The organism is Streptomyces sp. NPDC058371 (genome assembly GCF_042723265.1).
GTDB lineage: Bacteria > Actinomycetota > Actinomycetes > Streptomycetales > Streptomycetaceae > Streptomyces.
The window spans coordinates 1-115,343 of sequence record NZ_JBHXJC010000019.1 but is presented as its reverse complement, the minus strand read 5'-3'; the positions used below and the strand labels follow the sequence as shown (position 1 = coordinate 115,343).

At 71.5% G+C, this 115,343-nt stretch carries 92 protein-coding genes, 1 pseudogene and 1 riboswitch (1 of these 94 running past the window's edge); of the genes and pseudogenes, 53 read left to right on the top strand and 40 right to left on the bottom strand.

What is annotated here, in order from left to right; genetic code table 11:
- From ACFWM2_RS36585 to ACFWM2_RS36570, 4 genes are all read left to right on the top strand, one after another.
- Positions 1 to 344: the end of an ABC transporter permease gene (locus ACFWM2_RS36585; RefSeq protein ID WP_383289349.1), read on the top strand. The gene continues 583 nt to the left of window position 1, outside the view; the window shows 344 of its 927 coding nt (coding positions 584-927); its start codon lies off the left edge, out of view; it ends in the stop codon at positions 342 to 344.
- Positions 332 to 1,162 (top strand): ABC transporter permease, encoded by an 831-nt coding sequence (locus ACFWM2_RS36580; protein ID WP_383289346.1) that lies wholly within the window; start codon positions 332 to 334, stop codon positions 1,160 to 1,162. Before ACFWM2_RS36585 ends, ACFWM2_RS36580 begins: the two co-directional genes overlap by 13 nt.
- 3 nt (positions 1,163 to 1,165) lie before the next feature.
- Complete coding sequence (locus ACFWM2_RS36575) at positions 1,166 to 2,236, top strand: ABC transporter ATP-binding protein (protein ID WP_383289343.1); 1,071 nt, start codon at positions 1,166 to 1,168, stop codon at positions 2,234 to 2,236.
- 120 nt (positions 2,237 to 2,356) lie between these two features.
- On the top strand, positions 2,357 to 3,916 hold the full coding sequence (locus ACFWM2_RS36570; RefSeq protein ID WP_383289340.1) for an HAD-IA family hydrolase: 1,560 nt from the start codon (positions 2,357 to 2,359) through the stop codon (positions 3,914 to 3,916).
- A 148-nt stretch (positions 3,917 to 4,064) separates the two neighbouring features.
- Here ACFWM2_RS36570 and ACFWM2_RS36565 read toward each other — a convergent pair whose 3' ends face one another.
- A complete protein-coding gene (locus ACFWM2_RS36565; RefSeq protein WP_383289337.1) occupies positions 4,065 to 4,214 on the bottom strand; it encodes a hypothetical protein in 150 nt (49 codons plus the stop codon).
- Positions 4,215 to 4,509: 295 nt separating this feature from the next.
- On the opposite strand from ACFWM2_RS36565, the gene ACFWM2_RS36560 reads away from it, so the two are divergent.
- Together ACFWM2_RS36560 and ACFWM2_RS36555 are read left to right on the top strand one after the other, a co-directional pair.
- Complete coding sequence (locus ACFWM2_RS36560) at positions 4,510 to 5,322, top strand: carbon-nitrogen hydrolase family protein (RefSeq protein WP_383289333.1); 813 nt, start codon at positions 4,510 to 4,512, stop codon at positions 5,320 to 5,322.
- Between the two features lie 52 nt (positions 5,323 to 5,374).
- A complete protein-coding gene (locus ACFWM2_RS36555; protein ID WP_383289330.1) occupies positions 5,375 to 7,069 on the top strand; it encodes a flavin monoamine oxidase family protein in 1,695 nt (564 codons plus the stop codon).
- Between the two features lie 85 nt (positions 7,070 to 7,154).
- On the opposite strand, the gene ACFWM2_RS36550 is transcribed toward ACFWM2_RS36555, so the two are convergent.
- A complete protein-coding gene (locus tag ACFWM2_RS36550) occupies positions 7,155 to 8,084 on the bottom strand; it encodes an LLM class F420-dependent oxidoreductase (protein WP_383289327.1) in 930 nt (309 codons plus the stop codon).
- 89 nt (positions 8,085 to 8,173) lie between these two features.
- Positions 8,174 to 8,848 carry a DUF5995 family protein gene (locus ACFWM2_RS36545; RefSeq protein WP_383289324.1) on the bottom strand — a complete coding sequence of 225 codons (675 nt, stop codon included), beginning with the start codon at positions 8,846 to 8,848 and terminating at the stop codon, positions 8,174 to 8,176.
- A gap of 172 nt (positions 8,849 to 9,020) precedes the next feature.
- Between ACFWM2_RS36545 and ACFWM2_RS36540 the strand changes: the two genes are divergently transcribed.
- A complete protein-coding gene (locus ACFWM2_RS36540) occupies positions 9,021 to 10,124 on the top strand; it encodes a glycoside hydrolase family 6 protein (protein ID WP_383289432.1) in 1,104 nt (367 codons plus the stop codon).
- Here the strand turns inward: ACFWM2_RS36540 and ACFWM2_RS36535 are convergent.
- Entirely contained in the window at positions 10,106 to 11,515 is a 1,410-nt protein-coding gene (locus tag ACFWM2_RS36535; protein WP_383289429.1) for a uracil-xanthine permease family protein, read from the bottom strand. The genes ACFWM2_RS36540 and ACFWM2_RS36535 overlap by 19 nt on opposite strands.
- A gap of 182 nt (positions 11,516 to 11,697) precedes the next feature.
- Here ACFWM2_RS36535 and ACFWM2_RS36530 point away from each other — a divergent pair, with 182 nt between their 5' ends.
- Both ACFWM2_RS36530 and ACFWM2_RS36525 read left to right on the top strand, forming a co-directional pair.
- Positions 11,698 to 12,963, top strand: a complete 1,266-nt coding sequence (locus tag ACFWM2_RS36530) for an alginate lyase family protein (RefSeq protein WP_383289321.1) — start codon at positions 11,698 to 11,700, stop codon at positions 12,961 to 12,963.
- Between the two features lie 89 nt (positions 12,964 to 13,052).
- A complete protein-coding gene (locus ACFWM2_RS36525; RefSeq protein WP_383289318.1) occupies positions 13,053 to 13,514 on the top strand; it encodes an acyl-CoA thioesterase in 462 nt (153 codons plus the stop codon).
- Here ACFWM2_RS36525 and ACFWM2_RS36520 read toward each other — a convergent pair.
- On the bottom strand, positions 13,474 to 14,694 hold the full coding sequence (locus ACFWM2_RS36520) for an MFS transporter (RefSeq protein ID WP_383289426.1): 1,221 nt from the start codon (positions 14,692 to 14,694) through the stop codon (positions 13,474 to 13,476). The two genes, ACFWM2_RS36525 and ACFWM2_RS36520, sit on opposite strands and share 41 nt — an antisense overlap.
- Positions 14,695 to 14,827: 133 nt before the next feature.
- Between ACFWM2_RS36520 and ACFWM2_RS36515 the strand changes: the two genes are divergently transcribed.
- From ACFWM2_RS36515 to ACFWM2_RS36470, 10 genes are all read left to right on the top strand, one after another.
- Positions 14,828 to 16,015: an ROK family transcriptional regulator gene (locus ACFWM2_RS36515; RefSeq protein ID WP_383289315.1), complete on the top strand. Its 1,188-nt coding sequence runs from the start codon at positions 14,828 to 14,830 to the stop codon at positions 16,013 to 16,015.
- A 312-nt stretch (positions 16,016 to 16,327) separates the two neighbouring features.
- Positions 16,328 to 16,458, top strand: a riboswitch (FMN riboswitch).
- 150 nt (positions 16,459 to 16,608) lie between these two features.
- Positions 16,609 to 17,244 (top strand): riboflavin synthase, encoded by a 636-nt coding sequence (locus tag ACFWM2_RS36510; RefSeq protein ID WP_383289312.1) that lies wholly within the window; start codon positions 16,609 to 16,611, stop codon positions 17,242 to 17,244.
- Complete coding sequence (locus ACFWM2_RS36505) at positions 17,241 to 17,885, top strand: nicotinamide riboside transporter PnuC (protein WP_383289309.1); 645 nt, start codon at positions 17,241 to 17,243, stop codon at positions 17,883 to 17,885. Before ACFWM2_RS36510 ends, ACFWM2_RS36505 begins: the two co-directional genes overlap by 4 nt.
- Positions 17,882 to 19,180, top strand: a complete 1,299-nt coding sequence (locus tag ACFWM2_RS36500; RefSeq protein WP_383289306.1) for a bifunctional 3,4-dihydroxy-2-butanone-4-phosphate synthase/GTP cyclohydrolase II — start codon at positions 17,882 to 17,884, stop codon at positions 19,178 to 19,180. The genes ACFWM2_RS36505 and ACFWM2_RS36500 overlap by 4 nt, the downstream gene beginning before the upstream one ends.
- 28 nt (positions 19,181 to 19,208) lie before the next feature.
- Complete coding sequence (ribH, locus tag ACFWM2_RS36495) at positions 19,209 to 19,694, top strand: 6,7-dimethyl-8-ribityllumazine synthase (RefSeq protein WP_266697647.1); 486 nt, start codon at positions 19,209 to 19,211, stop codon at positions 19,692 to 19,694.
- Positions 19,695 to 19,728: 34 nt separating this feature from the next.
- Complete coding sequence (locus ACFWM2_RS36490; protein WP_119106228.1) at positions 19,729 to 20,001, top strand: phosphoribosyl-ATP diphosphatase; 273 nt, start codon at positions 19,729 to 19,731, stop codon at positions 19,999 to 20,001.
- Positions 20,002 to 20,052: 51 nt separating this feature from the next.
- The gene (gene hisG, locus ACFWM2_RS36485; protein ID WP_383289303.1) at positions 20,053 to 20,910 is read left to right on the top strand and encodes an ATP phosphoribosyltransferase; all 858 of its coding nucleotides are present in this window, start codon (positions 20,053 to 20,055) and stop codon (positions 20,908 to 20,910) included.
- A 20-nt stretch (positions 20,911 to 20,930) separates the two neighbouring features.
- On the top strand, positions 20,931 to 21,386 hold the full coding sequence (locus ACFWM2_RS36480) for a PH domain-containing protein (RefSeq protein ID WP_383289300.1): 456 nt from the start codon (positions 20,931 to 20,933) through the stop codon (positions 21,384 to 21,386).
- 235 nt (positions 21,387 to 21,621) lie between these two features.
- Positions 21,622 to 22,962 carry a hemolysin family protein gene (locus tag ACFWM2_RS36475; RefSeq protein ID WP_383289297.1) on the top strand — a complete coding sequence of 447 codons (1,341 nt, stop codon included), beginning with the start codon at positions 21,622 to 21,624 and terminating at the stop codon, positions 22,960 to 22,962.
- Positions 22,959 to 24,053, top strand: coding sequence for a hemolysin family protein (locus tag ACFWM2_RS36470; protein WP_383289294.1), 1,095 nt, complete (start codon positions 22,959 to 22,961; stop codon positions 24,051 to 24,053). The genes ACFWM2_RS36475 and ACFWM2_RS36470 overlap by 4 nt, the downstream gene beginning before the upstream one ends.
- A gap of 234 nt (positions 24,054 to 24,287) precedes the next feature.
- Here the strand turns inward: ACFWM2_RS36470 and ACFWM2_RS36465 are convergent, their stop codons facing one another.
- Together ACFWM2_RS36465 and ACFWM2_RS36460 are read right to left on the bottom strand one after the other, a co-directional pair.
- Positions 24,288 to 26,150, bottom strand: coding sequence for an AAA family ATPase (locus tag ACFWM2_RS36465; RefSeq protein WP_383289291.1), 1,863 nt, complete (start codon positions 26,148 to 26,150; stop codon positions 24,288 to 24,290).
- Between the two features lie 435 nt (positions 26,151 to 26,585).
- A complete protein-coding gene (locus tag ACFWM2_RS36460; protein WP_383289288.1) occupies positions 26,586 to 27,239 on the bottom strand; it encodes a uridine kinase in 654 nt (217 codons plus the stop codon).
- Positions 27,240 to 27,512: 273 nt separating this feature from the next.
- Between ACFWM2_RS36460 and ACFWM2_RS36455 the strand changes: the two genes are divergently transcribed.
- From ACFWM2_RS36455 to ACFWM2_RS36445, 3 genes are all read left to right on the top strand, one after another.
- Positions 27,513 to 28,469: a hypothetical protein gene (locus ACFWM2_RS36455; RefSeq protein ID WP_383289285.1), complete on the top strand. Its 957-nt coding sequence runs from the start codon at positions 27,513 to 27,515 to the stop codon at positions 28,467 to 28,469.
- Positions 28,470 to 28,523: 54 nt separating this feature from the next.
- Entirely contained in the window at positions 28,524 to 30,065 is a 1,542-nt protein-coding gene (locus ACFWM2_RS36450; RefSeq protein ID WP_383289282.1) for an amino acid permease, read from the top strand.
- Positions 30,066 to 30,327: 262 nt separating this feature from the next.
- Positions 30,328 to 31,677 carry a peptidase C39 family protein gene (locus ACFWM2_RS36445; protein ID WP_383289279.1) on the top strand — a complete coding sequence of 450 codons (1,350 nt, stop codon included), beginning with the start codon at positions 30,328 to 30,330 and terminating at the stop codon, positions 31,675 to 31,677.
- Between the two features lie 44 nt (positions 31,678 to 31,721).
- Here ACFWM2_RS36445 and ACFWM2_RS36440 read toward each other — a convergent pair whose 3' ends face one another.
- Positions 31,722 to 33,203 carry a M1 family metallopeptidase gene (locus ACFWM2_RS36440; RefSeq protein WP_383289277.1) on the bottom strand — a complete coding sequence of 494 codons (1,482 nt, stop codon included), beginning with the start codon at positions 33,201 to 33,203 and terminating at the stop codon, positions 31,722 to 31,724.
- 248 nt (positions 33,204 to 33,451) lie between these two features.
- Here ACFWM2_RS36440 and ACFWM2_RS36435 point away from each other — a divergent pair, with 248 nt between their 5' ends.
- Entirely contained in the window at positions 33,452 to 33,598 is a 147-nt protein-coding gene (locus ACFWM2_RS36435; RefSeq protein ID WP_383289274.1) for an SCO1431 family membrane protein, read from the top strand.
- A gap of 229 nt (positions 33,599 to 33,827) precedes the next feature.
- Positions 33,828 to 34,487 (top strand): TetR/AcrR family transcriptional regulator, encoded by a 660-nt coding sequence (locus ACFWM2_RS36430; RefSeq protein ID WP_383289271.1) that lies wholly within the window; start codon positions 33,828 to 33,830, stop codon positions 34,485 to 34,487.
- Positions 34,488 to 34,579: 92 nt separating this feature from the next.
- On the opposite strand, the gene ACFWM2_RS36425 is transcribed toward ACFWM2_RS36430, so the two are convergent.
- Entirely contained in the window at positions 34,580 to 35,845 is a 1,266-nt protein-coding gene (locus ACFWM2_RS36425; protein WP_383289269.1) for a glycoside hydrolase family 18 protein, read from the bottom strand.
- A gap of 380 nt (positions 35,846 to 36,225) precedes the next feature.
- On the opposite strand from ACFWM2_RS36425, the gene ACFWM2_RS36420 reads away from it, so the two are divergent.
- The 3 genes from ACFWM2_RS36420 to ACFWM2_RS36410 all read left to right on the top strand — a co-directional run bounded on the left by ACFWM2_RS36420 (position 36,226) and on the right by ACFWM2_RS36410 (position 40,203).
- Positions 36,226 to 37,422 carry an acyl-CoA dehydrogenase family protein gene (locus ACFWM2_RS36420; RefSeq protein ID WP_383289266.1) on the top strand — a complete coding sequence of 399 codons (1,197 nt, stop codon included), beginning with the start codon at positions 36,226 to 36,228 and terminating at the stop codon, positions 37,420 to 37,422.
- 528 nt (positions 37,423 to 37,950) lie between these two features.
- Entirely contained in the window at positions 37,951 to 39,081 is a 1,131-nt protein-coding gene (locus ACFWM2_RS36415) for a hypothetical protein (RefSeq protein WP_383289263.1), read from the top strand.
- A gap of 30 nt (positions 39,082 to 39,111) precedes the next feature.
- Positions 39,112 to 40,203: a phosphotransferase family protein gene (locus ACFWM2_RS36410; RefSeq protein ID WP_383289261.1), complete on the top strand. Its 1,092-nt coding sequence runs from the start codon at positions 39,112 to 39,114 to the stop codon at positions 40,201 to 40,203.
- A gap of 1 nt (position 40,204) precedes the next feature.
- Here the strand turns inward: ACFWM2_RS36410 and ACFWM2_RS36405 are convergent, their stop codons facing one another.
- Positions 40,205 to 40,642, bottom strand: coding sequence for a hypothetical protein (locus tag ACFWM2_RS36405; protein ID WP_383289258.1), 438 nt, complete (start codon positions 40,640 to 40,642; stop codon positions 40,205 to 40,207).
- Between the two features lie 266 nt (positions 40,643 to 40,908).
- Between ACFWM2_RS36405 and ACFWM2_RS36400 the strand changes: the two genes are divergently transcribed.
- The 4 genes from ACFWM2_RS36400 (at position 40,909) to fxsA (ending at position 45,074) form a co-directional block, all read left to right on the top strand.
- Positions 40,909 to 41,349, top strand: coding sequence for an Lrp/AsnC family transcriptional regulator (locus ACFWM2_RS36400; protein ID WP_383289255.1), 441 nt, complete (start codon positions 40,909 to 40,911; stop codon positions 41,347 to 41,349).
- Between the two features lie 102 nt (positions 41,350 to 41,451).
- Positions 41,452 to 43,065, top strand: coding sequence for an amidohydrolase (locus tag ACFWM2_RS36395; RefSeq protein ID WP_383289253.1), 1,614 nt, complete (start codon positions 41,452 to 41,454; stop codon positions 43,063 to 43,065).
- A 578-nt stretch (positions 43,066 to 43,643) separates the two neighbouring features.
- Positions 43,644 to 44,435 carry a polyprenol monophosphomannose synthase gene (locus tag ACFWM2_RS36390; RefSeq protein ID WP_383289250.1) on the top strand — a complete coding sequence of 264 codons (792 nt, stop codon included), beginning with the start codon at positions 43,644 to 43,646 and terminating at the stop codon, positions 44,433 to 44,435.
- Between the two features lie 72 nt (positions 44,436 to 44,507).
- Positions 44,508 to 45,074, top strand: a complete 567-nt coding sequence (gene fxsA, locus ACFWM2_RS36385; RefSeq protein WP_383289247.1) for an FxsA family membrane protein — start codon at positions 44,508 to 44,510, stop codon at positions 45,072 to 45,074.
- Between the two features lie 171 nt (positions 45,075 to 45,245).
- On the opposite strand, the gene ACFWM2_RS36380 is transcribed toward fxsA, so the two are convergent.
- The 4 genes from ACFWM2_RS36380 to ACFWM2_RS36365 form a co-directional block, all read right to left on the bottom strand.
- The gene (locus ACFWM2_RS36380; RefSeq protein ID WP_164314920.1) at positions 45,246 to 45,620 is read right to left on the bottom strand and encodes an RNA polymerase-binding protein RbpA; all 375 of its coding nucleotides are present in this window, start codon (positions 45,618 to 45,620) and stop codon (positions 45,246 to 45,248) included.
- A gap of 255 nt (positions 45,621 to 45,875) precedes the next feature.
- Complete coding sequence (locus ACFWM2_RS36375) at positions 45,876 to 47,231, bottom strand: MFS transporter (RefSeq protein WP_383289243.1); 1,356 nt, start codon at positions 47,229 to 47,231, stop codon at positions 45,876 to 45,878.
- A 42-nt stretch (positions 47,232 to 47,273) separates the two neighbouring features.
- Positions 47,274 to 48,041: a glycerophosphodiester phosphodiesterase gene (locus tag ACFWM2_RS36370; protein ID WP_383289240.1), complete on the bottom strand. Its 768-nt coding sequence runs from the start codon at positions 48,039 to 48,041 to the stop codon at positions 47,274 to 47,276.
- Positions 48,038 to 48,700, bottom strand: a complete 663-nt coding sequence (locus tag ACFWM2_RS36365; RefSeq protein WP_383289237.1) for a YitT family protein — start codon at positions 48,698 to 48,700, stop codon at positions 48,038 to 48,040. The genes ACFWM2_RS36370 and ACFWM2_RS36365 overlap by 4 nt, the downstream gene beginning before the upstream one ends.
- A gap of 98 nt (positions 48,701 to 48,798) precedes the next feature.
- On the opposite strand from ACFWM2_RS36365, the gene ACFWM2_RS36360 reads away from it, so the two are divergent.
- Positions 48,799 to 50,298: a PLP-dependent aminotransferase family protein gene (locus ACFWM2_RS36360; protein WP_383289234.1), complete on the top strand. Its 1,500-nt coding sequence runs from the start codon at positions 48,799 to 48,801 to the stop codon at positions 50,296 to 50,298.
- A gap of 167 nt (positions 50,299 to 50,465) precedes the next feature.
- On the opposite strand, the gene ACFWM2_RS36355 is transcribed toward ACFWM2_RS36360, so the two are convergent.
- On the bottom strand, positions 50,466 to 52,046 hold the full coding sequence (locus tag ACFWM2_RS36355) for a hypothetical protein (protein WP_383289231.1): 1,581 nt from the start codon (positions 52,044 to 52,046) through the stop codon (positions 50,466 to 50,468).
- A 38-nt stretch (positions 52,047 to 52,084) separates the two neighbouring features.
- On the bottom strand, positions 52,085 to 52,279 hold the full coding sequence (locus ACFWM2_RS36350; protein WP_383289229.1) for a hypothetical protein: 195 nt from the start codon (positions 52,277 to 52,279) through the stop codon (positions 52,085 to 52,087).
- 258 nt (positions 52,280 to 52,537) lie between these two features.
- On the opposite strand from ACFWM2_RS36350, the gene ACFWM2_RS36345 reads away from it, so the two are divergent.
- The 5 genes from ACFWM2_RS36345 (at position 52,538) to ACFWM2_RS36325 (ending at position 58,044) form a co-directional block, all read left to right on the top strand.
- Positions 52,538 to 52,930, top strand: coding sequence for an ankyrin repeat domain-containing protein (locus ACFWM2_RS36345; RefSeq protein WP_383289226.1), 393 nt, complete (start codon positions 52,538 to 52,540; stop codon positions 52,928 to 52,930).
- 300 nt (positions 52,931 to 53,230) lie between these two features.
- Positions 53,231 to 54,649, top strand: a complete 1,419-nt coding sequence (locus ACFWM2_RS36340; RefSeq protein ID WP_383289223.1) for a HEAT repeat domain-containing protein — start codon at positions 53,231 to 53,233, stop codon at positions 54,647 to 54,649.
- A gap of 139 nt (positions 54,650 to 54,788) precedes the next feature.
- Positions 54,789 to 55,913: a glycosyltransferase family 4 protein gene (locus ACFWM2_RS36335; protein WP_383289220.1), complete on the top strand. Its 1,125-nt coding sequence runs from the start codon at positions 54,789 to 54,791 to the stop codon at positions 55,911 to 55,913.
- The gene (locus ACFWM2_RS36330; protein WP_383289217.1) at positions 55,910 to 57,169 is read left to right on the top strand and encodes a glycosyltransferase; all 1,260 of its coding nucleotides are present in this window, start codon (positions 55,910 to 55,912) and stop codon (positions 57,167 to 57,169) included. The genes ACFWM2_RS36335 and ACFWM2_RS36330 overlap by 4 nt, the downstream gene beginning before the upstream one ends.
- On the top strand, positions 57,166 to 58,044 hold the full coding sequence (locus ACFWM2_RS36325) for an SGNH/GDSL hydrolase family protein (RefSeq protein WP_383289214.1): 879 nt from the start codon (positions 57,166 to 57,168) through the stop codon (positions 58,042 to 58,044). Before ACFWM2_RS36330 ends, ACFWM2_RS36325 begins: the two co-directional genes overlap by 4 nt.
- Before the next feature lie 117 nt (positions 58,045 to 58,161).
- Here the strand turns inward: ACFWM2_RS36325 and ACFWM2_RS36320 are convergent, their stop codons facing one another.
- Genes ACFWM2_RS36320 through ACFWM2_RS36300 form a run of 5 tightly spaced genes read right to left on the bottom strand, consistent with a single transcriptional unit; the run spans position 58,162 to position 62,562 of the window.
- Positions 58,162 to 59,034, bottom strand: coding sequence for a biotin-dependent carboxyltransferase family protein (locus tag ACFWM2_RS36320; protein WP_383289211.1), 873 nt, complete (start codon positions 59,032 to 59,034; stop codon positions 58,162 to 58,164).
- Entirely contained in the window at positions 59,031 to 59,648 is a 618-nt protein-coding gene (gene pxpB, locus ACFWM2_RS36315; protein ID WP_383289208.1) for a 5-oxoprolinase subunit PxpB, read from the bottom strand. Before pxpB ends, ACFWM2_RS36320 begins: the two co-directional genes overlap by 4 nt.
- Positions 59,645 to 60,403, bottom strand: a complete 759-nt coding sequence (locus tag ACFWM2_RS36310; RefSeq protein WP_383289205.1) for a LamB/YcsF family protein — start codon at positions 60,401 to 60,403, stop codon at positions 59,645 to 59,647. Before ACFWM2_RS36310 ends, pxpB begins: the two co-directional genes overlap by 4 nt.
- 18 nt (positions 60,404 to 60,421) lie before the next feature.
- Positions 60,422 to 61,246 carry a putative hydro-lyase gene (locus tag ACFWM2_RS36305; protein WP_383289202.1) on the bottom strand — a complete coding sequence of 275 codons (825 nt, stop codon included), beginning with the start codon at positions 61,244 to 61,246 and terminating at the stop codon, positions 60,422 to 60,424.
- Positions 61,243 to 62,562, bottom strand: a complete 1,320-nt coding sequence (locus tag ACFWM2_RS36300) for an MFS transporter (RefSeq protein WP_383289199.1) — start codon at positions 62,560 to 62,562, stop codon at positions 61,243 to 61,245. Before ACFWM2_RS36300 ends, ACFWM2_RS36305 begins: the two co-directional genes overlap by 4 nt.
- A 172-nt stretch (positions 62,563 to 62,734) precedes the next feature.
- Here ACFWM2_RS36300 and ACFWM2_RS36295 point away from each other — a divergent pair, with 172 nt between their 5' ends.
- From ACFWM2_RS36295 to ACFWM2_RS36280, 4 genes are all read left to right on the top strand, one after another.
- On the top strand, positions 62,735 to 63,439 hold the full coding sequence (locus tag ACFWM2_RS36295) for a GntR family transcriptional regulator (protein WP_383289196.1): 705 nt from the start codon (positions 62,735 to 62,737) through the stop codon (positions 63,437 to 63,439).
- Between the two features lie 211 nt (positions 63,440 to 63,650).
- Positions 63,651 to 65,177, top strand: coding sequence for a hypothetical protein (locus ACFWM2_RS36290; protein ID WP_383289193.1), 1,527 nt, complete (start codon positions 63,651 to 63,653; stop codon positions 65,175 to 65,177).
- 235 nt (positions 65,178 to 65,412) lie between these two features.
- A complete protein-coding gene (locus tag ACFWM2_RS36285; protein ID WP_383289191.1) occupies positions 65,413 to 66,291 on the top strand; it encodes a hypothetical protein in 879 nt (292 codons plus the stop codon).
- 162 nt (positions 66,292 to 66,453) lie between these two features.
- A complete protein-coding gene (locus tag ACFWM2_RS36280; protein WP_383289188.1) occupies positions 66,454 to 71,184 on the top strand; it encodes a hypothetical protein in 4,731 nt (1,576 codons plus the stop codon).
- A gap of 59 nt (positions 71,185 to 71,243) precedes the next feature.
- Here the strand turns inward: ACFWM2_RS36280 and ACFWM2_RS36275 are convergent, their stop codons facing one another.
- The 9 genes from ACFWM2_RS36275 to ACFWM2_RS36235 form a co-directional block, all read right to left on the bottom strand.
- Entirely contained in the window at positions 71,244 to 72,794 is a 1,551-nt protein-coding gene (locus ACFWM2_RS36275) for a GMC family oxidoreductase (protein ID WP_383289185.1), read from the bottom strand.
- A gap of 16 nt (positions 72,795 to 72,810) precedes the next feature.
- Positions 72,811 to 74,370: an APC family permease gene (locus ACFWM2_RS36270; RefSeq protein WP_383289182.1), complete on the bottom strand. Its 1,560-nt coding sequence runs from the start codon at positions 74,368 to 74,370 to the stop codon at positions 72,811 to 72,813.
- A 70-nt stretch (positions 74,371 to 74,440) separates the two neighbouring features.
- A complete protein-coding gene (locus ACFWM2_RS36265) occupies positions 74,441 to 75,925 on the bottom strand; it encodes an aldehyde dehydrogenase family protein (protein ID WP_383289179.1) in 1,485 nt (494 codons plus the stop codon).
- Complete coding sequence (locus ACFWM2_RS36260) at positions 75,918 to 77,063, bottom strand: aromatic ring-hydroxylating dioxygenase subunit alpha (RefSeq protein ID WP_383289176.1); 1,146 nt, start codon at positions 77,061 to 77,063, stop codon at positions 75,918 to 75,920. Before ACFWM2_RS36260 ends, ACFWM2_RS36265 begins: the two co-directional genes overlap by 8 nt.
- A gap of 11 nt (positions 77,064 to 77,074) precedes the next feature.
- Complete coding sequence (gene solA / locus ACFWM2_RS36255; protein WP_383289173.1) at positions 77,075 to 78,229, bottom strand: N-methyl-L-tryptophan oxidase; 1,155 nt, start codon at positions 78,227 to 78,229, stop codon at positions 77,075 to 77,077.
- Positions 78,230 to 78,366: 137 nt separating this feature from the next.
- Entirely contained in the window at positions 78,367 to 80,838 is a 2,472-nt protein-coding gene (locus ACFWM2_RS36250; RefSeq protein WP_383289170.1) for an FAD-dependent oxidoreductase, read from the bottom strand.
- 124 nt (positions 80,839 to 80,962) lie between these two features.
- Complete coding sequence (locus ACFWM2_RS36245; RefSeq protein WP_383289167.1) at positions 80,963 to 81,619, bottom strand: MBL fold metallo-hydrolase; 657 nt, start codon at positions 81,617 to 81,619, stop codon at positions 80,963 to 80,965.
- On the bottom strand, positions 81,616 to 82,701 hold the full coding sequence (locus ACFWM2_RS36240) for an S-(hydroxymethyl)mycothiol dehydrogenase (RefSeq protein WP_383289164.1): 1,086 nt from the start codon (positions 82,699 to 82,701) through the stop codon (positions 81,616 to 81,618). The genes ACFWM2_RS36245 and ACFWM2_RS36240 overlap by 4 nt, the downstream gene beginning before the upstream one ends.
- Positions 82,702 to 83,059: 358 nt before the next feature.
- Positions 83,060 to 83,878 carry an IclR family transcriptional regulator gene (locus tag ACFWM2_RS36235; RefSeq protein ID WP_383289161.1) on the bottom strand — a complete coding sequence of 273 codons (819 nt, stop codon included), beginning with the start codon at positions 83,876 to 83,878 and terminating at the stop codon, positions 83,060 to 83,062.
- Between the two features lie 213 nt (positions 83,879 to 84,091).
- On the opposite strand from ACFWM2_RS36235, the gene ACFWM2_RS36230 reads away from it, so the two are divergent.
- Positions 84,092 to 84,412: a bifunctional 3-phenylpropionate/cinnamic acid dioxygenase ferredoxin subunit gene (locus ACFWM2_RS36230; RefSeq protein ID WP_383289158.1), complete on the top strand. Its 321-nt coding sequence runs from the start codon at positions 84,092 to 84,094 to the stop codon at positions 84,410 to 84,412.
- 310 nt (positions 84,413 to 84,722) lie between these two features.
- On the top strand, positions 84,723 to 85,991 hold the full coding sequence (locus tag ACFWM2_RS36225) for an NAD(P)/FAD-dependent oxidoreductase (protein ID WP_383289155.1): 1,269 nt from the start codon (positions 84,723 to 84,725) through the stop codon (positions 85,989 to 85,991).
- 454 nt (positions 85,992 to 86,445) lie between these two features.
- Here ACFWM2_RS36225 and ACFWM2_RS36220 read toward each other — a convergent pair whose 3' ends face one another.
- A complete protein-coding gene (locus tag ACFWM2_RS36220) occupies positions 86,446 to 86,922 on the bottom strand; it encodes a hypothetical protein (RefSeq protein ID WP_383289423.1) in 477 nt (158 codons plus the stop codon).
- Between the two features lie 853 nt (positions 86,923 to 87,775).
- Here ACFWM2_RS36220 and ACFWM2_RS36215 point away from each other — a divergent pair.
- The 5 genes from ACFWM2_RS36215 to ACFWM2_RS36195 are packed head-to-tail and all read left to right on the top strand — an operon-like array spanning position 87,776 to position 95,911.
- Positions 87,776 to 90,799, top strand: coding sequence for a nitrate- and nitrite sensing domain-containing protein (locus ACFWM2_RS36215; protein ID WP_383289152.1), 3,024 nt, complete (start codon positions 87,776 to 87,778; stop codon positions 90,797 to 90,799).
- Positions 90,796 to 91,236, top strand: a complete 441-nt coding sequence (locus ACFWM2_RS36210) for a roadblock/LC7 domain-containing protein (protein ID WP_383289149.1) — start codon at positions 90,796 to 90,798, stop codon at positions 91,234 to 91,236. The genes ACFWM2_RS36215 and ACFWM2_RS36210 overlap by 4 nt, the downstream gene beginning before the upstream one ends.
- Positions 91,237 to 91,245: 9 nt before the next feature.
- A complete protein-coding gene (locus ACFWM2_RS36205) occupies positions 91,246 to 91,641 on the top strand; it encodes a DUF742 domain-containing protein (RefSeq protein WP_383289146.1) in 396 nt (131 codons plus the stop codon).
- A 24-nt stretch (positions 91,642 to 91,665) separates the two neighbouring features.
- Positions 91,666 to 95,325, top strand: a complete 3,660-nt coding sequence (locus ACFWM2_RS36200) for a hydantoinase B/oxoprolinase family protein (protein ID WP_383289143.1) — start codon at positions 91,666 to 91,668, stop codon at positions 95,323 to 95,325.
- On the top strand, positions 95,306 to 95,911 hold the full coding sequence (locus ACFWM2_RS36195) for an ATP/GTP-binding protein (protein ID WP_383289140.1): 606 nt from the start codon (positions 95,306 to 95,308) through the stop codon (positions 95,909 to 95,911). The genes ACFWM2_RS36200 and ACFWM2_RS36195 overlap by 20 nt, the downstream gene beginning before the upstream one ends.
- 344 nt (positions 95,912 to 96,255) lie before the next feature.
- On the opposite strand, the gene glpK is transcribed toward ACFWM2_RS36195, so the two are convergent.
- The 5 genes and pseudogenes from glpK to ACFWM2_RS36170 all read right to left on the bottom strand — a co-directional run bounded on the left by glpK (position 96,256) and on the right by ACFWM2_RS36170 (position 102,654).
- Positions 96,256 to 97,776 (bottom strand): glycerol kinase GlpK, encoded by a 1,521-nt coding sequence (gene glpK / locus ACFWM2_RS36190; protein WP_383289137.1) that lies wholly within the window; start codon positions 97,774 to 97,776, stop codon positions 96,256 to 96,258.
- A 21-nt stretch (positions 97,777 to 97,797) separates the two neighbouring features.
- On the bottom strand, positions 97,798 to 98,583 hold the full coding sequence (locus ACFWM2_RS36185) for an MIP/aquaporin family protein (RefSeq protein WP_383289135.1): 786 nt from the start codon (positions 98,581 to 98,583) through the stop codon (positions 97,798 to 97,800).
- A 390-nt stretch (positions 98,584 to 98,973) separates the two neighbouring features.
- Positions 98,974 to 100,627, bottom strand: a pseudogene (locus tag ACFWM2_RS36180) (EAL domain-containing protein).
- Positions 100,628 to 101,009: 382 nt separating this feature from the next.
- Complete coding sequence (locus ACFWM2_RS36175; protein WP_383289132.1) at positions 101,010 to 102,200, bottom strand: lipid-transfer protein; 1,191 nt, start codon at positions 102,198 to 102,200, stop codon at positions 101,010 to 101,012.
- A gap of 28 nt (positions 102,201 to 102,228) precedes the next feature.
- Entirely contained in the window at positions 102,229 to 102,654 is a 426-nt protein-coding gene (locus ACFWM2_RS36170) for a Zn-ribbon domain-containing OB-fold protein (RefSeq protein ID WP_383289129.1), read from the bottom strand.
- A gap of 362 nt (positions 102,655 to 103,016) precedes the next feature.
- On the opposite strand from ACFWM2_RS36170, the gene ACFWM2_RS36165 reads away from it, so the two are divergent.
- Together ACFWM2_RS36165 and ACFWM2_RS36160 are read left to right on the top strand one after the other, a co-directional pair.
- The gene (locus ACFWM2_RS36165; RefSeq protein WP_383289126.1) at positions 103,017 to 103,826 is read left to right on the top strand and encodes a M15 family metallopeptidase; all 810 of its coding nucleotides are present in this window, start codon (positions 103,017 to 103,019) and stop codon (positions 103,824 to 103,826) included.
- Between the two features lie 95 nt (positions 103,827 to 103,921).
- Positions 103,922 to 104,458, top strand: a complete 537-nt coding sequence (locus ACFWM2_RS36160) for an NUDIX domain-containing protein (protein ID WP_383289123.1) — start codon at positions 103,922 to 103,924, stop codon at positions 104,456 to 104,458.
- A 55-nt stretch (positions 104,459 to 104,513) separates the two neighbouring features.
- On the opposite strand, the gene ACFWM2_RS36155 is transcribed toward ACFWM2_RS36160, so the two are convergent.
- Positions 104,514 to 106,880 (bottom strand): TIM-barrel domain-containing protein, encoded by a 2,367-nt coding sequence (locus ACFWM2_RS36155; RefSeq protein WP_383289120.1) that lies wholly within the window; start codon positions 106,878 to 106,880, stop codon positions 104,514 to 104,516.
- Positions 106,881 to 107,093: 213 nt separating this feature from the next.
- Here ACFWM2_RS36155 and ACFWM2_RS36150 point away from each other — a divergent pair, with 213 nt between their 5' ends.
- The gene (locus ACFWM2_RS36150) at positions 107,094 to 109,061 is read left to right on the top strand and encodes an acetoacetate--CoA ligase (protein ID WP_383289117.1); all 1,968 of its coding nucleotides are present in this window, start codon (positions 107,094 to 107,096) and stop codon (positions 109,059 to 109,061) included.
- On the opposite strand, the gene ACFWM2_RS36145 is transcribed toward ACFWM2_RS36150, so the two are convergent.
- Positions 109,062 to 110,381, bottom strand: coding sequence for an aminotransferase class I/II-fold pyridoxal phosphate-dependent enzyme (locus ACFWM2_RS36145; RefSeq protein ID WP_383289114.1), 1,320 nt, complete (start codon positions 110,379 to 110,381; stop codon positions 109,062 to 109,064).
- A 123-nt stretch (positions 110,382 to 110,504) separates the two neighbouring features.
- Between ACFWM2_RS36145 and ACFWM2_RS36140 the strand changes: the two genes are divergently transcribed.
- Positions 110,505 to 111,713, top strand: coding sequence for an MFS transporter (locus ACFWM2_RS36140; RefSeq protein WP_383289111.1), 1,209 nt, complete (start codon positions 110,505 to 110,507; stop codon positions 111,711 to 111,713).
- Between the two features lie 23 nt (positions 111,714 to 111,736).
- Positions 111,737 to 112,630, top strand: a complete 894-nt coding sequence (locus ACFWM2_RS36135; RefSeq protein ID WP_383289109.1) for a hypothetical protein — start codon at positions 111,737 to 111,739, stop codon at positions 112,628 to 112,630.
- A 70-nt stretch (positions 112,631 to 112,700) separates the two neighbouring features.
- Here ACFWM2_RS36135 and ptsP read toward each other — a convergent pair whose 3' ends face one another.
- Both ptsP and ACFWM2_RS36125 read right to left on the bottom strand, forming a co-directional pair.
- Positions 112,701 to 114,371 (bottom strand): phosphoenolpyruvate--protein phosphotransferase, encoded by a 1,671-nt coding sequence (ptsP, locus tag ACFWM2_RS36130; protein WP_383289106.1) that lies wholly within the window; start codon positions 114,369 to 114,371, stop codon positions 112,701 to 112,703.
- Between the two features lie 90 nt (positions 114,372 to 114,461).
- Complete coding sequence (locus tag ACFWM2_RS36125; protein ID WP_383289103.1) at positions 114,462 to 114,911, bottom strand: PTS glucose transporter subunit IIA; 450 nt, start codon at positions 114,909 to 114,911, stop codon at positions 114,462 to 114,464.
- Positions 114,912 to 115,343: the final 432 nt, after the last annotated feature.

Below are 115,343 nucleotides of genomic sequence, written 5' to 3'. Positions count from 1 at the left end.
TCGACGGACTGCGCACCCAGTGGCGCGAGGCCGCGCAGAACAACGGCGCCACCGGGGTCCAGTACTGGCGGCACGTCGCCCTGCCCGTCCTCGCGCCCTCGCTGCTCGGCGGCGTCGTGCTCCTCTTCGGCAGCGCCTTCGCCGCGTACGCCACCGCCGCCGCGATGGTGGGCAGCTCGGTGCCGCTGGTCACCCTGCAGATCGCCGACGCGCTCTCCGGCAACGTCCTGGTCGGCCAGGAGAACGTGGCGCTCGCCCTCAGCCTCGACATGGTCCTGATCGCGGGCCTGGTGATGGCCGTGTACCTGCCCCTGCAACGACGGAGCGCGCGATGGCTCGCCTGAACACGTCCGTACGGCCCTGGCGCGGGATCACCCTCGCCGCGGCCGGTCTGTACTTCCTGGTTCCGCTCGCCGCCTCCGTCGTCTTCACGGTCGATGTGCCGGGACAGGGCGTCACCTTCGACGCCTACACCCGGATCGTCGGCACCGAGGGCTTCGTCTCCAGCCTGGTCCTGTCGCTGGAACTGGCCGCCGCCACCATCGTCGTGGTCCTGCTGCTGATGGTGCCCGCCATGGTCGCGCTGCGGCTCGGCGCGCCGAAGCTGCGGCCCGTCGTCGAGGTGGTCTGCTCGCTGCCGCTGGTCGTGCCGCCGATCGCGTTCGTCGCCGGGATGAGCACCGTCCTGAAGTGGGGACCCGAGCACCTCTCCCACACCCCGCTGTTCCAGACGTTCGTGGCGATCCAGAACCCCGACTTCCCGTTCGTCCTCGTCCTGTCCTACGTCGTGATGGCGCTGCCCTTCGTGTACCGGGCCCTGGACGCCGGACTGCGCGCCATGGACGTACGCACCCTCGTCGAGGCCGCCCGCAGCTGCGGGGCCGGGTGGCCGCAGGCGCTGGTGCGGGCCGTGCTGCCGAATCTGCGCGGCGCGCTGCTCAACGCGGCCTTCCTCACGCTGGCGCTGGTGCTCGGCGAGTACACCGTCGCCCAGCTGCTCGGCTTCCAGCCGTTCGCCGTGTGGATCGTCAACATCAGCGGATCGCAGGCCCAGTTGTCCGTCGCCGTCTCCGTGCTCAGCCTGCTGGTCACCTGGGCACTGCTCCTCGCGCTCGCCGGATTCGGCGGACGCTCCCGTACCGCTTCCGCCTCCCGGGGATGAACCATGACCGTCACCACGCTTGAGAAGGCCGCCCCCACCACGGCCGCCACCGTCGAATTCCGTGGCCTGCGCCGCGAGTTCGGCACCACTGTCGCCCTCGACGGGCTCGATCTGACCGTGCGGCCCGGTGAACTCCTCGCGCTGCTCGGCCCGTCCGGCTGCGGCAAGACCACCGCCCTGCGGATGCTCGCCGGGTTCGAACACCCGGACGCCGGTGAGGTGCTGGTCGACGGCGAGGACGTCACACGCGTGCCGGCCCATCGGCGCGACGCCGGGATGGTCTTCCAGTCGTACAGCCTCTTCCCGCATCTCAGTACCCTCGACAACGTGGCGTTCGGACTGCGGATGCGCAAGGTGCGTACGGCCGAACGGCGGGCCCGTGCCGCCGAGTTGCTCGACCTCGTCGGTCTCGCGGACAAGGGCGAGAGCTTCCCGCACCAGCTCTCCGGTGGCCAGCAGCAGCGCGTCGCGCTGGCCCGCGCGCTCGCCCTGCGCCCGCGCGTGCTGCTGCTCGACGAACCGCTCTCCGCCCTGGACGCCAAGGTGCGGCTCAGTCTCCGCGAGGAGATCCGCCGACTCCAGCAGGAACTGGGCATCACCACGCTGTTCGTGACACATGATCAGGAGGAGGCGCTGTCCATGGCGGACCGGGTCGCCGTCATGCGCGGCGGCCGGCTCGAACAGTGCGCGGCACCCGCCGAGTTGTACGGCCGGCCCGCCACCGCCTTCGTCGCCGAGTTCGTGGGCACGATGAGCCGGATTCCGGGACGGCTGGACGCGGACGTCGTCGACGTGCTCGGTCAGCGGCTGCCGTTCGAGGGGGACGCGCCCACGGCGGAGGTGGACGTCCTCGTACGGCCCGAGGCGGTGCGGGTGCGGGCGGACGCCGCGGGCGACGCGCGCGTCGTCGCCACCGCGTTCCTGGGCGCGGCCACCAGGGTGACGGTCCGGCTCGCCGACGCCACCGAGGTGAAGGCCGACCTGCCCACCCACGAGGCCGCGGCGCTCGGTTCCGGAGCCGCCGTGACCGTGAGCCTGCCGGAGCGGCCGGTGCTGATCGCCGAGCGCACCTGAGCCGCGGGCTCCGCCGCGGCCCCCTGAGCGCCGGGCTACGCAATGCCCCCTGAACGCCGGGCGCCGCAGCGCGCCCTGAGCGCCGGGCTCCACCGCACCCCCACGACGAAAGAGAGCACCGTGACCGACCGCACCACCCCCCGACTCCCGCTCCAGGCCGTGCTGTTCGACATGGACGGCACGCTCGTGGACACCGAGCGGCTGTGGTGGCAGGCGGTGGAGCAGGTGGCGGCCGGGCTGGGGCGCCGACTGACGGAGGCGGACCAGCCGGACGTGCTGGGGCGCCCCGTCGAGTACACCGCCGGGTGGCTCGCCGACGGCACGGGAGCCGCGGCGGACGAGGTCGGCGCCGAACTGCACCGTCAGTTCGCGGACCGGGTGCGCGCCGGCATCGTGCCCCGCCCGGGTGCGCTGCGGCTCCTCGAGGACCTGGCGCGCGAGGGCGTCCCCACCGCGCTGGTGACCGCGTCGCCGCGCGCCGTGGCGGACACCGTGCTGGCCGCCCTCGGCGCCGGGCACTTCGCCGTCTCCGTCACCGCCGACGACACCGGGCGCACCAAGCCGGCCCCGGACCCGTATCTCGCCGCCTGCCGTGCTCTCGGCGTCGACCCCGGGGCCTGCGTGGCCGTCGAGGACACCGAGACGGGCGTGGCCTCCGCCGAGGCCGCGGGCTGCGCCGTCCTCGCGGTGCCCTCGCTCGCGCCGATCAGCTCCGCGCCCGGGCGCACCGTCCTCACCAGCCTGGAGGAGGTCACCCCGGACCGGCTGCGGGCCATGGTCGCGCCCCGCGAGCTGAAGGTGATGAGCTGGAACCTCTGGTACGGCGGCACGAAGGTCGACGACCACCGCGAGAAGCAGCTCAAGGTCATCGCGGAGACCGGCGCGGACGTGGTCGGGTTGCAGGAGACGTACGGCACCGCCGCCCGTGAACTCGCCGACGCCCTCGGCTGGCACCACCACCAGGCCGGCGAGAACCTCGGCGTCATCAGCCGGTACCCGATCACCGCCCGTCTCGGCGACCCCGACGTCGGCTTCTACGGAGGCACCGGAGTACGGATCCGGCTGGACGGCGGCCCGGAGGTGGCCGTCTGGAGCGTCCACCTCGACTACACCCCGTACGGGCCCTACGAAGCCCGCTTCGACGGGCTTCCCGAGGCGGAGCTGATCGCCCACGAGGACGTGCGGCTCGCCCAGATCCGGGACATCCTGCGGCGGATCGCCGACTCGGCCGACGAGGCCACGCCCGTACTGCTGACCGGCGACTTCAACACGCCCTCGCACCTGGACTGGCCGGACGTCGAGTGGCCCGTGACGAAGGCCGCCCAGGAGGCGGGGCTGCGCGACTCCTACCGCGAGGCCCGGCCCGACCCCGTGCGGGATCCCGGGCACACCTGGTCGCCCGTGCACGCCGAGCACGAGGACGGCAGCGGGCGTCCCGAGCCGCAGGACCGGATCGACTTCGTGCTGCACAACGGCAGCGGGCTGCGGGTGCTCGACTCCCGGACCTTCGTCAGCGGCTCACCGCGCGCGTGGCCCGAGGTGGCGGCCAACGACTGGCCCTCGGACCACGCGGCGGTGATCACGACGTTCGCGCTGGGCCAGCGGGGCCCGGTGCTCGGTGCAGGCCGCGCGGATGCGCCGGCCGCGACTGCGGAACCCGCGGACGCATCGGCGAGGTGAGCCGGTCGGCGCCCCGCCCGTCGTACCGGCGAGGCGCGCCGCGACGAAGCCGTCGCCGTCGCGTCGCACGAGCCGTGCCGCCCGGCTGGAGCTTCGGCTGCCAGGGCACGACCGTGAAGTCGCTTGGCCTTCTCGAAGGGTGCGGAACTCACGCACTTCGGCTCGGTGCGGCGGCCTCCCGGCGCTCGGACGCACCGGATCCGCCGCCCGAGGCGGCGGCGGATCCGGTCGCCCCCGCGCTGGGCCGCAGCGCGGTGCCGAGCACGGCAAGTCGGGTACGCCGGGTGGGACGGCTCATGGCGGGCCTTTCTGCAGGTGAAGCGGACAACCACCACTGTTCCGCCGGCCCGCCCCGGGCACCTCGCGGCGAGGGTGGCACCGGCCCTCCGCGGTCCGGCGGGGCACGGTTGTGACCTGCGCCTCAAGGAGGACGGGAGCCGAGCCTCGGGCAGCGCAACGAATCGCCGCGTGGCGCGGGACGCACGCAACGATTCGTTCACCGGCACGCAACGGCTCCTCCTTGTCCCGCCGAGCCCGGCGACCGTACCGTCTATCTGGCCCCCCAAATCCCTCCGTACCGGCGAGGAACACGCATGCGCACAGCCCTGCTCCAGAGCTCCGGCAGCCCCGGCTCCGTCGCCGAGAACCTCAAGGTTCTCGACGAGGCCGCCGGCCGTGCCGCCGCCGCGGGGGCGGGACTGGTCGTGGCGCCGGAGATGTTCCTCACCGGATACGCGATCGGCGACGACATCGCCCGCCTCGCCGAGCCCGCGGACGGCGAGTCCGCGGACGCGGTCGCCGAGATCGCCGCCCGGCACGGCGTGGCGATCGCCTACGGCTACCCCGAAAGCGGGGCGGAGGCGCCTGCGGCCGACGGCGCGGGGAGCGTCTTCAACTCCGCGCAGCTGATCTCCGCCGACGGCACCCGTCTCGCGAACTACCGCAAGACCCACCTCTTCGGCTGCTTCGAGCGGGACCAGTTCGCCCCGGGCGACCAGCCGGTCGTCCAGGCCGAGCTCGGCGGACTGCGCGTCGGCCTCATGATCTGCTACGACGTCGAGTTCCCGGAGAACGTCCGGGCGCACGCGCTGGCCGGCACCGACCTCCTCCTGGTGCCCACCGCGCAGATGCACCCCTTCCAGTTCGTCGCCGAGTCCGTCGTCCCGGTGCGGGCCTTCGAGAACCAGATGTACGTCGCCTACGTCAACCGCACCGGACCGGAGGGCGAGTTCGAGTTCGTCGGCCTCTCCACCCTGGCCGGGCCCGACGGAGTCGCCCGCGCCCGGGCCGGCCGCGGCGAGGAGCTGGTCTTCGCCGACGCCGACCCCGCCTTCCTCGCGGCCTCGCGCGAGGCGAACCCGTATCTGCAGGACCGCCGTCCCGGTCTCTACGGGTCGCTGGTCTGAGCAGCCCGCCGCCCTCCCCCCGAACAGCTTTCCCGCAAGGAGTCCGTACCCCATGACGTCCACGGTGCCCAACGCCGTCCAGCACGCCGATGTGCAGCAGCCGCCGATCACCATGTTCGGCCCGGACTTCCCGTACGCGTACGACGACTTCCTCGCGCATCCCGCGGGGCTCGGCCAGATACCGGCCACCGAGCACGGCACGGAGGTCGCGGTCATCGGCGGCGGGCTGTCCGGCATCGTGGCGGCCTACGAGCTGATGAAGATGGGCCTCAAGCCCGTCGTCTACGAGGCCGACCAGATCGGCGGCCGGCTGCGCACCGTCGGCTTCGACGGCTGCGACCCGTCCCTCACCGCCGAGATGGGCGCGATGCGCTTCCCGCCCTCCTCGACGGCCCTGCAGCACTACATCGACCTGGTGGGCCTGAAGACGCAGGCGTTCCCCAACCCCCTGTCCGAGGCGACCCCGTCGACCGTCGTCGACCTCAAGGGCGAGTCGCACTACGCCGAGACCATCGACGATCTGCCCGAGGTCTACCGCCAGGTCGCGGCGGCCTGGAGCGCCTGTCTGGAAGAGGGCGCCGACTTCAGCGACATGAACCAGGCCATGCGCGAGCGCGACGTCCCGCGCATCCGCGAGATCTGGTCCCAGCTCGTCGAGAAGTTCGACAACCAGACCTTCTACGGTTTCCTCTGCGACTCCGACGCCTTCAAGTCCTTCCGGCACCGCGAGATCTTCGGCCAGGTCGGCTTCGGCACCGGCGGCTGGGACACCGACTTCCCGAACTCGATCCTGGAGATCCTGCGGGTCGTCTACACCGAGGCCGACGACCACCACCGCGGCATCGTCGGCGGCTCCCAGCAGCTGCCGCTGCGCCTGTGGGAGCGCGAGCCGGAGAAGATCGTGCACTGGGCGTACGGCACGTCGCTCTCGACGCTGCACGACGGGACTCCGCGCCCGGCCGTGACCCGGCTGAACCGCACGTCCGGCAACCGGATCACCGTGACGGACGCGAACGGCGACATCCGCACCTTCAAGGCGGCGATCTTCACCGCGCAGTCCTGGCTGCTGCTCTCGAAGATCGCCTGTGACGACGCGCTCTTCCCGATCGACCACTGGACGGCGATGGAGCGGACTCACTACATGGAGTCGAGCAAGCTCTTCGTGCCCGTGGACCGGCCGTTCTGGCTGGACAAGGACGAGCAGACCGGCCGGGACGTCATGTCGATGACTCTCACCGACCGTATGACGCGCGGGACCTACCTCCTGGACGACGGCCCGGACAAGCCCGCCGTCATCTGCCTCTCCTACACCTGGTGCGACGACAGCCTGAAGTGGCTGCCGCTGTCCGCGAACGAGCGGATGGAGGTCATGCTGAAGTCGCTCGGCGAGATCTATCCGAAGGTCGACATCAGGAAGCACATCATCGGCAACCCGGTGACCGTCTCCTGGGAGAACGAGCCCTACTTCATGGGCGCGTTCAAGGCCAACCTGCCCGGCCACTACCGCTACCAGCGGCGCCTGTTCACGCACTTCATGCAGGACGCCCTGCCCGAGGACAAGCGCGGCATCTACCTCGCCGGCGACGACATCTCCTGGACGGCCGGCTGGGCCGAGGGCGCCGTGCAGACCGCGCTGAACGCGGTCTGGGGCGTCATGCACCAGCTGGGCGGGACGACCGACCCGACCAACCCCGGGCCCGGCGACGTCTACGACGAGATCGCACCGGTGGAACTGCCCGAGGACTGATCCGCCGGGGGAGCCGTTCTGCGGCTCCCCCGGGCCGGCTGCCTCTTGAGCGGGCCCCCGGGCCGCTGCCGCGCGGCCTCCCGGCTCAGATCCCCGCTGCCCGCGCCGCCGTGTACACCGCCGCGGCCGCGTCCTTGAGCTCCTCGGCGTCGCGTGTCCCGCCCTGGAGGTCGAGAAGGATCTCGTCGAGGCCGATCTCGGCGTAGGCGGCCAGGTCCGTCACGATCTGCTCGACGTTGCCCTGGAACGGCTGTCGCTTCGCGCCGGTGTGGGCCTGCGCGGTGTACTCCGCGTTGACCCGCAGCACCGTGCGCAGCGGCTCCGTGCGGCCGCGCTCGGCCGCCAGGTCCTGCAACTCCCGCCACTGCGCCGCCACTTGGGCGGCCCCCATGCCGATCGGCAGCCAGCCGTCCGCGTGGTCCACGAGCCGGCGCCGGGCCTTCCTCGAGCTCGCCGCGAGCAGGATCGGGATCGGCCGCGCGGGCTTGGGCCCCACCACCGCCGAGGCGATGTGGGTGACCTTGCCGTCGTAGACCACCGGGTCGGGGCCCCAGACCGCGCGGCACACCTCGATCACCTCGTCCAGGGCCTGGCCGCGCTCGTCGAAGGGCCGGACCGAGGCCGCCGCGTACTCGTCGAGGGACCAGCCGGTGCCGAGGCCCGCGACCACCCGGCCGCCGCTCGCCGCGTCCAGCGTGGCGAGGGACTTGGCGAGCTGGAAGGGGACATGCAGCGGAGCGACGAGCACGCTCGAGCCGAGCGTGGCGCGCTCGGTGGCCGCCGCGGCGAGGGCCAGGGTCACCAGGGGATCGGCGACGCCTCGGTACCGCTCGGGCCAGGGCAGGCCCTCGATTCCGTACAGCCCCTGGGTGGCGGGCTCCGGGAACAGGGCCCGCTCGAACACCCACAGGCTCTCGAAGCCGATCCGCTCGGCCGCGCGTGCCACATCGGGCACGTCCCGTCCGAGGTCGTACTGCCGCATCTGGGGGAGGCCCAGGCCGAGGCGCGTCGCCATGATGTGTCCGCTCCTTCGTTTCCGGATGTGACTACCAATCAACGTCCCGTGCTGGACGGGCAGTTCCGGGCGGTGCGGATGTGGCCGGATCAGTCCGGCAGCGGGGTGAGCAGCATCCGGCCCGCGAGTCCCACCGCGGCGTCGAGACGGTGGCCGAACTCCTCGGCGAGATCCGGGAGTCCGCGCAGCGCCCACAGCGCCCGGGCGGCCGACCAGGTGGCGTCGCGTGCCCGCTCCAGGCTCCACGAGCCGAGCAGATGGGTGAGCGGATCGGCGATCTGGAGCAGATCGGGACCCGGCATCAGATCTTCGCGGATGCGCTCCTCCAGTGAGACGAGGAGGTCGCCCACGCGGTCGAACTCGTCCTCCAGATCGGCCGGTTCGCAGCCGAGCGTACGACAGGCGTCCACGACGGCGAGCGCGAGATCGTGGCCGATGTGCGCGTTGATGCCCGCGAGCGCGAACTGCAGCGGCCGTACACCGGGGTGCCGGCGGAACTGGAACAACGGTCGCCAGCAGGCAGGCGGACACCCCTGCTCGGCCACGCGCAGATAGCGCTGCGCGAACCGTACGTCCAGCGTGACCGCGGCCTCGGGGTCGGCGAAGTGGCCCGCGTCCAGCCGCCGCGCGACCTCCTCCGTGACGGCGAGGTAGACACGGTTGAAGACGGCGATCCCGTCCCGCTCGGGGAGGTCCGCGTCAAGGGCGCGCATCCGGAGGACGACCGTGTCTACGGGGGTGGTGAACTGTTCCAACTGCGCCATGGGGGCAGCGTCCCAGTCCTAGGCTGGCCGCAGTGCCGCCGGGCCGGAGGCTTCCCCAGAACGGGGGAACGGTGCTCGCCGGGGGAGTGGGGGAACTGCCGTGCCAGGTTCGCGCGCCCAGCGCCTGGCCGCCCGCAAGGCCGAGCGCGGGCGGGCCGCCCGACATGGCGCGATGGCCGTCGCGGCCTCGGCCGTGGTGGCGGTCGGCACGGTGACGGGCATGATGTCCGCGCTCGACGACGGGCGTCCCTCCGACGAGGCCGGGCCCAGGGTGACCAGCTCGCCGAGCCTTCAGCCACTGCCCGCCGTCCCGACCCCGTCGCCCCGGGCCGCCTCGGCCTCGCCGTCCCCGTCGAAGTCCTCGGCCCGGCCGAGCCCGAAGTCCGCCGAGAAGAAGCCGGGGACCGCCGTGGCCGCCCCCCTCTACCGCCACCCCGATTCGCAGGTGCTCGACTGGGTGCGGGCCCACCCGGACGACCCCCGGCGGGCGGTCATCGCCTCCCGGATAGCCGACCGCCCGGCCGCGGTCTGGTTCGCGGACTTCTCACCGTCGACCGTCACCGCACGGGTCAGGGCGGTGACGAGCGGCGCGGCGGCCGCGGGCAGGGTGCCGGTCGTCGTGCCGTACAGCATCCCGCTGCGCGACTGCGGGGGCGCCTCGGAGGGCGGGGCGCCGGACCTCGCCGCGTACGACGGCTGGATCGACGCGTTCGCGGCGGGCCTCGGCTCCGGCGAGGTCATCGTGATCCTGGAGCCCGACTCGATCGCCCAGTCCGCGTGTCTGTCCGGGGCCCGGCAGGCGGACCGCTTCGCCTCGCTGGCCCGCGCGGGCCGCGTCCTCAAGGCGGCGAACCCGCGGGCCAGGGTCTACTACGACGCCGGCCACTCGGACTGGAACACGGCCGCCGCGCAGGCTTCGCTGCTCGCCCGCGCCGGCGCCGGCTCGGCCGCCTCCTCCGACGGAATCTTCACCAACGTGTCCAACTTCCACCGTACGAGCGCGGAGATCGCGTACGCCCGGCACGTGCTGTCCGCTCTCGGCGGCCCCGCGAGCCTGGGTGCCGTCATCGACACCAGCCGGAACGGCAACGGCGCCCCGGCCGACGGCGAGTGGTGCGATCCGGACGGCCGGAGGATCGGGCAGGCGCCGACGCCGGTGACCGGCGAGGCGCGGATCGACGCCTACCTGTGGGTGAAGCTGCCGGGCGAGTCCGACGGGTGCAAGGGCACGCCGGGGACCTTCTCGGCCGACTACGCCTACGAGCTGGCGCGCTGACCTGAGCCTTCGCCGGCGCCGCCCTCGTCGTACGTCGACGTCCCCGAGTCGAGCAGTGGCTCCTGTGACTTGAGGTGGGGCGGGGCCATGGCCCGCAGTGCGTGATAGCCGATGATCACGACGAGCGTGCCGAGCGCGATGCCGCTCAGCGAGAAGGTGTCCGTGAACTTCATGGTGACGTTGCCGACGCCGATGATGATGCCCGCGGCGGCCGGCACCAGATTCAGCGGATTGCGCAGGTCCACCCGGGCGTTGAGCCAGATCTGGGCGCCGAGCAGGCCGATCATGCCGTACAGGATGACGGTGATGCCGCCGAGGACGCCGCCGGGGATCGCGGCCACGATCGCGCCGAACTTGGGGCACAGGCCGAACAGCAGCGCGAAGCCGGCGGCGGCCCAGTACGCGGCGGTGGAATAGACGCGGGTAGCGGCCATGACGCCGATGTTCTCGGAGTACGTGGTGTTGGGCGGGCCGCCGACCGCCGTGGAGAGCATCGACGCGACGCCGTCCGCGGAGATGGCGGTGCCGAGCTTGTCGTCGAGCGAGTCGCCGGTCATCTCGCCGACCGCCTTCACATGGCCCGCGTTCTCCGCCACCAGCGCGATGACGACCGGCAGGGCGACCAGGATCGCCGACCACTGGAAGCCCGGGCCGTGGAACGACGGCAGCCCGACCCAGTCCGCCCTGCCGACGCCGGAGAGGTCCAGCCGCCAGTGGTCGGTGAGTTTGCCGCTCGCGTCGGTCGAGTGGATCCGGCCGAACAGCCGGTCGAAGGCCCAGGAGATGCCGTATCCGAAGACCAGGCCGAGGAAGATCGCGATCCGTGACCAGAAACCGCGCAGACACACCACGGCCAAACCGGTGAACGACATGACGAGCAGCGCCGTCCACTGGTCCTGCGGCCAGTAGGTGGACGCGGTCACCGGCGCCAGGTTGAAGCCGATCAGCATGACGACCGCGCCGGTCACGATCGGCGGCATGGCCGCGTGGATGATCCGCGCGCCGAACCGCTGCACGGCCAGCCCCACCAGGAACAGCACGACGGCGACCACGAAGACCGCGCCCGTCACGGTCGCGCTGGTGCCGCCCTGGGCGCGGATCACCGCGGCGACGCCCACGAAGGAGAGCGAGCAGCCGAGGTAGCTGGGGACCCGGCCGCGGGTCGCGAGCAGGAAGATGACCGTCGCGACGCCGGACATCATGATCGCGAGGTTGGGGTCCAGGCCCATCAGGACCGGGGCGACGAAGGACGCGCCGAACATGGCGACCACGTGCTGGGCGCCGAGCCCGGCCGTGCGGGGCCAGGACAGCCGTTCGTCGGGGCGGACAACCGCTCCGGGCGCGGGCGTGCGCCCGTCACCGTGCAGCTTCCAGCGCACGCCGAGGTCCATGGTGTGGTGTCGCTTTCCTAGTGCCTGAAGATCGACGACTTCCTGGCGCTCGAAGATCACCGTCATGCTAATGCGACGCATCCGTGAATCCCTGTCGGAGGCATTGTCACGGGTAGCTGGCAGCCCTACGCTCGCACGGTCCTACTCATGAACTCTGTTCACATATCTGATGGGAGTGCTGGATGAGAGCGAGATCCCGTCTGGGCGTTCTCCTGGCCGCGGTGGCCACGCTCGCGGGCGCGGTGGTCCCCGTCGCCGCGGCGCACGCGGCGCCCAAGGCCCCCGACACCGCCGTCCTGGACGGCGCGCGCCTGCAACAGACGAAACACCGCCTGGACCGCGGGGATCCCCAACTCGCCCGCACCCTGAAGAGCTTGACGGCCCGTGCCGACAACTGGCTGCAGCAGGGCCCCTGGACGGTCGTCGACAAGCCGAAGCCGGCTCCCGGCGGCGACGTCCACGACTACCTCAGCCAGGCCCCCTACTGGTGGCCCTCGCAGCCGAAGACCGCGGACAATCCCTGGGGTTGCCCCTATGTCCAGCGCGACGGCCAGCGCAATCCCGAGGTCGACACCGGCACCGACCGCCAGGACGTGGAGAAGGTGTTCGACTCCACCTACGACCTCTCGCTGGCCTGGTACTACACGGGCAAGAAGCAGTACGCCGAGAAGGCCGCCACCGTCCTGCGCACCTGGTTCCTCGCCCCCGGCACCCGGATGAACCCCAACCTGGACCACGGGCAGTTCATCCCCTGCAAGTACGACGGCCGGGCCATCGGCATCATCGACTTCTCGCAGTCCTACACCAGCGTCCTGGACGCCATCGCGATCCTGAACACCGGTGCTCCCGGCTGGTCGAAGGGCGACCGCACGGCGATGCTCGACTGGAACAGCGACTTCCGGGACTGGCTCAAGGACAGCTCCTTCGGCAAGGAGGAGGGCGCCGCCCAGAACAACCACGGCACCTTCTACGACCTGCTGCTCGCCGGCCTGGCGTACGCGACCGGCGACCGCGACCTGGCGCGGCGGACCGTCCTCGACGCGCGGGCCAAGCGCATCACCCCACAGATCGCCGCGGACGGCAGTCAGCCGCAGGAACTCGCCCGCACCCGCAGCTGGCACTACTCCACCTTCGACCTGGTCGCGTACACCCGGCTCGCGGACATCGGCCGGCACGTCGGCGTGAACCTCTGGTCGTACCGGGGGCCGGACGGGCAGGGCCTGTTCAAGGCGGTCGACTATCTGCTGCCCGCCGCGACGGGGGCCCAGCCGTGGCCGTATCCGGAGCTGGAGTTCTACCGGTTCGCCGCCAGTGACGTGGTGCACGCGGCCGCCGACGCCGGGGACCGGGCCGCCAGGGCCGCGGTGCCCAAGCTCCAGACGCCGCCCGGCGGCGATCTGTGGGCGCTGCGGCCGGCCGCCGAGCAGCTCGACTCGATCGCGGGCTGACCTGCGTCCTCCCCGACAGGGGCTCCTGAGCGGCTGCTTAGGATGGGGTGACCCCACCGTCCCGTCCGGCACCCTCAGGAGCCCCGCCCGTGACCGCCGAAGCACCACCCGCAGCCCCCGCTCTCGCCTACGGCCGGCTCGTCCCCGTCACCGTCCACTTCGACGACCTGGACGCGCTCGGCCTGCTCCACAACGCCCGTTACCCCGTGCTGGTGGAGCGTGCCTGGACCGCGTTGTGGCGCGAGCGCGGCTTCGGCTTCGACGGCGACTGGGAGGCCGCGGGCGACTTCTGCAACGCGGTCAAGGAGCTGCGGATCAGCTACGAGACGCCGGTGAACCGGCCGGGTACGTACGCCGTCCACCTCTGGCTGGAGCGGCTCGGGAACACCGGACTGACGTACGGCTTCCGCTTCTGCTCGGCGGACGGCGCCGTGACCTTCGCGCACGGCACCCGGGTGCTCGTCCGGCTCGACCCCGGGACACTGCGCCCCACCCCGTGGAGCGAGCCGTTCAGGGCCGTGGGCCGGGAACTGACGCGGGCGTCGGACTGACCTTCGGGCGGTTGCGGTCGCCCGCGCGCAGCACCCCCGCGAAGACGGCGAGACCGCCCGCCAGGACCGTGACCAGCCCGAACGACACCATCAGGCTCGTCGCCTGGGCCAGCGTGCCGATCGCGCCCGGCGCCACCAGACCCGAGGTGTACGTGATGGTGGCGACGCCGGCGATGGCCTGGCTCGGGTTCGGACCGCTGCGCCCCGCCGCGGCGAACGCCAGCGGTACGACGACCGCGATGCCCAGTCCCATCAGGGCGAACCCCGCCATCGCCGTCACCGGATTCCCGGCGAACACCACGAGCAGACCGCCGAGCGTGGCGAGAACGCCCCCGACGCGTACGGTGCGGACGGCGCCGAAGCGGTCCACCACCCGGTCGCCCGCGAACCGTGCGATCGCCATGGTGAGCGTGAAGCCGGTCGTGCATGCCGCGGCGAGACCGGCCGACGCGTCCAGCCGGTCGCGCAGATAGACGGCTGACCAGTCCAGGCTCGCGCCCTCCGCGAACACCGCGCAGAACCCGACCGCGCCGATGAGCAGCGCGGACTTCGGCGGCCGCGCGAACCGCGGCGGCGGCTCCTCGTCCTCCGCGGGCTTCAGGTCGAGCACCCACTGGCACGCGACCAGGCCGAGCACGGTCAGCACCGCGGCCGCCAGCGCGTGGTGCAGACGGGCGTCCGCACCCAGGTGGGCGGCGAGCGTGCCGGCCGCCGAGCCGATCAGGGCGCCCGCGCTCCACATGCCGTGCAGCCCGGACATGATCGACTTGTCGAGCCGGTTCTCGACCTCGACGCCCAGCGCGTTCATCGCCACGTCCGACATGCCCGCCGTGGCGCCGTAGGTGAACAGGGCCAGGCACAGCGTGTACAGGTTCGGCGCGAGGGACGGCAGGATCAGGGAGAGGGTCCACAGCGCGAGCAGGCCGCGCAGTGCCGTCCGTGCGCCGAAGGTGTGGGTGATCCGGCCGGCGAGCGGCATCGCCACGGACGCGCCGATCGCCGGGAAGGCGAGCGCGATGCCGAGCTGGCCCGCCCCGATCGAGGCGTGGTCCTGGATCCACGGCACGCGGGTCGCGAACGAGCCGGTGACGGCGCCGTGCACCGCGAACACCGCGGCCACTGCGTACCGCGCTCGCTTCAACTCGCGCCTGCCGCAGACCACTTCGACCACTTCACCCATGGTGCCGTCATCCCTCCCGTCCGTCTTCGCCGCACTGCCGACGTAAACTATCAGGAACCCTGCCTGATAAATAGTGGATTTCAAGGCCTCCGGCGGCCGGACCCCGGCGGCACCGATCTGGAAGGATCCCGGCATGCCTGCATCCCCGAGCACCGCCCGGGCCATCAACGACCGGCTCGCCCTGCGTCTGCTCCAGCAGGAGGGCCCCCTGACGGCAGGTCGGCTCAAGCAGCTCACCGGCCTGTCCCGGCCCTCGGTCGCCGACCTCGTCGAACGTCTGACGGCCGCCGGCCTGATCGCGGTCGTGGGTGAGTCGGGGGAGCAACGGCGCGGCCCGAACGCGCGGTTGTACGGGATCGTCGCCGACCGGGCGCAGCTGGCGGCGCTCGATGTACGCACCGAGGGCGTCACCGTCGTGGTGTCCGACCTCCTCGGCGTCGAACTGGCCCGGGCCTCGGTGCCGATCGCCGACGACGCGGGCACGGGACCGGCCGTCGAGCAGGCGGTCGCGCTGGTCGAGCGCGTCGCCAAGGAAGCGGGGGCGGAGCGGCTGCACACGGTCGGCGTAGGAGCACCCGGCCTCATCGACCCGGCGACCGGCGAACTGCGCGACTCCACCGGACTCCCCGAGTGGCACCGGCGCCTGGTCGCGGCCCTCCAGGAGCGCCTGCCGGCCCGCGTCCTGGTGGAGAACGAGACGAACCTCGCCGCCCTCGCCGAACAGCGCGACGGCGCCGCCCGCGACCGCGACACCTTCGTTCTGCTCTGGCTCGGCCACGGCACCGGCGCCGCCGTCGTCCTCGACGGAGCCCTGCGCCGCGGCGCCTCCGGCGGCACCGGCGAGATCGGCTTCCTCCCGGTCCCGGGCACCGCGACCCTTCCCTCGGCAACGGACTGCGAGGGCGGTTTCCACTCCCTGGCCGGCGCCGCCGCGATCGCGTCACTCGCCGCGGAGTACGGCATCCGGGCCCAGGCGGACCCGTACGAGCCGCAGGCGGCGGCGCTGGTCCGGGCGGCCGTGGCGGCCCCCGGCGCCCCGGGCGCGGCCCGGTTCCTCGACGCGCTCGCGGACCGGCTCGCCATCGGCGCCGCGTCCGTCATCGCCGTACTGGATCCCGGCTGTGTGGTCCTCGGCGGCGAGATCGGACGGGCGGGCGGGGACGCGCTCGCGGCGCGCGTCGAACGGCGGCTGGTCCGGATGTCGCCGCTGCCGACCGAGGTCAGGGCGAGCGAGCTCGGCGGTGGCGCGGTGCTGCGCGGCGCGCTGCTGACCGCTCGCGACGGCGCCCAGGACGATCTGTTCGCCCCGCGAGCGCGGTAGCGCCTCCGGCTTGTTTCGCCGTGGGGCGGGCGGGGCCGCGGCTGGTGAAGGCCCGGCGGCGGGGCAAGGGCCTCCGTCACCGCCGCCGGGCCGGTCGTGGGGGTGAGCTCATCGAGTAGTGATCGCAGACCCTAAGAGGACTAGACCATACAGGTCAATAGGTATGGACCAATAGCAAGCCCAAGGTGCAGTACGGAAGTTGGATCCCGCACGGTGGCGCAGAAGTCCATCGGGGCGCCCTGTGAGCCAGCCCACAGACATTCACCCGCATGGGCCTCGACAGGGCGTGGCACACTGGCCCTGTACCAGAAGCAGCGCACTCCGGGGTCGGTGTAATTCCGAACCGGCGGTTACAGTCCGCGACCCGGCCGCATCCAGTGGCCGGTTGACCAGGTGAAATTCCTGGACCGACGGTGAAAGTCCGGATGGGAGGCAGTGCGCGGCGGGCGGGCATCATGCACGCCGCCGTAGTAGGTCTGTTCCTTGTGGACAGACTTCCGTCCGGCGTCGCCCCTGATGTCGTTGCCCGTTGATTCTGTCGTCATCGACAGGCCCCGGAGTCCGTGCCCCTATGTGGCAGGAGGACCCGGGAAGTGTTCACCGGAATCGTCGAAGAGCTGGGCGAGATCACCGCCGTCGAGAACCTCGGCGACGCCTCCCGCTTCAGGCTCCGCGGACCCGTCGTCACCCAAGGCGCGCAGCACGGCGACTCCATCGCGGTCAACGGCGTCTGTCTGACGGTCGTGGACCACGAGGGCGACGAGTTCACCGCCGACGTCATGGCGGAGACCCTGAACCGCTCCAGCCTCGGTGTCCTGTCCGTCGGCTCCCGCGTCAACCTGGAGCGCCCCACCGCGGTGGGCGCGCGCCTCGGCGGGCACATCGTCCAGGGCCACGTCGACGGCACGGGCGCGGTCATCGAGCGCAAGCCGTCCGAGAACTGGGAGATCGTGAAGATCTCCCTGCCCGCGGACCTGGCCCGCTATGTGGTCGAGAAGGGCTCCATCACGGTCGACGGCATCAGCCTGACCGTGGTCGACGCGGGCCCCGACTTCTTCACCGTCAGTCTCATCCCGACCACCCTCGCGCTGACCACGCTCGGCCTCAAGCAGCCCGGCGACCCGGTCAACCTGGAGGTCGACGTCATCGCCAAGTACGTCGAGCGGCTGCTCGGCGCACGGGCGGAGCAGCCGGCCGAGCTGCCCGGCAGCCAGGGGGCGGCACAGTGAACTGGCTCAACTCCGAGGCCTTCACGCTCTTCGGCCAGCACATCAGGTGGTCCGACATGATCGGCAACACGATCGGTCTGATCGCCCTCGCGCTCGGCTGGCGCCGCTCCATATGGACCTGGCCCGCCCAGTTCCTGTCCGGCGTCATCCTGCTGGCCGCGTTCGCCACGGCCCATCTGTCCGGCAGCGCCGGCAAGCAGCTCGTGGTCATCGTCGTCGCCCTGTGGGGCTGGTGGCAGTGGAACCGCGGCAAGGGGCAGGCGCAGGACGGCTCCATCGCCGTACGGTTCGCCACCTGGCGCGAACGGGCCTGGCTGGCCGGCGGCGCCGCGGTCGGCACCCTCGCGGTCGGCGGCCTGTTCACCGCCTACCCGACCCTCTCCTGGGACCCGTGGCCGGACGCGTACATCTTCGTCGGCACGATCGTCGCCATGTACGCCCAGGCCCGCGGCATGGTCGAGTTCTGGTTCGCCTGGCTGCTGGTCGACCTGGTGGGCGTCCCGCTCAACTTCGCCAACGGCTTCGCCTTCTCCGGTTTCGTCTACGTCCTCTACGGCGCGCTCGTCCTGTGGGGCATGCGCGACTGGTGGCTGCGCTCCCGTCGGAGCTCGCAGCCCGCTCTGGAAGGAGTCCCGGCATGACTACGGCGCCGGTTTGGTACAGCACGGGCCACGACGAAGACGCTTCGGACTTCGCGCTCGACCCGGTCGAGCAGGCCATCGCCGACATCGCGGCCGGCCGCCCGGTCGTGGTCGTCGACGACGAGGACCGGGAGAACGAGGGCGACCTCGTCATCGCCGCCGAGAAGGCGACCCCCGAGATCGTCGCCTTCATGATGAGCGAGTGCCGCGGACTGATCTGCGCGCCCATGGAGGGCGACGAACTGGACCGCCTCCAGCTCCCGCAGATGGTCGACCACAACACCGAGTCGATGAAGACGGCCTTCACGGTCTCCGTCGACGCGAGCGGGGCGCACGGCGTGACCACCGGCATCTCCGCCGCCGACCGCGCCACCACCCTCCAGCTGCTCGCCGACGGCCGGGCCGCAGCCGGCGACTTCGTACGCCCCGGACACGTCTTCCCGCTGCGCGCCAGGCCCGGCGGCGTCCTGGTCCGCAACGGCCACACCGAGGCCGCCGTCGACCTCGCCCGGCTCGCCGGTCTGCGGCCCGCGGGAGCGATCGTCGAGATCGCCGGCGAGGACGGCCACATGCTGCGGCTGCCCGAACTGATCCCGTTCGCCCGCAAGCACGGTCTGACGATCATCTCCATCGAGGACCTGATCACCTACCGCCGGACCGCCGAGCCCACCGTGCGCCGCGAGGCCGAGGTGCAACTGCCCACGGCCTTCGGTGAGTTCACCGCCTTCGGCTACCGCTCCACCGTCGACGGCGTCGAGCACGTCGCCCTGGTGCACGGCGAGATCGGCGACGGCGAGGACGTCCTCGTCCGCATCCACTCTGAGTGCCTCACCGGCGACGTCTTCCACTCGCTGCGCTGCGACTGCGGCCCGCAGCTGGAGACGTCCCTGCGCAGCATCAAGGCCGAGGGCCGCGGAGTCGTGGTCTATCTGCGCGGCCACGAGGGGCGCGGCATCGGCCTGCTCTCCAAGCTGCGCGCGTACGAGCTCCAGGAGCGTGGCCGCGACACCCTCGACGCCAACCTGGAGCTGGGCCTGCCCGCCGACGCCCGGGACTACGCGGCCGGCGCCCAGATCCTGGAGGATCTCGGCGTCCACAGCCTGCGTCTGATGACCAACAACCCCGAGAAGACCGACGCCCTGGTCCGGCACGGGCTCAAGGTCACCCGCCGGGAGCCGATGCCCGTACAGGCGGGCGAGCACAACCTCCGCTACCTGCGCACCAAGCGGGACCGGATGGGGCACGACCTGCCCTGGCTGGACACGCCCCCCGTGTCCACCTGCGGCAACCAGTAAGAGCACGAAGCAAGCACTGAGGAGAGACGTGAGCGGCAAGGGTGCACCTGAACTGTCCGTACGCAACTGCGGCGACCTGCGCGTCGCGGTCATCGCGGCACAGTGGCACGAAAAGGTGATGGACGGCCTCGTCGACGGCGCGCTGCGCGCCCTGCACGAGCTGGGGATCGACGAGCCGACCCTGCTGCGGGTTCCCGGCAGCTTCGAGCTCCCGGTCGTCGCGAAGGTCCTCGCGGGCCGCGGCTACGACGCGATCGTCGCGCTCGGCGTCGTGATCCGCGGCGGGACCCCGCACTTCGAGTACGTGTGCCAGGGCGTGACCCAGGGACTCACCCAGGTCTCCATCGACACCGGCGTCCCCATCGGCTTCGGCGTGCTGACCTGCGACACCGAGGAACAGGCCCTCGACCGCGCGGGCATCGAGGGCTCCAGGGAGGACAAGGGGCACGAGGCCGTGACCGCCGCCGTGGCGACCGCGGCCACACTGCGCTCAGTATCCGAACCCTGGCGCTGAGGCACCGGCCCGTACGCGTAGGGTGGGCGGCATCATGTCCAAGAAGACTTTCGAGGAGCTCTTCACCGAGCTCCAGCACAAGGCCGCAAGTGGCGACCCCGCCACCTCCCGCACCGCGGAACTGGTAGGCAAGGGGGTCCATGCCATCGGCAAGAAGGTCGTCGAAGAGGCCGCCGAGGTCTGGATGGCCGCCGAGTACGAGGGCAAGGAAGCCGCTGCCGAGGAGATCTCGCAGCTGCTCTACCACGTCCAGGTGATGATGGTCGCCCGCGGCATCAGCCTCGACGACGTCTACGCCCACCTCTGAGCCGTACCTCCCCCTCCCGCACCGTACGAACGAACGAAGGAAGCCGACCTCATGCTGCGCATCGCCGTCCCCAACAAGGGTTCCCTGTCAGGCCCTGCGGCGGAGATGCTGCATGAGGCCGGCTACCAGCAGCGCCGGGAGTCCAAGGAGCTGCGCATCGTCGACCCGGTCAACGAGGTCGAGTTCTTCTACCTCCGCCCCCGCGACATCGCGATCTACGTCTCCTCCGGCCGGCTCGACATCGGCATCACGGGCCGCGACCTGCTCATCGACTCCGGGGCCAACGCGGAGGAGATCCTCCCGCTCGGCTTCGCCCGCTCCACCTTCCGCTTCGCCACCAAGCCCGGCACGGCCAAGAGCATCGAGGACCTGGCCGGCATGACCGTGGCCACCTCGTACGAGGGCATCGTCGACAAGCACCTCGCCGACCAGGGCATCGACGCCTCCGTCGTGCACCTCGACGGCGCGGTCGAGACCGCCATCGAGCTCGGCGTCGCCGAGGTCATCGCGGACGTCGTCGAGACCGGCACCTCGCTGCGCAACGCGGGCCTCGAGGTCTTCGGCGACCCGATCATGAAGTCCGAGGCGGTCGTCATCCGCCGGGTCGACGCCGAGCCCGACGACAGCGCCGAGTCGAAGGTGCAGCAGTTCCTGCGCCGTCTGCAGGGCGTCCTGGTCGCCCGGACGTACGTGATGATGGACTACGACTGCCGCGCCGAACACCTGGAGCAGGCCGTCGCGCTCACTCCGGGCCTGGAGTCGCCGACCATCTCGCCCCTGCACAACGAGGGCTGGGTCGCCGTCCGCGCCATGGTTCCCGCCAAGGACGCCCAGCGGATCATGGACGACCTGTACGCCCTCGGCGCGCGGGCCATCCTGACCACGGCGATCCACGCCTGCCGCCTCTGACCGGGAAGCGGAACGCGATCATGTCGGACCTCCCTGTTCTTCCCGTCACTTTCCGGCCGTCCCGCACCCGGGCCGTCCTGCTGGTGGCGGGCGCCTCGATCTTCGTGGTGATCACCACGGTCGCCATGCTTCTGGAGCAACTCGGCCCGGGGGAGCGCGCCAGCTTCGTCTTCACCGGAGCGCTGCTCTTCGGCGTGCTCGCGCTGCTCGCCCGGCCCAAGGTCGTCGCCGACGAGTCCGGGGTCACCGTCGTCAACATCGCCAGCAGCCGGCACCTGGACTGGGCGGAGATCCTCCAGGTCAACCTGCGCCCGGGCGACCCCTGGGTGTTCCTGAACCTCAGCGACGGCACCAGCCTGGCCGCCCTGGGCATCCAGCCGGGCATTGCCAAGCAGCGTGCGATCGACGACGCCCGTACGCTGCGCGCCCTCGCGGAGTCCCGCTCGTTCCACGACCCCGAGCAGCGTCAGGGGTAGCTCCGAGAGCGGTCTCACAGACATTCAGGGCTGTCTCAGGGGATTCTCCACTGACGTACAGGGCCGTGTCTTGATTAATCTGGTGACGGAGGCGTTTTCGTTGCGCCTCCGCCCCTGTGGCGCCACCCGGTGCTCAGGGGCTCCTGCTAGCCGAGGAGTGACTCCCTCCAGCGATGGACGGATCGTCCTGTAGTACCTGCGCCGCCCCCTCCCGACCCATCGAGGCGGCGGCATCATGACCATCCCTCTGCTGCTCCTCGGGGCGGCGTTCCTGCTGATTCTCGCCAACGGCTTCTTCGTCGCGGCCGAGTTCGGCCTCATCACGGTCGAGCGCCCCGACGCCGAGAAGGCCGCGGCCGACGGCGACCGACGGGCCCGTACGGTCGTGAACTCGCTGAAGGAGCTGTCCTTCCAGCTCTCCGGCACCCAGCTCGGCATCACCATCACCTCGCTCGTCGTCGGCATGCTCGCCGAACCGGCGCTCGCCGAGCTGCTGCACGGCCCCTTCACCGCGATCGGCGTCCCCGAAGGCGCCGTCTCCGGTGTCGCGGTCGTCGTCGGCATGCTGCTCGCCTCGGCCGTCCAGATGGTCATCGGCGAGCTCGTGCCCAAGAACTGGGCGGTGTCGCGGCCGCTGCAGGTCGCACGTTTCGTCGCCGGCCCGCAGCACGTCTTCTCCCGGCTGTTCCGCCCGGTGATCGCCGCGCTGAACACGGTTGCCAACCGGCTGGTCCGCGCCCTGGGCGTCGAGCCCACCGATGAGCTGGCCTCCGCCCGCACCCCCGGCGAACTCGTCTCCCTGGCCCGGCACTCGGCTCAGGCCGGCGCGCTGGAGCAGGACACCGCCGACCTCTTCGTACGCACCTTGTCGCTCGGCGAGCTGACCGCGCAGCACGTCATGACCCCGCGGGTGAAGGTCAGCGCGCTGCAGTCGACGGCCACCGCCGAGGACGTCGTCAACCTCACCCGCGCCACCGGGCTGTCCCGCTTCCCCGTCTACCGGGAGCGGATCGACGAAATCGTCGGCATGGTCCACCTCAAGGACGCCCTCGCGGTGCCCTCGCACGACCGGCTGCGCACCCCCGTCGGCCGGATCGCCCAGGCTCCGCTGCTCGTCCCGGAGACCCTGCCCGTCCAGCCGCTCCTGGAGCAGCTGCGCAGCCAGCAGCCGATCGCCGTCGTCGTCGACGAGTACGGCGGTACGGCGGGCGTGGTCACCCTGGAGGACATCGTCGAGGAACTCGTCGGCGAGGTCCGCGACGAGCACGACGACGTACTCAACGAACCGCCCGAGCTCGCGGCGGCGCCGCCCGAGGACGGACGGCCCGCCTGGGACGCCGACGGCAGTTGCCGCGTCGACATCCTCCTGCGCATAGGCCTCGACGTGCCCGAGGGCCCGTACGAGACCGTGGCCGGACTCGTCGCCGACCTGCTCGGCCGGATCCCGGCACCCGGCGACAAGGCGGAGCTGCCCGGCTGGCGACTGTCGGTGCGCCAGGTGGGGCACTACCGCGCCGAGCGCGTCCGGCTGGTCAGGACCGCGGACGTTCCCGCTGCCGCGGAGGCGGTCCGATGACGCTCGTCCAACTCCTCTTCACCGCCCTGCTCGTCCTCGCCAACGGCTTCTTCGTCGGCGCCGAGTTCGCCCTCGTCTCCGTGCGGCGCAGCCAGATCGAGCCGCTCGACTCCGCCCGTGCCAGGCAGGTGCTGTACGGCCTGGAGCGGCTCCCGCAGATGATGGCGGCCGCCCAGTTCGGCATCACCGTCTGTTCGTTGACCCTCGGCGCGGTCGCCGAACCGACCGTCGCCCACCTCCTGGAGCCGGTCTTCGAAGCGGTCCGGCTGCCGCAGGGCATGATCCACCCCCTCGGATACGTGATCGCGCTGGCCTTCGTGGTCTTCCTGCACCTCGTCATCGGCGAGATGGTGCCGAAGAACCTGGCGATGGCGGCGCCCGAGAAGACCGCCCTCTGGCTGAGCCCGGGCCTGGTCGCCTTCGCGCGTCTGTGCCGGCCGGTCACGGTCGGCCTGGGCGCCTGCGCGCGGCTGATCCTCAAGCTCTTCCGCGTCGAGCCCAAGGACGAGGTCGAGGCGGTCTTCACCAGCGAGCAGCTCAACCGGCTGGTCGAGGACTCCGGCCAGGCCGGCCTCCTGGAACCGGCGGAACAGGAGCGGCTGGAGGACGCGCTGGAGCTGGGCTCCCGCCCGGTCACGGACGTGCTCCTCGACTCCGCCTCCCTGGTCACGGTCGGCGCCTCGGTCACCCCGGGCCAGGTCGTCGCCCTCACCGCCCGCACCGGCTACTCCCGCTTCCCCGTGGTCGCGGAGAACGGCGCCTTCATGGGCTATCTGCACGTCAAGGACGTACTCGACGTGGAGGAGTCCGAACGGGCGGTGCCGCAACAGGTCTGGCGCCACATGACCACCCTGCGGGCCGAACTCCCGCTGGACGACGCCCTGACCGTGATGCGCCGCGCCGCGACCCACCTCGCCCAGGTCGCCGACGCGTCCGGCAAGGTACTCGGCCTGGTCGCCCTGGAGGACGTCCTGGAGCTCCTGGTCGGCGAGGTCCGCGACCCGGCCCATCGCGACGCGACCCAGCCCCCAAGGGTCTCGGAGCCCCGCATCAGCGAGGCCTCCGAGCCCGAGGAGGCGCTGGCGAGCTGAGCAGTCCTTCCCTGGCCGGGCTGAGCACTCCTCACTCCGGCCGGGGGAGATCTTTCAGCCCGTCAGGGTGTCTCTTCAAGCCCGGCCGGGGACCTCTTCACTCCGGCCGGGGAGAGATTTTTCAGCCGCCCGGCGATTGAGGACGAGGCCGGTCAGGCCGATACGGGGGTCGGGGGCGGAGCCCCTAGGTACGGAACGGGGCAGAGGCGAACGGTTCCGGAGACCGGACGACGTTCACACGCCCGAAGGGCCCCGCGGCCCCCGCCCCGACAACACCTCCCCGTACGCCTGCATCAGATCGGGCAGCCGCAGCGTCGCCAGATCGTCCCGCGACGGCGTACCGGGATATCCCGTGAGCCGCAGATCCCGGTACGCGCAGCTCTTCTCGTACAGGGTGCGCAGAAAACGCCCGTTGCCCAGTTCGTCGATCCACCCCTGGTCGACGACATGACCACTGATGGAGCGCAGCTCGTCGACCGCTTCCTCGTCCCAGACGTCACCGTTCTCGGCGGCCAGCACCTCGCCTATGGCGGTCAGTTCGAGCGGTCGGTACGACGGGAAGTCGACGCGGGTCGTGAAGCGGGAGGAGAGCCCCGGGTTGGCGGCGAGCAGCCGGTCCATGCCCTCCGGATAGCCCGCGAGGATCACGACCAGGTGATCACGATTGTCCTCGGCCCGCTTCAGCAGCACCTGAAGCGCTTCGTCGCCGTACGCGTCGCCCTTGCCGTAGCCGGAGTTGGACAGCGAGTACGCCTCGTCCACGAACAGGACGCCGCCTATCGCGGAGTCGATCAGCTCATTGGCCTTGACCGCCGTCTGGCCCAGATACTCGCCCACCAGGTCGGCACGCTGGGCCTCCACCAGATGGTCGCCGCCGAGCAGCCCGAGGGCGTAGAACACCCGGCCCAGGATGCGGGCCACGGTCGTCTTGCCGGTGCCCGAGGGGCCGGAGAAGACGAAATGGCGTTTCGGCGGCTGCACGGGCAGGCCCTGTCCGGCCCGCAGCCGCGACATGTTCAACTGCGCCGACAGCGCTTTGACCTGGCGCTTGACGGGTTCGAGCCCGACCATCCCCTCCAGCTCCGAGAGCGCCTCCTCAAGGAGCGCGGGGTCGGTCGGGCCGGCCGGCGGCGGTTGCACCGGCACCACGGCCTTCTCCCGTACCGAGTCCGTCTCGGGCGGCAGCGCGCCGGGCGGCGGCAGTTCGGGGTTCGAGAGCCTCAGATCCCGTCCCTCGCCGCCGAAGAGGGCGTCCACGCCGTCCGGCCCCTCCATGACGTCCTGGCCGACCCCGGCGAGGGTGATCGCCGCGAGGTCGGCGGCCTCGTCGTACCCGTCGCCCTCGGAGATCGCGGCCAGCCGGGCGGAGGTGTCCATGAATGCCGGATCCACCCGGTGCACCGCCCGGTACAGCGGCAGGGCCGCCGCGGACCGTCCCGTGCCCTCGTGCGCCCGCGCCAGCCAGTAGCGCAGCTCCTTGCGCTGCGGCTGCTCGCTGCGGCAGCGCATGAGCGCGGACGACAGCAGCGGTTCGGCGTGCCCGAACATCTCCAGCCGTACCCGGGCCATGCCGCCGAAGAGTCCGGCCTCGATGCCCAGCATGGGATCGTCGATCAGTGGATCCGTGTGCCGGACCAACTGCTCCCAGTCCTTGACCAGATAGGCACGGCAGGCGTGCAGGAAACGCACCTGCGGTTCGGTGTCCACCGGCGGCAGGCCTGCCAACGCCCGGTCCAGTTCCGGGACATGGCGCCCGTCCAGCCAGTGCGAGGCGTGTGCGAGCAGCAGATCGCGTGGACTTTCCAGCACCGGCTGCACCCACCAGCCCAGCCAGTACCACGAGTTGAGCGTGCGCCGATGCCGGGTGCGCTGTTCGCCGAAGCGGTCCCGGTGCCGGAACATACGCAGCAGCGCGGTGGTCGTGTCCACGCGCAGCGCGTGCAGTCCGAGCCAGCCGTCGGCCATCCCGGGATCCATGCGGACCGCGGCTCGGAACTCCTCCTCCGCCTGCGGATAGGCGCCCATCGTGTAGGCATCCACACCTCGCAGCCAGGCGAGGTCGGCCGGGGCCTCGGGGCCCTGCGTGCCGAAGTCCATCACGTCCCCCACAAACCGTGCCCCCGATGGGTATGCCGTCGGGCCGGTGCCCGTCGGCAGCCTTCGTCGAACCGCCGTGCAGCGGACGGGAGTTGTACCGGTGCGCAGAGCAGCCGTCCGAAGGTCGCACCGAGAGGCATCGTACCTGCGGAGGAGGGTCGGACCGTAGGGTGCCGTGCACCCCGTTCCACGAGGTGGGAGCAGACGGGGCGCACTCGGAATCGGTTACCCAGGGTGAGCGGACGACGGCTCAAAGCGTCCAGAATGTGTGCTCAGGACAGAACGAAGCCCCCGATCACGGGGGAACAACCGGGGGCTTCGCGTCTCTGGGCGGCTCCGAAGGGCCGCACATTCAGAACGTAAGACCTGTACGGCCCCTCGGTCAAGCCGAGTTGGGACACTGAGGCAACTTCTCGGACAGGGGCCTTCACGAGTTCAGCACACTGCGGACGGTCCGTCACCCTGGGTGAGCGCGCGGTCCGGTCCTGAGGTCTCAGAAGGCCCCGGCAGTACCTCGTACCCCTCAGGAAACTGCCGTACCAATGCGTCGGCGAACGGCCGTGTCGGGTCTTCGGCGAAATGACCGCGCTCCGCCGAGACCCATCCGTTCCAGAACTCCTCCTGCGCCGCACCGTCCCGTCCGCGCCCACGCGTCCAGGCCTCGTCGCGCGGCAACTCCATCCACAGCAGCCCCGCCAGCCACGGCCGCAACGCGCGGCGGCCCGCACCGACGCCTTCCACCAGGATCACGGGGGCCGGCGGGAGGGTCCGGGCCGGCCCGAAGCGCCGGGTGTTCCAGTCGTACGGGAAATAGCGCGCCGTTTCTCCGCGGCGCAGCGGCTCGATCACCTCGCGCAGCAGCCTGCCGGTCCACGCGAAGAGTTCCTCGTGGGTGGCGATGTCGTCGAGGTGCAGCACCGGCGCACCGCCGAGTTCCGCCGCCAGGTGCCCGGCGAAGGTGGTCTTTCCCGAGCCCGCGTGTCCGTCGACGCCGATCAGGCGCACGGGGCCGCAGGAGGGCGGCAGTCGGTGCAGGCGGGACGCGAGGTCGTGGATGGCGGTTCCCGGAGTGCGAGGAGATGTCTGCATATTCGTTTCGCACATTCTACAGCGGTTGATACCGGTTGAATCCGGGGGAAGCGGGTGGCGCCGAATTGAACGGCTGGTCAGTTGGTGGCATTCCGGTCCGTCATAAGCGGGGGCCCGGGAAGCAGGTATTTCGGAAGCGGCGTTCCGGTTCTGCTTGATGCTGAGTAGTCTTTGCGTTGCTGTCCGTGTGGGGCCGGGAAAGCCCTTGACCGAAATTCAACGCGGACGGCGTGGGCACGGCGTGCGGTGACGCACGGGGATGGACAGGGGAACATGGCCGCGGGGCTATTCGAAGGGCAGTATGTGTGGCATCCGGCGGCAGACGACCGCAGGCTCGCGAGCGTATGCGTGGATGTGCGGGCCGGCCGCTATCTGAGCGCACACGAGGCGCTGGCCGAGACCCGCGACGACTTCGGACTGCGGGCCCACCGCTCCCTGGTGCTGGCCTCCGAGGCCGCCGACTCCGATCTGGCGGAGCGCTGGCTGGAGGAGGAGCCCGGCCCCGAGGCCGCGCTGGTGTGGGCCCGGGTCGCCGTACTGCGGGCCCTGCGCGCGGCGGACGGCAAGGACGACCGGGCCGAGGCGCTGGAGCGGATCGCGCTGGCCGCCTGCGACCGGGCCTCGGCGATGGCGCCGTACGACCCCACGCCCTGGGTGGCCAAGCTGGCCATGGCCCGGCTGCACCAGATCCGGGAGGCCGCACCCCAGGGCCTGCTCACCGCGCCGCCGGGCCCCTGGCAGCTGTTCTCGCACATCCTGCGGCTCGACCCCTGGCACCGCGAGGGCCATCACCGCTTCCTGGCGTTCTTCTTCACGCGCTACGGCGGTTCGGTGAACGCGGCCTGGGACGTCGCCGCCTTCCTCAGTCAGCGGGCGCCGGCCTCGTCCCCGCTGCGGCTGCTGCCGCTGGTCGCCCTCGTCGAGAGCTACAACCCCTCCCAGCTGCTGGCCGACCGCGTCTGGGAGCAGCCGCAGTGGCGCTCCACGGCGCTCGCGATCTACCAGAACTGGCTTCCCCACGTGACGGGATACCGGTTCACCCCCGTGATCGACCTCGCGTATCTGGCGCATGCCCTGTTCATGGCCCAGCGCGAGTTCGAGGCGCGGGCGGTCTTCATGGCCATGGGCCCCTACGCCTCGCGCATGCCCTGGAGCGTGTTCGGCGCCCCCGAGGAGCAGTTGTCGCGGGCCCGGCGGTCCTGCGGCCTGCCCGTGCCCGGGGCCGCCTGAATCGCCCACCTCTCCGTCCACCGCTCCATCCCACCCCCCGAGAAAGGTCCGGCTGTGTCAGAACGGATAACGTCCCCGCGTACGAGAGAGCGCGGGGGTGAGGTTCCCGTCGAGCTCGACGACGACGCCACACTCCATGCGATGGGATATCCGCGAAAGCTCACGCGTCGATTCCAGGCGTTCGACAATTTCGCGATCTCATTCACCATCATCAACATCATCTCCGGTATTTTCTCGTCCTTCGGCTTCGGAATGAACGCGGGCGGTCCGCGCATTCTTGTTTTCGGCTGGATCGGTGTCTCGGTGATGGTGCTGTTCATCGGCGCCGCCATGGCAGAAGTTGCCTCTGCCTATCCCACGAGTGGCGCGCTGTATTTCTCCGCCGGAAAGCTGGCCAAGCGGCACAAGGGTGCCTGGTCCTGGTACACCGGCTGGCTGAATTTCGTGGGCCAGGTCGGCGGCACGGCGGCCACCGGTTACGCGGCCGCGACCTTCATCCAGGCCTTCATCGCCCTGCAGTGGACCTCGTACGAGCCGACCGCCCATCAGACCGTCCTGATCACGGCGGTGATCATCGCGCTCCAGGGATTGGCCAATACCTACACGGTGCAGCTCGTCGCGCTCCTCAACCGCATCTCCGTGTGGTGGCTGATCGTGGGGCTCGTCGTGATCGTGAGCACGCTGATCGTGATGCCCGACGATCATCAGTCGGCGTCGTTCGTCACGCATTTCGCGAACAACACCGGTTTCACGAACGGGCTTTACGGAGGCATGCTCGGTCTGCTGGTCACCAGTTGGACGTTCACGGGCTTCGACGGCAGCTTCCACATGTCCGAGGAAACGGTCCGGGCCACGGTCAACGCGCCGAAGGGGATCACCCGCGCGATCGGCTATTCGGCGATCACCGGTCTGATCCTCATGCTCGCCCTTGTATACAGCATTCACGATTATGATCGCGTGGCGGGCTCTTCGGCGCCGCCGGTGCAGATTCTCATCGACGGACTTGGCATGGGCACCGCAAAGGCGATCCTGCTGATCGTGATCGGGGCCATGCTCTTCTGCGGTCTGGCCAATCTGACCAGCAACACCCGGCAGATCTTCGCCTTCTCCCGGGACGGCGCGATGCCGGGCTCCCGCTGGTGGCACTCGGTCTCCCCGCGCACCCGTACGCCCGTCAAGGCGGTCTGGCTCGCGGTCGGCTGCTCGCTCGCCCTGGTGCTGCCCGGCTGGTGGTCCCACACCGCGTTCACGGCGATCGTCAGTGTCAACGTGGTCGGCCTCTTCCTCGCCTATGCCGTGCCGATCTTCCTGCGGCTGCGGCTCGGCGACGAGTTCCAGCCCGGGCCCTGGCACCTGGGCCGCTGGAGCAAGCCCATCGGCATCCTCGCCGTGACCTGGATCCTGCTCAGCAGCGTGCTGTTCATGCTGCCGCAGGCCTCGCCGATCACCGTCGACACGTTCAACTACGCGTCGATCGCCCTGGCCGTGGTGCTGGTCATCGCCACCGTGTGGTGGTTCGCCACCGCGCGCCGGCGCTTCCAGGGCCCCGTCAGCTACGGCCGCCCCGACGAGGTCGCCGCGATGGACCTTATCTGAGACTCCGCCTCCGGCCCCGGCGTACGGCACAGCCGCGCGCCGGGGCCGAGGCATGTCGTGGACGGGACGCGCACCTCCGCTGTCCGCGGCGGACCCGATGCACACCGATTCCGGATGCCCAGGTCATGCCAGTGGTCCCGACCAATATTGGTGGGCGCGGCGGCGGCCGAAGTGCTGGCAGAAGTCGGCTTCCGGCATCCATAGTTGGGCCACTGTCGTCCTTCTGAACCGCCCCTTCCGGACAACTGGGGGTCACCCACCCATGACCAGAGCTTCCGAACCGTCCCGCAGAACCGTTCTCGCCGCGGCCGTCGCCGCGGCGGCCGCGGGGTCCGCGGGACCGGCGGCCGCCGCCCCGACGCGCTCAGTGAAAGCCCCGAACGGCCTCGTGGACAACCGCGCCTGGACCTCGTACACCGACTGGCGCGGCGGCACCGCGAACGGCACCCGGGCCGTGGCGGGTGCCCGCCCGGGCCTGGTGCTCGCCACCCCGGCCGGCACCACCGACTACACCGACCCGCACACCAAGAAGACCGCCACCTGGGAGTACGCGACCTGGACGGCTCCGGTGCACCGGCTCACCGTGCCCGCCACCGAGGTCATCGCCTCCTGGAACGCGCACACCCCGGCCGGTACCTGGCTCCAGGTCGAGCTGACCGGCACCTACTCCGACGGCACGGCGACGCCCTGGTACGTGCTGGGCCGCTGGGCGGCCGGCGACCAGGACATCAAGCGGACCTCGGTCGACGACCAGAGCGACGGCAAGAGCAGCATCTGGACGGACACCTTCTCCATCGACGCCCCGGCCTCCGGCCTGCGCCTGGCCTCCTACCGGCTGCGGCTGACGCTGTACCGCACCCCGGGCACCCGGCTGACGCCCACCGTGTGGCGGCTCGGCGCGATGGGCTCCGACGTCCCGGACCGCTTCACCGTCCCGGCCTCCACCCCCGGCCTCGCCCAGGAGCTGCCGGTCCCGCGCTACTCGCAGGAGATCCATGCCGGCCAGTACCCGGAGTACGACAGCGGCGGCGAGGCCTGGTGCAGCCCCACCTCCTCGCAGATGATCATCGAGTTCTGGGGCCGCAGGCCGACGGCGGAGCAACTGGCCTGGGTCGATCCGGCCTACGCGGACCCGCAGGTGTGCCACGCGGCCCGCTACACGTACGACTACCAGTACGCCGGCTGCGGCAACTGGCCCTTCAACGCCGCCTACGCGGCGACGTACCGGGACCTCCAGGGGGTGGTGACCCGCCTCGGCTCGCTCACCGACCTGGAGACGCTGATCGCCGCCGGCATCCCCGCCATAACGTCCCAGTCGTTCCTCAAGTCGGAACTGACGGGGGCCGGTTACGGTACGGCCGGCCATCTGATGACCGTCATCGGCTTCACCGCCGACGGCGATGTGATCGCCAACGACCCGGCGTCGCCGAGCGACAGCGCGGTGCGCCGCGTCTACAAGCGGCGCGAGTGGGAGAACATCTGGCTCCGCACCAAGCGGTACAACGCCTCGGGAAAGGTGGCCTCCGGCACCGGCGGTGTCTGTTACCTGTACTTCCCGGCGCAGCCGTCGTCGCAGCAGCGCAAGGCGCTCGCGGCGGTGGGCATCCGCTAGACCGGGCGGCCTCCCCCGCATGAAGGGGGAGGCCGTTCGTTCGGTCAGCTCTGAACCGGGTTCACGACCCAGTCCGGGTGATTCGGCATCGGCGGGGTCTTCGCGCCGTACAGCCACGGGTGCAGGAAGCCGTCGAGGTCCTGGCCCGCGACCTTCGAGGCCAGGCTGATGTAGTCCTGTGTGCTCGCGGTCTTTCCGTTGTACTTGGCGATCCAGGCCCGCTCGATCTTTCCGAACGTCTCCTGGCCGACCTTCTCCCGCAACGCGTACAGGACGAGCGTCGAACCGTCGTACCGCATGCGCTTGAAGAGGTTCGGCTCGGTGGGCTCGGCCGGGGCGCCGTAGTCGTGGCGCCACTGGTCGTGGCTCGCGTACGCGGTCTTCATGGTCTCCTCGAAGCTCACACCGCCGTGCGTCTCCGAGTACAGCCGCTCGTAGTACCGGGCGTGGCCCTCGCTGAGCCACAGGTCGGACCAGGTCTTGATGCCGACGCTGTCGCCGGTCCACTGGTGGGTGAGCTCGTGCACCAGGTTCCGCTCGGCGCTGACCTGGTCGCCGAGCAGGTCGGCCTTCGGGATCAGGGAGAGCGTGTTGGTCTCCAGGGCGACGGCCAGGTCGGTGTCGCCGACGAGCAGGCCGTAGCGGTTGAAGGGGTAGGGGCCGAGCCGCTCCTCCAGCCAGGCGATGTGCTCGGCGGTGAGCTTGCGGTACTGCTCGGTCGGCGCCACCAGATCGTCCGGGACCACGTCGCGGATCGGCAGCCCGTGCGGGCCGGTGCTGTCGACGAAGGTGAACTTGCCGATCGCCAGCTGGGCCAGCTGGGTCGCCAGCGGCTGCTCGGAGTCGTACGTCCATTTCACGCGCCCGTCGGACTGCTCGACACGATCGGTGAGCTTGCCGTTGGCGACCGCCTTCAGGCCCGCCGGGGTGGTGATGTGGAAGGTGATCGGCGCGCGCTGGCTCGGGTGGTCGTTGGACGGGAAGATCAGTTTCGCGCCGTTGGGCTGCGGATACAGGACCGTGCCGTCCGGCGTGGGGATCCAGCCGTAGTCCTCGATGGCGTCGTCGCGGTGGCGTATCTGGGTCGGGTCGGCGGTGTAGGTGACCTTGACCGTGAAGGGCTTGCCCTGCGCCAGCGGTTTGCCGGGGGTGACGACGAGCTCGTCGCCGTCGCGCTCGGCCTTGGCCACCTTTCCGTCCACGGTGACCGTGTGCAGGGTGTTGCCCGCGAAGTCCAGGTTGAAGCGGGACAGCGCCTGTGTCGCGGTCGCCTTGATCGTCGTGGCCGCCTCGAAGGGTGTCTTCGGCGCCTGCCAGTCGAAGTCGAGGGTGTAGCGGCTCACCTTGTAGCCGCCGTTGCCGTCGAGCGGGAAGATCGGGTCGCCGAGGCCCGCCGCCCCGGGGGACGCGGCGTCGGAGGATGCGGAGGCGGCTTGTGAGACCGGACCCGTCAACGCGGCGGTGACGGTGATCGCCGCCGCCAGAGCGAGGCGGGCTCTGCGGCGAGGCGTCCGGAACGTGCTCATCAGGGACCTTTCGGTTGACTGACCACGGGCGTGTGCGGGTTGAGTGACCACTGTCGTGTGAGGAGACGCACAGCCCGCGCACATCGTTGTGGATTCCCGGTCCATTCGAAGGAGGTCGAAGTGTCCGCCGGAGACGGCGTGACCAAGCTCTCTCCCGCGGCAGCCCGATCCGGTGGCAAGGTGGTCGGGTCGGTGGGGAGCCGACGGCAGCCGGGGGACCGACCGCACGACTACGTCAGCGAGATGCCATGACCGCGACCTCCGCCACCGCCGCCCGTGTCCGCGCCCGTACGGGCGGCCCCAAGGACGACGGACCGAAGATTCTGGAGCACGCCCTGGGCTGGACCCTCGTCGTGGTCCTGGCGATGCTGGTCACCCAGCTCGGCCTGCTCTGAACCCAGCCGCTCCGCCGCCGCACGAGCACCCGCTCGGCGCCGCGCGGGCGAGCCGTCACCGCCCCCGCGCCGGGCGCGTGCATCGGACCCCGGACAGCTGAACCAACCGGCCCCTGACGCGGAAGTGCCCCGGCGTACGCCCGAGTTGTCGATCGGAGTCGAACGGGCAGGTGACTCAGGTCTGCCATACTGCGAATGTCCCGTCGGCAGTTGGAGACCAGGGCCGAAATTGAATAATAGTCAACAGCGAGGCCTCGATCGCCCCCGGGCGCGCGGCACCGGTCGCTCAGTGGCGCGCCGCGCCGAACTCATCTCCGTTGGCCGGAAGTTGTTCGCCGACAGGTCGTACGACGCGCTGTCGATGGACGACATCGCCAAGCAGGCGCAGGTCGCCAAGGGTCTGATCTACTACTACTTCCAGTCCAAGCGCGGCTACTACCTGGCCATCGTCGAGGACTCGGTGGCCGAACTGGTCTCCCGGGCGGCCGGTGGCCTCCAGCTGCCGCCCGCCGAGCGGGTGCACCGCACCATCGAGAGCTATCTCCGCTACGCCGAACACCATCAGGCCGCCTACCGCACGATCATCAGCGGCGGTGTCGGCTTCGACACCGAGGTGCAGGCCATCCGCGACGGCGTGCGCGAGGCCATCATCGCGACGATCGCCGAAGGGGCGTACGGGCGGCGCAAGGTCGACCCTCTGCCGCGGACCGCGCTGCTCGGCTGGCTCTGCAGCGTCGAGGGGGCGACCCTCGACTGGATCGACCGGCAGGAGCTGAGCCGCGACGCGATGCGTGAACTGCTCGTGCGAATGCTCGGCGGCACCCTGCGCGCCATCGAGGAGCTGGACCCCTCGTACGTGGCCCCCGCCCCCGCCCGCCGCGACGAATGAGCCGGCGGCGGGACGCGAGGAGCGTCGGGCGGAGGGCATGAACAAGGGGCGGAGGCCGCCGGACCCCCGCCCCAAGTGCTGTACCGAACAGGCTAGTTGATCGACTTGATCAGCTCGCCGTTCGAGGTGTCACCGCTCAGTTCCCAGAAGAAGGTGCCGCCCAGGCCCTGCGCGTTCTTGTAGCTCATCTTCCCCGCGATGGTCGACGGGGTGTCGTAGCTCCACCAGTTGGTGCCGCACTTCGCGTACGCCGTGCCGCCGACCGTGCCGGTCGCCGGGCACTTCGTCTTGAGCACCTTGTAGTCGTCGATGCCCGCCTCGTACGTCCCCGTCGCGGGGCCGGTCGCCGTGCCGCCGGGTGCCGCCTGGGTGACGCCGGTCCAGCCGCGTCCGTAGAAGCCGATGCCGAGCAGCAGCTTCGAGGCCGGGATGCCGAGGCCCTTGAGCTTCGCGATCGTCGCCGAGGTGTAGTAGTTCGCCTTCGGGATGCCCGTGTACGAGTTGAGCGGCGAGTGCGGAGCCGTGGGCCCTGTCGTGTCCCAGGCGCCGAAGAAGTCGTACGTCATCGGGTTGTACCAGTCGACGTACTGCGCGGCGCCGGCGTAGTTGGCCGCGTCGATCTTGCCGCCGCTGGTGGCGTCGGCCGTGATCGCCGAGGTGACGAGATTGCTGCCGCCGAACTTGGCACGCAGGGCCGCCAGCAGGTTCTTGTAGGCGTCCTTGCCGCTGGTGTCACAGGTGGCACCGCAGGCGTTGGGGTATTCCCAGTCGATGTCGATGCCGTCGAAGACATCCGCCCACTTGGAGTTCTCCACCAGGTCGTAGCAGGACTGGGCGAACGCGGCCGGGTTCTGGGCCGCCTGCCCGAAGCCGCTCGACCAGGTCCAGCCGCCGAAGGACCAGAGGACCTTCAGGCCCGGGTGCTTCTTCTTCAGCTCGCGCAGCTGGTTGAAGTTGCCGCGCAGCGGCTGGTCCCAGGTGTCGGCGACGCCGTCCACCGACTCGGCCGCGGTGTAGGTGCGGTCGGTCGCCGCGTAGGCGTCGCCCATCGCGCACTTGCCACCGGTGACGTTGCCGAAGGCGTAGTTGATGTGGGTCAGCTTGGCACCCGAACCGGACGTCTCGATGTTCTTGACGTAGTACTTGCGGTCGTAGGTGCCCCATTCGGTGAAGTAGCCGACGACCTTGGAGCCGGCCGCGGCAGCGGTGGTCTCCGAAGCGGCCGTGGCCGCCGTGGTGCCGGACTCCCTGGCGGTGGCGGTGCCCGCGCCGGCGAGCAGCCCGGCGCCGAGGACGGCACAACACGCGGCGGACAGAAGCGTCCGGAAGCGGACGCGAGAGCGGAGCGGTCTGAACATCGTGTCTCCTCGTGGGGAAGAGGGGAACGTGTGAGGGCCTTGCTGCTGGACCTGCTGGTGAGTGCCTGAGCCACTGCGGGGACGCCTGGTCCCGGATCCCTGCTGCTGTTTGGCATGAACGCGGTGACGCGTTGCAGGAACAGTAGGAGGACTAGACCAGTGCGTCAATGGTTCGGACCAATTTCCCTTTCTTTTAGTAAGCGGTCGTTAACTGGTGACTCGGTGCCTCCGATCGGGCATACTCACAGCGCCACAGCCGCTGATCTGCAGCTTCCGCGACCCGGAGGGGCAGCATCGGCTGGGCACTGTGAGACCCGGCGGGGCCGCCCCATCCCAGGTGTGTGTTCGCCGATGTGCCCGACAGGGAGGAGAGCGTCGCCATGCCCGACCGCGCCCCGCAGCCGGTGGACCGTCAATTGCCCACGGACGAGGCCCGGGATCTGATCTCGCTCGTCCGCGACATCGCGCAGCGCGAGATCGCACCGAAGGCGGCCGAGGAGGAGGACGCCGGGCGTTTCCCGCGCGAAGTCTTCCGCCTGCTCTCGGAATCGGGCCTCCTCGGACTGCCCTACGACTCCGAGTACGGCGGCGGCGACCAGCCGTACGAGGTCTATCTCCAGGTCCTGGAGGAGCTCGCCGCGGCCCGTCTGACCGTCGGCCTCGGCGTCAGCGTGCACACCCTCGCCTGTCACGCGCTCGCGAACTACGGCACCAAGCAGCAGCAGGTCGAGCATCTGCCCGCCATGCTCGGCGGCGGCCTCCTCGGTGCGTACTGCCTCTCCGAACCGTCCTCCGGCTCGGACGCCGCCTCGCTGCGGACCAAGGCCGTGCGGGAGGCGGCAGGCGCCGCCCCCGAGAGCGGCGGAGACTGGTCGATCACCGGCACCAAGGCCTGGATCACGCACGGCGGCATCGCCGACTTCTACACCGTGCTCGCCCGCAGCGGCGGCGAGGGAGCCCGGGGTATCACGGCCTTCCTGGTCCCCGGTGACGCCGAGGGGCTCAGTGCCGCGTTGCCGGAGAAGAAGATGGGCATGAAGGGCTCGCCCACCGCCCAGGTCCACTTCGACGGCGTCCGCGTCTCCGACGACCGGCGCATCGGCGACGAGGGTCAGGGCTTCGCGATCGCCCTCTCGGCACTCGACTCCGGGCGCCTGGGCATCGCCGCCTGTGCGATCGGCGTGGCCCAGGCCGCGCTGGACGAGGCGGTCGCGTACGCCACCGGCCGGGAGCAGTTCGGCCGGCCCATCTCCCACTTCCAGGGCCTGCGTTTCATGCTCGCCGACATGGCCACGCAGATCGAGGCGGGCCGGGCGCTGTATCTGGCCGCCGCCCGGCTCCGGGACGCCGGCCGGCCGTTCGCCAAGCAGGCGGCCATGGCCAAGCTGCTGTGCACGGACGCCGCGATGAAGGTCACCACGGACGCCGTGCAGGTGCTCGGCGGCTATGGCTACACCGCGGAGTTCCCGGTCGAGCGCTATATGCGGGAGGCCAAGGTGCTCCAGATCGTCGAGGGCACCAATCAGATCCAGCGCATGGTCATCGCACGTCACCTCGCGGGTCCGGACTCACGCTGAACGGGTCGGGTCCCACCCGGCTCACGCCGAACGGATCCGGGCTCACACCGAAGGGATCCGGGCTCACCCCGAACGGGTCCCGGCCGGCGCCGAACTGACCGAGCCCGGCCGGGGGCGCCGCCAGCCGGACCCACTCGGGGTCGTGCCGTCCGGGCAGCGTACGGCCGCGATCGGCCCAGGTCCGCATCAGAGCGCGGTAGATGGGCGGGTCCTGGTACTGCGGAGGCCCCGGAGGAACCGATTCTGCCGGGGGCGGGACATAGACGCGGCGCCGACGCCCGGTAGCCGAGAAAGTGGGGGTCATACCAGGGCAACGCCCGCGCCCGGCGGCAGGTCACCTACCCGTGCAATCGGGCGTCTGTTCACCCCGAGCCCGTACGGGGGGCGCGCCCCCCGAGTGCGCGCCGGACCGTCGGCCGGGGCACTGTCTCTGGCCCCGTGCCGCCATCTGACGTACCGTCAACTTCGCCGCCGGGGCCCGCGCCTCTCCCGGTGACGTCAACTGCCGTGCGTTCAGGGAGGCCTGCCGTGCCCGACGACCGCCCCGTAGCTCTCGACGAGTACCCCATCCACCAGGTCCCCCTGTCCATGAAGCACCTCGCGACGGGGGACCGGAACGCCTACGATCGCTGCATCTTCCATGTCTTCGACCACCAGGGCCGGGCGCTGCTGATCCTGGGCCTCGGGGTGTATCCGAACGTCGGTGTGATCGACGCGTACGCCACTCTGCGGCGGGGCGACACCCTGTACGCGGTCCGGGCGTCGGACGCGCTGCGCGACGACGCCCGGATGGAACTGGCCGTCGGCCCGCTCCGGATCCAGGTCGAACGCCCGCTGAAGGACTTCGTCCTGACCTGCGCGGCCGATCCCGGGGACCCGGACGGACTGTCGTACGAGATCAACTGGTCCGCGGACTTCCCCGCGCTGTGGGAACCGCACCACCTCCAGCGGCGCGGCGACCGGCTCACCCTGGAGGGCAGGCGCTTCGTGCAGGCGGGCCGCTGCGACGGCTGGATCCGTGCCGGCGGCGAGGAACTGCGCCTGACGGCGGGTGAGTGGACCGGCACCCGCGACCGCAGCTGGGGTGTGCGCCCCCTTCCGGGGGAGGACGGCGGCCGGTCGGCCGACGAGCACCCCACCCAGGGGTTCCACTGGATCTGGTCGCCCGTCCGCTTCGAGGACCGCTTCCTGATGATCGTCACGCAGGAGGACGCGGACGGCCACCGGTCCCTGAACGACGCGACGCTGGTACGCCCGGGGGAGCGCGACCTCCAACTCGGCTGGCCCCGGACGGACATCACCTATCGCCCGGGCACCCGCCACCCCCGGTCCGCCGTCGTCCACCTCACGCATCCGCCGGACGGCAAGCCCCTGGAGCTGGGCGTGGAGGTGCTCACCTCCTCCCCGCTCGCCGTCGGCGCCGGCTATCCGCCCGCCGACGACTGGCAGCACGGCAGCTGGCGCGGCCGCGACTGGACCGACCGCCGCAGCTACGACCTCGCCGACCCGGCCGGCCACCCCCTTGCCGCGTACGGGGTGACCGACCACGCGGCCCGCTTCACGCTGGACGGCCGCACCGGTCACGGGATCTTCGAGCACGGCTCGTTCGGCCGCCACGACCCGAGCGGGTTCACCGGATTCGACTCGGTCGCGCCCTGAGACCGGTCGCGCCCTGAGAGGAGCCACGGGATGACCTCGGCACCCCGCCCCCGTACGAGCACCCGTGACCCGCGGGAGATCGCCCACCGGCTGACCGCCTGGCTCGCCACGCGCCTGCCCGGCGCCGAGGCCGTCGGGGTGACGGTCCCTGCGTCGAACGGCATGTCCAGCGAGACCCTCCTCTTCGACATCGATCACCCCGAACCCCCCGTCCGCGCCTGCGCGTTGCGCCTCGCGGCGGATCCGGCCGCGTACACCGTCTTCCCGGTCTACGACATGCCCCGGCAGTACGGCACGATGCGCCGGGTCGCCGAGCGCACCGACGTGCCCGTCCCGCGGGTGCTGTGGCTGGAGGAGGACCCCGGGCCGCTCGGGGCGCCGTTCTTCGTCATGGAACGGGTCGACGGCCGCGTACCGCCGGACGTCATGCCCTATACGTACGAGGGCAATTGGCTGCACGCGGCAACCGACGAGGAACGTACCCGGCTGGAGGCGGCGTCGATCGGGCTGCTCGCGCGGCTGCACGACCAGGTGGACGTCAGCGGCGACGCGTTCTTCCGGCAGTGGGGGCGGGGCGGCCTGCGCGACCACGTCGAATCCCAACGTGCCTACTACCACTGGGTGGTTGACGGCCTGTCACGTTCGCCGCTCATCGAGAGTGCCTTCGACCGGCTCGAGGAGCTGTGGCCGCGAGACGCGGGCGAGTCCGTCCTCACCTGGGGCGACGCGCGCATCGGTAACGTCATCTACGACGGCTTCGAACCGGCGGCCGTCCTCGACTGGGAGATGGCGGCCGTCGCCCCGCGCGAGGTCGACCTCGGCTGGATGATCTATCTCCACCGCTTCTTCCAGGACCTCACCCTGAGCTTCGGACAGCCCGGCCTCCCGGACTTCCTGCGCCGCGACACGATCGAGCGGCACTACGCCCGACTCACCGGCCACACGCCCCAGTACATGGACTTCTACATCCTGTACGCGGCCCTGCGGCAGGCCGTCGTGATGCTGCGCGTCGCCTACCGCCAGGCGCACTTCGGTGAGGTCGCCGTCCCGGCCGACCCGGACACGCTGATCCTGCACCACGACAGTCTGCGAGCCATGGTGCAGGGCAGCTACGGGGATTGACTCAGGCGGCGTGGCGCCGCATGTCCGGGACACGCATGGGGCGCGAGCTCGGGCCGCCGACGTGCGAGAACGGCTGCGTGCGCCAGTTCAGCCCCTGAGGGAGCGTCAGGAGGAGCGCCGTGTCCTGCTCCTGGGGCTGCGTGGACTCGTCGGCGGGCCGGGCGTCGACCGCGCTCCGCCCCGTACCGGCACAGACCGTGAGCCCGAACGGGTTCCACGGGGTGGCGCACAGCGCGTGCTCGGGCAGGACCTCCTCGTCCGCCAGGAGCGCGATGGGCTGCGCGCAGTCCGGGCAGATCACCCGGTACATCTCGAAGGTGTCGTACTCGTCGAACTCCTCGTCGTCGAGGGCGTCCGGTTCGACACCCTCCGGCTCGGGCTCGACGACCGGCTGCTGCCTCTTGGGCGTAGTACGACCAGGGCGCTGAAGACTCTGCATGGGACTCCCCCTCAGGTGGGCCGACAAGGCGCTGCGACCTCGACCACAGCAAGCACTTCCCGTCCGGCCTCCGCGGTAACCACGAGAACATCTCGGACCCCTCCGTAACACTGTGGCGTTCGTCACATGCCGTCCGCAGGTGCCCCGGCCCGGCGGATTTGTCCCCCGAACGGCGCACGGACCCCTCTCGCACACATCACGAACCGGGTATGACCTGGGCCGCTCAGGTATCCGGGGGGATCAAGGGCCCTGTAGGTTCTTGCGCCATGGAGGAGCTGGATCGACAGATCGTGCAGCTGCTCGTCGAGGACGGGCGGATGAGCTACACAGACCTGGGCAAGGCCACGGGCCTGTCCACGTCGGCCGTGCACCAGCGGGTGCGCCGGCTGGAGCAGCGCGGTGTCATCCGTGGCTACGCCGCGGTCGTCGACTCCGAGGCCGTCGGGCTGCCGCTGACCGCTTTCATCTCGGTGAAACCGTTCGACCCCAGCTCGCCCGACGACATCGCGGAACGTCTCGCCGGCGTCCCTGAGATCGAGGCCTGCCACAGCGTCGCGGGCGACGAGAACTACATCCTCAAGGTGCGGGTCTCGACCCCGCACGAACTGGAGGAGCTCCTCGCCCGGCTGCGCTCGCTCGCGGGCGTCTCGACGCGTACGACCGTGGTGCTGTCCACCCCGTACGAGGCACGGCCCCCGCGGATCTGAGCCCTCCGGTTTCTCGGCCGCGTTCGGCGAGCCGGCGTCCGCCGCCGAGGAGACGGGCCCCCGCGCGCGAGGAGGCCCTGCTCAGGCGCGAGACTGTTCCCCATGAGTGAGAGCGCCGCCCCGCCGGACACCGTGCTGCTGCGCGGTGGAGAAGTCCACAGTCCCGCCGATCCCTTCGCGACCGCGATGGTCGTGGAGCGCGGGCACGTCGCCTGGGTCGGTTCCGAAGGCGCGGCCGACGCCTTCGCGAGCGGGGTCGACGAGGTCGTGGACCTGGAAGGCGCGCTGGTCACCCCGGCGTTCACGGACGCCCATGTGCACACCACGTCCACCGGCCTCGCGCTCACCGGTCTCGACCTGTCGGACGCCCCCTCCCTGGACGCGACCCTCGCTCTCGTACGCGACTTCGCCGCCGCCCGCCCCGCCGCCCGCGTCCTGCTCGGGCACGGCTGGGACGCGGCCCGCTGGCCCGGGGGACGCCCCCCGACCCGCGCCGAACTCGACGAGGCCACCGGCGGCCGGCCGCTGTACCTCTCCCGTATCGACGTCCACTCGGCCGTCGTCACCACGGCCCTGCTCGACCTGGTGCCCGGCATCACCGGCCGCGCCGGATACGCGGACGGCCCGCTGACCCGCGACGCCCACCACGCCGTACGGGCCGCCGCCCTCGGGGCCGTCACCGCCGAGCAGCGGACCGAGGCCCAGCGCGCCGCCCTCGCGCACGCCGCCTCGCTGGGCATCGGCTCGGTGCACGAGTGCGCGGGCCCGGAGATCTCCTCCGAGGACGACTTCACCGGACTGCTGCGCCTCGCCGCCGAGGAGTCGGGCCCGCGGGTCGCCGGCTACTGGGCCGAGCAGGACATCGAGAAGGTACGGGCCCTGGGCGCGATCGGCGCGGCGGGCGACCTCTTCGTCGACGGCGCCCTCGGCTCCCACACGGCCTGTCTGCACGAGCCGTACGCCGACGCCGGTCACACCGGCACCGCCTACCTGGACGCCGCCGCCGTCGCCGCGCATGTCGTCGCGTGCACCGAGGCGGGGCTCCAGGCGGGCTTCCACGCCATCGGGGACGCCGCCGTGACCTCCGTGGTCGAGGGCGTCCGCGCCGCCGCCGAGAAGACCGGCTTGGCCCGCGTCCGGGCCGCCCGCCACCGCGTCGAGCACGCCGAGATGCTCACCCCCGAGACCATCGCCGCCTTCGCCGAACTCGGTCTCACCGCCTCGGTGCAGCCCGCCTTCGACGCGCTGTGGGGCGGCGAGGACGGCATGTACGTCCAGCGCCTGGGCGCCGAACGGGCCCGCACCCTCAACCCCTTCGCGGCCCTGCTGCGCTCCGGCGTCCCGCTCGCCCTCGGCTCCGACAGCCCCGTCACCCCGCTCGACCCGTGGGGCACCGTCCGCGCGGCCGCCTTCCACCGCACCCCCGAGCACCGGGTGTCCGTACGCGCCGCGTTCACGGCGCATACGCGCGGTGGATGGCGCGCGATCGGACGGGACGACGCGGGCATCCTGGTGCCGGGCGCCCCCGCGGACTACGCCGTGTGGCGCAGCGCGGACCTGGTCGTCCAGGCCCCTGATGACCGCGTCGCCCGCTGGTCCACCGATCCCCGCTCCGGCACACCCGGGCTGCCCGACCTGACGCCGGGTCATGACCTCCCCGTCTGCCTGCGCACCGTCGTGGGCGGCCGGACGGTATTCGTACGGCCGGACGAGTGATGTCCCGGGGTGGCGCGCTGTCGATCATGGCGTGCCGCCGCGGGGCGCGACCTGCGAATCCTCGGCACTGACCAGGCAGTCGAGGGAAAACCCGCAGCTCACACGGCTGTTGACAGCCGATGGCTGAGGACGGGTAGGTTCGGCCGGGTCCACCACCGGACGTCCGACCGGGGAACTTCCGCGCCGTCGCCGAAGCGCCGCTGGGTCAGGGATGGTGTGCCGCACCGGCGCACCACCACTGGGAGCCAGGCCCAGCGCCCGCGCCACGGGGCGAGGGAACGTTCCGGCCGGATCGGTCCCTCCCCGCTCCCCAAAGAGCGTGGGGGAAGGTGTGACCCGGGTGGGGCCCGGATGCTCAGTAGACAACGGCTTTCGGTCGGCCCGCAGCCAGCGGGTCCCTGGTCGGCCCGAAGGGCGCCGGGCCCCGATCCGCAGCGCGCCTGCGGCCGGCTCTGGACCGGCGCGCCCGCTTACCCGACGCTTGGGGAATCGATACCCCGCACACGTACGCGCCGACACGGCAATGCAGGTTGTGGCCACTATGGTGGTCCCCTGCGTACGGACTTGAAGGGGCAGTAGTGAACGACGGCGACGGGACCCTCGCGGCAGGAGCCCAGGGTAGGCAGTTCGGCCCGCTCGGCACGGCCTTGGTGATCATCCCGACCTACAACGAGGCGGAGAACATCAAGAAGATCGTCGCCCGGGTGCGGTCCGCCGTACCTGAAGCGCATGTTCTCGTGGCCGACGACAACAGCCCCGACGGCACGGGCAAGCTCGCCGACGAGCTGGCCGCCGAGGACGATCACGTCCAGGTGCTGCACCGCAAAGGCAAGGAAGGCCTGGGCGCCGCCTATCTGGCGGGCTTCCGCTGGGGCCTGGAGCACGGCTACGGCGTACTGATCGAGATGGACGCCGACGGCTCGCACCAGCCCGAGGAACTGCCCCGGCTGCTGACCGCGCTCAAGGGCGCCGACCTGGTGCTCGGCTCCCGCTGGGTGCCCGGCGGCCGGGTCGTGAACTGGCCCAAGTCCCGCGAGTTCATCTCCCGCGGCGGCAGCATGTACTCGCGCGTCCTGCTCGATGTGCCGATCCGGGACGTCACCGGCGGCTACCGCGCCTTCCGCGCCGAGACCCTCGAGGGCCTCGGCCTCGGCGAGGTCTCCTCCCAGGGCTACTGCTTCCAGGTCGACCTGGCCCGGCGCGCCGTCAAGGCGGGCTATCACGTCGTCGAGGTGCCCATCACCTTCGTCGAGCGGGAGCTCGGCGACTCCAAGATGAGCCGCGACATCCTCGTGGAGGCCCTGTGGCGGGTCACCACCTGGGGTGTGGCGGAGCGGGTCGGCCGGGTCCTGGGGCGCAAGACCACCTGACCGGCCGCCTCCCCGGACGCTGTTGATCATTCCCTTATCTCGCGCTGAGCCGCTCCCAGGCACACTGGGAGCATGACGACTGGCGCTACGACTCCCACATACCCCGCCCGGCCGCGGCGCTCCCGGCTGCGGACGTTCCTGCCGCTCGGCGTCGCCGCCTGGCTGGTGCTGGAGATCTGGCTGCTGACCGTGGTCGCGGGCGTGGCGGGCGGCGGGACGGTGTTCCTGCTGATCGTCGCCGGCTTCGTGCTGGGCGCGGTCGTGATCAAGCGGGCCGGACGCCGGGCCTTCCGCAATCTCAGCGAGACGCTGCAACAGCAGCAGAGCGGCGTGGCGCCCACGGACGGGCCGAGCAGTGGAAACGGCCCGATGATGCTCGGCGGGCTCCTGCTGATGCTTCCTGGGCTGATCTCGGACGCCCTGGGCCTCCTCCTGCTGATCCCGCCGGTGCAGAAGGCGCTCAGCGCCTACACCGAGCGGGCCGTCGAACGCAGGGTGCGGGAGGCCGCTCCGGGCACCCTGGGCGACGCCTTCCAGCAGGCCCGGATGCAGCGCCCCGACGGACGGGTCGTCCAGGGCGAGGTCATCAGGGACGACGCGCCGCGGAATCCGGGCCCGCACCCGCCGCTGAACGGCTGAGGGCGTTCGCCGCCGGCCACCCGGTCGGCGGCACCGGCCCCGTGCGCGCAGGCGCACGCACGTATTGGCCCCCTGAGCGCACGCACGCATACGACCGCGGGCGCCCTACAGCTACGTAGGGCGCCCGCGGTCGTATGCGTGCGTTGGTATGCCACCCAACCCCCGGAGGGGTTACGCGGACTTGCGGCTGTCCCGCGGATGCACCGCGATGTTCATTGCGCCGGAGCGCAGAACAGCCAGACGCTCCTCGAGGACCTCTTCGAGTTCCTCTCGGGTGCGTCGCTCCATCAGCATGTCCCAGTGCGTACGCGCGGGCTTGGCCTTCTTTTCCTCAGGGCCGTCGCCGTCCACCAGGAGTGCCTGGGCCCCGCAGACCTTGCACTCCCACTCGGACGGGATCTCCGCCTCGACCGAGAAGGGCATCTCAAAACGATGTCCCTTCTCGCATGCGTACTCCACGGCCTGGCGCGGGGCCAGGTCGATGCCGCGGTCCGTCTCGTAGCTTGTCACCACGAGGCGCGTGCCGCGAAGAGCTCGCTCACTCATGAATCGTGCCTCCCGGGCTTGTCGCCCACAGGACAGGTGTCGCTGTCGTCGTCATCCGGTCAACGTCCGGTCGGCGGTAAAGATTCCCGTTGTGGGTCATGCGTCGCCGTCGTAGCCGCCCCTTGTTGTACCCACCATCGCCCGGTTTGTCACATCTGACAGTAGATGTCACCCAGCGTTTCATGTTCTTTGACGCGCAGTAACGGTACGCCTGGCAGGCCAAACGCGTACACTACCGGCCTTTGGCCTCGCATGCTAAATCCTGTCGGGTACGGGATTGCCCGCGTCGCGAATCGCCTGCCGCACCGGAACCCGCGCGAGCAGCACGAATCCGATGACGAAGAAGGCGACGAGCGAGATGATCGCGTCCCGATAACTTCCCGTCAGCTGGTACGTGAGGCCGAACAGCAGAGGGCCCAGCCAGCTCATCCCGCGGTCGCTCATCTCGTACGCCGAGAAGTACTCGGCCTCCTTCCCGCCCGGCACCAGATGCGAGAACAGGGACCGGGACAGGGCCTGGCTGCCGCCGAGGACGAGACCGATGCCGGCGGCCAGCACGAAGAACCAGAAGGGCGCACCCGCGGGCAGGAAGTACCCGGCCCCGAGGGTCACCGTCCAGGCCAGCAGTGAGCCGAGGATCGTGCGCTTCGCGCCGTACGTGCGCGCCAGCCGGCCCATGCCCAGGGCGCCCGCCACCGCGAGCAGCTGGACCAGCAGAACGGCGACGATCAGGGTGGACTGGCTCAGGCCGAGCTCCTCGGAGCCGTACACCGAGGCCTGGGAGATCACCGTCTGGATGCCGTCGTTGTAGACGAGGTACGCCAGCAGGAAGGCGAGGGTGAGCGGCTTGCCGCGCATGTCCCGCACGGTGTACGCCAGCTGTCGCCAGCCGTGCACCGACGCTCCCGACGGCCGGGAGGGCGTCCTGCGGCGGTCCCGCAGGGTCTTGAGCGGTACGAGCGTGAAGGCGCCCCACCAGATGCCGGCCGCGGCCAGACAGATGCGTACGGCGGTCGACTCGGAGACGCCGAAGCTGTCGTGGGCCGTGAACAGGATCAGGTTCCCGACCAGGACCAGTGAACCCGCCGCATAGCCGAACGCCCAGCCGCGGGACGAGACGGCGTCGCGCTCCTCGGGAGGGGCGATCTGCGGCAGGTAGGAGTTGTAGAGGACCATCGAGACGGCCACCGAGGCGTTGGCGACGATCAGCAGCAGTCCGCCCAGCAGATAGCGGTCGCCGTCCAGGAAGAACATGCCCGTGGTGGCCGCCGCGCCCAGATAGGCGGCCGTCGCCAGAAGCGGCTTCTTGCGGCCCGTGCGATCGGCGGCCGCACCCGCCAGGGGCATCACGAAGATAGACAGGATCACGGACGCCGAGACCGAGTACGCGAAGAAGGAACCGGCCCGGAGCGGGATCCCCAGGGGATGGACGAAACCGTCCGCGTCCGCGGCGGACTTGGCGACCGAGGTCAGATAGGGGCCGAGGAACACGGTCAGCACGCTCGTCGAGTAGACGGAGCACGCCCAGTCGTAGAAGTACCAGCCACGCTGTTCGCGCCGTCGTTCGGCGGCCTCTTCGGCTGCCTGTGCCCGCACGGTGTCGGTGCCCACCCGTGCCCCTCGCTTCCCCGTGAACGGACCGCAGGCGGGGGCTCAGAACCAGGTGCCCCGGTCCTCCAGGACCTTGCGCAGCGTGTCGATGTGATCGGTCATGATGCCATCCACTCCCAGGTCCAGGAGCCGGTGCATGCGATCGGGTTCGTTGACGGTCCACACGTGCACCTGGAGTCCGAGCGCGTGCGCGGTGCGTACGAAGCCGTGGTCGACCACCGTGATGCCCGACTGGGACTCGGGCACCTGCGCGGCGACCGCCGAGCGGCGCAGCGCGGCCGGCAGACCGTAGGAGCGAAGCCGCAGTCCCAGGACGCCGCGGGTGCCGTAGGAGGTGGCCAGGCGCGGTCCGGCCAGGCGCTGGGCGCGGGCTACGCGTGCTTCCGAGAACGAGCCGACGCAGACGCGGTCCCAGGCGGCGGTGCGGTCGATGAGGTCGAGCAGGGGACGGAGCGCCGGTTCCGCCTTGACGTCGACGTTCCAGCGCACCTCGGGGAGGACTTCGAGGAGCTCCTCGAAGAGGGGGACCGGCTCGCTGCCCGCCACGCGCGCGTGGCGCACGTCGTCCCAGGGGAGGTCCGCTATCCGGCCCGCCCCGTCCGTCACCCGGTCGAGGGTGGCGTCGTGGAAGGCGACCAGCCGCCCGTCGGCCGTCGCGTGCACATCCGTCTCGATGTAGCGGTAGCCCGCGTCCACCGCGCGGCGGAACTGGGTCAGCGTGTTCTCCAGCCCGTCGGCGGCCCCGCCCCGGTGCGCGAAGGCGATCGGGCCGGGTTGGTCGAGGTACGGGTGACGTATGCGCGTGCTCACCGGGGCAGTATCGCGCGCTCCGGTTGACCTGCGGCAACGACGGTGCTGCCGCCCGGTGCCGGCGGGACGGCGAACAACCGCAGGAAGAGCTGGGCCAGCGGGCCGATGGCCAGGGCGTACAGGACGGTGCCGATGCCGATGGTTCCCCCGAGGGCGAAGCCGGTGGCCACGACGGCCAGTTCGACCGCGGTGCGCATCAGCCGGATCGAGCGTCCGGTCCGCCGGTGCAGGCCCGTCATCAGGCCGTCGCGCGGTCCCGGGCCGAAGCGGGCCGAGATGTAGAGGCCCGTCGCCACGCCGTTGAGCAGGATGCCCACGACGAGGAGCGGGATCCGTACGGCGAGGGTGTGCGCGTCGGGCACCAGGGCCAGCGTGCCGTCCATCGCGATGCCGACCACGAAGACATTGGAGACCGTGCCGAGGCCGGGGCGCTGGCGCAGCGGGATCCACAGGAGCAGCACCGCGGCGCCGACGACGATCGACACCACTCCGATGGTCAGACCCGTCAGTTTCGCCAGACCCTGGTGCAGCACGTTCCACGGCTCCAGGCCGAGGCCGGACTCCACCAGCAGGGCGGAGCTCGCGCCGTACAGCGCGAGGCCGGCGTAGAGCTGGATGAGCCGGCGCGTGGTCCGCCCGGACGCGGAGCGTGTGGACAACGGGTCCCCCTGTGGTGGTAGTGGCCTGACCCATGACACTCTGTGGCTTGAGAAGAAACGTCATCCATGGCCAATTCGGGGAAGGTGGACTGGTATCCATGGCGCAGTGGACTTCGGCGGTGGGCGCGGCGCAGCTCGCCCGGCTGCTCAACTCCCAGCAGGAGCGCCCCGCCGGCCCCGGCACCCGCCGCCCGCCCGCCTACCGTGCGCTCGCCGACGGCGTCCGGTTGCTGGTGCTCGAAGGCCGGGTGCCGGTCGCGGCCCGGCTGCCCGCCGAGCGGGAGCTGGCCCTCTCCCTGTCCGTCAGCCGCACCACGGTCGCCGCCGCGTACGAGGCGCTGCGCACCGAGGGGTTCCTGGAGTCCCGCAGGGGCGCGGGCAGCTGGACCTCCGTGCCGGCCGGCAACCCGCTGCCCGCGCGCGGCCTCGAGCCGCTGCCGCCCGAGGCGCTGGGTTCCGTGATCGACCTCGGTACGGCCGCACTGCCCGCCCCCGAGCCCTGGCTCACCCGCGCTGTGCAGGGCGCCCTGGAGGAGTTGCCGCCGTACGCGCACACGCACGGCGACTATCCGGCCGGGCTGCCCGCGCTGCGCTCGATGCTCGCCGAGCGGTACACGGCCCGTGGGATTCCGACCATGCCCGAGCAGATCATGGTGACCACCGGAGCGATGGGGGCCATCGACGCGATCTGCCATCTGTTCGCCGGACGCGGTGAGCGGATCGCCGTGGAGTCGCCCTCGTACGCCAACATCCTTCAGCTGATGCGCGAGGCCGGGGCCCGGCTGGTGCCGGTCGCCATGGCCGAGGGGCTCGCGGGCTGGGACATGGACCGGTGGCGCCAGGTCCTCCGGGACGCGGCGCCCCGGCTGGCCTATGTCGTCGCCGACTTCCACAATCCGACCGGCGCCCTCGCCGACGAGGACCAGCGCCGCCGGCTCGTGGACGCCGCCCGTTCCGCGGGGACCGTGCTCGTCGTCGACGAGACCATGAGCGAACTCCATCTGGACGAGGACGTGGAGATGCCGCGGCCGGTCTGCGGTTTCGATCCCGCCGGGTCCACGGTCATCACCGTCGGATCGGCGAGCAAGGCGTTCTGGGCGGGCATGCGCATCGGCTGGGTGCGCGCCGCGCCCGACATCATCCGCAGCCTGGTCGCCGCGCGCGCGTACGCCGATCTGGGCACCCCCGTCGTGGAACAGCTGGCCGTGAACTGGCTGCTCAGCACCGGCGGCTGGGAACAGGCCGTCGAGGTCCGGCGCGAACAGGCCCGGGAGAACCGGGACGCCCTGGTCGCCGCCGTGCGCCGGGAACTGCCGAGCTGGGAGTTCGCGGTGCCCCGCGGCGGTCTCACGCTCTGGGTGCGCACCGGAGGCCTGTCGGGCTCGCGGATCGCAGAGGTCGGCGAGCGGGTCGGCGTCCGGGTGCCCTCCGGACCGCGCTTCGGCGTGGACGGCGCCTTCGAGGGGTACGTGCGGCTGCCGTTCACCGTGGGGGGCGCGGTGGCCGAGGAGGCGGCGGTGCGGCTGGCGGCGGCGGCGCGGCTGGTGGAGACCGGTGCCAGCGGGGGGAACGAGGCGCCTCGCACGTTCGTGGCCTAGGGCGCCTGTCCGGGGGTTCTCGCGATTCCGTCCGCACGGTGCCCGGAATCTGGGCTGAGCCATGGCGACCGACGACAACGCAGATGGGCGTGCCGCACCCCGCGGCCTACCGCCTGATCCGCCGGACAGGCCCTGGGTGTGGGTGTGGGTGTGGGTGTGCCTGGTGCTCAGCCCTCCGCCACTGCCGCCTCGGCGGGGACGGGGTTCGCGGTGAGCTGGGTCGGGTCCGCGTCCGCGGGGGTGGTGCGGGTGGGGAGAAGGTCCAGGACCGCGCGGCGGTGGTTCTCGGTCGTCGCGTCGTCGTAGGGGTCCGGGGTGGCCGGGACCTGGAGACGGTGGACGGGGCCCGAGCCGAGTCGGGCGTAGCCGCGGCCCGGCGGTACGTCGGGGGTGGGCGTGGTGTGCGGGGGTACGCCCAGGACCGCGGCCAGTTGCGACGAGGACGCCGGGCCGAGGACCACGCGCGCGCGGGTGTGCTGTCGTACCGCGTCGGAGAGGGTGTCCAGGCAGTCGAAGTGATCGGCCACGACGACCGTGACGTTCGCCGCGCGGCCGTGCCGGAGCGGGGCCTGGAGCAGTGACTGGGGGTCCTGGCGGCCGTCGGCGCCGGCCAGCAGGCCGAGTGCGCTCGGGCGGTCCAGCAGGATCCACAGCGGGCGCTTGATGTCGTCCGGCGCGGGGTCGCCGGCCTGCCGCGCGCGGTTCGCGGCGATGAGCCGGCGTTCCGTCTCGTGGGCCGCCCATTCCAGGCTGGCGAGGGTTCCGGTCAGGCCGCACTCGATGGCCAGCACTCCGTCGCGGCCGGTCAGGCACGCGTACTCGCCGGTGCCGCCGCCCTCGACGATCAGGACGTCGCCGTACTGGAGTGCCTGCAGGGCGATCGAGCGCAGGAGCGTCGTGGTGCCGCTGCCGGGCTCGCCCGCGACCAGCAGATGCGGCTCCGTGGAACGGGTGCCGGTGCGCCAGACGACCGGGGGGACGTCCCGCTGCTCCTCGCCATGGGTGAGCGGGAGCGTGCGCTGGACGTCGGTCGGGTCGGTGAAACCGAGGACCGTCTCGCCGGGGGCCGTGACGAAACGCTGGGCCGCGATGTCCGTGGGGAGCGGGGGCAGCACCGAGACCGCGAGCTCGTTGGCCTCCTCGTCCCAGGCGAAGTGGTACTCGCGGCCGCGGCCCGACTTGGCGTGCAGCAGCTGCTCGATGCGGGCGCGGGAGTCCGCCTCCCCGTCCGTGAAATACGCCGGATAGTGGATGACCAGGCGGGAGACACGACCGGTGTCGTCGAACTCGTACGTCGGGAACGCCTTGTCCCATTCACCGCCGTGGGCATAGAGCGGTGCCGGGTCCTCGGCGGTCGAGAAGTAGGGGACCAGGGCCTCGTACAGCGACTGCAGACGCTTGGTCTGCGACTCGTCAGGGCCCGCGGGCTCCGCCGGGCGCCGGTCGCGGCCGTGCCAGGCTGCCGCCGCCATCAGGATGATGACGGCGAGCAGCGGGCCGTACGGCACCAGGGCCACGACCAGGACCACCGAGGCGACCAGGAACAGCAGCGGCCCGCGCCGGTCCTTGGGGGTGTCGCCCCACTTGCGCCGACCGGCCCCGGCCAGCCGGCGCAGTCCACGCGTGATCGTGATCAGCGGGTGGAGGACATCGGTGGCGCTGTCGGCCGCCGTCCGGGCCAGCTCCCGGCTCCGGGCGATCTGCGCGCTGCCGTTGCTCAGAATGCGGGGAAGGGGGCGCCGGGCCACTGCTGTCTCCTGGAGGTGCGTGCGTAGGGGAAGGGGCGTCAGAACTTGATCCCGCCGAGGAGGCCCGCCAGGCTCTCCCCGCCCGCCTTGATGCTCGGCGCGATGGCCGTGCTGGCGAGGTAGAAGCCGAAGAGCGCGGCCACCATGGCGTGCGATGCCTTCAGCCCGTCCTTCTTGAAGAAGAGGAAGACGATGATGCCGAGCAGGACGACGCCCGAGATTGACAAGATCATTTTTGGCTCCTGGTTGGGGGGACAGTCACCATGAGTTCTTCCAGGCTCACAGGATGTATCCATACGATAAAAGGTGCAACCGGGTGAAATCCGGGAGATTTCCTCCGGATGGCGGAGCCGTTCCGGGTGGCTGAGCGGGGCTGTTGCGTCCGACAGGGTCTGGGGTGATCTTTGCCTTGGGTGGTGCCGGTCATGTGCCGCGAGAGCCAGTACGCTGACGATTCACCCGTACGGTTGCAGTGAGAGGTGGTCCGGCCGATGAGCGAAGCCCCCGACCCGGAGGTCGTGGAGCTGGCGACGAAGATCTTCGATCTGGCGCGCCGCGGTGAGACCGAGGCGCTCGTGGCGTATGTGGACGCAGGCGTTCCGGCCGGCCTCACCAACGACCGCGGCGACTCGCTCGTGATGCTCGCCGCCTACCACGGCCACGCCGACGCGGTGCGCGCACTGCTGGAGCGGGGTGCGGAGGCGGACCTGATCAACGACCGGGGGCAGACGCCCCTCGCCGGAGCCGTCTTCAAGGGGGAGGAAGCCGTCATCCGGGTACTCCTGGACGGTGGTGCCGACCCGGCCGCGGGAACGCCCTCGGCGGTCGACACGGCCCGGATGTTCGGTAAGACAGAACTGCTCGAACTGTTCGGCGCACACTGAGCCGAACGCTCTGACCAGGCGAAACGCACAAAATGGGGGAGGCGGAACGGGGCCGCCGGAAATGCGGTCGCGGCAGCGAGAACCGCTGAGTCATCATGACGTCGTGATTCACGGACGTGATGGCTGGGCAGCTGTTGCCGCACCGCGCGGGCCGTGATGCGGCCCGCATGGGCCACCGACGAGAGGCAGAGGAACATGGTCTACAGCAAGCATGAAACGGCGGGCGCTCCGACGTGTTGTCACGCGGCCAGGTAATGCAGGATCCCGGTTGCGTCGACGCCTGATGTGAGGCTGTTTCCCATGTTCGATCCGGTCATAGCGCCCAGCGGTACGCTGCTCGGCCTGCTCCAGCGGGGCCGTGGCGACGGCACGCTGCACGCGCTCACCGCACCGCGCGCCGAAGCGCTCGCGGCGTTGAACCACTGCGTGCTGCGAGACCCCCGCCACGACTGGCAGGTGGAGAACCGCTCCCTTTACTACGCCCGTCTCTACGTCGACCTGAGCGGTGGCCTCGACGAGATCGAGCGGCACCTCTTCGATACCGAGGACGTCCTCGACACCTGCGACTCACGCACCGGGCTCGCGCTCGCGGTCCTCGGGCACCTCGCCTCGTACGGCAGGCAGGACGCGCTCGAGCTGCTGCGCAGGTACGCCGCCTCGGGCACCAACTGGGCCTGGGCGCTGGACGAGCTGGCCCTGCGGGACGACGACGCGGAACTGCGCGCCCTCGCCGCACCGGTGCTCGCCCGCTTCCCCGCCGACGCCGTGGGCGAGGCGGAACTCGCCGCCACCGTGCGCGACGCCTTCGAACCCAGGCCCTGGCGGCTGTGGGCGGAGGACCCGCGGCCCAGCATCGGCGCACGCGTGCGTGCCGCCCAGGAACAGGGCTGCTTCGACCGCTGGCAGCGGCAGATGCGGCCGTCCGGGCCCCGTCCCGGGTGGAGCGTGCAGGCCGTCTTCGACTGGGCGCAAGAGGGCATCGAGCGCGGTGCCGCACTCCATGTGCCCGCCGCCCGCTGCCTGTCCGCCGTCGCCGGCCCCGAGGACCGGCCCGAGATCGTCGCGGCCGCCCTCAATGGGGGCGACGGCGCTCGCTGCACCGCCCTGCGCTATCTCGCGGACAGCAATGATCCGAACGCGCTCGATCTGCTCGAGAGTGCCGTCGCCACCGGTACGGCGCTCGTCGTGGAAGCCGCCGTGGACGCCTTCGAACGGATGCGCAGCGTCGCCGCCGTCGACCGAGCCCGCAGCTGGGCCCACCGTCCCGATCCCCTGGGGGCCGCTGCCGGGCGGATGCTCGCCTGCCGGGGCGCCGCGAAGGACAGCGAACTGGTCCTGGGCGCCCTGCGGGAAGCGGTACGCGGCGAGGGGCCCGACGCGCCGACGCTGTGGACCCTCGTCGACGGCACCGGACGGCTCGGCATCGCCTGTGCCGCACCCGTGCTGCGCCATGTGTACCGCGAGACCGCGTCGTCCCATCTGCGCGGGCGGGCCGCCCGCGCCCTGGCCGCCACCGACCCCTCGTTCGCCGCAGGCTTCGCCGTCGAATGCCTGTGGGATTGCGAGGAGACCACCCGCGAGGTCGCCGCGCGGCACGCGGAGACCGGTGACGCCCGGGTCGTCGACCAGCTGCGCAGGCTCGCGTCGGATCCGGCCGAGGAGGCGGAGGTCCAGACGGCCGTCCGCAGCCGGATCGGGCCCGACATGCCCGCCGTATGAACACCGGATGACCCATGGGGCGGCCGGGCGTGGACGCGGGCTGACCTGGACAGGCGTGCAGCGCAACGCTCATGGGACGTTCCTCGTCCGGAAAGATCCACGTTGACGCGTCCACGTCCGGCACGGCGACAACACCGGTATGCGAGTCGTCATCGTGACCGAATCCTTTCCCCCTGACGTGAACGGCGTGGCCCACTGCGCGCTCCAGACCGCCCGGCATCTCGCCGAGCGCGGTCACGCCCCCGTCGTCGTCGCCCCGGCCACCGCTGCCGGGCACGGGCCGGACGCCCTCACGCCGTGCCCGGTCGTCCGAGTCCCCTCCCTCCCGCTCCCCGGCTACCCCCAGGTCCGCGTCGCCCTCCCCAGCCGACGCGTCGCCGCGGCGATCACCGAACACCGCGCCGACATCGTGCACCTGGCCAGCCCCTTCGTTCTCGGCGTCCGCGGCATGGCCGCCGCCTCCCGGCTCGGCGTCCCCGCCGTGGCCGTCTACCAGACGGACCTCGCCGGATACGCCCGTACGTACATGGGCGCCGGCGAGGCCACGGCCTGGCGGCGCATCCGCTCCGTCCACGCCGCCGCCGACCGGACACTCGCCCCCTCCAGCGCGGCCCTGCACGATCTGGAGGCACACGGCGTGCCCCGGGTACGGCTGTGGCCGCGTGGCGTCGACACCGTCCGCTTCCGCCCCGACCGCCGCAGCGAGGCGCTGCGCCGGCAGCTGGCACCGAACGGTGAGCTGATCGTCGGATACGTCGGCCGGCTCGCTCCCGAGAAGCAGGTGGAACTGCTGGCCGGCGTCTGCGGCCTGGAGGGCGTGCGCGTGGTCGTCGTCGGCGACGGCCCGAGTCGGCTCACGCTCACCGAGGCGCTGCCCGGCGCCCTCTTCCTCGGACGTCGTACCGGTGACGAACTCGCCCGGATCTTCGCCTCGCTGGACGTCTTCGCGCACACAGGCCCCTTCGAGACCTTCTGCCAGACCGTGCAGGAGGCCATGGCGAGCGGGGTGCCCGTCGTCGCGCCGGCCGCGGGTGGCCCGCTCGACCTGGTGGCCCACGGACGGACCGGGCTGCTCGTCCCGCCGCGTGACGGCGACGCCGTACGGGACGCGGTGTGGTCCCTCGCGGCCGACCCCGCGCTGCGGGCCGCCTACGGGACCGCCGCACGGGCCACCGTGGAGGGCCGCACCTGGGCTGCCGTCGGTGACCAGCTCATCGGGCACTACTCCGATGTGCTCTCCGCGCGGACGGCGGTGGCGGCATGAGCGCGCGGACGGACGACGGTGCCGCGGCCGGGCGTAGCGGCCTCCGGATCGTGCGGCTGGCCAACTTCGTCGCACCCGCCTCGGGTGGTCTGCGGACCGCCCTGCGGGAGCTGGGCGCCGGATACCGGGCGGCGGGCCACGAACCCGTGCTGATCGTCCCCGGCGAGCGCCCCACCGACCGGGACACCGAGCAGGGGCGGGTGATCACCCTGCCCGGGCCGCTGCTGCCCGGGAGCGGCGGCTATCGCGTCCTGACGGACAAACGGCGGGTGGCCCGGCTCCTGGAGTCGCTCGCGCCCGACCGCCTGGAGGTCTCCGACCGGACCACCCTGCGCTGGACCGGGGCGTGGGCGCGGCGGGCCCGGGTGCCCGCCGTCATGGTGTCCCACGAGACGGCCGACGGGGTCCTGCGTACCTGGGGGCTCTCCGAGCGGCTGTCCCGGCGGGCCGCCGACGCCCTCAACCGCCGTACGGCGCACACCTACTCGCGGGTCGTGTGCACCACGGAGTTCGCCGAGCGGGAGTTCGTCCGGATCGGCGCCCGCAACGTCGTACGGGCTCCGCTGGGTGTCGATCTGGTGGAGCGGCATCCCGTGCTGCGGGATCCGGGGGTGCGGGCCCGGCACGCGCGCGTGGGGGAGGTGCTGCTCGTGATGTGCTCACGGCTGTCCGTCGAGAAGCGGCCCGGTACGGCGCTCGACGCCCTGGAGGCGCTGCTGCGGAGCGGACAGCGTGCGGTGCTCGTGGTGGCCGGGGACGGGCCGTTGCGCCACCGGCTCGAACTGCGGGCCCGGGAGCGGGGGTTGCCCGTGACCTTCCTCGGGCATGTCGCCGACCGCGCTCTCCTGGGCGCGCTGCAGGCCTCCGCCGACGTCTGTCTGGCACCCGGGCCCGCGGAGACCTTCGGACTCGCGGCGCTGGAGGCGATGGCCTGCGGTACGCCCGTGGTGGCCAGTGCCTCGTCCGCGCTGACGGAGGTCGTCGGCTCGGCCGGGGCCACGGCCGCCGATCACGGGGAGGCCTTCGCGGCGGCCGTACTGCTGCTCCTCGGGCGTCCCGAGGGCGAGCGGAGGCGCTCCGCACGCGCGCGTGCGGAGTGTTTCGGCTGGCCGACCGCCGTCGAGGGCTTCCTGGCCGCGCACGACGCGGTGGTCCGGGTGCCCGGCCCGTCGCGAGGCGCGGTCCTGCCGACGGCGGCAACGTCGCGAGGGCACGGCACGGTGGCGGGCAGCGGCATGCCGGAGGGAGTCGGATGAGAGCCCTCCGGTTCGTGGCCCTCGGGGACTCGTTGACCCAGGGCGTGGGCGACCCCGTGGGCGAGGGGTGGCGTGGGTGGGCCGCGCTGCTCGCCGGGGGGCTCGCTCCGGTGGATGCGCCGGTGGATGCGGCAGTGGATGCGGCAGTGGAGTTCACCAACCTCGCGGCCAGCGGTGCACAGACGCGGGACGTACTGGAACGGCAGACGCCGGCCGGGCTGGCGCTCCGGCCGGACATCGTCTCCGTCGTCATCGGCGTCAACGACACCCTGCGGTGCACCTTCGACATCCACGCCGTGGCCGAGCGGCTCGACACGGTCTACTCGGCGTTCCGGGCGCAGGACGCGGTGCTGATCACCGCGTGTCTGCCCGATCCCGGGGCGACGCTGGGGCTGCCGGGCGCCCTGGCCCGGCCGCTGGCGCGGCGGCAGCGGGCGGTCAACGCCGTCGTCCACGCGCTGTCCGAGCGTCATGGGGCAGTTCATCTGCACGCCTCGGAAGGCGAGTGGCTCACGGACCGTGCGATGTGGAGCGCGGACCGGCTGCATCCGGGGGAGCGGGGGCACCGGCAGCTCGCCGTCCGCTTCCACGCCGTCCTCACGGAGGCGGGTCTCGCGAACGGGCCCGCGCCTTCCGCCGAGCCCGAGTTCCCCGCGCCCACGCGCTCGGCCGGCCTCTGGTGGCTGGCCACGGCGGGCACCGGGTGGGTCGCCCGGCGCTGCACCGATCTGCTCCCGCAACTGCTCACGCTGGCCGCGGACGAGGTGCACCACCGGGCGCGCGGCACCAGCGCCCGGCTCGACCTGCGCGCCGCGCACGCCGTGGCGTCCGCGCTGGCCTCCCTGTCGGCGGTGGAACAGCCGGACGCGGCGTGAGGGGCCGGTGGTGGTGGGTTGGGCGACTGCGGTTCGGCGCGCCGTCCGACTGGTGAGGGGCAGCGTTTGTGTTGCGGAGGGTCGAGGTGGCCGTGAGCGACGTATGCGGCCGGACGGTCAGCCGCGGCGCCGTACGGCTACGAAGCGCACTGGTGTGCCCGGGACGGCCTGGGCGGCGGCGGGCAGGTCGGACGGCCGGACGACCGCGATCACCGGGTACCCGCCGGTGGTCGGGTGGTCCGCGAGGAAGACCACCGGTCTGCCGTCCGGCGGCACCTGGACCGCGCCCAGGACCATGCCCTCGCTGGGGAGTTCACCGCCGACGGCCCGCTCCAGGGCGGGCCCCTCCGTGCGCAGCCCGATGCGGTTGCTCGCGGAGGACACCCGGAACTCCCGGGTCGTGAGGGTGCGCAGAGCCGCGGGGGTGAACCAGTCGTCGCGCGGGCCGAGCGTCACCCGCAGCACCAGTTCGGTGGGCGGCGCCGGCTGCGGGGCGACGTCCACGCGCGCGTGGACACCGTGCGTCGGCCCCAGGGGGAGCACCATGCCGTCCGTGAGGGGAGGCGGCCCCAGACCCGACAAGAGGTCCGTGGAGCGGCTGCCGAGGACCGGGTCCACGGCCACGCCGCCGGAGACGGCCAGATAGCTCCGTACACCCGCGCGTGCCGGGCCGAGGTCCAGGAGTGCGCCGGCGGGGACCTGGACGGGTGCGCCCCAGGGGGCCGGGCGACCGTCCAGTGTGACGGCACAGGGCGCACCGCCAGCCGCCACGACGACCGCCGAACGCGGCCGCACGGCACAGCCGTTGAGCGTGGTCTCCAGGACGGCCGCGCCGGGTGGATTGCCCACGAGCCGGTTGACCAGCGCGGCGGAAGGCGCGTCGAGCGCCCCGGAGTGCCCCACCCCGACGTGGGCGTGACCGGGGCGGCCGCGGTCCTGGACGGTGGTCAGGGCGCCGGCGCGTACGACGACGAGGGCCCGGTCCGTCATGAGTGCCTCACCGGTACGAAGCGGACGCGGGTGCCCGGCGCCAGCAGTGCGGCCGGCACACGCGCGGGGTCCCACAGGACCGCGTCCGTGGTGCCGATCAACTGCCAACCGCCGGGCGACGAACGGGGATACACGCCGGTGTACTGGCCCGCCAGAGCCACCGAACCCGCCGGAACCGCCGTCCGCGGGGTCGCACGGCGTGGGACGTCGTACCGGGAGGGGAGCCCCGTGAGATAGCCGAAGCCGGGCGCGAACCCGCAGAAGGCGACGCGGAACTCGGTCGCCGCGTGGATCCGCGCCACCTCGTCCGGGGGGACACCCCACAGCGCCGCGACCTCGGCCAGGTCGGGGCCGTCGTACCGCACCTCGATCTCGATCGCCTCGTCCGCGCGGGCGGACAGCGGCGGGATCTTCCACCGGGTGATCCGCTCCGCCAGACGATCCGGATCCGAAACGCCGTCGAGGAGGACCGTGCGTGCCGCGGGAACGATCTCGCCCACCCGGAGCGCTCCGTCCGCGCGGCGACGCAGCAGTTCGGCGTGCAGGGCCTGGGCGGCGTCGCCCGACGCGACCTCGACGAGCAGGGCGTGCTCGCCGACCGGCAGGGCTTTCATACGAAGGCCTCCACGCGGACGCCCGACGACTCCAGCCGGTCCCGGACCCGGCGGGCCAGGTCCACGGCGCCCGGTGTGTCCCCGTGCAGGCACAGGGAGCGTGCCCGGACGGAGACGCGTTCCCCGGAGCGGGCCACGACCGTGCCGGCGCGGGCCAGGCCCAGCGACCGCTCGACCACCGCGTCCCCGTCCGTGATGACGGAGCCTTCCTGGATACGGGGGACCAGGGTGCCCGCCGCGGTGTAGGCGCGGTCGGCGAACGCCTCGGTCACGGCCGGCAGACCGGCCTTCCCGGCCAGTTCCAGGAGGCGGGAGGACGGCAGGCCGAGCACGGGGAGCGCGGCGCCCGCGAGGAGTACGCCGTCGATCACCGCCCTCGCCTGCTCCTCGTCGTGCACCACACGGTTGTAGAGCGCCCCGTGCGGCTTCACGTAGGACACGCGCGAGCCGGCCGCGCGCGCGAAGATCTCCAAGGCGCCGATCTGGTAGGCCACTTCGGCCGCCAGCTCCTCGGACGGCACGTCCATCGCGCGCCGTCCGAACCCCGCCAGGTCCCGGTAGGACACCTGGGCGCCGATCCGCACCCCGCGCTCGGCTGCAAGCTCGCACACCCGCCGCATGGTGACCGCGTCCCCGGCGTGGAATCCGCAGGCCACGTTGGCGCTGGTGACGACCGACAGCAGCTGTTCGTCGTCGGTCAGCCGCCAGCGGCCGAAGCCCTCGCCGAGGTCGGCGTTGAGATCGATCGGAGTCATCGGATTCCGTTCTTCCGGTCAGGCCACGCGGTACTGCTCGTCGCGGGCGTCGGTGACGAACATCTGTCCCGGTGCGTGGGTGATGGCGAAGGGTGGGCGCGACGCCATGACCGCGGCCTGGGGGGTCACCCCGCAGGCCCAGAACACCGGGATGTCGTCCGGTTCGGCGGCCACCGGATCGCCGAAGTCCGGGCGGGACAGGTCCTCGATGCCGAGGGCCGCCGGGTCCCCGCAGTGCAGCGGGCTGCCGTGCACCGCGGGCAGCAGGCTGGTCTCCCTGATCGCGGCTGCCAGATGCTGCGGCGGGACCGGTCGCATCGACACCACCACGGGCCCGTGCAGACGCCCCGCCGGCCGGCACCGCCGGCCGGTCACGTACATGGAGACGTTGCGTCCCTGTTCCAGGTGGCGCATCGGCACGCCCGCCTCCGTCAGCGCCCACTCGAAGGTGAAACTGCACCCGATGAGGAACGAGACCAGGTCCGTGCGCCAGTGACCGACCACGTCCGTCGGCTCGGCCACCAACTCGCCGTGCTCCCACACCCGGTAGCGGGGCAGATCCGTGCGCAGGTCGGCGCCCGGGGCGAGCGGAGTGGTCCAGGAGCCGGCGTCGGTGACGTCGAGGACCGGGCAGGGCTTCGGATTGCGTTGGCAGAACAGCAGCATGTCGTAGGCCCAGTCGGCGGGGACCGAGATCAGGTTCGCCTGGGTGTGGCCGGAGGCGACTCCGGCGGTCGGTCCCGACACGCCGGAACGGAACTGGGCCCGGGCCTTTTTGGGGCTCCACGCGTGCGCGTGGCCGTCGAGCAGGCTCACGGCGCGGTCCTGGGTGACGCGGTTCACTGGAGCTCCTTCCCACGGGTCTCGGGCAGTCCGAGGAGCGCCAGCGCCGCCAGGGCGTAGCCGATCGCCCCGAAGACGAGCGCGCCTCCCACGCCCCAGCTGTCGGCCAGGAAGCCCACCAGAGTGGGGAAGACGGCGCCCACGGCACGGCCGGTGTTGTACGTGAAGCCCTGTCCCGTCCCGCGGACCGCCGTCGGGTACAGCTCGCTGAGGAACGAGCCGAAGCCGCTGAAGATCGCCGACATGCAGAAGCCGAGCGGGAAACCCAGCACCAGGAGAAGGGTGTTGGCGCCGCTGGGGATGTTCGCGTACGTGAGGATGCCGGCCGCGGACAGGACGGCGAAGAGCAGGATGTTGCGCTTGCGGCCCAGTTTGTCGGTGAGGTAGCCGCCGGTGAGATAGCCGAGGAAGGCCCCGGAGATCAGGAACGTGAGGTAGCCGCCGGTGCCGACCACGGAGAGACCGCGTTCCGTCTTCAGGTAGGTGGGCACCCAGGTGGCCAGCGTGTAGTAGCCGCCCTGCACGCCGGTGGAGAGCAGGCCCGCGAAGATCGTGGTGCGCAGCAGGCCGGGGGCGTCGGCGGTCCCGGGCTTGAAGATCGTGGCGAACGTCCCATTCTGGGGGTTCTTCTGTCGCTCGGCGGCCGCCTCGGGGGCGTCCTGCACCCGGCGGCGCACCCAGATGACGAGCAGCGCCGGCAGCGCGCCGGTCCAGAACATCACGCGCCACGCGAGGTCGTCGCCGAGGAACTGGAAGACCAGTGTGTAGACGATCACGGCCAGCGCCCAGCCCACGGCCCAGGAGCTCTGGATCGCGCCGAGCGTCCGGCCCCGGTGCCTGGGGCTCGCGTACTCGGCGACCAGGATCGCGCCGACCGCCCACTCGCCGCCGAAGCCGAGCCCCTGGAGGGCCCGGAACACCAGCAGGGTCTCGTAGTTGGGCGCGAAGCCGCAGGCCACGGTGAAGACGGCGTACGTGATCACGGTGATCATCAGTGCCTTGACGCGGCCGACGCGGTCCGCGATCACCCCGGCGACGGCGCCGCCGACCGCCGAGACGACGAGCGTGACCGTGGTGAACAGACCGGTCTGACTGCTGTCCAGGCCGAAGTAGGCCGCGAGCGCGACCATGCTCAGCGGCAGCGTGAAGTAGTCGTACGAGTCCAGCGCATAGCCGCCGAACGCGCCGGCGAAGGCGCGGCGGCCCCGCGGGCCGAGTGCGTGCAGCCAGCCCAACGGGCCGTCATCGGCGGCGTGTTCGTCCGGGCCGGAGGGCGCGTCGGTGGCCGGGGCCGTTGGAGGAGGGGTCGTGCTCATGGGCACCTCGCAGTGAGGGACGGAGGGTGCTTGAGGGACTGAGCCGTGCCGTGCGGAAGCGGTGGACACCGGAGCGGTGCGGTCGGCGCCTGCCCGCTAAGGTAGAGGATCGTTGAACGATCCTTCAATACCCGTGTTGTTTCGTCCTTGTATCTGCGATTGAATTCCGGGCATGGCAGAGCTGACCGGACTGGCCGACGACCGGGCCCTGCTGGGTCGCACCAGCACCGCCGAGCGCGTCTCGGACATCCTCAGAAGCCGTATCGCCGAGGGGTACTTCCCACCCGGGACACGGCTCTCCGAGGACAGCATCGGCGGCGCGCTCGGCGTCTCGCGCAACACGCTGCGCGAGGCGTTCCGGCTGCTCACCCACGAGCGGCTGCTCGTGCACGAGCTCAACCGGGGCGTCTTCGTCCGGGTCCTCACCGTCGAGGACGTGGCGGACATCTACCGCACCCGCGCACTGGTCGAGTGCGCCGTCGTACGGGGTCTCGGCGCACCGCCGTACGCCGTGGACGGCCTCGCGAAGGCCGTCGCGGACGGACAGCGGGCGGCACGCGAGAGTGACTGGAAAGGTGTCTCCACGGCGAACATCCACTTCCACCGGGAGCTGGTGGCGCTCGCCGGGAGCGCCCGCACCGACGAGCTGATGCGCAGCGTCTTCGCCGAACTGCGCCTCGCCTTCCACGTGGTGGACGATCCGCGCCGGCTGCACGAGCCGTATCTCGCACGCAACCGGCAGATCCTCCAGACCCTCCAGGCCGGCGAGCGGGACGAGGCGGAGAAGCTCCTCGCGGGCTATCTCGACGACTCGCTCCAGGGGTTGGTGGAGGTGTACGGGCGGCGCGTGGGCGACGGTTCGGGCGGGGCCGGCTGAGGTGTTGGGGGTGCCTCGCGGGAGGCGCTCGCAGTGGGGCTTCCGTGGAGTCGGCGGGGTGTCTTGGCGGGTGGGCCTGGGCTGAGGCGTCGGGGTGTCTCGGCGGGCGGCCTCGGCCGAGCCGTCGGGCTCGCTTCGTGGGAGGCCCCGGTCACGGGTCGCTTCTGCGTCGTTTCGACCGTTGTCAGACCGAGGACCTAGTCTGTGCACCGTGACTTCGCCTGCATCGACGGACCGTGTTCCGCCCCAGCTCAGCGCGGGGCCGCGCCCCGCCCCGGGCCCGGCCGCCGACGAGGGTCTGGCGCGGCGGCTGCGCGCGCTCGCCTGCACGGCGCCGCTGCACGACCTCGACGCACGCAAGGCCAACCTCGCCGGTGAGTACTCGGTGTACGGCATGGCGGAAGTGGCCCTCGCGGCCATCGACCTCGTCACGCTGAACATGGACTTCGACACCGGCGCCGACCACGACCAGATAGTGGCCCGGCTCATCCCGCGCATCGCCGCCCAGGCCCCGCAGCGCCCCGTCGCAGAGCACGAGCGCGTGGCCCGCTGGGTCCTGGAGAACCTGATCAACGTCGGCAGCGTCGACCGCGGCTTCCGCGCCGTGTACGGCACGTTCGCACCGGACGGCTCCTACGTCCGCAGGGACTACGACTTCAAGCTGATCGAGGAGGTCCCCGGATACGGAGGAAGCGTCTATCTCCGTACGACGGACGAGGCCGTCAACGTCCTGGTCGGCGCCCTCGACACGGACGTCACCAGCGCGCAGATCGCCGCCGAGGTCAAGCTGGAGGTGCTGATCAGCCGTGGCCGTCTCGCCGACGCCCAGCTGGCCGCCGAGCAGGCCCGGTACCGGACCGTGCAGTTCTCGGAGACGCTCCGCAGGGCACTCGACGCGACCCGGCGCAACGTGCGCGCCGTCGACTGGCTCCAGACCGTGCCCGACATGATCGCCGAGGCCCTCGACCACGTCGCCGACCGGTACCGCCACGAGAACGCGATCCTCACCAACATCCGCAAGGCCCGCGACGAGTCCGAGGACCCCGAACAGAAGCGGCGCGCGGCCGAACTGGTCGACATCGTCAAGGACTGCATCCGCCGGCACACGCAGCTGCAGTCCCGGCTGCTGGAGGCGGGCCCGCTGTTCCGCGCCGAGCAGGACCGGCAGGCGTTCGCCACCCCCATGACGACGTCGGGGATAGACCTCTACGGGCACCTCGTGGCCCCCGTGCTGCCGCTGCCCGTGGAGCAGGCGCTACGGGTGACGGACGCCTTCTTCGCGAGCGGGACCGGGCTGCGCACGCCGGTCTCGGTGCGGGTCGCGGACCTCGTGGACATACTGCTGACGCCGCCCATGGAGCGGGAACACCTCGGTGCGGAGATGCCCGAGCCCGATCTCATCGCCACCCCCGACGACAGCCGGTTCAGCGAGGAGCAGCTGGCGAGCGCGATGGAGTTGCTCGACCTGCCCGCCGACGCGCCGCGCAGGCTGTCCGGGCTGCTTGCGGAGGCCCGCCGGCGGGATCCCGAACTGCCTTACCTGGTCGCCCTGTTGGCCGTCCACGCGGCGAGCCCGCCGGTGGGCACCGCCTACCGGCAGGGGGAGCAGAAGCTGCTCTTCGCCGTCGACGACGGGACCGAGCTGGACGATCCCGAGTTCGGCGGGGCGGATCTCGTCGTGGGGATGGCTCTGCTGGACGCGGCGGGAATGGCTGCCGCCAGGACGGAGGCGGCGTGAACGCAGTATCGGGATGGCCGGGGTCGGCGGGGTCGGCGGGTTCACCGGGGTCGGCGGAAGGCGGCGTAAAGGCTTCGCCCCGGTCGGCGGGAAGCCGCGCGCACGCTTCACCGGGATCGCCCGGCAACCGTGCGTCGGCCTTTCGCCGCCGGCCGTACGCCGCTGGTGGCGCAGCCCCTCGCCCCTCGCACCCCGTCGCTCTGACCCCCGTACATCAGATCAAGGAGTCCCAGCCGTGAGCGAGCACGTCGAATGGAGTGAGCCGGAGACCGCCGCCGCGCCGGCGATCGCTCCCGTCACCCCGGGCGACGCCGCCGACGCGGCGCGGCTCGTCGCCTTCGGGCTGCAGCCCAAACTGCAGCCCTCCCGCGACCAGGAGTACGCGGAGCTGCTGCGCCGCTACCGCGAGGACCCACCGTTCGCGCGGCTGGCCGACGCCGTGGCCGCCGGGCTCGGCCTGGTCGTCCTGGAGGTGTCCCCGCGCGCGGGGATGGCCGTGACCGCTGCCGAGGACTCCGTGTTCGCCGTCCGCATGGGCGACTACGCGCGGCGCGCGTCGGCCGACTCCGGGGACCGGTTCCTGCACGGCCTCGCGCACCTCGCGGTCGCTGCCATGGCGTTCCCCCGCCCCGAGGACCTCGCCGACGACGGATACATCGGACGCGTGAGCGTCAACGGCGTCGACGCGTTCGTACGCCAGGCCTGCCGCCGACTGGAGGAGCGGGCCGACGAGCAGGGCGAGAACACCGACCCGGCGACGGACGCACCCGGTCTGGAGGCCGCCTGGCACATCTGGGCGAGACGCACCTCCACGGGGGCGACCAAGGACGCGCGCAGACTGGCCGGTTCGACCACCGGCATCGTCGGCAAGGCCGTCGTGTTCCTCACGGACTCCGGTTTCCTGCAGCGCACGGGGGACGAGTCCGGAGGGACGTACCGCACCACGGCCCGCTATCAGCTCCAGGTCCGTGACATGGCGGGCAGCGCTGCCCTGGCCGAGCTGCTCGAGCTGGGTATCGTGCCGGTGACCGACGGCACCGCGACGCTGCTGCCCGCCGAGGAGACCGACGATCTGGAGCTGGCCGCCGACGCGGGACTGCCCTTCCACTCGTGACCGGCCACGGATGCCCGAAGGCCACCCACCCCGAACCTCCGTACGCCTCCCTCGGCCTCCGCACCACTGACCTCACACTCCAGAACGCCGCTCCGCCCCCGAAGACCTCCGACGCCTGAACCTCCGCTCCCTTCCGAAGACTTACGACGAGAGTCCGCCGCCATGTACGAGCTGTCCCGGGTCCGCCTCTACTCCATCGGGCCTGCCGGTGCGCGCTACGCCGACACCGTCCTGGACCTCCGGGGAGTCGGCGCGCCCGTGCCCGACCCCGCGCCCGCCCAGGCGGAGTTCTTCGCGGAGGAGCCCGTCGGGCCGCCGCGCAGGCCCGCCCCCGCCGGCGTGCTCTTCCTGGAGAACGGCGGCGGCAAGTCGGTGCTGCTCAAGCTGATCTTCTCGGTGATGCTGCCGGGCCACCGCAACACCCTCGGCGGCGCCAGCTCCGGCGTGCTGCGCAAGTTCCTGCTCGCCGACGACTGCGGGCATGTCGCCCTGGAGTGGCAGCACACGCTGACCGGTGAGTGCGTGGTGGTCGGCAAGGTGAGCGAGTGGCGGGGACGCCAGGTCTCCAACGACCCGCGGAAGTTCGCCGAGGCCTGGTACTCGTTCCGGCCGGGACCCGGGCTGAGCCTGGACAATCTGCCGGTCGCCGAGGCCACGGCCGTACGGCCGTCCGCCGAGGGCGCGTCCGGTGCCCAGGGGCGGCGGCGCACCATGAAGGGCTTCCGGGACGCGATCACCGAGGCCGGCAAGGCGTATCCGCACCTCGAAGTGCACTGGGAGGAGATCCACGACCGCTGGATCGAGCATCTCGGCGACCTGGGCCTCGACCCCGAACTCTTCCGCTACCAGCGGGAGATGAACGCCGACGAGGGTGAGGCCGCCGGCCTCTTCGCGGTCAAGAAGGACTCCGACTTCACCGACCTGCTGCTGCGCGCGGTCACCGACACCCGGGACACCGACGGGCTCGCCGACCTGGTCGGCGGCTTCGGCAACAAGCTGGGGCGGCGCGCCGAGCTCATCGCCGAGCGGGACTTCACGGCCGGGTCCGTGGATCTGCTCGGGCGGATCGTCGACGCGGCCGAGACGCGGGCCCGCGCGCGTGACGTCCACGCCGGCGCCGAGCGGCGTACGCGCACGCTGGCCCGGCGCCTGTCCGCACGGTCGGTCGGGGAGCGCAGCCGCGTCGCCGACCTCGCCCAGCGGGTCACGGCCGCCGCCCACACGGTCACCGAAGCGGACGGCGCCCGTTCCACCAGCGCCCTGATCGCGGCCGAACTCGCCTACCGGCACGCCTCGCTGGCGCTCGCCGGCGCCGAGAAGTCCGCGGCCGCCCAGAAACGGGAGCTCGCCGACGCGCGCACGCTGCACTCCGCCTGGCAGGCGGCCGAGCTCGTGCTGCGGCACCGCGCCGCCGCCGACCGCTCCGCGCGCGTGGCCGTGGCGATCCGCGAGGCCGAGCGGGATGCGGCGCCCGCACTCGCCGCCCGTGCCGAGGCCGCCGTCGATCTCGTACGCGCGCTGCACGGCGCCGCCGAAGGGGCCGAGGCGCTCGCCAACGAGGAGGAGGAGCGGTCCGCCGGGCTCCAGGACATCGGCGAGACCGCGCACCGCGACGCGACGGCGGCGGCCACCGAGGCGCAGCGCGCCCGCAGTGAGGTCGGGCATCTGCGCCAGCGGCTGGCCGAGGTCGAGCAGGAGACCGCCGAGGCGGTGCGCGCCGGCTGGCTGGACGACACCGCGCCCGACGCCGACCCGGCGCGCGCCGCGCTCGCCGCCAGCGATGCCGAGAAGTCGGCCGTCGCGGCATGGGACACCGCGCGGGACGCGTCACGGCGCGCCTCGGACCACGCACGGGAGGCGGCCTCGGCGGAGTCCCGGGCGGAGCTCACGGCCGCGCGCGCGGCGGACGCGGCCACGGCGACCGAGCGCTCGTACGACGGGGAGCGGCGCACCGCGGAGTCGCTGGCGGGGGAGGAACGGCTGGCGGAACTGCTGAGTCTGCCGGGCGCCGCCGGCAGCGGGCGTACCGGCGTGCCGGTGCCCAGGGCGGCGGCGGACGGCCCGGCGCAGAGCGGGTCCACGGGAGCCACCGCACGGAGCGCGGCCGGCCGGGGACGCGACGCCTCGGCCGACGGCGGCGCCCCTCTCACGGGCGAATCCGCCCTGACCCCGGAGCAGTTGGACCAGTACGCCGACGAACTGCGCGAGCTGCTCGACGACGGTGTCACCTCCGCCGAGCGCCAGCTCTTCGAGCTGCGGACGGCCGCGGCCGACGACGCCCGGATCCTCGGTGCGCTCGGCGACGGGGGACTGCTGCCGGCCGGCCCGGACGTCCTGGCCACCGTCGAGTTCCTCGGCGAGCACGGCATCCCCGCCCTGCCCGGCTGGCGCTACCTCGCGCAGGCCGTCGACCCCGTCGACCACGCCCGCGTGCTCGCCGCGCGGCCGGAGCTGGTCGACGGTGTGATCATCACCGACCCGGACACCCATGCCCGGGCCCGCCAGGCGCTCAGCGAGGCCGCGCTGCTGCCGCGCTCCGCCGTCGCCGTGGGGACGGCCGCCGCGCTGCTCGCCCCGACCCCGGCCCCGGACGCGGGAGACGGCGACGTCTTCCTCGTACCGCCGAACCCGGCCATGCACGACGAGCACGCGGCGGACGAGGAGCGGCAGGCGCTGCGGGCCCGGGCGGGCCGGCGTGACGAGGAGATCCGCACGCTCGCCGCCCGGCTCGGCAAGGACCGCGAGCTGGCCGCGCGGCTGGCGTCCTGGCGCACCGGATGCCCGGCGGGGCGGCTCGTCGAGCTCGCCACCGCCGCCCGGGAGGCGCGGGCGTTCGCCGAGGAGGCCGAGGCCGAGCTCGCCGAGGCGCGTACCGTCCGCGCCGAGGCCGACGAGGCGGCGGCCGAGGCGGCGCTGGTGCGGGACGAGCGGCAGGAGGCAGCTCAGCGGGCCCGGCGGGCCGCCGACGCCCTCGCGGGCCTCGCCTTCCGGCTGCGCGAGCGCGCAGGCTGGCAGGTCAAGGTGCGTGAACTCGCCGACGAGGCGGCGGAGTCGGAGTCCCGCGCCCAGGTCTGCCTGGAGCGCGCCCGGGCCGCGGACGAGGACCGCCGTGCCGCCCAGCGGGCCGCCGACGACGCCCGCCGTACGGCCCGTGCGCTGCGCGCCGAGCGCGCCGAGATCGCGGGTGTGCCCGAGGGCGTGCCGGCGGAGCACGGCGGTGCGCCGGGGGCCCCGGGAGACACACCCAAGACTTCCCTCCCGGCCCTTCGCGAGGCCTACCGCGCCGCCTCACAGCTCTACGAGAAGGTCGGCGTCGGCGCCGACCTCCGTGCCGAGCAGGCGCACGCCGAGAGCGACGAGAGTGCGGCGCTGGCCGAGCTGGACCGGCTCAGCAACAAGGTGCGTACCCGCGCGGCGCAGCTCCTGGAGTCACCCGACGGTTCGGACGGGCCCTCCCGGCAGGCGGCCGCCTCCCGTGCGGAGGAGCTGGTCCAGCTCCTGGAGACGCGGATGTCGACCGCGAGCGAGCAGCTGGGGCGGCTGCGGGGCGAGGCGGAGCGGCACGCGCCCGAGGAGGGTGAGGCGCACATCGAGCTGCCGGACGAGCTGATCCCGCGCGACGCCGAGCACGCGCAGGCGCTGTTGCGCACCGCCACCGCCGAACTCGCCGCCCGCTCCGACGCGTTGGGCCGGGCGCGCGAAGCCCACACCGAGCTGCTCGACGCCCACCGCGCCGCCGAGGACGCCGCCGGTGGCTTCGAGGAGACGGCCGCCCTGCTCCGGGACCTGTTGCGCGAGCACGCCGACGACGAGCAGGAGGAGCAGGAGCCCTACCCCGGCAGTCTCGAAGAGGCACGGCATTCCGCGGCGGAGGCCCGGCGTTCGCTGCGTGGTTGCGCCGCCGATCTGTCGGCCGCCGAGGCCGGGGTGCGCGAGGCGAGCGACATCCTCGTACGCCACGCCAACTCCACGCGCTACGAGCAGGTGCGCACCCCCGCCCGCCAGCAGATCCGCGAGCTGCCCGCCTCCGCGCTGCCGGAGCACGCGCAGAAGTGGGCGGACGCGTTCGCGCCCCGACTGCGGGTCCTGACGGACGAGTTGGCGCAGCTGGAGCGCAACAGGGACTCCATCGTGGACCGGCTGCGCGGGCTCGTGGAGTCGGCGCTCGCCACGCTGCGGTCCGCGCAGCGGCTGTCCCGGCTCCCGGAGGGGCTCGGCGAGTGGTCGGGGCAGGAGTTCCTGCGCATCCGCTTCGAGGAGCCCGACCAGGCCACGCTCACCGAGCGGCTCGGCGAGGTCGTCGACGAGGCGACCCGCGCGGCCGTCAAGAAGAACTCGGACATGCGCCGCGACGGCATGTCCCTGCTGCTGCGCGGGGTCAGCGCGGCGCTCCAGCCGAAGGGCGTCGCCGTCGAGATCCTCAAGCCGGACGCCGTGCTGCGTGCCGAGCGTGTGCCCGTCGGGCAGATGGGCGACGTGTTCTCCGGCGGCCAGCTGCTCACGGCCGCCATCGCGCTGTACTGCACGATGGCGGCCCTGCGCAGCAACGACCGGGGCCGCGACAAGCACCGGCACGCCGGCACGCTGTTCCTCGACAACCCCATCGGGCGGGCCAACGCGACGTATCTGCTGGAACTCCAGCGGGCCGTCTCGGACGCGCTCGGTGTCCAGCTCCTCTACACGACGGGCCTGTTCGACACGACCGCGCTGGCCGAGTTCCCGCTGGTCATCCGGTTGCGCAACGACGCCGACCTGCGGGCCGGGCTGAAGTACATCAGCGTGGAGGAACACCTCAGGCCGGGGCTGCCGCGCGAGGATTCCACCGGGGAGGCCGGGCACAGCGAGATCACGGCGACCAGGATGTTCAAGAGGCCCGCACCAAGCGCCTCTTGAGGGGCGTGGGGGACTGCGTGACCAGCCGTGAACGGCCCGCAGTCACCCACGACGGCAACCTACCCGTCCTCCTTCAGCATGTCCGCGCACTTCTCGCCGATCATCATCGTCGTGATGCAGGGATTGACGGAGATGAGATCCGGCATCGCCGAACCGTCCGCGACCCGCAGGCCCTCGACCCCCTTGACCCGCAGCCGCGCGTCGAGCGGGGCCGATGCGTCGTCGTCCGCGCCCATCTTCACGGTGCAGGACGGGTGGTAGACGGTGTTGTGGGTCTTGTGGATGTAGTCGAGGAGCTCGTCGTCGGTACGGACATCGGGGCCGGGCGCCAGCTCCGCGCCCGCCCAGCCGCTCAGCGCGGGCTGCCCGGCGATCCGCCGGGCGAGCCGCAGGCCGTACGTCATCACGCGCGCGTCGTGCTCGTGCGTGAAGTAGCGGGGGTCGACCTTCGGCTTGTCACGGAAGTCGCGGGTACGCAGCCGCACCGTGCCGCGTGACTTGGCGCGGGTGACGTTCGGCGTGAGGCAGAACGCGTTCTCGGACGTCGGATAGCCCCAGCGCGCGGTGTTCATGTCGAACGGCACCGAGCCGTAGTGGAACATCAGGTCCGGGCGGTCCAGGCCCGGTTCGGTGTCGTAGAAGATGCCCGCCTCCCACCACTGGTTGGACGTGGTGGTCATCGGCTGTTTGGCGTCCCACATGATGACACCCTCCGGGTGGTCCTGGAGGTTCTCGCCGACGCCCGCCGAGTCCACCACCACCTCGACGCCCGTCTCGCGCAGATGCCCGGCGGGTCCGATGCCCGACAGCATCAGCAGCTTGGGGGTGTCGATGGACCCGCAGGACACGATCACCTCGCGGCGGGCGCGCACCGTCCGCGTGTGGATCAGGTCGGGATCCAGATACTCGGCGCCCACGCAACGCCGGCCGTCGAGGACGAGCTTCTTGGCGCGCACTCCGGTGCGCACGTCGAGGTTGGGCCGCTTGCCGAGGATCGGGTGCAGATACGCGACCGAGGACGACTGCCGGGTGTTGTTCTCGTCGGAGTTGATCTGGAACCAGTGGGCGCCCCGGACCACGGTCGTACCCGTGTTGAAGGGGACGGTCGGGATGCCCTCCTGGGCGCAGGCCTCCAACAGGGCCGTGCCGCACGGGTCTTCGCCCTTCACCGTGCGCAGCTTCACCGGACCGCTGCGGCCGTGGTGGTCGCCGGGAGCGTCGTTGGACTCCAGCCGCTGGTAGAGCGGGAAGAGTTCGGCGGCGCTCCACCCCGTGCACCCCGCCGCCGCCCAGTCGTCCAGGTCCTCGGCGGGGGCCCAGAAGGCGATACAGGAGTTGTGCGAGGAACAGCCGCCGAGGACCCGCGCGCGGGCGTGCCGCATGAAGCTGTTGCCGCTGGCCTGCGGCTCGACCGGGTAGTCCCAGTCGTACCCGGACTCCAGCAGACCCATCCAGCGGTCCAGCCTCAGGACGTTGTCGTCGCCGACGTCGCTCGGCCCCGCCTCCAGCAGGCACACCGTGACGGACGGGTCCTCGGAGAGCCGGGCCGCGACCACGTTGCCCGCAGTGCCGCCGCCGACCACGACATAGTCGAACTCATCGACATTCATGGGGAGTTGACCTCCTTCAGTCGGTCGCCGCGGGGGCGACGGATGCGGGCACCGCGGTCTGCAGCTGGTGCTCGGCGAGCACCCCGGTGCGGTGCCGCTGCACGAACCAGTAGTAGGCGAAACCGCCGCCGGCGATCACCGAGACGAACAGGACCGCGCCCCACCGCAGATACCAGTGGTACGGGGCCGCGGCGTTGTAGACCTCGGCCCGCGGCCAGATCAGGTTGAGCATCATGGCCGTGCCCCAGAACACGGCGACGATGTTGACCAGGAGGCCCCAGCGGCCCAGTGAGAACTTGCCGTCCCCGGCGGGCTGCCACTTGCCGCGCAGCCGGGCCACCAGCATCGGCGCGGTGACGCCGAGGTAGGCGAGGTAGATCATGATGATGCCGATGCTGGTGACGACGGTGAAGATCTGCGGCTGGCGGATGTTCACCACGAGGATCGCCACCGCCAGGATGCCGATGACCACGGCGGGGAGCACCGGGGTCTGGAAGCGCGGGCTGACCTTGGCCAGCAGGGAGGACGCGGGCAGGTTGTTGTCGCGGGACATCGCGAAGGCCAGCCGGATCGCCGCCGTGTGCACCGCGAGGGCGCAGACCGTGACCGCGATCAGCACGCACCACAGCATCGCCTTGCCGGCTGTCGGCCCGAGCACGTCGAGGACGATGAACTGCAGCCCGTCCGTGGACAGCTTGTCGCCCTTGAGGCTGGAGACGCTCATCAGCGCCAGCAGCAGCACGAGCCCGCCCAGGACGAACGAGGCCACGATCGCGCGGATGATGGCGCGCGGGGCGTTGCGGGACGGGTCCAGGGACTCCTCACCGAGCGAGGCGGCGGTGTCGAATCCGTACATGACGTACGCCGAGGCCAGCGAGGCGACGAGGAACGGGCCGAGATAGCCGAACGTCTGGCCGGCCCCGTGGCCCTGCGTCTGGGTGACGACCTGCGGTCCCCGGGTGATGTGGACGGCGAACAGCACGATGAGGACGACGGTGGCGACCAGCTCGATGAAGACACCCGCGCTGTTGATGGTGGCCATCAGCTTCACACCGAAGGCGTTCACCAGGGTCGTGAACAGAATGAGGACCGTGGCCAGGACGACCGCGTTCGTCGCCACGTCGTACTTACCGGTGCCGTCCCCGATGAACTGGAAAGTGGACGAAATCTGCGGCAGCGTCAGTTGATAGGCGAGCGCCACGGCCGCGATCGACACGATGGAGGCGATCAGCATCATCCAGCCGGCGAGCCAGCCGAGATGCGGATTGCCTATCTTCTTCGACCAGTTGTAGACGGAGCCCGCCACGGGATAGCGGGCGGCCAGTTCCGCAAAGCACAGGGCGACCATGAACTGCCCCACGAAGACCATCGGCCAGGACCACCAGTAGGCGGGACCGCCGCTGCCGTAACCGAAGTAGAAGAGCTGGAAGGTGCCGGTGAGGATGGAGATGTAGCTGATGCCGGCGGCGAAGGTGTGGAAGTTGCCGAGGGTGCGCTTGAGTTCGGGTTTGTAGCCGAACTCGGCGAGCTCGGAATCGTCGTTCTGCTCTGGTCTCGCGGGCGGATGGATGGTCATGAGCGGCCTCCTGGATCGGGGAGCGGGGCACGGCTCGTGCGGGCGCGGGCGGGGGGTGACAGCGGTGGGATCAGGCGAACCAGCCCTGCGGGGACGGGTCGGTGTTGCGCCAGATGTGCTTGGTCTCGCGGTACTCGGCGAGACCCGAGGGGCCCAGCTCACGTCCGAAGCCGGACTGCTTGAAGCCGCCCCATTCGGCCTGCGGGACGTAGGGGTGGTAGTCGTTGATCCAGACCGTGCCGAGCCGCAGCCGGGCCGCGACCCGCTGGGCCTTGGCCTCGTCGCCGGTCCACACCGCGCCGGCGAGCCCGTAGACGGTGTTGTTGGCGAGCCGCACGGCGTCGGACTCGCTGGTGAACCGCTCCACGGTCAGGACGGGCCCGAACGACTCGTCCTGCACCACCGACATCTCCCCGGAGCACTCGTCCAGGACGGTGGGCAGGTAGAAGAACCCGTCCTCGAACCCGGCCCCGGACGGCCGGGCTCCGCCGCACCGCAGGACCGCGCCCTCGGCGAGACCCCGCGCCACGTACGCCTCGACCTTCTCGCGATGGCCGGCCGAGATCAGGGCACCGGTCTGGGCCTGCTCGTCGAAGGGGCCGCCGAGCCGGATCTCCGAGGCCCGCCGGACCACCTCGTCGACGAACCGGTCGTGCAGCGAGTCCTCCACCAGCAGCCGCGCACCGGCCGAGCAGACCTGCCCCGAGTGCAGGAAAATGGCGGTCAGCGCCATGTCGACGGCCGTCTCGAAGTCGGCGTCGGCGAAGACGATGTTGGGGTTCTTGCCGCCCAGCTCCAGAGCGACCTTCTTGACCGTCCCGGCCGCGGCGGCCATCAGCCCGCGACCGGTGTGCAGTCCGCCGGTGAAGGAGACGAGGTCGACGTCCGGGTGGTCGCCCAGCGGCGCGCCCGCCTCCGGGCCCGCCCCCAGGACGAGGTTGCCGACGCCGGCCGGGAGCCCCGCCTCGTCCAGGAGGCGCAGCAGATGAATCGCCGTGTGCGGGGTCAGCTCGCTCGGCTTGAGCACGAAGGTGTTGCCCGCCGCGAGCGCCGGCGCGACCTTCCACGCGGTCTGCAGAAGGGGATAGTTCCAGGGCGTGATCAGCGCGCAGACGCCGACCGGCTCGTACACGACCCGGCTGTCGACGCCCGCCGTGCCGGTCTCGTTCACCCGGCCGGTCTCGGCGGCGGCGGTCCGTCCGAAGTAGCGGAAGCAGTTGGCGATGTCGTCGATGTCGTACTCGCTCTCGACGAGCCGCTTGCCGGTGTCGAGCGACTCGGCCCGCGCCAGCAGTCCCTTGTCGCGGACGAGCAGGTCGGCGACGCGCAGCAGCAGGTCACCGCGCTCCGCGGCCGGGGTCGTCGGCCAGGGCCCCTCGTCGAAGGCGCGACGTGCGGCCGCGATCGCCTCCACGGTGTCCTTGCCGCCCGCCTCGTCGACGACCCCCACCAGGGAACCGTCGGCGGGACAGCGGATCTCGCGGGTGCGCTCGTCGAGCGCGCGGGTCCAGGCCCCGTCGATGAAGAGGGTGGGTCCGTCCGTGGTCTCAGGCACTGGGGCCTCCTAGCTGCTGGATCAGCCACTCGTGGAAGATCCCTATGTGGTGCTCGGTAGGAACCAGCACACCACCGTTCCGGTAGGCCCGCGACGTCATGGCGGGCTGCGTGCGTTCACAGGCCGCGAAGTCCTGGGCGTTCACCCGGTGGAAGAGCTCGACCGACTTCGACACGTCGGCGCCGGATGCGACGACGTCCGGCGCGTAGAGCCAGTCGCACTCCACGACCGTGCGGTCCTCGGCGAGCGGGAACATGCGGTGCAGGATGACATGGTCGGGGACCAGATTGATGAAGACCGTCGGTTTCACCGTGATCGCGTAGTACCGGCGGTCCTGGTCCTCCGCGACGTCCGGCAGCCGCCCGAAGCCCGCACTGCCGTCGACCGTGAACCCCTCGACCTCCGTGCCGAACTCGGCGCCGTGCCCCACGTAGTACTGGGCCGCGTACCCGTCAGCGAACTCCGGGAGCACGTCCGTCAGCTCGGGATGGATCGTGGCGCAGTGGTAGCACTCCATGAAGTTCTCGACGATCAGCTTCCAGTTCGCCTTCACGTCATAGGTGATGCGTTTTCCGAGGGCCAGGTTCTCGGTGCCGTAGTGCTCGATGGCGGCGGCGTTCCCGAGCCGCTCCACGGCCGCGGCCAGCACCGTCTCCTCGAAGGAGGGCGGCTCCTCGGCCAGGCAGACCCAGGCGTAGCCGAGCCACTCGCGCAGGGCGACGCCGACCAGGCCGTACTCGGTGCGGTCGACGTCCGGCATCTTGGTCAGGTTCGGCGCGGCGACCAGCTTGCCGTCCAGGTCGTAGGTCCAGGCGTGGTACGGGCACTGGAGGGTGCGTCGGACCTCACCGGCCTCCTCCGTGCACAGCCGGGCCCCGCGGTGCCGGCAGATATTGAGGAAGGCCCGCAGTTCACCGGTGCGCGAGCGGGTGACCAGGACGCTCTCACGGCCGACCTGGACGGTACGGAACGCTCCGGGCCTGACGAGATCGGCGGAGCGGACGGCGCAGAACCACATCGACTCGAAGAGGTGCTGCTGCTCCTGCCGGAAGATCTCCGGGTCGGTGTAGTAGTGGCCGGGCAGGGTGGCGATCAGGCTGGGCGAGATCGGCTTCGGGGAGACGGGGGTCGTCGTCACGTGCGTACTCCTCAGGCGGGCGCGGCGGCGAGGCGGTGGGGGTCGAACAGCCCGATCGGGTGTCCGGTGGTGCCGGTGACGGCCAGATCGGCGAGGATCTCGCCGACGACAGGCACGAACTTGAAGCCGTGCCCGGAGAACCCGCAGGCCACGGTCACGGACTCCGGGTGGGCGGGATGCCGGGCGATCACGAAGTGCTCGTCCGGGGTGTTGGAGTACATGCAGGTGGCGGCCTTGAGGAAGGTGCCGGGCAGGTCGGGGATGCACCGGGACATGTGGTCCGCCATGGCCTGGATTTCGTCCTGGTGGACCGTCCGGTCGATGTTCTCAGGCGTGCAGATCCGGCCCTTGCGGAAGAAGGCGACCTTGGCCCCGAGGTCCGGCCCGTCGATCGACGGGAATCCGTAGATCTGGACTCCGGCCGTGTCCTCCCAGATGTAGATCGGGTGGTTCTCGGGCACGAAGGGCCGCACCCCGCCGGTGGGCTGGAACCAGTACATGACCTGCCGCTCGATGGTGAACGGCACCCCGAGATCGGTGAGCAGCTGCGGCGCCCACGCTCCCGGGCAGATCACCAGCTGGCCCGCGGTGTAGGTGTTCTCGGCGGTGTGGACGCGTACGCCGTCCCGGTACGGCTCCCAGCGCGTCATCGGCTCGTCGAAGTGCAGGTCGGCGCCCTGCTGGGTGGCGAGCTGGAGGTGGGCGGCCACGGTGTTCTCGGGGCGCACCAGACCGGCCTTCCGCTCGAAGAGCGCCACCTCGTCGTCGGCCGGGTTCAGCGTCGGGAAGCGGCGGCGGATCTCCGGCGCGTCCAGCATCTCGTGGGGCAGGTCCCACTGCTGGGCGGAGAGCAGCGAACCGGAGACGGTCCGCGAGTCGGGGTGCCCGACCATCACGCCACCGCACAGGGTGGCGATCTGGCGGCCGGTCGCCCGCTCCAGGTCCTCGTACAGCTCGTACGAGCGCAGCAGCAGCGGTACGTACGCCGGGTCCTCGAAGTAGGACTGGCGGGTGATGCGCGAACCGCCGTGACTGGAGCCGCGGTTGTGGACCGGGCCGAACTTCTCCAGGCCGAGCACGCGGACACCGCGCGCGGACAGATGGTGGGCAGCCGCGCTGCCCATGCCGCCGAGACCGATCACGATCACGTCATAAGTGGGGGACACGAGGACCTCCTTGCGGATTCAACGAACTCCGTGGGGTGACGGGGGTGGCTGGGGTGACGCCCCGCACGGGGAGCCGGTCACGAACGGCCCGCTGTCGGCGGGCCGTCCGCACTTCTCCGGCTCTCCCCGCGGCGCGCTCAGCGGCGGATGCGGGTCATCTTGGGGTCGAAGAGGGGCTCTTCGGCGACGGTCGCGGGGACCTTCTCGCCGAAGTACTCGATGTGCACACCGGTGCCGGCGGGGAGCACCGGCAGCCAGGCGTAGGCGATGCACCGGCCCAGCGTGTAGCCGTACGAGGCGCTGGTCACGTAACCGGCCGGGGCGCCGCCCGTCTGAGCGGTGGGGGCGTAGACGGGCTCCTTGCCGAGGACGACGGCCGCGGGGTCGTCGAGGAGGAGCGGAGTGAGCCGCCGGGCGGGGGCCGCGGCGGAGTCGAGCGCCTCGCGTCCCACGAACTCCTTGTCCATGCGGACCGCGAAGCCGACACCGGCCTCGTACGGGTCGTGCTCGTCCGTCATGTCGACGCCCCAGGCGCGGTACCCCTTCTCCAGCCGCAGGCTGTTGAAGGCCGACCGCCCGGCGGCGATCACGCCGTGCGCCCGTCCCGCCTCCCAGAGCGTGTCCCAGAGCCTGAGCCCCAGGTCGGCGGTGGTGTACAGCTCCCAGCCGAGTTCACCGACGTACGACAGGCGCATCGCCGTGACGGGGACGTGCCCGAGGTACGTCTCCTTGGCGCGGAAGTAGCCGAAGCCCTCGTGCGAGAAGTCGTCGCGGGTCAGCGGCTGGACGAGGTCGCGGGCGAGCGGGCCCCAGACGCCGATGCAGCAGGTGCCGGCGGTGATGTCCCGGATGTGCACGTCGTCGGGTGCGTGCCGGGCGAGCCAGTCCAGGTCGGCGGGGGAGTTGGCGCCCACCTGGAAACGGTCGGCGGCCAGCCGCGCCACGGTGAGGTCGGAACGTATACCGCCCTGTTCGTCCAGGAGCAGGGTGTACGTGACCGCGCCCGGCTTCTTGCGGAGGTTGTTGGTGGTCATGCGGTGCAGGAAGCCGAGGGCGCCGGGGCCGGTCACCTCCAGCCGGCGCAGCGGGGTCATGTCGTAGAGCGCGACCTTCTCGCGGGTCGCCCGCGCCTCCGCGGCCGCGACGGGCGACCAGTAGCGGGCCGCCCAGGCGTCGCGCTCCGGTACGCCCCCGGTCGTGTCGACGAGCGGCGCGTTCGCCTCGTACCAGTGCGGTCGCTCCCAGCCGCCCCCCTCCAGGAAGTACGCGCCGAGCTCCTGCTGGCGGGCGTAGAAGGGGCTGACACGCAGCGGACGGGGCCGCTCCATCGGCTGGAGGGGATGCAGAACGTCGTACACCTCGACGAACTGCTGTGAACCGCGTTCACAGACGTACGCCGGTGAACGCTGTGCGTCCTCGAAACGTGTGAGGTCGCATTCGTGGAGGTCGACGGAGGCCCGTCCGTCGACCATCCACTCGGCGACCGCCTTGGCGACACCGGCGGAGTGGGTCACCCAGACGGCCTCCGCCAGCCAGAAGCCGCGCAGCTGCCGGGACTCCCCGAGGACGGGCATGCCGTCGGGGGTGAAGGAGAAGACGCCGTTGAAGCCCTCCTCGATGCCGGCCTCGCCCAGGGCGGGCAGCAGCCGGCGGCAGTCGTCCCAGCTCGGCGCCCAGTCCTCCTCGGTGAAGGGGTACGACGACGGCATCTCCATGTCGTCCGCGCGCGCCGCGTCGTAGCCGGGGACCGCGAACGGGTCGACGGGGAGCGGCCGGTGGGCGTAGCTGCCGATGCCGATGCGGTCGGTGTGCTCACGAAAGTAGAGGTCGCGGTCCTGGAAGCGGAGGATCGGCTTCTCGGCCTCTTGGGTGGCGGCCGCGAGCTCGGGCAGCGGGCGCGACTTGGCGTACTGGTGTGCGAGTGGTTGCAGGGGTACGTCGACTCCGGCCATCCGGCCGATGACCGGGCCCCAGAAACCGGCCGCGGAGACCACGTGGTCGGCCGGGAAGGTACCGCGATCGGTGACGACGGCGGTGACCCGGCCGTCCTCCTGCTCGATGCCGGTGACCGTGTGACGGTCCAGGAAACGGGCGCCGCGGCTCTCGGCGCGTGCCGTCTGCGCGCGGGCCGCGAGCAGCGCGCGGGCCAGGCCGTCGTCGGGCGTGTGGAAGCCGCCGAGGACGATCGACTCGTCGAGGAGCGGCCAGAGTTCCTTGCACCGGGCCGCGCTCACGATCTCCCCGCGTACGCCCCACGAGGCGGCGTATCCGGCCCTGCGGTGCAGGTCCGCCAGCCGTTCGGGAGTGGTCGCGAGCTCCAGTCCGCCGACCGGGTCGAAGCAGGAGACGCCGTCGACCTGGAGGGAGTTGAACTTCTCCACGGTGTAGCGGGCGAAGGCGGTGAGCGTCTTGGACGGGCTGGTCTGGAACACCAGGCCCGGCGCGTGCGAGGTGGAGCCGCCGGGGGCGGGCAGGGGGCCCTGTTCGAGGACGGTGACGTCGGTCCAGCCGCGGGCGGTCAGTTCGTCGGCCAGGGAACAGCCGACGATGCCGGCGCCGATGATGACGACCTGATGACCACGCTGGCGGGTTTCGGGCGTGCTGGACATGCCCCTCCTTGCGGTGGCGGGGATGACGGGGATAGCGGGCGACGGGGCGGTGCGGGTGCGCGACGGGGAGGGTGCGCGGCGGGGAGGGTGAAGGCGCTTGCGCGCGGACGGGACGGTGAGGCGCCTACGCGCCGGGGACGTTCGGCCGCTCGGCGGCGATCGTCGTGTCCTGGCCGTGTCCGGTGTGGACGACGGTGTCACCGGGCAGTGTGAGCAGCCGGTTGCGGAGGGAGGCCTCGATGGTGGGCCGGTCCGAGTACGAGCGGCCGGTGGCGCCGGGGCCGCCGTGGAAGAGGGTGTCGCCGGTGAAGACGGCGTCGAGGAACGGGGCGTAGAGGCTGCAACTGCCCCAGGAGTGGCCCGGGGTGTGGATCACCTGGACCTCGATACCGGCGACCGTGAGCAGCGCGCCGTCGCTCAGCTCGCCGTCGGGTTTGCGGCCGGGATGCACGGTCTCCCACAGCTCCTGCTCGGCGGGGTGCAGCAGGACGAGTGCGCCGGCGGTCTCCGCGACCTCGACGGCGGCGCCGATGTGGTCGTCGTGGCCGTGGGTGCAGACGACGGCGGTGACCCGCCGGCCGGCGACCGCGGCCGTGATCGCGGACGCGTCGTGCGCGGCGTCGACGACCAGCACCTCCTCGTCGTCACCCACGAGCCACACGTTGTTGTCGACGTCGAAGGTCTCGCCGTCGAGGCTGAACGTGCCGGAGGTGACCACGCGTTCGACGCGGACGCGCCGGTCGTCCCCGGGCCGGCTCTGCCGGTCGCCGGCCGCCGTCACAGGACCACCACCGACCTGAGCACCTCGCCGCGGTGCATCTTCGCGAACGCCTCCTCGACCTGTTCGAGGACGATGGTCTCGCTGACGAAGGCGTTGAGGTCCAGCAGCCCGTACAGATATTGGTCGATGAGGAACGGGAAGTCGCGGCTGGGCAGACAGTCTCCGTACCAGGAGGACTTCAGAGCGCCGCCCCGGGAGAACAGGTCGATGAGCGGAAGGTCGATCTTCATCTCGGGGTCCGGGACGCCGACCTGGACAAGCACGCCCGCGTGATCGCGCATGTAGAAGGCCTGCTTGTACGTCTCCGGGCGGCCGACCGCGTCGATGGCGATGTCCACCCCGAAACCGTCGGTGAGGGCACGCACGGCCTCGACCGGATCCGTGCCGCGCGAGTTGACCGTGTGCGTGGCGCCGAACTTCTCGGCCTGGTCGAGCTTCTTGTCGTCGATGTCGATGGCGATCACCTTCATAGCCCCGTTGAGGCAGGCACCCGCGATCGCCGCGTTGCCGACCCCGCCGCAGCCGATGACGGCGACCGTGTCACCGCGTCCGACGTTGCCGGTGTTGACGGCGGCGCCGTAACCGGCCATCACTCCGCAGCCGATGAGGCCGGCCGCCTCCGGACGGGCGGCCGGGTCGATCTTGACCGCCTGACCCGCCGCGACCAGGGTCTTCTCGGCGAAGGCGCCGATGCCCAGCGCGTTGCTGAGCGGGGTGCCGTCCAGCAGCGTCATCGGCTGGGCGGCGTTGCGGGAGTCGAAGCAGTACCAGGGGCGGCCGCGGCGACAGGAGCGACACGTCCCGCAGGGCGCGCGCCAGGCGAGGACGACGTAGTCGCCCGGGACCAGGTCGGTGACGCCCTCGCCGACCGCCTCGATCGTGCCGGCCGCCTCATGGCCCAGCAGGAACGGGAAGTCGTCGTTGATCGCGCCCTCCCGGTAGTGCAGATCCGTGTGGCAGACCCCGCAGGCCTGTACGGCGACGAGCACCTCGCCCGGCCCCGGATCGGGGACGAGGATTGTCTGCACCTCGACGGGTGCGCCCTTTTTGACAGCGACTACGGCACGGACCTCGTGTGGCACGACCAAGCTCCTCTGCTGTTGCGCAGTGCACGATGGGTTGCGCGATGAGAGACAGTCTGAGAACGGCATCCCGAGGCCGTCAAGAGGTGGGAGTTAACCCTTGGCAAAAGGAACGGGCGGGACGAAACGTGGCCGTCACACGGAAGCGCGGGGCCGGATGATTCCTGGCCCCGCGCTGGTGTTCCGGCTCCGGTCCGGTCTGTCGCGGCTGCCCTCGAAAGCGGTGACCGCTGGTTGATTTCCCTTGGTGGGGCTGGGGTGTAGGGGTGTGCTTCCGGTCCGCTGTCGCGGTCCGTGAGGTGCCGGCGGACGTGGTGGGGGAGTCGGCGCGCTCGCGCCCGGAGGCGGTCGGGCCCGGCTAGAAGCCGTACCCCATCCGGCGCGACAGATCGGCCGCGGCGGCCACCGTGCGCTTGGTCAGCTCCGGCAGCTGATCGGGGCCCATCCGGTACACCGGCCCCGAGACGCTGATCGCGCCGATGACCTTGCCGTCGTGAGCACGCACGGGCGCGGCGACGGCGGCGAGACCCAGTTCCAGCTCCTCCAGCGTGACCCCGTAGCCCTGCTCGATCACTGCCTCCAACTCGCTGCGCAGGGCGGACGAGCCGGTGATCGTGCGCTCCGTGAAACGCGGGAGCGTGCGCGCGAGCAGCCCCTCGCGCAGGGTGGGCGGCATATGGGCGAGCAGTACCTTGCCGCTGGACGTGGCGTGCAGCGGGGTGCGTCTGCCGAGCCAGTTCTGCGCGGTCACGGAGGCGGTGCCGCGCGCCTGCATGATGTTGACCGCCGCGTCGTCGTCGTAGACCGCGATGTTGACCGTTTCGCCCAGCTCATCGGCCAGTTCGCGGCAGACCGGAACGCCCTCCTGGGAGATGTCCAGGCGTACTGCCGCCGCCCCCGCCAGGCGTAGTACTCCGGCGCCCAGGTAGTACTTCCCGCGGTCCTTGGCCTGGGCGACCAGGCCCCGGTTCTCCAGCACTCCCAGCAACCGGAAGGCCGTGGACTTGTGCACCTCCAGCGCCTCGGCGATCTCGGTGACGCCCGCCTCGCCGTGCCGGGCCAGGATCTCCAGCACGCTGACGGCCCGGTCCACCGACTGCACGGCGCTGCCCGCGCCCCTGCTCTGCTTGTCCGGCGTCTCCTCGGTCTGCTCAGCCTGCTTCTGCGTGCGGGTCATGGCTCAACTCTCACCACCTGGCGGCCCTGTTTGGGCCGCATCTGCGGGAAGCCCTTGACGTGACGGGACCCCCGCGCGGATTCTGTTGCGCATAGCGCTCCCTCGTGCGCCATACGAAACATCATGTTACCGAAGCGTCCGGACCTGGAAAGGGTTCCGGACCGCCTGGACCGAAGGTCCCGGACGCAGCGTCCGTGACCGAGAGGGGGGCCCATGATTCCCGTCTGCCGCTTTGACGACCTCCCCGCGGGCGAGTCCGTCCGCCTCGATACCACGCCGCCCATCGCGGTGTTCAACGCCGACGGCGAGCTGTACGCCATCGACGACACCTGCACCCACCAGGACGCCTCGCTCTCCGAGGGCTGGCTGGAGGGCTGTCTGGTCGAATGCCCGCTGCACGCAGCCTCATTCGATCTCCGCACCGGACAGCCGACGTGCCTCCCCGCGCGCCGCCCCGTCCGTACCCACCGCGTCACCGTCGACGACGGCATCATCCACGTCCACCTCGCGGTGGAGGAGGGAACCGCCGCATGAACGCTGTGACGGAGGGAAGCGCCCCGTGTCTCGCGGGGGCTGCCGCCCGAGGTGTGCGCAGGGAGAGGCGTGGCGTCTGGGCTGTGCGCCTGGAGGGGCGTGGCGCCTGTGCTGTGCGCCTGGAAGGGCGTGGCGTCTGCGCTGTGCGTCCGGGGGGCTGCGGCGTCTGTGCTGTGCGCGCGGAGGAGCGTGGCGTCTGCACTGTGCGCCTGGAGGGGTGCGGCGCTTGCGCTGCGCGTCCGGAGAGGCTCGGCGCTTGCGGGGCACTCAACCTGCGGTCTGCGCCCGCGTGTGCGAGGAGGCGTGCCTCATGAGGACTGTGACCGTCGTCGGGGCCTCCCTCGCCGGGATGTACGCGGCACGCGAACTGCGGGCCCAGGGATTCGACGGACGGCTCGTCGTCGTCGGGGACGAACCGCATCCCCCGTACGACCGTCCGCCCCTGTCCAAGGACTTTCTCACCGGCCGGACCGACGAGGACCAACTCGCCCTCACCGACCCGGAGGAGACCGCCGAACTGGACGCCGAGTGGCTGCTCGGCGTCCGCGCCCGCGGACTCGACGCCCGCGGCCGCACCGTGCTCCTCGACGACGGCCGTACCGTCTCCACCGACGGCGTGGTCATCGCCACCGGGGCCGCGGCCCGGCGCCTGCCCGGCGAGGACCTCGCCGGGGTGCACACCCTGCGCACCCTCGACGACGCACGCGCCCTGCGCGAGGAACTCGCCCAGGGCCCGCGCCGCGTCGTGGTCATCGGCGGAGGATTCATCGGTGCGGAGACCGCCTCGTCCTGCGCCGCCCTCGGTCACGCCGTCACGGTCGTCGAGGCCGCCCCGCTGCCGCTCGTGCCCCAACTCGGCGCCGAGATGGCCGCCGTGTGCGCCGCGCTGCACCGGCGTGGCGGCGTCCATCTCGTCACCGGGACAGGCGTCGCCGGTCTCAAGGGGGCGGCCGCCGGCTCGCGGACCACCCCGGAGCCCGAGGTGGCGGGACCGCGCAATCGGCCGCGGTACCCCCGAGCCGTCACGGGCGTGGAGCTCGCCGACGGCCGGACCCTGCCCGCCGACATCGTGATCGTGGGCATCGGCGCCACGCCCAACACCGCCTGGCTGGCGGGCTCGACCCTCGCTCTGCACGACGGCGTGCTCTGCGACGACGGCTGCGTGACCGGACTACCGCAGGTGGTCGCCGTCGGAGACGTCGCCCGTGTCGGCGGCACCCGCGCCGAGCACTGGACGTCGGCGACGGAGCAACCCCGCGTGGCCGTACGCAATCTGCTCGCCGGGCGCACCACGGAGACCGTGCGGTCGATGCCCTACTTCTGGTCCGACCAGTACGGCGCCCGCCTCCAGTTCGCCGGCCGCCGGCATCAGAGCGACACGGTGCGGGTCGTGGAGGGCGGGATCGAGGCCGGCGCACCGGGGGAGGGTGGCCTGCTCGCCCTTTACGAGCGGGACGGTCGCACCACGGCCGTGCTCTCCGTCGACCGCCCGCGCCCCTTCATGCGGGCACGCCGTGAATTGACACGCAACGCAGAGCCGGTCGAGTCGGTCGAGCCGACGGCGCCGGCGACGCTGTGACGAGTTGACCCACCGCGGGGGCGGGCTGTTTCCGAACGGCCCGCTCTCTGCGGCGTGTTCGACTCGTTGGGCGACTCGACGGGCGACTCGACAGGCGTCCATGCACGTCGCGGGCGCTAGGGGCGCTACGCCGTCACAGGCGTTACGACGTCACGGGCGTCACGGGCGTCACGGGCGTCACGGGCGTCACGGGTGCTACGGGCGCTACGGGCGTGAAGGCCGCGACAGGCACGAATGCCGCGACAGGCGCTTGGGGCGCCCTGACACGTGCCGTCGGCCGCTCGTGGCAAACGCCCCGGCGCTCAGCGGAAGGTGTGCCTGTGCGGGCTCGCCGAATGCCTGCGCGAGGATGCCGCGTGCCTGCGTGTGCCTGCCGCGGGCTGGCGCGTGCTTGCCGCGTGCCTGCGCGGGCTCGCCGTAGGCCTGCCGGGACTCGCCGCGTGCCCGCGAGGACTCACGGATGCGACAACTGCCCCGCCCCGCCCTGCCGGCGTATTCGCTCCTGGGCGCGCTCCGTCGCACGTGCCTGCCGACGGGCGGTGCGTCGCTCGCGCCGGAGCGCCCGCGCCGTGCTGCTTGGTTCGGACACCACGCCATGGCGCTGGTTCCACACCTGGCGGGTCACCCAGACGTCCAGGGCGGCCCACGTGGCCACGACCGTACTGGCCACGCTGCTGAGCACCATGGGGAAGGCGAGCCAGGAGCCGGCCAACGTGCAGAGGAAGGCCACCATCGCCTGCATGAGGGTCACGGCGATGATCAGCACCGCCCGCACCGCCGACGTCCGCACGGGATCGGGCAGCCGCCGCCTGCGCGCGGGCTCCTCGATCCACAACGGCCGGTAGTACGCGTCCACTTCCGGTTCTTCCGGGGCGTCATACCGGGCGCCGGCCACATCGTCCCCTTCCGCGGCAACGCGACGCGCGCCCATCGAGTCGTGTTCTTCCCTGCCGGCGCGATGCCCGCCCGCCGAGTCGCGTTCGTCCCTGCTCACGCGACGCCCGCTTGCCGAGTCGTGTCCGTCGGTGCCGTTGCCGGCGCCGCGCGCGTCCGTCGAGTCGTCCCGTTCCGCGGGAGTTCGACGACCGCCCGCTGGGACGTCCCGTTCCGTGGCAGCCAGGGGCGGGCGCCCCGAGCTGTGCCTCTCCAGGGCAGTGCGCCCCGGCCCCGCCGAGTTGTCCCCTTGCGCGGCAGCGCCACGCGTCCTCGTCAAGTCGCGCCTGTCATAGGGAGCTTGCCGCTCCGTCGTCGAATCGCGCCCACTCGCCGGAATGTCGCGATCCGGTGCCTGTGGGTCCCCCCGCTCGGCCACCGGCGTCGCAACGCCGCTCCCGAGCGCCTCGAGCCGCTCCGCCGTGCCCATCAACCCGTCACTCCCCACTACCGGCAGACCGCTTGCCCGGTGCCTTGAGACCCCGGCTTAACAGTGGCTGCCCGGCTTGCGCTGTTTTACGCCGCCTGAGCGCGGCATACGGCGCCTGTTGCCGATTCCGCCCCTCATTCCCGTACAGAAAGACGAACGACATCCCCCGAAGATTCCCAAAGAGCGAAGAATTCCAGCCAACCGGCTACGTATGTCGACCGGTTGGGTACCTGCTTCAGGTACCCAATCCGGGGCTGCAATCTCCCGCAATGCCGTGACAACTACGGATGTCTCGTTCCGTCCGTGGCCGGAGTGAGTCCGGACAGGCCTTCGAGTTACCCGTGTGTCGGTAGTAGGCTCACGCCGTTTGTTGACGCACATGTGTGCCCCCTGGCCGGAGGGGGTCAAGCTGGGGGAGGCCATGCGCTTTCGCGGGAAGTCCATCCGCCGGAAGATCGTGGCGCTGTTGCTCGTGCCGCTGGTGTCTCTCACCGCGATCTGGGGTTTCGCGACCGTACTCACGGGACGCGAGGCCAGTCAGCTGTTCAACGTGACCGATGTCGTGGAGAAGATCGGCTTCACCGCCGAGGACACCGTCAGCGTTCTCCAGCAGGAACGCCGTCAGACTCTCGTCTATCTCGCCGACCCGCGTGCCTCCGACGCCCTGGCGGCCCTGAAGCGCAGCCGGACCGCCACGGACCGGACGATCGCGAAGCTCCGCAAGAACGCCAAGGACGAGGACGTACAGGAGGAGATGGGCAGCGGCACGGCCGGACACCTCACCACGATCCTGGACGCCCTCGACGGAATCGACTCCCTGCGCCGCAGCGTCGAGGAGGGCACCGTCAACCGGTCCCAGGCCCTCGACCTGTACAACCGGCTCGTCGACCCCTGCTACATCCTGGTGGCCAATCTCCATGTGCTCGACGACGTGGAGATGGACAAGCAGGGCCGCGCGCTCGTCAACGCCGCCCGCGCCCGCGAACTGCTCTCCCGGGAGGACGCCCTCCTCGGATCCGCACTCGTCGCCGGGCGGATCACCCGCGACGACATCCGCGACGTCTCCGACCTCGTGGCCCAGCGCAGCCTGCTCTACACCATCAGCCTGGCGCTGCTGCCCTCCTCGGAGAGCGAACGCTATGAGAGCTACTGGAAGAACGCGGGCACCGCGCCCCTGCGCGTCGCCGAACAGTCCGTCATCGCCGCGAACCCCGGTGCCCCGCGCGGCGTCACCGCGAAGTCCTGGGACAGTGCTGCCGGACAGGTCCTCGACGAGCTGAGCAAGCTCGACGACCAGGCGGGGGACCGCTATCGGGACCGGACCCGCCCCCTGGCCGTCAACGTCATCCTCAAGGCGGCCGTCGCGGGCGTTCTCGGGCTGGCCGCCCTGCTCGTCTCGCTCGTGATGTCCGTACGCATCGCCCGCAGTCTCATCCGCGACCTGCGCGGGCTGCGCCTGGAGGCCCATGAGGCGTCCGGCGTACGGCTGCCCAGCGTGATGCGCCGGCTGTCCGCGGGCGAACAGGTCGACGTGGAGACCGAGGTCCCGCGCCTGGAGTACGACCGGAACGAGATAGGTGAGGTCGGGCAGGCCCTCAACACCCTGCAGCGCGCCGCCGTCGAGGCCGCCGTCAAACAGTCCGAACTGCGCGAGGGCGTCTCCGAGGTCTTCGTCAACCTCGCCCGGCGCAGCCAGGTCCTGCTCCACAAGCAGCTCACCCTGCTCGACACCATGGAACGCAGGACCGAGGACACCGACGAACTCGCCGACCTGTTCCGCCTTGACCACCTGACCACCCGTATGCGCCGGCACGCCGAAGGCCTGGTGATCCTCTCCGGAGCCGCCCCGTCCCGGCAGTGGCGCAAGCCCGTCCAGCTCATGGACGTCGTCCGCGCCGCCGTCGCCGAGGTGGAGGACTACGAGCGCATCGAGGTTCGCCGGCTGCCGCGAGTCGCCGTCACCGGCCCCGCGGTCGCGGACCTCACCCACCTGGTGGCCGAACTCCTGGAGAACGCGACGGTGTTCTCGCCGCCGCACACGGCCGTCCAGGTCATCGGCGAGCGGGTCGCCAACGGCTTCACGCTGGAGATCCACGACCGGGGTCTGGGCATGGCGGCCGAAGCCCTTCTCGACGCCAACCTCCGGCTGGCCGAAACCCCCGAGTTCGAACTCTCCGACACCGACCGGCTCGGGCTCTTCGTGGTGAGCCGGCTCGCGCAGCGGCAGAACGTCCGCGTCTCCCTCCAGCCCTCCCCGTACGGCGGCACCACGGCGGTCGTCTTCATCCCGGACGCGCTGCTCACCGACGACGTCCCGGACACGAACGGCATCGGGTTCCGTCTCGACCGCGCGCTGCCCATGAAGAAGGGCGAGACCGACGTCGACCGCAAGGCGGCTCTGGCCCAGGTCCCCGTGCCGCTGGCCGGCCTGCCCGCCTCGATCCTGGACGGGCCCGTCGAGCTGGAGGCGCCCGTCGAACTCGGGCCGCTCGACAGGTTCCCGGGTGGCCTGGCCGACGAGGACAGCGAGCGCGGCGGCCTCTTCAGGCCGCGCCGCTCCATCACCGGCGTACCGGACGGGACGACACACGCAGCGGGTGAACTCACCGGCGCACCTGGTGAGATCGCCGGCGTCCGGGGCGAGCTGCACCAGCAGTCCGGCGACGGCCCGGGCGAGCCGGCGCACTCCGCAGACACCGACTACTCGGACGCTCCCGTCCCGCTGCCGCAGCGGCGCCGGGCGCCGAAGCTCGTCAGCTCCCACGGACGCCCGGTGACGGACTCCCGCTCCCGGCGCGGAGAACCGGACGAGGAGCCCCTGGAGGACGTCGAGTCGCCAGATGTCGCGGAGCTCCGGGGTGCGCAGCCGCTCTCCCGGCGCGGTGCGCGGACCGAGATACCCGGCCGCTCCGGCACCCAGCGCAACGAGACATCGGCCCGCCACGGCGGCGACGGCACGGAGCCGTCGGCCCGTCTCGGCGCCGACCGCACCGACACGTACTCCCGCCGCGGCGACGGCGGCGAGCTGCCGGCCCGCGGCGGGAGTGAGCGCTCCGACTCCGCGAGCCGCTTTCACGGCGGCCCCCCCGAGGCCCCCGTCCTCCCCCAGCGCAGGCGCGCCGGCACGTGGACGGGCGGCACCGAGGAGACGAGCGTGAGTTCCGACGCTGCGACCGGAGCGGCGGAGCCGGGTACGGGCCCGCTGCCCCGTCGCGTACGACAGGCCAGCCTCGCCCCGCAGTTGAAGGACGGACCCGACCGGCGCACCGGGCGCGCCGGAGCAGGCACCGGCGGGGCGGACCCCGCCGAGCGTGACGCCGACGAGGTGCGCGGCCGGATGGCCTCGCTCCAGAGCGGCTGGCGGCGTGGCCGCGAGGAGAACGTCGTGATCGATGACGCCCACGACGGCTCAGCACAAGGAACGACAAAGGGGGACGGTCGATGACCGCACCGAAAGCCACAGGGCAGACCAGGGCGAGCACGATGTCGGGGGAGCTCAACTGGCTGCTCGACGATCTGGTGGACCGAGTCGCCAGCATCAGCAAGGCGATCGTGCTCTCCGGCGACGGCCTGCCCACCGGGGTCTCCAAGGACCTGACCCGGGAGGACAGCGAGCACCTGGCCGCCGTCGCCTCCGGATTCCACAGTCTCGCCAAGGGCGTCGGCCGGCACTTCGAGGCCGGCAGCGTCCGGCAGACGATCGTCGAGCTCGACGAAGCCTTCCTCTTCGTCACGGCAGCGGGTGACGGCAGCTGTCTCGCCGTTCTCTCCGAGGCCGAGGCGGACATCGGGCAGGTCGCGTACGAGATGACACTGCTCGTGAAGAGAGTCGGCGTACATCTGGCGGCCGCTCCACGCACCGATCTGCCCGCAGGCGGGTAGTGGGATGGCATGAGCGGAGACGGTCAGGGAACAGGCCACTGGTTCGACGACGACGCCGGACCGGTGGTCCGTCCGTATGCCATGACGCGCGGACGCACCACGAGCCCGGCCCAGCACCGGCTCGATCTGATCGCGGTCGTCGTCACGGAAGCCCACGCGGACGACCCGGAGGCGGACAAGACGCTGTCCCCGGAGCACGTGGACATCGTCGGCCTCTGCCGTGGCACCCCGCAGTCGGTCGCCGAACTCGCCGCGGAACTCGACCTTCCCATCGGGGTGGTCCGGGTCCTCATCGGCGACCTCGTGGACGAGGAAATGGTCCATGTGACGCGCCCTGTCCCGCCTGCCGAGCTGCCGGACGAGAGTATTCTGCGCGACGTGATCAGCGGCCTCCGGGCGCTCTGAGCAGCGCGGAAGCGGGGTAGTGACGTGACAGGCTGGCAGTTCTGGGTGGACCGAGGTGGCACCTTCACCGACATCGTCGCGCGGCGCCCGGACGGCCGGCTGCTCACGCACAAGCTGCTGTCGGACAACCCGGCGCGCTACGCGGACGCGGCCGTGGCGGGCGTACGCGAACTCCTCGGCACCACCCGTTCGGCCGAGAACGACGCCCCGGGCGACCGCATCGACGCGGTCCGGATGGGCACCACCGTCGCCACCAACGCTCTTCTCGAACGCAAGGGTGAGCGGACCCTGCTCGTCGTCACCCGCGGTTTCCGCGACGCCCTGCGCATCGCCTACCAGAACCGCCCCCGCATCTTCGCCCGTCGCATCGAACTGCCCGAGCTGCTGTACGAGCGGGTCGTCGAGGTCGACGAGCGGATCGCCGCCGACGGCACGGTCCTGCGCGCGCCCGATCTGGACGCCCTGGCCGGGCCTCTGCAGGAGGCGTACGACGCCGGGATCCGCGCTGTCGCCGTCGTCTGCATGCACAGCCACCTCCACCCCGCCCACGAAGAGGCGGTCGGTGCACTGGCCGCCCGGACCGGCTTCCCGCAGATCTCGCTCTCCAGCGAGGTCAGCCCGCTGATGAAGCTCGTCCCACGGGGTGACACGGCCGTCGTCGACGCCTACCTCTCGCCCGTGCTGCGCCGCTACGTGCGGCAGGTGGCCGACGAACTCCAGGGCGTCCGGCTGATGTTCATGCAGTCCAATGGCGGGCTGGCCGAAGCGGGGCAGTTCCGCGGCAAGGACGCCATTCTGTCCGGGCCCGCCGGCGGCATCGTCGGCATGGCGCGGATGTCGCAGCTCGCCGGCTTCGACCGCGTCATCGGCTTCGACATGGGCGGCACCTCCACGGACGTCTCGCATTTCGCGGGTGAGTACGAGCGGGTCTTCACCACGCAGATCGCCGGGGTCCGGCTGCGCGCGCCCATGCTGGACATCCACACCGTCGCGGCCGGCGGCGGCTCGGTGCTGCACTTCGACGGCTCCCGCTACCGCGTGGGGCCCGACTCGGCCGGCGCCGCCCCCGGCCCCGCCTGCTACCGGGGCGGCGGCCCGCTCACGGTCACCGACGCCAATGTGGCACTGGGCCGCATCCAGCCCGCCCACTTCCCCGCGGTCTTCGGCCCCGACGGGGACCAGCCTCTCGACGACCGCCTCGTCCGCGACCGCTTCGCCGCCCTCGCGCGCGAGACACGCGAGAAGACGGGCGACGAACGCACCCCGGAGCAGGTCGCGGAGGGCTACCTCCAGATCGCCGTGGCCAACATCGCCAACGCCGTGAAACGGATCTCGGTCCAGAAGGGCCACGACGTCACCCGGTACGCGCTGACCACCTTCGGGGGCGCCGGCGGCCAGCACGCGTGCAGGGTGGCGGACTCGCTCGGCATCCGCACCGTCCTCGTCCCGCCCATGGCGGGGGTCCTCTCCGCCCTCGGCATCGGGCTCGCCGACACCACGGCCATGCGCGAACAGTCCGTCGAGGCGCCCCTGGAGGCGTCCGCCATGCCCGGTGTCCTCAAGACAGCCGACGACCTGGAGAGCGCGGCCCGGGCCGAACTCCTCGCCGAGGACGTGCCCGAAGACCGCATTCAGGTCGTCCGCCGGGCCCAGCTCCGCTACGACGGCACGGACACGGCACTCATCGTCGAACTCACCGAGCCCGACACCATGACCCACGCCTTCGAAGACCGCCATCGCGCCACCTACTCCTTCATCCTCGAGCGCCCGATCGTCGTCGAAGCGCTTTCCGTGGAAGCCACGGGTCTCACCGAGCCCCCCGACCTCTCCGCCCTGGCCGCCTCCGACGACCCCGCCGCACCGCACGGCGGCCCCTCGACCCCGGAGACGATCAGCCTTTACACGGGCGGCGCCTGGCGCGACGTACCCCTGCACCGCCGCGCGGAACTGCCGCCCGGCGAGACCGTCACCGGACCCGCGATCATCACGGAGGCCGGCTCGACGACCGTCGTCGACGACGGCTGGCGGGCCGCGACGACCGACGACGGGCATCTGGTCATGGAACGCGCGGCGATTACACAGAGTTCCGATCTCGGCACAGAAGCGGACCCTGTTCTGCTGGAGGTCTTCAACAACCTCTTCATGTCCATCGCCGAACAGATGGGTGCCCGGCTGGAGTCCACCGCCCAGTCGGTCAACATCAAGGAGCGCCTGGACTTCTCCTGCGCACTCTTCGACCCCGATGGCAGCCTCGTGGCCAACGCCCCCCATATTCCAGTGCACTTGGGCTCGATGGGGACGAGTGTCCAGGAGGTCATCCGCCGTCGCGGCGACAGCATGCGCCCGGGCGACACGTACGCGGTCAACGACCCGTACCACGGCGGCACCCACCTCCCCGACGTCACCGTCATCACTCCGGTCTTCGACACGGAGAGTGAGCGGATCCTGTTCTACGTCGCCTCGCGCGGCCACCACGCCGAGATCGGCGGGATCGCGCCGGGCTCCATGCCGGCCGACAGCCGCACGATCGACGAAGAGGGCATCCTCTTCGACAACTGGCTGCTCGCCGAGGGCGGCACGTTCCGCGAGGCCGCGACCCTGGCCCTGCTCACCGAGGCGCCCTACCCCTCACGCAATCCGACGACCAACCTCGCCGACCTGCGCGCCCAGATCGCCGCCAACCAGAAGGGCGTCGACGAAGTCGCCCACATGATCGAGAGCTTCGGACTCGACGTCGTCCAGGCGTACATGAAGCACGTCCAGGACAACGCCGAGGAAGCGGTACGGCGCGTCATCGACACCCTGGAAGACGGTGAGTTCGCCTACGAGACCGACTCGGGTGCTGTCATCCGGGTCCGCGTCTCGGTGAACCGTGGACAACGCTCCGCCACCGTCGACTTCACCGGCACGTCCCCGCAGCTCGCCACCAACTACAACGCGCCGTTCGCGGTGGTCAACGCCGCGGTCCTGTACGTCTTCCGGACCCTGGTCGACGACGACATCCCGCTCAACGACGGCTGTCTGCGCCCCCTCGACATCGTCGTCCCGCCCGGTTCGATGCTGGCCCCCGAGCCGCCCGCAGCGGTCGTGGCGGGCAACGTCGAGACCTCGCAGGCGATCACGGGAGCCCTGTACGCGGCCCTGGGAGTCCAGGCCGAGGGGTCCGGCACCATGAACAACGTCACCTTCGGCAACGACCACCACCAGTACTACGAGACCATCGCCTCGGGTTCCGGCGCGGGCGACGGCTTCCCCGGCGCACCCGTCGTCCAGACCCATATGACCAACTCGCGGCTCACCGACCCCGAGGTCCTCGAGTGGCGACTGCCCGTCCTGCTCGACGAGTTCGCGGTGCGCCGCGGCAGCGGCGGCGCCGGGCGCTGGCGGGGCGGCGACGGCGCTGTGCGCCGACTGCGCTTCCAGGAGCCCATGACCGTCTCCACGCTCTCCCAGCACCGCAGGGTCCCGCCCTACGGCATGGCGGGCGGCCGGCCCGGAGCGCTCGGCGCGAACAGCGTGGAGCACGCCGACGGCACGGTCACCGAACTTGGCGGAAGTGATTCGGTGGAGGTCGGCCCCGGAGACGTACTAGTCATCGAAACCCCCGGCGGCGGCGGATACGGTCCGCCACCGCCCGACACCAGCGAAGCAGGAGAAGAGATCGATGATCTTCGGGCGTACTGAGCGCGGCAAGCCCCCGGTCGAGCCTGTCACGCTCAAGATCCTCGTGGCCGGTGGTTTCGGGGTGGGGAAGACGACCCTGGTCGGCGCGGTCAGTGAGATCAAGCCGTTGCGGACGGAGGAGGTGCTCACCGAGGCGGGCCGTCCTGTCGACGACATCAGTGGGGTGGAGGGCAAGAACACCACCACCGTGGCCATGGACTTCGGCCGCATCACCCTCCGCGAGGACCTGGTGCTGTACCTCTTCGGGACCCCCGGACAGGACCGCTTCTGGTTCCTGTGGGACGAGCTCGCCACCGGCGCGCTCGGCGCGATTGTGCTCGCCGACACCCGCCGCCTGGAGGACTGCTTCGCCGCCGTCGACTACTTCGAGCGGCGCTCCATACCCTTTGTGATGGGCGTCAACTGTTTCGAAGGGGCGACCCGTTACCCGGCGGAGAACGTTCGGCAGGCCCTCGACCTGGACGACGACGTGCCGATCGTGCTCTGCGACGCGCGGGACCGCGAATCGGCCAAGGAGGTCCTCATCGGGGTCGTGCAGCACGCGATGGCACAGGCGGCCGAACGCCGCCAGAGCGTCACCACCTGACGGGCGGCTGCCCCTGCCCACGGGGGCAGAGGCAGCCGGGTACGGCCCGTACCCCCGCCGACTGGGGTACGGGCCGCGGTCCCGACACGCACGGCCACGCGGGACGTGCGCGTGTGTGACGTACGAGGCGCACGCGCGCGTGGCGTACGCACGATGCACGCCCGTGTGACGCACAAGAGGTGCACGCGCGTGTGTCCTACGAGTGGGTCACGGGCCTGCCCCTACGAATGGTTCACGCGCGAGACCGCCGAACGGTTCACGCGCGCGGCCCCGCCCAGGAACGCACGTGCGCGTGCCTCCTGCGCGTGCCTCCCTCAGGGAACGCACGCGCGCGTGCACCTCCCTCAGCTCACGTCCTCCTCGTGCCAGCCGAAGCTCTTCTCGACCGCCTTGTGCCAGTTGTGGTACTCACGGTCGCGCTCGGCGGCCTCCATGGAGGGCGTCCACTCGACGTCCTTCTGCCAGTGCGACTTGAGCTCGTCGAGGTCGTTCCAGACCCCGGTCGCGAGCCCGGCCGCGTACGCGGCGCCGAGGCAGGTCGTCTCGGACACCTTCGGGCGGATCACCGGCACCCCGAGGACGTCCGCCTGGTGCTGCATCAGGAGGTTGTTCTTGGTCATGCCGCCGTCCACCTTCAGGGTGGTGATCCGCACCCCGGAGTCCTGGTACATGGCGTCCACGACCTCGCGGGTCTGCCAGCTGGTCGCCTCCAGGACCGCACGGGCCAGGTGCGCCTTCGTGACGTACCGCGTGAGCCCGGTGATGACCCCGCGCGCGTCGGAGCGCCAGTACGGCGCGTACAGGCCCGAGAAGGCGGGCACGATGTACGCGCCCCCGTTGTCGTCGACGCTCGCCGCCAGGGTCTCGATCTCGTCCGCGGTGCGGATGATGCCGAGCTGGTCGCGGAACCACTGGACCAGGGCGCCGGTGATCGCGATCGACCCTTCGAGGCAGTAGACGGGCGCTTCACCGCCGATCTTGTAGCCCATGGTCGTCAGCAGCCCGTTCTTCGAGGCGACGGGCCGGTTGCCCGTGTTGAGCAGCAGGAAGCTGCCCGTGCCGTAGGTGTTCTTCGCCGTGCCCACGTCGTAGCAGGCCTGTCCGAACACCGCCGCCTGCTGGTCCCCGAGCGCTGATGCGACGGGTACGCCCGAGAGCTGGCCCACGGCGGTGCCGTACACCTCGGCGGACGACCTGATCTCGGGCAGGACCGCTTCCGGGACGTTCATCGCGGAGAGGATGGACGGGTCCCACTGGAGTGTCTCCAGGTTCATCAGCATGGTGCGGCCGGCGTTGGTCACGTCGGTGACGTGCCGCCCGCCGTCCGTGCCGCCGGTAAGGTTCCAGATCAGCCAGGAGTCGATCGTGCCGAAGGCGATCTCGCCACGCTCGGCACGCGCGCGCAGCCCCGGCACGTTGTCCAGCAGCCAGGCCGCCTTGGGCCCGGAGAAGTAGCTGGCCAGCGGCAGGCCGGTCTGCTCGCGGAAGCGGTCCTGGCCGTCGGAGCCGCCCAGTTCGTTGCAGAGCGCCGAGGTGCGGGTGTCCTGCCACACGATGGCGTTGTGCACGGGCTTGCCGGTGGCGCGGTCCCAAAGGACCGTCGTCTCACGCTGGTTGGTGATGCCCAGCGCGCTGAGCTGATCGGCGCGCAGGCCGGCCTTGGCGATCGCGCCGGCGACCACGGCCTGCACCTTGGACCAGATCTCGGTGGCGTCGTGTTCCACCCACCCCGGCTTGGGGAAGATCTGGCGGTGCTCACGCTGGTCGACGGCGACGATCGCGCCGGCCCGGTTGAAGATGATGCAGCGGCTCGAGGTGGTGCCCTGGTCGATTGCGGCGACGTACTTCTCGGCGTTGTCCGGCATGGATACCCCTTGGTCGCTCGGTCAGAAGGCGGTGTTGTAGATGAGGCCCGCGAGCGCCCCTCCGATCAGCGGGCCGACGACCGGGACCCAGGCGTAGCCCCAGTCGGAGGTGCCTTTGTTCGGGATGGGCAGGAAGGTGTGCACGATGCGCGGGCCCAGGTCGCGCGCCGGGTTGATGGCGTAGCCCGTGGGCCCGCCGAGGGAGAGACCGATGCCGACGACGAGCAGGGACACCAGCAGGACCGAGATGCCGGAGCCGTAGATTCCCGCCTGTTCGCCGGGCACCGGGCCGATACCGATGCCGACGTTCTTGCCGAAGGCGAGGATCGGCAGCACCAGGCCGATCGTCGCGATGATCTCGGTGATCAGATTGGCGACCGGATTCCGGATCTCCGGGATGGTGGAGAAGATGCCGAGGGTCGGCGTCGGTTCGTCCTCGGTGCCCTCCGTGGTGCCCGTCGTGCGTACGTTCGCCTGGAACTGGGCCAAGTAGACGAGATACGCGAGGACGGCTCCCAGCATCGCGCCGACCATCTGGCCCAGCAGGTAGATCCAGACCTTGTTCCAGACGCCCGTGTCGACGGCGACGCCGATGGTGACGGCCGGGTTGAGGTGGCCCCCGGACAGCGGAGCGGCGGTGTAGGCGCCGGCCAGCACGCCGAACCCCCAGCCGAACGCGATCACGATCCAGCCCGAGGCTCTGGCCTTCGAGTATCTGAGAGTGACGGCGGCGCAGACTCCGGCGCCGAAGAGAATGAGGATCGCCGTGCCGATGACTTCGCCGACGAAAATGTCTCCGTTGCTCATGGCGGCTCCTAGGGCCCTCGCCCGGGGCGGTCCGCCCCGGTCCACCGTGCAGGGTGCGTTTCCCATGGCTACTTCAGCCGAAGGCAGGGAGATCCCGCGCCCCGCCCGGCGTCCGTGACGAGCGTGCCGTCGCAGTGGAATCGCCCCTGAGGGATGGCCTTTTGTGCAGGCGGGAACCCGAGCGGCACAGTGCCCGAAGAGACCCGAATGCGGCGATGCCGACTGACACCGGGAAGTGTTCACCGGTGCCCAGGGGGCGTCAAGGTCGCCGACCGCAACGGTTGGCGGGTACCGGCGCCGGCCGCCCTCGGCGCCAAGTGGCGTGTACGGTCCGGGAGTCGGGCGGCGCCGTGCTCCTCGGGGCCGGCGGCATCCGGCCGACGAGCCGCCTCACCCCCTTCCGGGCCCGCCCGCCCCACATCCCGCCTCGGCCGCAGCCGCCCCCGAGCCGCGGCGGATCTCGTGGCCCGGCAGGCCCGCCCGTCCGAGGACCCAGCTCGCGCCCGGCAGGGCCTTCGCGGCCTGCTTGAGGGGTGCGAGGCAGGCGGCCGCCTGCCGGTGGTCGCGCACGCTGCCCGGCGGGCACAGCACGGTGGCCAAGGACAGGGTCACGGCACGCCCGCCCGCCGACCACGGCGTGTCGAGCACCGAGGCCGCCACCGGTTCGAGACCGTCCGGGTCCGCGAGAACCAGGAAGTCGTCACCGCCGATGTGCCCCACGCGCGTGGCGTCCGACGCGGTGCGCTGCAACGCCCGCCCCACCGCCCGGATCAGCTCGTCCCCGGCCGCGAAAGCCGGCCCCGTCGTTCACCCGCTTGAAGTGGTCGACGTCCAGCCAGCTCAGCGCGAACGCCCGGCCGTCCGCGATCCGTCGGTCCACCTCGCAGGTGATCGCGTCCGAACCGGGCAGCCGGGTCAGCGGGTTGAGCCCCGCCGCCTCCTCGACCCGGCTCTCGGCCAGCGCCCGTACGAGATCCGCGAGCCGTACGACGCCCACGCACCGCCCGTACAGGTCGACCACGGCGACATCGTCGGACGTGCGGTCCCGGTCCCCGACGGCCACCACGTCGAGCACCTCCCACGCGGTCGCGTCGACACCGACCGTTCGCGGTGGATCGCCGAGCTTCGCGGCCGGCCGGTCGGCGTACAGAGCGTGCCCGTACCGTCCGGACATCGACAGCAGAAACCGTGACCGGTGCACCGACCTGACCGGCACTCCGGAGGCGTCGACGAGCAGCACCCCCGAGACGTCGGGCGATCCGGTGAGCAGCGCCCGCACCTGCCCGGCCGACGCCGAGGCGGGCAACAGCGCGGCGGGCCGTACGAACTGCCGCACGGACGGCCCGGACCGAGGCGCTACTGCCGGGGCGGGGGCGAGCAGCGGAACGTATACGTCCGTGGCCGGCAGCCGGGCCGGCGGCGCGAACAGCTCACCCTGCGCCAGCTGAGCACCCGCCGCCACCGCGGCCGCGCACTGCGTCTCCGTCTCGACCCCCTCGACGGACAACAGGGCGCCCAGGTGCTCGCAGAGCGTCCGCATGGCGCGCACCGCCGCGGGCCGGGCCAGCAGGGAGACGTCGAGTTTCACGAGCTCGGGCGCGAGATCGGTCAGCAGCCGCAGCGGTATGTCGCCGTCACCGACGCCGTCCGCGCAGATCCGGAAGCCGTCCGCCCGGAGTGCGGCCACCGCCTCCAGCAGGGCGTGCTGGGGCACATGCGTGTACGGCGGCCCGATGTCGACCGTCACCTCCCACGCCATCCGCCCGGCCTCGCGCACGGCGGTCCGGAGTGCGGCCAGGCCTCCGAGGTCGGCCGGCGTCCCCGCGAACACGTTGACGTGCAGCGGCAGCAGCGTCTCCTTGCGGGCCGCCGCGCGGATGGCCAACGCGGCCAGGGTCCCGTCGAGTTCGGGATCGCGGCGGGCCTGCGCCAGGATGTCACCGGCCTCCGGACGCGCGAGTATCTCCAACGCCACGACTCCTCCGGTGGTCAGGTTGACGACCGGCTGGAAGGCGAAGCGGAGAGTATCCGTCCAGGAGGGCACGGCAGCATGATGGCGCCCCCCGCGCGCGCCCAGGCGCGATTCATGCGCTGTTCACGCAGGATTCCGAGCTCGTCACAGCAGGTGCGCACACCAGTCCGGTGGCAGCGGTATGACGACACGTGCGGGTGTGGTCGTCCGGCCGCCGGCTCGGCGATCGCTACCCGTGGGACGACGACACGCACCGATGCCACGGCCGTACGACCATCAGCGCGACCACCGCGCGGCGACCACGAACCGCCGCTCCGGAGCACGGACGCCACCGCACTCCGGGGCCCCGACCGCGGCACGCGGGCGAGGACGCCCGGCACCGGACCGAGGGCCTCCGTGCGCACGGCCGACCAGCCGGCGCGGCGGCGCCTCCCCGTCCCGGGCCACCGCCGACTCACCGGACGGCGATCACCGACGACCCGTGCCCGAACAGCCCCTGGTTCGCGGTGATCCCCACCCGCGCCCCCGTGACCTGTCGGTCGCCCGCGTCGTCCCGCAACTGCCAGGTCAGCTCGCACACTTGGGCGATCGCCTGCGCCGGAACTGCTTCCCCGAACGAGGCCAGGCCGCCGCTGACGTTCACCGGTATGCGCCCGCCCAGGGCCGTCGTGCCCTCCCTCAGCAGCTTCACCGCCTCCCCCGCTCCGCACAGGCCGAGGTCCTCGTACCACTGCAACTCCAGTGCCGTGGAGAGGTCGTACACCTCGGCGAGCGAGAGGTCCTCGGGGCCGATCCCCGCCTCCTCGTACGCGGCATGCGCGATGGACGCGCGGAACGTGTCGCTCGCCGGTTGCGCCGCCACCGCGGAGTCCGTCGCGATGTCCGGCAGATCGAGCACGGTGCTCGGATAGCGCGGTGTCACCGTCGACACCGCCCGTATCCGCACGGGATCGGCCGCACCGTGCCGTCGCGCGAACTCCATGCTCGACAGCACGAGGGCCGCGCCGCCGTCCGAGGTCGCGCAGATGTCGAGCAGCCGCAGAGGATCCGCGACGACGGCGGAGGCGGCGACCTCCTCCGCGGTGACCCGCTTGCGGTAGCGCGCGTTCGGATTCAGCGCCCCCTGGGCGGCGTTCTTCACCTTGACCTGGGCGAAGTCCTCCGGTGTGTCCCCGTGCTCGGCCATCCGCCGCCGCGCGTACAGCCCGAAGTACGTCGGATTCGTGGCCCCGAGGACCCGGAAGCGCAGCCAGTCCGGATCGTCGGGTCGGTCGCCGCCCGCGGGACGGAAGAAGCCCTTCGGGGCCGCGTCGGCGCCGACGACGAGCACGACGTCCGCGAGACCCGAAAGGATCTGCGCCCGCGCCGTGTTGACCGCCTGCGCGCCGGAGGCGCACGCCGCGTAGACACTGGCCACCCGGGCGCCCTGCCAGCCCAGTGCTTTCGCGAACGTCGCCCCCGCCACGTATCCCGGATATCCGCCGCGCACGGTGTCGGCGCCGACGATCGAGCCCACGTCCCGCCAGTCGACCCCCGCGTCGGCCAGCGCCGCCCGCGCGGCCACCGTCCCGTACTCGACGAAACCGCGCCCCCATTTGCCCCAGGGGTGCATGCCCGTGCCGAGCACCGCCACCTCGCCCGTCATGCCGTCACCCCCGCTCGCCGCGCACACTTCATGCCGTCGCCCCCGTCGGCCGCCAGTGCCAGGTGGTCCAGGCGGTCTCCGCTTCCTCGTTCAGCACTCCCGGCACCACCTCCACCTCCATGCCGACCGTCAGGTCGGCGACGCTGATCCCGGGGACCGTCTGGCCGAGTACCACGATCTGCTCGGCCTCCAGCTCCACAGCGATCAACGTGTACGGCTCCCACGGGAGTTCCGGATCGGACACATAGGGTGACGGAGGGCGGTACCGGCTGTCCGTGTACGACCAGACGCGACCGCGCCGGGACAGCGGCACCTCTTCCAGCTCGCCGCCACCGCAGCCGGGGTTGCGGCAGAACGTGTCCTCGCGCGGGAAGAAGACCGCCGAGCACGTGGAGCAACGCGTGCCGAGGAGATGGAAGCCCTCTCCGTCTCCGGCGAACCAACCGGCCACCACAGGTGTGCGCGTAGGCGACAAAGCTCCTCCAGGACAGCGGATCTGACGGAACGTCAGAAGTGTGGCACGGAGGACCGGGATTGGGCAGGGCGTCGCGGAGAACGGAGCGGCCTTCTCCGGGGGAGCAGCAGCGGCACGGACGGTCGGGTGCTGGGGGACGGCTCGGGCCCCAGCAAGCCCAGGGCGGCTCCGAGCGCTCTCCACGCGCCCCACGGCGGCTCGGGTCCTCGCTGTGCACCCCAGGGGCGGCGCGGCCTCGGGGTGTCCGTCCAGCCGCGGCTCCGCCCCGCTTCACCCGATGGAGCACGGACCGTATGCGATCCCTTCCCACGAGGAACCCGGTCCTGATAGACGCAGGGGTCATGACCCGACTCTCCACCGCAGTGCGCGGCCTGGTGACCGCGCTCGCGGCCCTGCTGTCCGTGACCGCGGCCTCCGCCACCGCCCGCGCGACTCCCGAACCGAAGGCGCCCAAGGACTTCGTGGCCCTGAGATCAGTGGACCCGACGATCCTTCAGGAGATGCGCTACTTCACGCCGCACAACTTCGTGGGCGAGCGCATCGACGGCTACCGGCAGCCGGTCTGCATCCTGACCCGCCCTGCAGCCCAGGCCCTCCGCAAGGCGCAGACGAAGCTTCTGCACCAGGGCTACACCCTCAAGGTCTACGACTGCTACCGGCCGCAGCGCGCCGTGGACCACTTCGTACGCTGGGCCAAGGATCTCGACGACCAGGCGATGAAACCGGAGTTCTATCCGCAGGTCGACAAGACCCGTCTGTTCGAGGACGGTTACATCGCCGAGAAGTCGGGACACAGCCGGGGCTCGACGATGGACCTGACGATCGTCAAGGTGCCGGCCGGGCCGACCCGGCCGTACGTCCCCGGAGAGCCCCTCGTGCCGTGTTACGCCCCCCAGGGCGAGCGCTTCCCGGACAACTCCGTGGACATGGGCACCGGATTCGACTGCTTCGACACCCTGGCCCACACCCTGGACCCGCGCATCCAGGGCGAACAGCGGTCCAACCGGATGCTCCTGAAGGGCACCCTCGAAGACCTCGGCTTCGTCAATCTCGCCGAGGAATGGTGGCACTACACGTACAAGCCGGAGCCCTACCCGGACACCTATTTCGACTTCCCGGTCTCCAGGAAGTCCCTCACCTCGTCGCACTGAACTCCGGCTGTGAGCCGGCGCCCTGGAGGAGGCGTCCAGGGCCTTACCAGGCACCCCTGGGAACGCCCTCTCCGTGATCGGATACAGTCCGCCGCGTGTCCGAAACTCACCATGCAACCGTCAACTCCGCGCCTGACTCGCACTGTTCGAGCTGTGGAGCGTCCTACGGAGAGGGCATCTCCGGCTGGCCCCGCACCTGCGCCGCGTGCGGCACGGTCGCATACCGCAACCCGCTGCCCGTCGCCGTGGCCCTGCAACCCGTCTACGACACCAAGGGCACCGCTCTGGTGGTGATCACGCGGACCATCACCCCCGCGCGCGGGGGCGTCGCCCTGCCCGGAGGGTTCATCGACCACCGGGAGGACTGGCGCCAAGCCGTCGTGCGGGAACTGAAGGAGGAGACCGGGATCGACGCGGCCGGCCGCGAGGTGCGGCTCGCCGACGCGATGAGCTCTCCTGACGGCCATCTGCTGCTCTTCGGGCAGTTGCCCGAACGCCCGGTCGCGGATCTGCCCGCGCCGGCGGCCACCGACGAGACGGCGGGCTGGCACCTGCTCCGTCGGCCGGCGGAACTGGCCTTCCCGCTGCACACGTTGGCCGTCCAGGCGTGGTTCGAAGGGCGCTACATCTGAGCGGTGCTCGCCGCGCAGCGTCCCCGCACCCCCCGGGCTCGCCCGTCCGGGCCGCTCAGCGCGCGTCGAGTCCCCGCAGCCGCACCGGGAGGGACGGCTCGCCCGGGCCGTTCTCCCCGTCCCGCTCGACCACGACCCGCCGTCCCTCCCAGCGCGTCACATAGCGCTCGATCTCCGGCTCCTCCCAGCCGTCACCGGCGTCGGCCACCAGCAGCCCGCCGCCGGTACGCCCCCGCGCGGGCGCCCACACCTCCAGCTCCAGGCCGCCGTCGTCGCCTCGCACGGGCACGACGGCACCCGCGCGCGCGAGCACCGGAATCCGCGACAAGGGGGCGTCGACCAGCACCTGACCCGGTCCCTCGTACACCGCCTCGGTCACGGTGTCGTACCACCGTCCCCGCGGCAGCTGCACCGCCCGCCGGTCCGCCCCCGGATCCAGCACCGGCGCGACCAGAAGACAGTCACCGAGCAGAAAGACGTCCTCACAGTCACGCAGCGCCCGGTCCTCGGGCGCGCCCCACCACACAGGACGCACATAGGGCGCCCCCGTACGCCGTGCCAGGTGCGCCAGGGTCATGAAGTACGGCAGCAGCCGCCGCCGTTGGACGAGCGCCACGCGCGCGTGCTCAAGGACCTCGTCCCCGAACTCCCAGGGCTCCCGGCGCCCCGCCCGCAGACTCGCGTGGATGCGGAACAGCGGCAGGTAGGCGCCGAGCTGGAACCACCGCAGATACAACTCCGCGGACGGGCTGCCGTCGAAGCCGCCCACATCGGGCCCCGAGTACGGCATGCCGCACAGCCCGAGACCCATCACCAGCGACAGCGACGCCCGCAGCCCGGGCCAGCCCGTGGCCACATCGCCCGACCACGCCCCTCCGTAGCGCTGCATCCCGGCCCACCCGGAGCGGGAGAAGATGAACGGCCTCTCCTCGGGAGTCAGCGCACGCAGCCCCTCGTACCCGGCCCGCGCCATGCACAGCGCGTACACGTTGTGCGCCTCGCGATGGTCCCCGCCCCGCCCCTCCAGGGAGTGCCGGGCAGACCTGGGCAGGGTGTTCTCCCCGAAGGCCGTGAACGACGTCGGCTCGTTCATGTCGTGCCAGAACCCGGCGAACCCCTGCGCCAGCCGTTCCGAGTAGAGCGCCCCCCACCACTGCCGCACGCGCGCGTGCGTGAAGTCCGGATAGACCGACTCCCCGGGCCACACGACGCCCTCCACGACCCGTCCCGAGGCGTCCCGTACGAAGGCGTCCTCGGCCGTCCCGCTGTCGTACACGGCGTTGCCCGGCTCGGCCTTGACCGCCGGGTCGACGATCGACACCAGGCGGATCCCGTCGCGCCGCAGCTCCTCAGCGAGCACCGGCAGCTTCGGGAAATGCTCCTGATCGACCGTGAACACCTGGTGCGCGTCGTAGTGGTCGATGTCCAGGTGGACCGCGTCGAGGGGCAGGTCGCGCTCCTGGTACCCGGCAACGATCCGGCGCACCTCCTGTTCGCTGCCGAATCCCCACCGCGCGTGGTGGTGTCCGAGCGCCCAGGCCGGCGGCAGCGCGGGTGCCCCGGTCAGCGAGGCCCAGGCATGCAGCACGCGCGCGGGGGTGCCCACCATCACCCAGCAGCGCAGCGGGCCGCCTTCCATACGCAGCTCGCACGTCCCGGCGCGGTCGTGCCCGGACCCGGCCCCTTCCTCGCCCTCGCGCAGCGTCACCGTGCCGTCCCACGAGGTGTCGTGGAACACGAGATGCGTGGCCGCGTCGGCCACCACCATCTGCACCGGCATCGTGATGTACAGGGGGTCGTCGCCCGGCGCGAAGCTGTGGCCCGGGTCGGTGTTCCACAGGCGGTAGGTCCCGTCCCGCAGCCGGGGTCCCGCGGCCCGCCCGCCGAGGCCGAAGAACCGCGCGTCGGCCGCCACTTCCGAACGCTGCATCCAACGCGCCGGGCCGCCGTCGGCGGCCTCCCACCACCGGGGCGGCAGATCGCGGCGCAGGGTCACTCCGCCCGGCGTGCACACCTCGACCGCACCGTGCCGCGAGACGGTGACCGTGACCCGCTCGGCCACGATCCGCCAGCCGCCGTCCTTGTCCGGCTCCAGAACGGCCCGCGGGTCCGGCTCGGGGCACCGGCTCCCGATCGCGTACGACGGCTCCGGTCCGGCCCCCTCCCAGCCCCAGAACACGGCCCCGTTCACCGCCACGGAGACCCGCAGCTCGGAGCGGGCGAACCGGACCACCCCGCCGCCGGGTGCCGGCTCCACGCTCTGCACCGATCCGGGGACCCGGGCGCGCTCGGCACCCCGTTGCGGCAAACCGGTGGCGTCGGTACGCCTCCGGCGCCACGCCGCCCGCACGGTACGCAACCCTTGAACGACACCCCCCGAACCGACCGCCTTCACCGAACGCACCAGGTCACGACCGTCCATGCCGCTCACCCTGCCATTGACGGCACCCCGCATGTGAGCCGTTCAACTGCCGTTCACCCATGGCGGGAGCACATCTTCACGACACGGACTATGTGTGGCGCACCCTGGTGTGGAAGTCGATCACATGGCATCGTCCGTGTCAGCCGCGTGACGCGCACACCCCTGCCCGTGCGCGCCAGACGCACACGACGCGCACAGTCCGGGAGCCGCTCCATGTCCGCAGACAACCCCTCGCCGCTCTGGCAGCCCGATCCGGACCGCATCGCCCGGTCACAGATCACCAAGTTCCAGGCCTGGGCGGCGGAACGGCACGGAGCCCCGTCCGAGGGGGGATACGCGGCGCTGCACCGCTGGTCCGTCGACGAGCTGGACACCTTCTGGAAAGCCGTCACCGAGTGGTTCGACGTCCGCTTTTCGACCCCCTACGCGCGCGTGCTCGGCGACCGTTCCATGCCCGGTGCCGAGTGGTTCCCCGGGGCGACCCTGAACTACGCCGAACACGCCCTGCGCGCCGCCGACACGCGTGCGGACGAGCCGGCCCTGCTGCACGTCGACGAGACCCACGAGCCGAGGCCGGTGACCTGGTCCGAGCTCCGCCGGCAGGTCGGCTCCCTGGCCGCCGAACTGCGCACCCTCGGCGTACGCCCCGGAGACCGCGTCAGCGGCTATCTCCCGAACGTCCCGCAGGCCGTCGTCGCCCTGCTCGCCACGGCCGCCGTGGGCGGCGTCTGGACGTCCTGCGCCCCGGACTTCGGCGCCCGCAGCGTCCTCGACCGCTTTCAGCAGGTCGAACCGGTCGTGCTGTTCACCGTCGACGGCTACCACTACGGCGGCAAAGAGCACGACCGCCGCGACACCGTCGCCGAACTGCGCCGGGAACTGCCCACCCTGCGCGCGGTGGTCCACATCCCGCTGCTCGGCACCGACGCCCCCGAGGGTGCCCTGGAGTGGTCCGCCCTGACGTCCGCGGACGTGGCACCCGTCTTCGAGCAGGTGCCCTTCGACCACCCCCTCTGGGTGCTCTACTCCTCCGGCACGACGGGCCTGCCCAAGGCGATCGTCCAGTCCCAGGGCGGCATCCTCGTCGAACACCTCAAGCAGCTCGGCCTGCACTGCGACCTGGGACCCGAGGACCGCTTCTTCTGGTACACGTCCACCGGCTGGATGATGTGGAACTTCCTCGTCTCCGGCCTGCTCACGGGCACCACGATCGTCCTGTACGACGGCAGCCCCGGCTACCCGGACACGGGCGCCCAGTGGCGGATCGCCGAGCGCACGGGAGCCACCCTGTTCGGTACCTCCGCGGCGTACGTCATGGCCTGTCGCAAAGCCGGCGTCCACCCCTCCCGCGACTTCGACCTCTCGCGCGTCCAGTGCGTGGCGACCACCGGCTCGCCCCTGCCGCCCGACGGGTTCCGCTGGCTGCACGACGAGGTCCGCGACGACCTGTGGATCGCGTCCGTCAGCGGCGGCACGGATGTCTGCTCCTGTTTCGCCGGCGCCGTACCCACGCTCCCGGTGTACATCGGCGAACTCCAGGCGCCGGGTCTCGGCACCGACCTCCAGGCGTGGGACCCGAGCGGCGCGCCCGTCATCGACGAGGTCGGCGAGCTCGTGGTCACCAACCCCATGCCGTCCATGCCCATCCGCTTCTGGAACGACCCCGACGGCAGCCGCTATCACGACAGCTACTTCGACATGTATCCCGGAGTGTGGCGCCACGGCGACTGGATCACGCTCACCTCCCGCGGCTCGGTCGTCATCCACGGCCGCTCCGACTCCACGCTCAACCGCCAGGGCGTACGCATGGGGTCAGCCGACATCTACGAAGCGGTCGAGCGTCTCCCCGAGATCAAGGAGTCGCTCGTCATCGGCATCGAACAGCCCGACGGCGGCTACTGGATGCCCCTTTTCGTGCACCTCGCCCCCGGAGCCGTGCTCGACCAGGCCCTCCTGGGCCGCATCAAGCGGACCATCCGCGAACAGCTCTCACCTCGCCACGTCCCCGACGAGGTCATCGAAGTTCCCGGAGTCCCGCACACCCTCACCGGAAAGCGCATCGAGGTCCCGGTGAAACGCCTCCTCCAGGGCGCCCCACTGGAGAAGGCGGTCAATCTCGGTTCCGTGGACAACGTCGAACTGCTGCGCTTCTACGAGGACCTGGCCCGCAAGCGCGCCTGATCAACCCCCGTAGGTGGCCTCGGACTCACCCAGCACTGCCGCGAAGTCCGAGGCCAGCCGCGCCGCGTCGGCCGGCCGCAGCTCGGCGACCGAGATCCGCACACCGGGCCCGGACAGGAGCCGGAAGCGCGCACCCGCCGCGACCCACCAGCCGTACGACCGCAGTCCGTTGACGACAGCGGACTCGTCCCGCACCGGCACCCACACGTTCATCCCGCTCACGCCGTCGGCCGCGATCCCGCGCGACGCGAACTCTCCGACGAGAGCTTTCCGCCGCAGCTCGTACGTCTCCTGTGCGCGAGCCACCAACGCGCGCGTGCCCTTGTCCGTCATCAGTCCGTAGACGGTCTCCTGAAGCAGATGACTGACCCACCCCGAGGTCAGCAGCATCCGGCCGTCGTGCCGCGCCAGACTCACCGGATCGCAGGCCGCCGCGGCCCAGCGCAGGTCGGTCCCGAGAAACTTGCTCACGGTCCGCACGTGCACCCAGCGCGTCAGACCGCCCGACGTCAGGCTGCGCAGCGGTGCGCTCGCAACGGCGGACGCGTGGTCGTTCTCCACGACCAGCACTTCGGGCTCCTCCCGGAGCAGCTCGACCAGCGCGTCACGGCGCGCCGCCGAGAAGTACCCGCCGTACGGGTTCTGCGCTCGCGGACTGCACACCACCGCCCGGACACCCGCGCGCAGCGCGGAACGCAGGGCATCCGGCCGGATGCCCTCGTCGTCCACGGCGACCGGCACCGTGCGCAGGCCCAATGCCGTGACCAGATCGAGCAGATGGTGATAACCGGGGTCCTCCATGGCCACGGCATCCCCGGGACGCAGCTCCACGGAGAGCAGCCGCCCGATCAGATCCAGAGCCCCGTGGGCGAACGTCACCCCGTCCGCCGGCACCCCGTCCGGCCTCAACCAGTCGCGTATGGCGTCCTCCAGCCGTGCCACCCGAGGCGTGGCGCGGTGCGACCGCGCACCGGGGGAGAGGCGCGACGGCGGCACCAGATCGGGGAGCAACTCGGGGTCAGGGTGCCCGCCGGCGAGGTCGCGCAGCCCGGCGGGCACCTTCGGAGGGCGCCGCGAAGCGACCGCTGGAGCGGCGGCGACCACGGTCCCGCCGCGCCCGCGCGTCACCACGATCCCGCGCTGCCGCAGCTCCTTGTAGGCCGTCGCGACCGTTCCCGCGCTCACCCCCAGTTCATCGGCGAGCCTGCGCACGGGCGGTAGCGCCGCGCCGGGGCTCAACGCGCCCTCGGCCACACCCCGTTCGACGGACGCCGCAATCCCCTTGGCTGTCGTACCTGCGATCCCATATTGTGTTGCCACGTTACACAGTATGTACCAATACATAGTTTCGAGCAAGGCTCGAAGCAAGGGGGAGCAGTGAGCCCAGCGCGCCGCGCAGCCGCATGGTCAACGCGCATTCCAGGAGGCCCTGACGGTCGCAGAATGCTCTGGATCGCCCTCGTGGACCGCATCGGCAGCGGCCTCTGGGCCTCCGTCTCCGTCCTGTACTTCACATACGTCACGGGCCTCTCCGTCGCCGAGGTCGGCACCCTCGTGGCGATCGCCGGGGCCATCGGCATCGCCGGCGCGCCACTCGGCGGGCACCTCGCCGACCGCCTGCCTCTCACACACGTCCTGATCGCCCTCCAAATACTGCGCGCCCTGGCCTCGTTCGCCCTGCTCACCACGGACAACTTCGCGCTGCTGGTCGCCTTCTCCGCCCTCGGCGGCCTCGGCGACCGGGCAGCCAACGTCCTCACCAAGCTCTACGCGGCGCGCATAGCGGGCCCGGACCGCGTCCGCTACCAGGCCGTCAACCGCACCGTCGCCAACGCCGGCTGGGCAGTGGGCGGCCTCGTCGCGGCAGCGGCCCTCGGAATCGGCACTGCCGCGGCCTACCAGTGGCTCCTCGCGGGCGACGCCGTCTCCTTCCTCTGCGCCGCCGCCCTCACACTCCGTTGCGGCGAGCCCCCGTCACCCTCGCGTACGGTCGCCACCTCGAAGGACCCGCGTCCCAAGGCCAAGACGGCCGGACCATGGCGAGACCGCACCTACCTCGCGTACGTCGCCACCGAGACCCTTCTCTTCCTGGACGACGCCGTGTTCAAGGTCGGCCTGCCCCTGTGGATCGCCCACGCGAGCAATGCCCCGCACGGGCTCGCGCCCCTGCTCCTGGTCCTCAACAACGTGATGGTCGTGGCCCTCCAGGTCCCCATGGCCCGGTTCGGCGCGACCACGGCCGCGGCCCGCGCCCTGCTGCTCCCGCTCTCCGCGATCTTCGCGCTGGGCGGTGTCACGATGGCCCTCTCCGTCACGGGCGGACCGCTCACCGCGACCCTGTTCCTCACCGCCTCGGCCATCGCCTTCACCATGGCGGAGATACTCCACGCCACGGTGTCCTGGGAACTGTCCATCGCTCTCGCCCCCGAAAACGCACAGGGCGCGTACCTCGGCGTGCACGGCCTCGCGCAATCCATCCAGCGCGCCATCGGACCACTCGCCGTCACCGCGGCCATCGCGACCGGCCCCGCCGGCTGGGGCGTCTTCGGCGCGACCATCGCCCTGACCTGCGTAATCCAGCATCGCCTTGTGCGCGATCATCTCGATCGACCCGCGTTGTCAGTGCCTCCGATTACTGTGAGTGAGCATTGATCGACTGTGCACAGGGGGAGAACATGGCGCACACCGAACACAACACGATGCGACGCGTCCTGCGCCGCGAAATCGCCGGCACCATCGGCCTGCTCACCGACGAGCAGGACTTCGCGGCCATGCGCCGCTACCGCACCTTCACGTTCGACGACCACAGGACCTACCTCCAGCAGGTCGAAGCCCTCCTCAGGACCCTCGCCTCCCAGGGCAGCCACACCACGGTGGCCCTCTTCGACCCCGAGGAATACGCCGAGTTCTGCGCCGCCGCCGGCCTGGACCCCGACGCCCCGGCCAGCCGCACCCGCTTCACGGCCGAGCTGGCCGCGACCGGCCCCACCCTTCCCTACGAAGGACAACCTCTCGCCGACCTCGTCCCCGACCTCGTGGCCGAGGCCGTACGCCAAGCCACCTGGGAGTACGCGGCCACGTTCCTGGCCCGCATCGGCAGCTGCGCGTCCTGCGGCGAGGACATCGGACGAGCCGCCTTCACCCAGGCCGCGCACCTGGTCGCTCGCATCCTCGACACCGCGGGCCCGGGCGAGCGCCACCTCGTCTGCAGCGTCTCGGCGGCCGCCGAATCACTCATGGCAGTGCTCCGGGCCGGCGACGGCGCCGAGGGCATGACAGACCTCGACGAGTCCGAAGTACTGGAATTCACCACGGTCCTGGCTCTCGGCATCGCGACCCAGGCGCCGGGCGGCCTCGTCATGCGCACCAGCGCATCCGGGACAACCGATCGTGTCTACGGATGGCGCCTGCGGGGAGCGGGCCTGGAAGCCCTCACCGCGTCCGAGGTCTTCGACGCCTACTGCACCGACGTCGAATCCGGCGAGCTCGTCTCCCCGGAATCCGGCGTCGACTACTGCACCCCGCCCGACCTCGGAGCGGAGGGCCAGACGCCGGGACACACGCACTGAACGCGCCAGGGGCGCCCCACCCGCAGGTGGAGCGCCCCTGACAACAGCCGATCACCGGACGGGATGCCGGCTACTCGCCGGACAGCACCGCCTGAGCCGCGTTCCGCGCCTCCTCGGCCGTGTCCGTGGCACGCGCGGCAGCAGCAGCCCGCTCGCACTGCGCCAGCGTGTACTTCGCCAGCGTCGCCCGGACATAGGGAATCGACGCGGCACCCATCGACAGGGAGGTGACCCCCAGACCGGTCAGCACACAAGCGAGCAGCGGATCCGACGCCGCCTCACCGCAGACACCACAGCTCTTGCCCTCGGCCTTCGCCGCCTCGGCGGACAGCGCGACCAGGTCGAGCAGTGCCGGCTGCCACGGGTCCTGCAGACGGGACACCGCACCCACCTGCCGGTCCGCGGCGAACGTGTACTGCGCGAGGTCGTTGGTGCCCAGGGACAGGAACTCGACCTCCTGCAGGATCGACCGCGCCCGCAGCGCGGCCGACGGAATCTCGACCATCGCACCGAACTTGGCCTGCAGTCCGGCCTCCCGGCAGGCCTCCGCGAACGCCTTCGCGTCCGTACGGTCGGCCACCATCGGGGCCATGACCTCGAGATAGACCGGCAGGCCCTCCGACGCCTTTGCCAGAGCGGTCAGCTGCGTGCGCAGAACATCGGGGTGGTCGAGAAGCGACCGCAGACCCCGCACACCCAGTGCCGGGTTCGGCTCGTCGGCCGGCGTCAGGAAGTCCAGCGGTTTGTCCGCACCCGCGTCGAGCACACGCACGACGACGCGGCCCTCGGGGAAGGCCTCGAGTACCTGCCGGTACGCCTCGATCTGCTTCTCCTCGGACGGCGCGTTCTTGCTGTCGTCCAGGAAGAGGAACTCGGTACGGAACAGCCCGACGCCCTCGGCACCCGCCTCGACGGCAGCCGGCACGTCCGCGGGACCGCCGACATTGGCGAGCAACGGCACCTTGTGACCGTCGGAGGTGGCCCCGGGACCGGTCGAGCCGGACAGCGCCGCCTTCCGCTCCGCCGCCGCGGCCTCGAGCGTCGCCCTCTTCTCGGCACTCGGCTCCACGAAGATCTCACCGGTGCTGCCGTCCACGGCGATCACCGTGCCCTCGGCGAGCTCACCCGCACCGGGAAGAGCGACCACCGCGGGAACACCGAGCGCCCGCGCCAGGATCGCGCTGTGACTGGTCGGCCCGCCTTCCTCGGTGACGAAACCGAGGACAAGAGTCGGGTCGAGCAGCGCCGTGTCGGCCGGCGCGAGATCGCGCGCAATAAGAACGTACGGCTCGTCGCTGTCCGGGACGCCCGGCATGGGTACGCCGAGCAGCCGGGCGACAATGCGGTTCCGCACGTCGTCGAGGTCGGCCACCCGCCCGGCCAGGTACTCACCGGCACCCGCCAGCAGCGCGCGATACGCGGCGAACGCGTCGTAGACCGCGCGCTCCGCGGTGCTGCCGACGGCGATACGCCGCTCCACGTCCGCCATCAGCTCGGGGTCCTGGGCCATCATGGCCTGCGCCTCGAGCACCGCCTGGGCTTCGCCTCCGGCCAGATTGCCACGCGCCATCAGATCGGCGGCGACAGCTTCCACGGCCTTGCGGGCGCGCCCCTGTTCGCGCGCCGCGTCCTCCGCGGGAATCTGCTTGGCAGGCGGTTCAAGCACCGCCGTTCCCATGTGCCGAACCTCGCCGATCGCCACACCGTGGCTCACGCCGACGCCTCGCAGCGTTGTCTCCATCTCACCCGTCTCCGATAGTGCGGCGAGTCCAGCTGCCGCAGTGGTTGTTCAACTTGTCGTACAGAACGGTGCTGACGTCGCTGTCAGATGTCACTGCCAGCTGAAAAGAACGTCTCCGGCCTTCACGTCGCCGTCCTCACGGACATCGGAGAGGGACTCGGCCGTGGCCTCGAGTGCCACGACCGGGCACACCGCGGACTTGCCAGCCGCCTCGACGGCAGCGGGGTTCCAGCGGATCACGGCCTGACCGCGCGTCACGGTGTCACCCTTGTTGACGAGGAGCTCGAAGCCCTCGCCATTGAGCTGCACGGTGTCGATGCCGAGGTGGGTCAGCACACCGTGGCCCTGGTCATCGACCACGACAAAGGCATGCGGGTGAAGCGAGACAACGACTCCGTCGACGGGGGCAACGGCCTCCGAGGGCTCACGCACGGGGTCGATCGCCGTTCCGGGGCCGACCATGGCCCCGGAGAAGACGGGGTCCGGCACTGCGGCGAGCCCGATGGCGCGTCCTGCAAGAGGGGACGTCACGGTGGTCATGGGAAGCCTCCCAGGGGTGGAGATTCATATGGGCCGTCACTGCCTGTATCGGACGGCGCACTGTTCAGCAGGGTATGTCATATGAACTGCCGGTTCCGCACGAGAGGTCCCGGTTGGCAGCCGTAGAGCACAGCGCAAACGATTTGCGCCCGCTCCCAGGCCCCATGTACAGTCGTACTCCTGCTTGAGGCTGAGCGATGCGATCCAAGCGTCCTTGCCTGGCAGCACCCAACTTGTCAGATCCTATCTCGGGGTCCGGTTCTGCATGTTCGCAGGACCGTGGTCAGAGAGACGGAAAAACCCTGATAGAGTTTGGAAACACCGAAGGGAAGCGCCTGGAGGAAAGCCCGAGAGGGTGAGTACAAAGGAAGCGTCCGTTCCTTGAGAACTCAACAGCGTGCCAAAAATCAACGCCAGATATGTTGATACCCC

Coding starts and splice junctions, on each gene's coding strand:
- ACFWM2_RS36165 (WP_383289126.1), top strand. CDS start 103,017: ATGACCCGACTCTCCACCGCAGTGCGCGGCCTGGTGACCGCGCTCGCG.
- ACFWM2_RS36310 (WP_383289205.1), bottom strand. CDS start 60,403: ATGACTCCGATCGATCTCAACGCCGACCTCGGCGAGGGCTTCGGCCGC.
- ACFWM2_RS36400 (WP_383289255.1), top strand. CDS start 40,909: ATGGAGGAGCTGGATCGACAGATCGTGCAGCTGCTCGTCGAGGACGGG.
- ACFWM2_RS36205 (WP_383289146.1), top strand. CDS start 91,246: ATGAGCGGAGACGGTCAGGGAACAGGCCACTGGTTCGACGACGACGCC.
- pxpB (WP_383289208.1), bottom strand. CDS start 59,648: ATGAAAGCCCTGCCGGTCGGCGAGCACGCCCTGCTCGTCGAGGTCGCG.
- ACFWM2_RS36280 (WP_383289188.1), top strand. CDS start 66,454: ATGTACGAGCTGTCCCGGGTCCGCCTCTACTCCATCGGGCCTGCCGGT.
- glpK (WP_383289137.1), bottom strand. CDS start 97,776: ATGCCGGACAACGCCGAGAAGTACGTCGCCGCAATCGACCAGGGCACC.
- ACFWM2_RS36220 (WP_383289423.1), bottom strand. CDS start 86,922: ATGGGCGCGCGTCGCGTTGCCGCGGAAGGGGACGATGTGGCCGGCGCC.
- ACFWM2_RS36545 (WP_383289324.1), bottom strand. CDS start 8,848: ATGGCGCAGTTGGAACAGTTCACCACCCCCGTAGACACGGTCGTCCTC.
- ACFWM2_RS36270 (WP_383289182.1), bottom strand. CDS start 74,370: ATGACCATCCATCCGCCCGCGAGACCAGAGCAGAACGACGATTCCGAG.
- ACFWM2_RS36345 (WP_383289226.1), top strand. CDS start 52,538: ATGAGCGAAGCCCCCGACCCGGAGGTCGTGGAGCTGGCGACGAAGATC.
- ptsP (WP_383289106.1), bottom strand. CDS start 114,371: ATGGAGACAACGCTGCGAGGCGTCGGCGTGAGCCACGGTGTGGCGATC.
- ACFWM2_RS36360 (WP_383289234.1), top strand. CDS start 48,799: ATGGCGCAGTGGACTTCGGCGGTGGGCGCGGCGCAGCTCGCCCGGCTG.
- ACFWM2_RS36380 (WP_164314920.1), bottom strand. CDS start 45,620: ATGAGTGAGCGAGCTCTTCGCGGCACGCGCCTCGTGGTGACAAGCTAC.
- ACFWM2_RS36405 (WP_383289258.1), bottom strand. CDS start 40,642: ATGCAGAGTCTTCAGCGCCCTGGTCGTACTACGCCCAAGAGGCAGCAG.
- ACFWM2_RS36195 (WP_383289140.1), top strand. CDS start 95,306: ATGATCTTCGGGCGTACTGAGCGCGGCAAGCCCCCGGTCGAGCCTGTC.
- ACFWM2_RS36555 (WP_383289330.1), top strand. CDS start 5,375: ATGACGTCCACGGTGCCCAACGCCGTCCAGCACGCCGATGTGCAGCAG.
- ACFWM2_RS36350 (WP_383289229.1), bottom strand. CDS start 52,279: ATGATCTTGTCAATCTCGGGCGTCGTCCTGCTCGGCATCATCGTCTTC.
- ACFWM2_RS36295 (WP_383289196.1), top strand. CDS start 62,735: ATGGCAGAGCTGACCGGACTGGCCGACGACCGGGCCCTGCTGGGTCGC.
- ACFWM2_RS36325 (WP_383289214.1), top strand. CDS start 57,166: ATGAGAGCCCTCCGGTTCGTGGCCCTCGGGGACTCGTTGACCCAGGGC.
- ACFWM2_RS36215 (WP_383289152.1), top strand. CDS start 87,776: ATGCGCTTTCGCGGGAAGTCCATCCGCCGGAAGATCGTGGCGCTGTTG.
- ACFWM2_RS36330 (WP_383289217.1), top strand. CDS start 55,910: ATGAGCGCGCGGACGGACGACGGTGCCGCGGCCGGGCGTAGCGGCCTC.
- ACFWM2_RS36530 (WP_383289321.1), top strand. CDS start 11,698: ATGAGAGCGAGATCCCGTCTGGGCGTTCTCCTGGCCGCGGTGGCCACG.
- hisG (WP_383289303.1), top strand. CDS start 20,053: ATGCTGCGCATCGCCGTCCCCAACAAGGGTTCCCTGTCAGGCCCTGCG.
- ACFWM2_RS36480 (WP_383289300.1), top strand. CDS start 20,931: ATGTCGGACCTCCCTGTTCTTCCCGTCACTTTCCGGCCGTCCCGCACC.
- ACFWM2_RS36540 (WP_383289432.1), top strand. CDS start 9,021: ATGGCCGTCGCGGCCTCGGCCGTGGTGGCGGTCGGCACGGTGACGGGC.
- ACFWM2_RS36225 (WP_383289155.1), top strand. CDS start 84,723: ATGAGGACTGTGACCGTCGTCGGGGCCTCCCTCGCCGGGATGTACGCG.
- ACFWM2_RS36420 (WP_383289266.1), top strand. CDS start 36,226: ATGCCCGACCGCGCCCCGCAGCCGGTGGACCGTCAATTGCCCACGGAC.
- ACFWM2_RS36150 (WP_383289117.1), top strand. CDS start 107,094: ATGTCCGCAGACAACCCCTCGCCGCTCTGGCAGCCCGATCCGGACCGC.
- ACFWM2_RS36560 (WP_383289333.1), top strand. CDS start 4,510: ATGCGCACAGCCCTGCTCCAGAGCTCCGGCAGCCCCGGCTCCGTCGCC.
- ACFWM2_RS36470 (WP_383289294.1), top strand. CDS start 22,959: ATGACGCTCGTCCAACTCCTCTTCACCGCCCTGCTCGTCCTCGCCAAC.
- ACFWM2_RS36460 (WP_383289288.1), bottom strand. CDS start 27,239: ATGCAGACATCTCCTCGCACTCCGGGAACCGCCATCCACGACCTCGCG.
- ACFWM2_RS36250 (WP_383289170.1), bottom strand. CDS start 80,838: ATGTCCAGCACGCCCGAAACCCGCCAGCGTGGTCATCAGGTCGTCATC.
- ACFWM2_RS36465 (WP_383289291.1), bottom strand. CDS start 26,150: ATGGACTTCGGCACGCAGGGCCCCGAGGCCCCGGCCGACCTCGCCTGG.
- ACFWM2_RS36580 (WP_383289346.1), top strand. CDS start 332: ATGGCTCGCCTGAACACGTCCGTACGGCCCTGGCGCGGGATCACCCTC.
- ACFWM2_RS36515 (WP_383289315.1), top strand. CDS start 14,828: ATGCCTGCATCCCCGAGCACCGCCCGGGCCATCAACGACCGGCTCGCC.
- fxsA (WP_383289247.1), top strand. CDS start 44,508: ATGACGACTGGCGCTACGACTCCCACATACCCCGCCCGGCCGCGGCGC.
- ACFWM2_RS36235 (WP_383289161.1), bottom strand. CDS start 83,878: ATGACCCGCACGCAGAAGCAGGCTGAGCAGACCGAGGAGACGCCGGAC.
- ACFWM2_RS36475 (WP_383289297.1), top strand. CDS start 21,622: ATGACCATCCCTCTGCTGCTCCTCGGGGCGGCGTTCCTGCTGATTCTC.
- ACFWM2_RS36155 (WP_383289120.1), bottom strand. CDS start 106,880: ATGGACGGTCGTGACCTGGTGCGTTCGGTGAAGGCGGTCGGTTCGGGG.
- ACFWM2_RS36340 (WP_383289223.1), top strand. CDS start 53,231: ATGTTCGATCCGGTCATAGCGCCCAGCGGTACGCTGCTCGGCCTGCTC.
- ACFWM2_RS36320 (WP_383289211.1), bottom strand. CDS start 59,034: ATGACGGACCGGGCCCTCGTCGTCGTACGCGCCGGCGCCCTGACCACC.
- ACFWM2_RS36535 (WP_383289429.1), bottom strand. CDS start 11,515: ATGGACCTCGGCGTGCGCTGGAAGCTGCACGGTGACGGGCGCACGCCC.
- ACFWM2_RS36565 (WP_383289337.1), bottom strand. CDS start 4,214: ATGAGCCGTCCCACCCGGCGTACCCGACTTGCCGTGCTCGGCACCGCG.
- ACFWM2_RS36520 (WP_383289426.1), bottom strand. CDS start 14,694: ATGGGTGAAGTGGTCGAAGTGGTCTGCGGCAGGCGCGAGTTGAAGCGA.
- ACFWM2_RS36275 (WP_383289185.1), bottom strand. CDS start 72,794: ATGAATGTCGATGAGTTCGACTATGTCGTGGTCGGCGGCGGCACTGCG.
- ACFWM2_RS36490 (WP_119106228.1), top strand. CDS start 19,729: ATGTCCAAGAAGACTTTCGAGGAGCTCTTCACCGAGCTCCAGCACAAG.
- ACFWM2_RS36210 (WP_383289149.1), top strand. CDS start 90,796: ATGACCGCACCGAAAGCCACAGGGCAGACCAGGGCGAGCACGATGTCG.
- ACFWM2_RS36125 (WP_383289103.1), bottom strand. CDS start 114,911: ATGACCACCGTGACGTCCCCTCTTGCAGGACGCGCCATCGGGCTCGCC.
- ACFWM2_RS36175 (WP_383289132.1), bottom strand. CDS start 102,200: ATGACGGGCGAGGTGGCGGTGCTCGGCACGGGCATGCACCCCTGGGGC.
- ACFWM2_RS36455 (WP_383289285.1), top strand. CDS start 27,513: ATGGCCGCGGGGCTATTCGAAGGGCAGTATGTGTGGCATCCGGCGGCA.
- ACFWM2_RS36335 (WP_383289220.1), top strand. CDS start 54,789: ATGCGAGTCGTCATCGTGACCGAATCCTTTCCCCCTGACGTGAACGGC.
- ACFWM2_RS36550 (WP_383289327.1), bottom strand. CDS start 8,084: ATGGCGACGCGCCTCGGCCTGGGCCTCCCCCAGATGCGGCAGTACGAC.
- ACFWM2_RS36230 (WP_383289158.1), top strand. CDS start 84,092: ATGATTCCCGTCTGCCGCTTTGACGACCTCCCCGCGGGCGAGTCCGTC.
- ACFWM2_RS36435 (WP_383289274.1), top strand. CDS start 33,452: ATGACCGCGACCTCCGCCACCGCCGCCCGTGTCCGCGCCCGTACGGGC.
- ACFWM2_RS36410 (WP_383289261.1), top strand. CDS start 39,112: ATGACCTCGGCACCCCGCCCCCGTACGAGCACCCGTGACCCGCGGGAG.
- ACFWM2_RS36440 (WP_383289277.1), bottom strand. CDS start 33,203: ATGAGCACGTTCCGGACGCCTCGCCGCAGAGCCCGCCTCGCTCTGGCG.
- ACFWM2_RS36395 (WP_383289253.1), top strand. CDS start 41,452: ATGAGTGAGAGCGCCGCCCCGCCGGACACCGTGCTGCTGCGCGGTGGA.
- ACFWM2_RS36425 (WP_383289269.1), bottom strand. CDS start 35,845: ATGTTCAGACCGCTCCGCTCTCGCGTCCGCTTCCGGACGCTTCTGTCC.
- ACFWM2_RS36140 (WP_383289111.1), top strand. CDS start 110,505: ATGCTCTGGATCGCCCTCGTGGACCGCATCGGCAGCGGCCTCTGGGCC.
- ACFWM2_RS36185 (WP_383289135.1), bottom strand. CDS start 98,583: ATGAGCAACGGAGACATTTTCGTCGGCGAAGTCATCGGCACGGCGATC.
- ACFWM2_RS36135 (WP_383289109.1), top strand. CDS start 111,737: ATGGCGCACACCGAACACAACACGATGCGACGCGTCCTGCGCCGCGAA.
- ACFWM2_RS36575 (WP_383289343.1), top strand. CDS start 1,166: ATGACCGTCACCACGCTTGAGAAGGCCGCCCCCACCACGGCCGCCACC.
- ACFWM2_RS36500 (WP_383289306.1), top strand. CDS start 17,882: ATGACTACGGCGCCGGTTTGGTACAGCACGGGCCACGACGAAGACGCT.
- ACFWM2_RS36445 (WP_383289279.1), top strand. CDS start 30,328: ATGACCAGAGCTTCCGAACCGTCCCGCAGAACCGTTCTCGCCGCGGCC.
- ACFWM2_RS36300 (WP_383289199.1), bottom strand. CDS start 62,562: ATGAGCACGACCCCTCCTCCAACGGCCCCGGCCACCGACGCGCCCTCC.